We start from the raw sequence: 90,806 nt of genomic DNA on the forward strand, positions 1-90,806 counted from the left end.
CAATTGCGTGGCCGCGTTGGCCGTGGGGCCGAACAATCCTTCTGCATTTTAATGAGTAGTCAAAAGCTCAGCCACGATGGCCGGACCCGATTAAATACAATGGTTAAAACTAACAACGGCTTTGAGATTGCCGAGATCGATATGCAGTTACGCGGCCCGGGCAATATTGAAGGTACACAACAAAGCGGCGTGCTCGACCTTAAAGTTGCCGATCTCGCTACCGATCAAGAAATACTGCAGCAAGCGCGTACCCTGGTAATTGAAATATTTGATAAAGACCCTCAACTTGCTGCACCCGAACACCAGATCCTTAACTTAGCTTTTCAGGCAAAAAACGCGGGTTTGAGTTGGGACAAAATATCGTAACACAAAATAAATTCCGTTATATACATAAAAGTGAATGTGACTCATCTGGTGTAGCATTTCGATAATTGCACGAAATTTCCGCTTCAAACATTATATTTGCTCAGCGCTCCTTATCTCCGCATTGCCTCAAAATTCTTATATGAAAAAAGCATCACTTCTATTACTCATTCTATTTTCAGTAATTACTACAAAAGCACAGGACTCACTGATGCTACGCAAGTTTTTTGACGAAGCCCTGGTTAACGGTAAGTGTTATGAAAACCTTCGGTATCTGTGTAAAAACATTGGGCCGCGTTTAAGCGGATCGGCCGGCGCGCAAACATCAGTAGAGTGGAGCAAGAAGTTGATGGATGGTTACGGCTTCGATAAGGTTTACCTGCAGGAGGTGATGGTACCCCATTGGGTACGCGGTGCTAAAGAGCATGGCTTTATCATAGATGGTACAACCCGTATTGCGGTACCTATTGCTGCACTTGGTATGTCGGTAGCTACGCCAAAAGAAGGCATTACGGCCAATGTTATAGAAGTGCAAAGCCTGAAGGAATTAGAAACGTTGGGTGAAGCTGCCATTAAAGGTAAGATCGTCTTTTTTAACCGGGCTTTCGACCCCCGCTTTATCGAAACAGGTGCAGCTTATGGTGGCGCCGGCGATCAGCGATTCGCCGGACCGGCCGCTGCTGCAAAATATGGTGCAGTAGGTGCAATTGTACGCTCGTTGACAGAATCATTAGATGATTATCCACATACCGGCACCACTGGTTACGATCCACAGGGCGGTAACATTCCGGCAGCGGCCATATCAACTATTGCTGCCAATAAACTGAGCACTATGCTAAAAATGCGCAAGCTGCCACTGATCAAATTTTACTTTAAGCAAAACTGCCAGCACCTGCCCGCTGCAAAATCTTATAATGTTATCGGCGAGATCACCGGCACGCAAAACCCCAACAAGTTCATCACCGTTGGCGGCCACCTGGATTCATGGGACCTTGCCGAAGGTGCCCACGACGACGGTACAGGCGTAATGCAATCTGTAGAAGTGCTGCGGATATTCAAGTCGACCGGTTACCGCCCAAAAAACTCTGTTAGAGCGGTGTTTTTTATGAATGAAGAGAACGGCCACAAGGGTGGCACTAAATACGCCGAACTTGCTGCCGCTAATAAAGAAGAGCATATAGCAGCGATAGAGACTGACGAAGGTGGCTATACGCCGCGCGGGTTCAGTTTTCAGGGAGTGTCGTCATCGTTTTTGAAGGACGTAAATAAAAACTGGAAAAAACTATTGGAACCCTATGAGGCAGACAGGTTGATAGCCGGCGGCGGTGGCACCGATATAGGCCCGTTAAAGGAAACCCTACCATCAATCGTCCTTATTGGTTTTCGCCCGGATTCACAACGCTACTTTGACATTCACCACACGCCAAATGATGTGTTTGAGAATGTAAACAAACGTGAACTGGAGTTAGGTGCTGGATCGATAGCATCATTGATTTACCTGATCGATCAGCACGGATTTTAGCTTTAAACGTAATAAAATTTGATATTTGCCTTCCTGATAAGGCCTTAAGATATATACTTTGGCAGACACCGATAGTTCAACCCGGATAGATTCATTTGCAGCCTTAAAATACAAAGATTTTCGATCTTATGTCGGCATGCGTTTTTGCTTTACTTTCGCCTATCAGATGCAGGCGGTGATCATTGGTTTTTACATTTACCACCTTACTAAAAGTGCGTTTGCATTGGGGTTAGTGGGATTATGCGAAGCTATCCCGGCTGTTGGTATAGCCCTTTATGGCGGCTACATTGCCGACAAGTCCGAAAAACGCAAAATGCTGTTGCTGATATTCATCGGGGTATTTATTTCATCCTTTGTAATGTTTTTAGTAACGATGAAAAATGCCGGCAACTACATAAATCCCGGTTTGGTAGTGCCTGTTATTTATGTGATGATATTTGCAAATGGGGTCGCCAGGGCATTTTACGGACCGGCTACTTTTGTTATTTACACGCAGAGCGTCCCAAAAGAGATATACCCTAACGCCAGTACCTGGAGCAGCTCCAGCTGGCAAATAGCTTCTATTATCGGTCCGGCAGCCGGTGGTTTGATCTATGGATTTTTTGGTATTACGGTAACCTTTGTCGTAATACTTATCTTCTTAGCGGTCTCGTTACTACTCGTTTATTTGCTCAGGTCTTACCCGCCGGTATTCATTCCCAAAGAAAATATCTGGAAGAGTTTATCAGAGGGGATCCACTTTGTCTTTCATAACAAAATGATGATCGGTGCCATGAGCCTTGATCTTTTTTCAGTATTTTTTGGCGGAGCAGTGGCTTTGTTACCCGTTTTTGCTAACGAAATTTTAAAAGTGGGTGCCGAAGGCTTAGGTATAATGCGTGCAACTACGTCCTTAGGGGCAGTACTTACCATGCTTGCTATGGCCCGCTTCTCGCCTATGGGAAAGCCCTGGCGCAACTTGCTTATAGCGGTTACCGGGTTCGGTCTCTCTATTATCTGTTTCGGCCTTTCTAAGAGCTTTTATCTTTCGCTTATATTCCTGTTTACCGAAGGGGCTTTCGACAGTATTAGTGTTATTATCAGAGGAACCATTATGCAGTTGCTCACACCCGATCATATGCGCGGGCGGGTATCAGCGGTTAATTCTATGTTTATTGGCTCCTCTAATGAGATCGGCGCATTTGAATCGGGCACAGCGGCGCGGTTGTTGGGTACAGTACCTGCGGTAATATTCGGCGGAAGCATGACATTGCTTATCGTAAGCATCACATATCTTAAAACTAAAAAGTTGATACCGCTGTCTTTAGGTGAAATACAACCACCGCCAACACCCGTTGATCACTAACATTCTATTACCACTCTAAATCCATCTAAATTAAGCGCCATTGTAACAGCAGGCACCTAATTAGGTCCGCCAATAGTCCTTATTGCAGTGCGGGCATTTTAAAACGTTACAAATGCAGCTTCTGCTATAAAAAACCATAAACGGATCTGTATTTAAAGATCAACAAAAAGGCACTGAAAATACCGAAGAAAACTTACTTAATGGTATGCAAACTAAAGTTGAAAAACGCTGATAAGATCTTATTCCATACTTTATCTGTCTGCTCAGAGTTGATGAAGCATTGCGAAAATTGGTTCCTTTTCCCTTTAAATATAACAGGTTAATTACCAAGGCCGAAACCCTGGCTTAATTTACCATCGGCAGTTTTTCAACCGCTTTTTATGATTAAATAATTTTGTTGATCCCATTGTCTTAACATCTAAAAAGCTACGTCCTTGTTTAAATCTACTTCTAATTATTTGCATTTAAATTTTAGTTATCTGCTTACAATCATTTGTTAAGTCATAATATATTATAATAAAATCATAACTAAATGAATATTCACTTATATTTGCATTGAATAAGATTATTTAATGCGCACAAGAAATTCCGACAAACAGCACCTGGTTAAACAGACAGCGATAGAAATGATCGTTAAAAGCGGTCTGGAGGGGTTTAGTATGAACAAACTTGCCAGGGCTTGTAATATCTCTGTCGCTACTTTATACATCTACTATAGAGATCGTGACGACCTGATCATTAATGTTGCCGGCGAAGGTGGCAAACTCATGAGCGATGCCATGATCAAAGATTTTAATCCGGAGATGAGCCTGGAGGAAGGATTACGTCAGCAATGGAAAAACCGCTATAAATTTATATCTGAGCATCCAATGCTTAACTCCTTCTTTGAGCAATTACGCAACTCGAGCTACCAGGAAAAGTTTTTAGGTAGCTTTTTGCAGGATTTTAAGATCACCATGAGTAGGTTTATGGAAAACGTTATTAAACGTGGCGAGTTAGAAGATATGCCTTTTGAGGCATATTGGTCGGTTGCGTTTGCCCCGCTCTATTCATTGGTACGATTTGATAACGAAGGCCAGAGCATAGGCGGCCGTCCGTTTAAAATGACCGACGAAGTGCTTTGGAAAACCTTTGAGCTTGTGATAAAAGCAATTAAGAAATAATGAAGCGCATGACAGGTAACTTTGACCATATCTTACTGTTTAAAACTAACATCAATTGCCCCGGGGATAAGTTGTACCTGCATGCCGTGTTGGATTGCAACCCGGATATAAGGCAGTGGACAATTGATCAAGAAGATGAGGACTGTGTGCTCCGAATTGTTTCTTATACCTTAACACATCAACAAATAATTCAATTATTAAATCAACATGGCTACAACTGCTGTGAATTAATTTAACCCAATGCAAGCACAACAACCGGCGCCTTTTACAGGTTACCAAAAATTTGTTATATTTATATTGGCCATCACCCAATTTACGGTGATACTTGATTTTATGGTAATGTCGCCTTTAGGGGATATGCTGATGAAATCCCTGTCACTTAAACCGCAGGCGTTTGGTTTTGCGGTGTCGGCATATGCCTTTAGCGCCGGTATCTCCGGATTATTGACCGCAGGCTTTGCCGATAAATTCGACCGCAAAAAATTACTCTTATTCTTTTACATCGGCTTTATAGGCGGCACAATTTTTTGCGGGCTGGCACATACTTATGAAGTACTGGTTGCAGCACGTATTATTACCGGCTTATTTGGCGGTGTTATAGGCTCTATATCAATGGCCATTATTACTGATCTGTTTGCCCTGCAACAACGGGGCCGTGTGATGGGCTTCATACAAATGGGCTTTGGCGGCAGCCAGGTATTAGGTGTACCAATAGGCCTTTACTTAGCAAATGCCTGGGGATGGGAAGCGCCATTTTGGATGGTTGCCGCCCTAAGCGTTGCCATTGCCTTGTTAATTAGTGTAAAGCTGCAGCCGGTAACGCAACATCTGGCTTTACAAAATAACAAATCGGCATTTAAACATCTCTGGAGCACGGTATCAAAAAGCAACTACCGGGTTGGTTTCGCCTCGACAGCGTTACTATCAATCGGCGGATTTATGATGATGCCTTTTGGCAGCGCCTTCGCCATTAATAATTTAGGGTTAACCAATCAACAATTACCAATGCTTTTTATGGTATCGGGCGTCAGCTCTTTGGTCATCATGCCGCTAATTGGTAAGCTAAGTGATAAAATAGATAAGTTTAAGATTTTCGCAGTAGCTTCTGTTTGGATGATGATCATGTGCGTGGTTTATACCAACCTGGGCGTAACACCGCTTCTAATTGTTATGGCATTAAACATCCTGATGATGATTGGTATCATGAGCCGCATGATTCCTTCATCAGCTTTAACAAGTGCAATACCTGAGCAAGCCGATCGTGGCGCTTTTATGAGCATTAACTCATCTTTGCAACAAATTGCAGGTGGCATTGCGGCGGCAGTAGCAGGGATGATCGTGACGCAGCAAGGTAAAGGCACACCTTTGTTAAATTATAATATAGTAGGCTATGTAATTGTAGGCATCTCAATCGTAAGCATTTTACTAATGATGCGGGTCAACAACCTAACGAAAAAAAAGATGGACAGCAATAAAGTGGTGATACCAGAGGAAGCTGCATTAGCTCACTAACAAAAAAGGAATGGTTTAAAGCCATTCCTTCTAAACTAAAAATCGAAAGAGATTATCCCAGTTACCTTTTTAACATTTCCAGCACATCTTCCGCAGTCCCGGTGAACGGTCCGGATGTTTCTATCTTCAGGCCGGCCATGGCCGCAGCAAATTCGCCGGAGTTTTGAATGCCGAAGCCTGTTGCGCGCTTATACAAGTAGCCGGCCATGTAGGTATCGCCGCAGCCCGTAGCGTCTACTACGGCCTTGGGTTTGTAAGCAGGCACATCGTAAAATACATCATCCGCATAAATTACCGATCCTAAACTACCCAGGGTAATCACCACCTCTTTTACTCCCCAGTCTGCCAAAATCTTTGCCCCTTCATGTATATCGGCAAACCCGGTAAGTACCTCCAGTTCGTGTTCATTAACCTTTAGAATATCAACATACTTAAGGGCTTCACGTTTATCGGCCCAGTCAATGGCATGTACATCATTGTCAACCACCTCTCGCAGGTAACCCTGTGCATCTACAGATACATTTCCTTTATTAAACAAAGCCTTGATCAAATCGGTCGACATATCATCGGCAAGCAGCGCGCCTAAGTGATAAATTGTAGCTTCCACATCTTCCAGATCGGCAATGGTAAACGGATCGGCCTTCTGTAAAACCCGCTGGGTACGATGATCCTGATTTTCGGCATAGATATTCTCAAAATAAACCGAATGGGTACTTGGCAGTGCCTTTACGTCAATACCCATATCCTCTAGTTTGGCAACCTCGTTCATTTCACTTTTTGCGAGTGCGGTAACCAGTTTGTATTTAACGGGCATATGCGTAACGGCATTACTAAAGTAAAACGCCGTTCCACCCGCCATGTGCTTAACGCCACCGGCGGTTACTACTTTATCTAACGTGATATGCCCAATGCAACAGATATCGTACATGCAAAATTTCCTTCAGTTTATAAATCGACGGTTACAAATGTATATAAACAGTATGTCAATTAATTGTTACCCGGCAAATATTAAACAAGCGGCTATTATCTTTACATTAGTCATACCAATTGTATCTGCCTTATCATGAATACTATCTGTAACATAAAAACCTCTATTATATTTTTTTTGCTTGCGGCGTTAATGTTGCAAACTGTGCAAAGTAACGCCCAAACAAGTTCTCCGGACGACCCTTACCTCGGCGTTATCCCTGCCCCTTCATCCTTACAAAAACACCCCGGTACTTTTACCTTTAGCCAGCTTACGCAAATTAAAGCTGATAATCCAAAAGGAAAGATCGTTGCCCTGCTGCACGATTTTTTGCTGAACAACCGGCACCTGAATAATAAGATATCTAAATATAATTCTAAAAATAAAACAACTAAAGGCACTACGCTGACCATTACTTCTGTAGGTGCAGGCAAGCTGCCTGCCGAAGGCTATAAGCTTAGTATAACTCCACACAACATAACAATCATCGGTAAAGATGCAGGGCTGTTTTATGGCATACAAACGCTAATGCAGTTGTTCCCGGTTGAGGTTGCCGGTTCAGAAAAGTTACATTGTGTCGAGATCGAAGATTCTCCCCGGTTCGCTTACCGTGGAATGATGCTTGATGTATCGCGTCATTTTTTTACGGTACCACAGGTAAAAAAGGTAATTGAATTAATGGCCGCTTATAAACTCAATAACTTTCACTGGCACCTGGTAGATGGGCAGGGCTGGCGGATTGAGATTAAAAAATATCCAAAACTTACTGAGGTTGGAGGCTTTAGACAGCAAACCATGTTTGGCACTAACCGCGACTGGCCCGACGGGCAATCGTACGGTGGATACTACACGCAACAAGAAATTAAAGATGTAGTTAAGTTTGCTGCAGACCGGTTTATAAACATCGTTCCGGAAATTGAAATGCCTGCGCACTCAGATGCTGCTTTACGCGCCTATCCGGAGCTGCGCTGCGAGCCTGCCGATCCTAAAAATCCTTCACGAAGTATTAATAGCTTATACTGCCCGACAGAAGAAACGTTTACATTTCTGCAGAATGTGTTGACCGAGGTAATGGATCTTTTCCCAGGTAAATACATTCATATTGGCGGCGACGAAGCTAACAAGCAGCCCTGGAAAGAATCGGTTTTTGTGCAAAACCTGATGAAAGAGAATAATTTGAAAGACGAAAAGGCAGTTCAGAGTTATTTTATCCAACGGATAGAAAAACTTATTAATACTAAAGGGCGCAGTATCATCGGTTGGGATGAGATACTGGAGGGCGGCCTCGCGCCAAACGCTACTGTAATGAGTTGGACAGGCGAAGACGGTGGCATAGCGGCGGCACGCCAGCACCATAACGTGATCATGACGCCGCAGACAACCGGCAATTATTTTGATCATTATCAAAGCGGCTCGCCACAGGAGCCGGTATCATTCGGCAGATATGCGGTGCTCCAGGAAACCTATAATTATGATCCGGTGTCGACGGAACTGACTGTTGACGAGCGCAAATATGTAATTGGCACGCAAGGTAATTTATGGACCGAGTACGTGCCCACAGTAGCTAAGTTACAGTACCAGATACTGCCACGCCTTTTTGCCTTAAGTGAAGTTGCCTGGAGCAAAGCTGAAAATAAAGATTACAACAATTTTGCAGAGGTAAGGCTGGCCAATCATTTTGCCCGGCTGGATAAAATGGATTACAACTATCGTGTACCTACCGCCCTGCCCGTTTTAGATACCGTGGTTATAGGTTCGCAGTTTACATACGCACCTAAATCGGTTATACCGGGTGCGCGCATCTTTTATACCTTAAACGGCCGCGACCCGTTAGATACAGATTTGGAGTACACATCGCCGATTGTATTTAATGTTCCTGTAAATGAAAAACGGGAATTTAAAACCCGTGTTATTACGCCGTCAGGCAGGAGAAGCATAGCTACCCGGGTGCTAATGGTAAACCGCAGCCCTATCCCGGCGGTAAATTACACTTCCGGCAAACAGGGGCTTACCTATAAAATCATCAGAAACAAATTTACATCTCCGGACCAATTGGATTATGTGCCCGTAAAAGATTCGGCACAAACGGATAAATTAAACGCTGAGCAACTAAAAAAAGACAATCCGAACTTCGGTGTGATATACGATGCCTATCTGAATATTCCTGCAGATGGTTCTTACAATTTCACACAAGGATCTTATACCGATACGCAGGTGTTTGTTGATGGGGAAAAGATCACTGAAAGTGAAGGTGTATTGCCGCTATCAAAGGGCTTTCACAAAATTAAGATCAAGTATATTTACAGCGCGCCGGTAATAACAACCGGTGCCCGTGTAAGGCAAACCCCATTGCGAGTCTACATTACCGACCCGGCCACTCAAACAAAAAAAGAAATTGAAGCGGCAAGTCTTTATTACTAAAGCCCTCCGGAACTTTCGGTAGGGCATTACACCCTTAAACTATATAAGCGGAAAACCTATTTGACCATGCTGAGTATTTTGTAGATGCTCCCAGTGCGTAACGGTTTAACAACGGATGTCTTTGATGCAATTACATTTAAATTCTTACCGGCTTTAGATTGGGTATTGGCGTTGCCGCCGTTTCGGCTGTTATCCTCCCGGTATTTAGCAAGATTGATAAGCAAAACGCTTAAAAGAATAATCACTAATCCGCCTATTTGCAGAACTGAGATATTTTCATGGGCGAACAAAACCCCAAGTAATACAGCAATTACCGGGTTAACGTAGGCATGTGTGCTTACTTGAGTTGCAGGCCGCACCTGCAACAGCCAAACGTAAGCCGTAAATGCGCCTATCGATCCAAAAATTATCAGGTAAGCTATTGCACCCCAAGTCTGCGCCGGCACTTTGCTAACGTCGAACCCGCCAACTTCTTTATGCAAAAATGCAGCGGGAATAAATGCGGCCCCTGCAATGATCATTTGCCAGGCAGTATTTAGCCTGGCCGGGCTGCTGCTGGTATTGTATTTGGAATAGAGCGATCCGGCAGACCAGCATGCCGGCCCAACAACCAGTAATACAACACCCCATATTTTTGCGGAATTATAGGTATCATTCATTGCGTTGCTCAGTTGCTCGCTAAAAAGCAATATCACACCTGCAAAACCAATTACCAACCCGGTTATAGTAGACCGACTGCGAAAGTTAATGTTCCAGTTAGCTTTATCCAGTAATACAAACCATATCGGGCCGGACGATACCATGATGGCTACCATTGCACTGGGCAGTACCTGTTCTACCCATATTACAATTCCATTGCCCAATCCCAGCATTAGCAGGCCGCTAACACCAGAATGAATTACATCTTTTGTAATCCAAAGCTTATCACCTTTAAAGTAACACCAGGTGAGCATCAGTAACCCGGCTACAATAAACCTTAACGCTCCCATTAACATAGGCGGGAAGCCGTTGATCGCAACCTGGATAAAAAAATATGTGGAACCCCACACAACGTAAACGGTTGCAAATGCAAGTACAACTAATAATGCAGGGGCTTTTTGCTGAATGTGGGTTTTCATTGACGCTATTTATTACAGCTGTTATTAAATTTTATTAATGTAAATCTATAGTTTTACTGGCCTATGCTCGTAGTCCAGAAACATTAAACAAAGTAGTCCAACATGCAATTTACACTCGGCCTTCTCGACATTGATAAAACCCATTATTCGCCTGTTTATTTACAGATAGCAAATGGCATAATCGGCCACATCCAACAAGGAAAACTTAAACCTGCAACGCCATTGCCTAGCAGCAGGATGTTGGCGGTAGCGCTTAATGTGCACCGCAACACCGTGGTAGCTGCATATGATGAATTGTATGCCCAAAGCTGGGTTGATGTTTTTCCGCGTAAAGGGATCTTTGTAGCGGCAAACCTGCCCGATGTTTCATCGCGACCAATACCCACCACTGTACGATTAGATGGTTATCCTGAGAAAACATATTTTGAGATAGACGAAAACCGAGTACCGCCCGCAGATTTCTTTAAAGAAATAGCAGGTCAAAATCTGCACATCAATACAGGTATGCCAGATACCCGCCTGGCACCTATTGAATTAATGGTAAGAGAATACAGAAGGTTTGCGGGGCATCATTTTACCCACAAATATTTAAAGTACGGCCCAGAACAGGGCTCACTTAACCTCCGGACGGAACTGGCCCGTTTCCTGGGCGAAAGCAGGGGATTGCAAGTTACCGCCAATGATATATTAATAACTAAGGGTGCGCAAATGGCCATCTATCTGGCGGCGCAGGTGCTATTGTCTAAAAACGACATCGTAATTGCGGGCGACCCAGGTTACGCAGGTGCTAATGAAATATTTGAACATGCTGGCGCCAAACTGGAACTAGTACCTGTAGACGAACAGGGTATGGATATTGATGCCGTAGAAGAGATTTGTAAAAGAAAAAAGGTAAAACTGTTATTTGTGATTCCCCATCATCATCAGCCTACAACAGTTACCCTGAGCTCAGACAGGAGGATGCAATTATTGGAACTCGCTAAAAAATATCGTTTCGCCATCATTGAGGATGACTACGATTACGATTTTCACTATAGCAGCACGCCAATTTTGCCGCTTGCCAGCGCCGATTATTATGGCAGTGTAGTTTATGTAGGCTCATTTTGCAAAACAATTGCGCCAGGAATTCGGATAGGTTTTATGATCGCTCCTAAAAACCTGATCACCCAGGCTACCCGCTTACGCCGGTTGATTGATCGGCAAGGTGAACAGCTTTTAGAAGAAGCTGTTGCTAACCTGCTCAAAAACGGCGACATAGGCCGTCACCTTAAAAAGGCCAATAAGATATATCATGAACGGCGGGATATATTTTGCCGCCTGCTACACGAAAAGTTAGGAGATAAGGTTAGTTTTAAGATCCCAGACGGAGGCTTTGCAATATGGATAAAACTGCTTACCGGCATCAACCCAACCGAACTTGCAGACAAAACGGAAGGAATGGGCCTAACTATTACGGATTGCGGTGATTACTTTTATAACGCTACCAGCCAACCGCCTTATATGCGCCTAGGCTTTGCATCTTTAAACGCACAGGAGATAGAACAGGCGGTAGAAATAATTGCCAGGGCTATAGATAAACTGTCTTGAGTGGTAATTTAATCTTTGAACGATATGGTAAAAGTACTCCCCTGCCCGGGGGCGCTGGCCAAGGCAATGTGACCGCCCAGACTGGTAATGTGATTGTAAACCAAATAGAGCCCTACGCCTTTACTATCGGGGTTATTATTAAATTTTTGATTAAAGCCAAAGAGTTTGCCCTTTACTTTATCCATGTCGAAGCCTACCCCATTGTCTTTAAATACTAACTGTTTAATGCCCTTTTCAATAGTTGAATAAATACTGATAACGGGTGCAACACCCGGGCGGCTATACTTAATCGAATTAGAGATGAGGTTTAAAAAGATGCTCTCCAAATAAGCCTTATTAAAAAAAATAGTCCCAAACGCCGAAAAGTCAATCTCGATAACTGCCTGCGATTCCTTCACCAGTGCACTTAAAGAATGCAGTACAAACTTAAGGCACTTTTCCAGTTCAAGTTCGCCGATATGCACATCAAGCCCATCGTTTGTACTAAATGCGTCTACATAGCTATTAAGGGTATCTTTCAAACTCTCTGTGGCCGATTTTAAGATATCGATAAACTCCCGTGTTTGCGCATCGTGAACCTTTGAAGTATCCATCATCTTAAACACCGTTAACAAGTTATTTACCGGCGAGCGCAGATCGTGCGAGGTGATGTAACTGGCCTGCCTTTGGTCTTTATTTATTCGCGTTAAGTTTTCAATCAGCTTGATACGGTCTTCTTCTATCTTTTTTTTATAGGTAATGTTCTTGGCTATAGCATATATGGTTTGTTCAGCTTCAACAGGCATCGACGTCCAGGACAGCCAAACGATCTCACCGTTATTTTTTACATACCGGTTTTCATAATTTAATAAGGGAATATCCTTTGTTAAATTTTCGCGGTGGCGGGCCGTTAATTCCCGGTCTTCAAAAAAAATAAAACTGCTGATCGGGCGGGAGTAAAGTTCTTCGTTACTGTAACCAAGTAATTCTGAAACCGCAGGATTGATCTTTTTAAAATAGCCATCGTACCCAGCGATGCAAAGTAAATCGGGGGTTAATTCAAAAAAACGCTCTACGCTATATTTTTCCAAATCTGTTCTGGGGTATTCCACTGAACTGCATACGTGGTGTGCCAACGTTTAGTTGCAACTTTTGCAGGTGTTTAGCTTTTAGCTGCTGCTCAAACCTAAAAAGGACGTTTAATGACAATTACATGGTGAAAGGCCGACCATAAATTATGCGGAAAAGGGCATCAACAAAAGGGAGTTTGTAACCCTTAGGCAACAGTCCATGCGGCTTTAACGATATATATGCCGTATACCTGATGCGCCACTTCGGGTTGACCAGTTTAGTCTGGATATTGCGGGCTATCAACCCTTTATCTTTTACTACCGGATTTTTAAGATAATTAGGCAGCATGGATATAGCCGCGCTTTTTGTATATAGATTATCGGAAAATAACTCTTTGTGCAGGCGGGCAGCTATTTGCTGCACAAATGGCTTTTGCTGTTTTTCTATAAAAACATATTCTATCAAATGATCTATAATCTCCTGCGGTTTGTTTGATTGTTTGGTGCGGGTAAGTATCGTCTCCAGCATCTCTACATAAAAGCTGCCCCACCTGTCTGTATCATGGGACAACGCTTCAAACACAATGGGAAGCGGCTGCAAGTCGGTGCTGAATTGAATTTGCTGTAATTCAGAAAGGAAGGTTTCACTGTTAGCGTTTGCATAAAGCAATACATCAGCCATTAATTTTTTTACACTTTCGGCAGGCAAACGTTCGTCCCAAAAGTTCTTGATAGCATCGCCAAAAATAACTACAAAACCGTTCATATGTGACCAGGCAAATATATTTTCACAACTGCAAAACGGCCCAAATGTTTAAAAAGCAGTCGAAAAAAAGATCCCCAGCAGGCTATGCCTGCTGGGGATCTAAATTATTAAGTGAAGCTTACTTGTTTGTATAAAGAACAAGCCCAGCCGGGTTGAAATAAATTTCAGGTTCGGTAGATGCCGGTACTGTAGGGCGTGCTGTCGATCGCAACACTATAGCAGTACCCGGCACGTTATAGTTGGAAGCCAGCCCACGGCCTATAACGGTGTAATACCTGCCAGGTGTTAACTGGGTGGGCGTTGTTGCACTTCCAAGCGCAGTACCGAAGTTGGTAGCAGTACCGGCTGCTTTCATCTGGAAAATGTAGCCGGTTGTACTGGCAGGGTTCACATCAACAGCAATGAAATCGGTAAGGTTGCTGTATGTTGTACCTGTAGATATAGTTTTGGTAGTTGCAGCGCCACCTGTAGGTGTGTAAGTACCTACAAGGTCGTAAGCACCACCGTTAGGCACCATGTTGGCAAAACGTACATACGCTTTGTTCTTTTCGGCAGCAGGGAATTTATCTTCAACTATTTTGCTGGTTAAGCCGTTGGTGGTACCACCGGGCAACCCAATAGTGAACACAGAGTATGAAGTGCCATCTGCAGTAGCCTGGGTAAGCGTACTAATTGTAGCACCTGCAGCAACCGTTTGCGCGCTTTTTAACACCGGCACCGGCGATGAAGCCTGTATTTTAATAGTGGTGTTGCCAGATGCTATGTTACTGTAGTTACTGCCCGGGAAAACACCTGTGTAAACGTAACCGGTATTGATAGATATAGGCAACCCATTATCCGTTACCGAAACCAGTGCGTTAGGTGTTACCTTGGCCCCGTTGATAAAGCCATCAAGAGCGGGCACACCAGGTGCAACATGTATCAATTTTATTTGAGCGCCACTTACTACATCGCCTAGTTGTGTTATATTATTTTTTGTACAGCCTGCCATGATCATCAGCAGACCGCAAGCAATGAATGTTATTTTTTTCATGTTTGTTAATTGCTTATGGTAAAATAAACCATGGTTTAGTGGTATGGTAATCTGCATTGGTAGCACCAATACTTTTTAAAGCAGGTATGTTCCAAATGTATTCGGAGTTATACCTCGGCCTTAACAGGTAAACCTGCTTTCCGGCATTATCCGGATAAATATTTGCAGGCTTTACATAACCCTGAAAGATATTGGTATCATACTGATATCTACGCATATCGCTCCAAGCCTCAGGCGCGCCCCAAACAAATAACGAGATAAACTTTTGCTGTAAGATATCGCTTAGTTGCAATGTCGCTGCACTTTGTTTTACGCATGGGCCTGATAAGTAAGCCGTTTTAGCAGCAGGTAGTATATAGTTTTGCGGCCCGACAACCGCGGTACCTACTGGCGGGTTGCTTGCAAAATCTAAACTGGCGGTAACGGCGTTTTTATAATAATTGTAAGCAGCAGTTTTATCACCTTTTTTGAACATAGCTTCAGCAGCAAAAAATTGAGTTTCGGCATAGGTCATTAATACCCCGCGTGAGTTGTCGTTGAAGATATATTTCTGAGTCCCTGCCCCTGGCGACGATATATCAGATTTAGCACCCGCCATATTTGGTATCAAAGTGTTGGCATCTGCCGAATTTGGGTCACCTAACGGTGCAACTACGCCACGATAAACGCCATCTTTACTCGCCGCTAATAATAACGGCAAGCGCGGGTCGATAGTAGTATTTTGCGTTGACGACCCTGTAAAAATCCGGCCGTCTAATAGCTTGACCATATAATCTGATTGGCGGAAACTTGGCAGGTTTACCCTTGTAGGTCCCCAAAAATTAGAATCACCCGATTGTGAACCAGTGTTTTGAATGGTCGCGTTTTCATCATTTTTTGTAAATGAGCTATCCACATACTTTCTAACGTTATCGGCATTAAAAGTAGCTTTGTTGCTTAAATGCAGAGCGTTTTGGGCTAATATGGCATATACAAACTTCTTCCATCTTTCACGGTCACCTGCATACATGTAGTCGCCTTTGGCTAATGTTGGGGATATAGTAAGATTATCAGTTTTAATGGCCAGGTTTAAATAGTTGAGCGCTATTTGGCAATCTTTTACTACTTCGGCGTAAACTACATCAGGACTGTCATAATCAAAGGTTAGCTTGGTTGGGTCGTAAGCCTCTTTAACAATCATATTGTTGTATAAGTCGGCCCCATTTTGCCAGCCCCAGGCACGTATTGCCCATATCACACCAACATAATCATATTTTTTGGTAGCCATAGCATCCTGTAAACCAAGTATTGCATTTTGCCCAATGCTAAAATATACTGTGCGCCACATTTCTCCACCATTGTCACTCCCCGGCACGTAGCCCTCCTGGTCCCAAACATTATTAGCAGATGATGACCCCCAAATTTGGGCATATTGACCAATATAACGGCTATCGAACCAATTACCACGAGTCATGCCGGCCAGCATTGGCGGCAATAAAGTACTGGCATCTACAGCTGTAGGCGCATTAGGATTGGTATTTATATCGATGTATTTTTTACAACTGCTTGCAAAGCTCAAAGTAAGCATAGCAGTAATTGCATATATTGTTTTTTTCATGGGTTGTTATGCTTATAATTTAACTCTTAAACCTATAGACACCGTACGCGGACTGGCAATGGTACCATAGTCAAAACCCGCAGCCCCCGAGCCGCGTGTCGACGCATTGTTTCCATTAACGTCCGGATCAGCACCCGTATAATTGGTAATCAGGAACACCTCGGTGGCAGTAGCAAAAATGCTTGCTCCTTTAAATACCTTTTGGCGATTGATAACGCTTTGCGGTACATTGTAACTTAACGTAATATCGCGCATTCGCAGCCAGTTAATATTATGCTCCACAAAGTCAGACTCAATTGCTGATGTGTAATAAGTATTTTGATAATAAGGTGTTACCTGGATAGTATTAACAGTTGGTGTAGCGGAGTTTTCGTTACCATCTTTCAACACACCCTGGATTATTCGTGGTTGCAACCTGTCGGTAGTGCGTGCACTTAAACCATAACGGGTTAAAAACAACTCGTTACCGTTAAACACATCGCCACCCTTACGAATATCCAAAAGGAAAGATAAGTTTAGTGATTTATAAGTGAAGCTGTTACCAAACCCTATTGTAAATTTAGGCTGACGGTCGCCGGTAGTAATAAAGGTGCTGTTAGATATAGGCAAACCACTGGTTGGATCAACCAATATTTGACCAGCGTTGTTCCGCGCATAGCTATAAGTAGCAATGTTAGTTAAGCTGCTGCCCGGGAATAAACTGGCGCGGGCGTTAGCGTATAACCAAGTATCTGAATTGTAGTATTCAGGCAGATCACCGAGGTTTAGCACCTTTCCGCGATTTAGCGTAAAGTTTACAAAAGTGTTCCAGTTAAAATTTGCGTTTTTTACAGGTATGCCCGTAATCTGTGCCTCGATGCCTCGGTTCCTAATCTCTCCGCCGTTAACCAACTCCAACACATAACCTGATGCATAGCTGATACGCGGATCAAAGATCTGATCTGTTGCGCGATACTGGTACAAACTGAATTCCATACCTAAACGGCCTTTAAAGAATTGCAAGTCGGCACCAATGTCCATCTGGTAATCTTTTTCGGGCCTTAAATTTGGGTTGTTACCCGTAACATCATATGCAAAACCGCCACCTGTGGTAGCCTGCTGTATCACACTCGACTTAATTTTGTAAGGAGAGAATGGATCTTTACCAACCCCCGCATATGAAAACCTGATCTTACCGTAAGACAATACATTGTTATCCTTTAATCCCGGCAGCTCGGTAAATATGAATCCGGCACCAGCTGAGGGGTAAAAGTAGCTGGTATTGTTTGTGCCACCCAGGCGCGATGAATAATCATTACGACCAGTAGCGTTAAAAGTGAACATTTCATTATAAACCACGCTTAATCTCGCTATCTGTGCAATCCGGCGGGTTTCAAAAAAGTTGCTCGAATTTCGCTGGGTAGTTGGCGTAGTATTGTTGATAGTATTAAAATCGGGTTGAAGGAAACGTTCGCCATATTGACCATTAATAATATCACGGTTGTCGAAGATTTCGGTACCTAAAGCGAGTGTTGTGCGAAAATTGCCAAAATTCTTTTTTAAGGTTGCAAAGAATGACCCATTTATCAGTAAGTTATTATCATTGTAATTATCAATAATACCGCCTGTAAACAGGCCATTTGTGGAAGCAAAACTATTTAACGGTGAGTTTTGATAAGACGAACTATACTGGCTAACCAGGTTGTTACCTAAAGTTGTATAGTAGTCAACCCCTACCAGTGCTCTTAAATTTATCCATTTAGCCGGATCATAAGAAAGATCAATATTGCCGACAATACGATTGGTTTTATCACGGCTAATGTTTTTGTTTGCATCAAATAATGGATTGTCAAAATCGATGGTCACGTCACTTACCACGTTGGCCAGACTTGCCGGCAGCAATGTTCGTCTGCTACCGTCAGGGTTCAGGTAAACACGCACATCGTCATTAGTTGGCCAAGCCAAAGCATTAATGTAAGTACCCGAGTTACCTTTATTAAGCTTACGGTTATCGATGTTAAAATAGTTAAAGCTGGCGCTGCTGGTTAATTTAGGTGACAGCTTTGCTGAACCCGAAAAACGCAACGAGATCTTATCATTATAGGCAACCGGCAACACACCACCCGTGTGGCGATATTCACTCGATATACGATAAGTAGCAACTGAGTCACCACCCTCTAAAGATAGATTATGCTCCTGAGTAAAGCCTGTTTGAAAAACATTCCTGACGTTATCATAGGTTGGTGTGCCCGGAGCGTATGCGGGGCCAAAAGCCCTTCTATCGGTGATAGTGGTAAAGCCCGACGCGCCAGGCCCAAATGTATTTTGAATTTGCGGAAAACGGTACGCGTTTGAAAAACTGAAGTTGTTATCATAAGTTACAGCGCCATTACCACTTTTACCTTTTTTGGTTGTAATAACAATAGCACCACCTGCAGCATCAGAACCGTAAACAGCGGCAGCATCCGCACCTTTTAGCACCGTGATATTTTCAATATCATCCGGATTTATATCGGCAATACGGTTGGTAAAATCCTGGCGGCGGTTATCGCCGTTTGAGGACAAAGCGCTCTGACTCAATGCATCGTTATTTACACGAATACCATCTACTACAAACAAAGGTTGATTACTTGCACCTATCGATGTAATACCGCGCAATACAATGGATGCAGAGGCGCCCGGCTGGCCGCTGGTGCTGGTGATGGTAGCACCCGCAACACGGCCTTGTAAAGCTGTCACAAAGTTTTCGCGGTGAGTGGCCTGTACGGCAGACCCTTTAACCACCTGCGCCGACGATGTTAGATCGCGCTGGCTTTGCTTGACACCAAAACCTGTAACTACGGCTTCCTGCAAACTACGCACGCTAGATTGCATGGTTACGTTGATAGCGCCTTGGGCCGCTACCACCCGCTCGACAGTTGTACTGCTGATAAATGAGAATACCAATGTTTGGCCAACGCTTGCGTTGATAGAATACTTGCCGTTAACATCGGTACTTACAGCTGCAGTGCCCCCCTTAGTTTTTACGGTGACACCTGGTAAAGCCAGATTATCGTCGGCAGAGATGACTGTTCCGGTAACCGTTCTTGTTTGCGCCAGCAGCTGCATAGCACAACAGTTAACCAGAAGAAGAAATAGAAGTAAAGTTTTCTTCATAGAAGCTCGTTTTTGGGTAAAAGTTAAATTAAAATGAAATATCAGCAAAGAAATTTTAATTAGCAAATTATTAACACATCAATACATAATTGTTACGGTTACGTACATTGCCAAACTTTAGTTGCTAAAACAACAATCTACATATAATGAGCCATTTATAATTATGTGTAAACATTGTTTCTGGAATAAAAACAGCCGCTTTGTTTTCACAAAACGGCTGTTGTAACTAATTAATTATTAGACTTTAGGTTCTGAAGCCACATAGGCCGCCCACAGTTCGTCGACCGTTTTGCCGGTTAGTTTTTTCCAGCTATCAGCCGTGTAAGTATGGCTGCGCAGTTGGCTATCTAACTTTTGAACCGTGCCCTTTTTGCCCTTTTCAACCCAAATTAAAAAGCGCGCAGTAATACGGTAAGCGTTATCATAATTATGCGTTGGCTTTAAAGCGGGCAGTGCCCATTTAGCAGTAGCGTTGTCTACGCCATAATCATATCGCACATAATCAGCAATGCCTTCGGTTAGCCATCCCGGCCCGGCACCATCGCCATAATCCTGAACAATATGCATTACCTCATGAGTTACAACATCCAAATCAGTAGGCTGCTTTAGCATCCACGTTGGGCTGTATCTAACCGTACCGTCGGCAGTTGCAGTAACACCTTTATAGTTAGGGTCGATGATAAAAGTAACCTTCTTAAGTGTATGTTTATTGAAGGCCTTAGCTTCCTCCGGTAAACTTTGAAAAAGGCATCTATCATTCGCTGCTTAACCGCCGCGCCCTTTACGGCAAAAGTGCTATCCTGGTTAATGAACAATAAAGTATATTCCTTTCTGGTAATGGAATCGCGAGACAGAAATTTGCCAACCGATTTCCAATCGTTCTGCTGAGCGTTGGCTTTAGTAATCACAAATAACAATCCGACTAGAAGTAGTAAATTTTTCATTGGTGAAGAATTATGCACTTAAGGTGCCGTAAAAGATTTAATGCAAATAAGCTTCAAATTTGTTGCAAAAACATCCTCATTTATTAAGCATCCACTTTAATTATTGTAACTTTAGCGTTACAATGCCCCTAATTAATGCAGAAGTTATCGCGACCGGCTTATAACAAGCCTTTGATTTTATTTCTATGGTTTGGACTAAGCCTCTTTGTTGTTTTAAAAGGAATCATCACCCATCAAACGTTTAACAACTTTACCATCTTCCGGTACAACTTTTTAAATACTATTCATCAGCATAATTTATATGCGCCCCAGCCGCAACATTATGATGACCTTAACCATTACGGCCCTGCTTTTTCGTTGTTAATTGCGCCATTTGCATTACTCCCGGAAAGCTTAGGAGTATTACTATGGGTATTTTTTAACGCTTTTATTTTGTATAAAGCTGTCAGATCATTGCCTTTTAAAAAAGATGTATACTTGCCTGTACTATTGATTTGTGCTCATGAATTGATGACCGCGTCTGCCAATGTGCAGAGCAATGCAATGATTGCAGCATTTATATTATTGAGTTTTAGCCTCATCAAAAAGCAGCGGGATTTTTGGGCAGCACTCCTGATAGCACTGGGTACCCTTATTAAATTATATGGGATAGTGGGCTTGGCATTCTTCTTATTCTCAGATAACAAACTTAAACTGCTGGCTGGACTGGCGTTTTGGTCGGTTTTATTGTTTTTCCTGCCTATGGCCATATCATCGCCTGCTTTTATTGTTCAAACCTATCATGACTGGTACATAGACCTGGTGGCCAAAAACAATGTTAACCAATCTTCTTTTCTGCAGGATATATCTGTTATGGGAATGATTAGGACGGTTTTTCATGTCGAAGGCCTGAAAAATATTTACATAATTTCGCCGGCACTGCTGCTCTTTATTTTATCATATAGTCGGGTTAAGTATTTCAACTCCCTGCAGTATCAATTACTGATGTTGTCATCAGTACTGATCTTCACTGTGATATTTAGCAGTTCTGCCGAATCCTCAACCTATATTATTGCCTTTGCGGGGGTAGCAATCTGGTTTATGAATTTAAACCGGCCGATTAGTATTTTAGAAATCGGGCTATTGGTGTTTGCTATAATTGTAACCAGCTTTTCACCTTCAGACCTTTTTCCGAGAAGTGTGAGGATGGAATACATTGTACCTTACAAACTGAAATCGTTGCCCTGCCTGCTTATTTGGTTGAAAATTTTGCATGAAATACTAACGCGAGATTTTGATGTACAAAAGGTTAACGATCCCAATCATAACATTCATAACTTGGAGAGCAATACTGTTTAGGCAAAAAGATTGCGAAGGGCGAAGCTTTCCCGTTCACGCGTTCTGATCACTACAGTAATGGCCCAGTTAAATAGCAAAGAAGCAGCGAATACTATGGATATAATTATGAGGTTGCCCAGCGGCGCAAATAATAACGCTACCACAATTGAAATGACATTTGCAGCAGCCAGTAAAAGTGTAGCCTGCATATGAGTAAAACCCATCCTTAAAACCCGGTGATGTACATGGTTTCGATCTGCAGTAAAAGGTGAAACACCTTTAATGATACGTAAGATAAAAACGCGCAAAGTATCAAAAATAGGCCCAATTAATATTGCAAAAGCCAACGCCGGCGCCGAAAAAACTTCAGGCGTCTTCAATGAGGTAAATTTATTTACTTCGATAAATTTAATGGCTAATATGGCAGAGATCAAGCCGATTAGCAGTGAACCAGCATCGCCCATAAATATTTTAGCCGGTGTTAGATTATAACGCAAAAACCCGACTATGGCCCCAACCATTGCTAACGCGATAGCTGCCAGTTCGTAATGTTTTACATAGATGAATAGCGCAGCAAAGGTGCCGTTTACAATAATTCCTGTAGTACCGGCAAGGCCATCTATCCCATCTATCAGGTTAAATGCATTAATGAGCAACATAATGAAAAGGATGGACACCACAGCACTTATTACATAAGAAAGATCATAAATACCCAGTACGCCATACATGCTGGTAAAACGGATCTGTCCAAGCGTAACCAGAATCGTAGCTACCACAAATTGTATTAAAAATTTTGTACTTGAATTTACACCCGACAGATCATCCTTAACCCCCATGATAAAAAGAATGATAGTCGCCGCAAGCAGATAGCTTATGGGTAAATTCTTATCAATCATACTAAACAGAAGAATAGTGATGATAAAACTTACAAATATGGCAACGCCACCTAAACGAGGTATACCATGATCATGCTGCTTACGAAAATGGCCAACATCATCGTATAAGTGGCGGGTACGGGCGACATGAAGTATAGATGGGATGGAAAGCAACGTTATCAGCACAGAGAACATTACTATAAATATATAGTAGATAAAATAGTATGTATCTAAATACTCGTGCATCTCTATAAAACGTTAGGGCTCATTTCTAATGGTGCTTACAAAGATAAGATTTAAAGCCCGGATTAAAAAAATTGCTTCAACTTTCTTAAAGGCTTCAATATCAAGGCAAGCGGAGGGAAAATAACATGGTTATTATACATTGCCCTGAAATCATTATATAGCGCTTTTCCCCTGTTAAGTAATGACCTGTTACTTACACCACCCATCATCATTTTAACCATAACATGCTGCAAATAATAGGCGTTGATATTGTTTCTGTGTATAAACCGCACCATCAGTTCATAATCTGCCGCCGTACCATAATTCAGACTGTAGCCCCCCAAACGATCAAACAGTTGCTTTCGGCAATAAAAAGTGGGATGGGGCGGCATCCATCCTCTGTTAAACATCCCCGGCTTAAAATTTCCCGACCGCCACAAACGTTTCACTTTATTGTTGTGATCTACGTAATCCAGATCGCCATATAAAATGTCGGTTGCCGGCTCTGTAAAAGCACCGGCTACTTTACTAAGTACGTAAAAATCGGCATATCGGTCGTCGGCATTAAGCGTTCCTATAACGTCGCCGGTTGCAATTGCTAAACCCTTGTTTATGGCGTCATAAATCCCCCGGTCAGGCTCGCTTATCAGTTTAGTTACTTTATTACCAAAACTGTTTATAATATCCAGAGTACCATCTGTAGAAACACCGTCTACAATGATATACTCGATGTTAGGGTGCGTTTGTGCAATAACTGATTCTACACAGGCTGTAATAGTTGCCCTGGCGTTAAAGCAAACAGTAATTACGGATATTTTTAAAACAGGCACGGTGGAAAAATACGGTTATTTAGCTGCAAATTATGTAATTTTGAATTCGCCGCCTAATCAAATGGTTACATTAAGCGGCAAACCTAAGTATGCGTGCTGTATATATTTTTTGCATTGTAAGTATTTTTGCCCTTATAAGTTCGTGCTCGTACAAGCAAAACCAATTGCTTTTTCAAAATACCCCCGCCCCTATTAATGACACGTCAGCACAAAACGGCAACTCAAGTTTGGGCAGCTACCGTATCCATCCGCTGGATCAGTTGCAGATACGTAACCTGCAAAGCGCAAAGTTTTTAGCAGACCCTGCAACAAATATTTTAACGCCTGCAAGCAATACGCCAGTAACGTCGCAAGGCCAAATTTATCAGGTAGAGGAAGATGGAACTGTTGCCTTGCCCGAGATAGGACACATTAAAGTGGCAGACTTAACCCGGATACAGGCCACAAAGTTGATTGAAGACCTTTACCGTAAAAGTGTACTGGTTAATCCGGTTTTTGAGATCAAGGTGATTAATCTGAAGGTTACCCTTTTGGGCGAAGCAAAATCGCCCGGCAATTTCCCTTTGCTAAAAGACAATACAACACTTGTTGAGTTAATAGGCCAGGCCGGTGGATTAACACCATCAGCAAACGAAAAGAATATCAAGATCATCCGCGGTGACAAAGTAAAAACTGTCACTGAAATAGATTTGAGCAAAATAAGCTCCATATCCGACCCCCGGGCTGTATTGCAAAACGGGGACATTATTTATATAGCGCAAAATAAACGGGCCGTACGAAATGATAACATCCAAAATGTAACAACTGTAGCCCAGCCTGCGTTATTACTAATTAACACTGCCTTGCTTATATTTAACTTGTCCAGGCTGTAATATGCAAGAAACGGATCATATTCAACAAAAGCTGCCCAATCAGGAAATTGACTATTTCAAGATCGGGAAAATACTGATTAGCCGCTGGTATTGGATCATCGGTTCTTTGGCTGCATTCATGATCGCGTCTAACGTGTACCTATGGTATACACCAAAAATTTACGCTACATCCGGTTCAATGAAACTGGAGGATAAGAAATCTGAAATAACCGACCTTTCCAACATTGTTTCTGGCACTGAAAGAGGGGTATCTCGCATCCAAAGCGAAACATCTGTTTTACAAAGCAACGCTGTTATATTAAAGGCTATTAAGGATCTTGACTATCCAATTAGTTTTTACGTGGAAGGACGTGTACGCACAAGTGAGCTTTATCCCGCCAAACCACTGGATATCCAGATTGTTCAGTTTGATACGTTGAATTACTATCATGATCTAATAAAGTTTCAGGCGATTAGTAACGATCATTTTAACCTCACTTATAATTTGGGAGGAAAAGAGGTTTCAAAAAATTATCTTTTTAACAATCCGGTCAATATTGCGTCTACAACGTTTACCATTAAAGGCGCGCACGGGATAAATAAGAATGCCGTTTTCCTTTTCAAATTTAACCGTCCGGAAGATTTTATCGGTCGCGTTCGCGGAGGGTTACGCGCTTCAGAAACAGCCAAAAACTCGAATATTTTAGCATTACAGATGACGGATGCAAACCCCAAGTTTGCTGCGGATGTACTGAACTACATCATGAAGGAATACCTGGTGTATGACCGTGCCCGCAAAACGCAATCGGCTACGCAGATGATCAATTTTATTGATGAGCAGCTAAAATACTTGTCGTCAGAAGTGAAAGGTTCAGAACAATCTATTCAAACCTTCAAGCAAAAAAATAAGCTGATGGAGGTAAGTGCTTCTGCAGACGCTGCCCTGAATAAAGGGAAAGATCTGGAAGCGCAGCAATCTATCATTAAAGTTCAAATATTGGCTGTTAACGATCTGCAACAACAGATCGCCAAAGAAAAAAACAGTATCACCCTAAACTTTGATGCCGGTGGTGCAGAGATGGATCCATCTCTTGGCAAATTGGTAACGAGCCTTGACGCACTATTAAATCAGCGTAATGAACTCCTTAAAACCTATACGCCAAATTCACAGCAAGTTCAGGACATTAACCGCCTGGTTATACAGCTCAAAAATTCGGCACTTAACAGTTTAGGTTACACAAGTGCCAACCTTAAAAAAAAACTAGCTTACTTAGATTCGCAACTGGCCGTAGTTAATCAGCAAATATCGGTTATGCCTGTTCATGAACGTGAGATAATCAGGCTTAAGCGCGATTTTGATGTCAACGATAAGGTTTACTCATTTTTATCAGAAAAAAACCTTGAAGCGCAAATCAGCAGGGCAGGTATTTTGCCTGGTGCAACCATTTTGGAACAGGCGCAACCTAACAATTCGCCGGTGGCGCCAAACGAGCACGATATACACAGGTCGGCAATTATTTTCGGTATAGCTGTTGGCTTGGGCCTCATCATCCTGATCAGGATCCTGAACCCATACATCTACGACAAAGAGACCATTGAAAGCTTAACCACTATTCCAATCATTGGTGTAATTAGAAAATTCCCAGAACATATAGATGAAGACAGCTCTCAAATTCTAGCCATAAGCAAACCCAAATCCATCTTTGCAGAGTCGGTTAGGTCGGTTCGTACTAATCTCAACTTTTTGGCTGGCGATAAGCAAAGCAAGATCATTTGTATTACCTCTGAAGTTGCCGGGGAAGGCAAATCATTCGTTGCTGTAAATTTATCCAGTACGCTTTCGCTGATAGACAAAAAAGTGATCCTGATCGGTGCGGATCTCCGCAGGTCAAAGATTCATAAAACCTTTAAGGTGCCAAATGATGTTGGCTTAAGCAATTACCTGTCGTACCAGGCCACTGTAGAAGAAGTAATTCAACATTCCGACCAACCTAACCTTGATTTTATGGTTTCAGGCCCGGTGCCGCCAAATCCCTCAGAGTTGCTGCATAGCGAACGTATGCAGATTTTGTTGGACGAACTGACCAAGGTGTATGATGTGGTTATGATCGATACTGCGCCAATTGGCCTGGTTTCTGATGCTATCCCACTCATCCGGTTAAGCAATATTAACATATTTGTGATCCGGTCTGGCAAATCAAAATTTTATGCGGCAACCGTTCCGCAGCGTATTGCACAGGAGTATCATTTAGATAACACGGTGATTGTTTTAAATGCATTTGCAGAAGACCTGCTGCACTCCCGTTACTACACAACTAAATTTGCCGGTGATAGCAGCACAAAATATTACTATTATTCGGATTACAGCGGCTATGAAGCCTCGGGATACTACATCGATGAGGATAAGAAAAAGTGGTGGAATTTAAAGCGTTGGATCAGGTAGCTTTGTTGATATGGTTGACAAAACGAACTCGAATTTATTAAAATGGTATCCGGTATATACCAACCCCAGGGCCGAGAAAAAAGCTTTCGAAGCGTTGCAACGAAAAGGAATCGAAGCTTATTTGCCTTTACAACGCACTTTAAAGCAATGGAGCGACCGAAAGAAATGGGTAGAAGAACCTCTTATTAAATCATATCTTTTTGTAAGGATTGCGGCACATGCTCAAACCGACGTACTTATGACAAAGGGGGTAGCGCGCTTTATTTATTTTTCGGGCAGTATTGCCTCGATGCCTGACAGGCAGGTGGATGATCTTAAATTGCTGTTGTCGAACGCTACAGACCTTATTGTTACCGAAGAAAATTTACGGCAAGGCGAAAAGATAACGATTAAGGCAGGCCCGTTGAAAGGGTTAACAGGAGAGGTAATTGATTACCGTTCGCAAAAGCAATTGCTATTAAGGTTAGAGGCTCTTGGATGCTCCATAATTGTAAATGTAGCAGCAGCTCTTATAGAAAGGCTTTAAGCGTGTGTGCACGCCATAATTTACCAACAATATTTAATAAGATACATTTTATTGTGACTTACGGGGCGAAGCTCTGTAAACCGAATGTGCAGAATTGCAGGACTGGCAGATAGCCGGCAACATATTGATACAACAAACAACATGGTAAGATCCATGTGCAAGGCGTTGGAACACGGTGGGCCCGATGATGAGGGGCTGCAATCATTCCCGAACGTGGGTTTGGCAATCGGCCACCGAAGGCTGTCTATCATCGACCTAAGCCGCAATGGCCATCAGCCTATGGCTGATCTCGACGAAACCGTTTGGATTACCTTCAACGGCGAGATCTACAATTATCCGGAGCTTAAAGCTGAACTGCTGGCATCAGGTGTCAGGTTCAGATCGGGCACAGATACAGAAGTGATAATCCAGGGGTTCAAAACATGGGGAACCCACTGCTTTGAGAAATTGCGTGGCATGTTCGCATTTGCATTATTTGATAATAGCGAACGATGTATCTATTTGGTACGGGATACAGCGGGAATTAAGCCGCTTTATTACCAGGCAGGTGAAGAACGGCTGGCCTTCGCTTCAGAAATAAAAGCTTTTGATGCTGCTGGTTTAAAAGAGCCTGCCGATGCTCGCTGGCCGGTATGGCTTTTAGCTTTTGGGAATATCCCCGAGCCCTATACAACCCGGCAAAACACATTTAGCCTTCCAAAAGGCCATTACTTGCGCTGGCAAACGAGCGGCGATTGTCGTTTATTCGATTACCGGTCAACGGCCAAAGGGCCAGCTATCAATAATGTTGTTACTGCGCAGGATGCAATACAACAATATTTACAAACCGCTGTAAAAAGGCAATTGATAGCCGACGCGCCAATTGGCGTTTTTTTAAGCGGAGGGCTCGATTCCAGCCTGATTGCTTTATTAGCCAATTCTGACAGGAGCAGGCAAATTAAAACAGTCTCTATATTTTTTGACGAGCAGAAATACGACGAGCGCTCATTTCAAAACCTAGTTGCAAATCAAATTGAAGGTGAGAACTTTAGCCACTTGGTTAAGCCGCGGGACTTTGAGACCCATCTTCCTCAAATAATGGCAGCCATGGATATGCCTACAACCGATGGTATAAACAGTTGGTTCATCAGTAAATACGCTAAAGAGGCTGGCTTAAAGGCCGTGCTATCCGGCATTGGTGCCGACGAATTATTTGGCGGCTATCCATCCTTCAAAAGAATAAACTATTTAAAGCACTTGCGCCGGATTCCTCCTTTTTTGTTTGCCGGCGCCAACTTACTTAATACCACTATCTACAAAAGGCTATCTTACTTAAAATATCAACATCCTGCTGCAGATTATCTATTTATCCGGGGGTTGAATACACCTAAAGATATCGCCTCTATTTTAAATATGGATGAAAAAGAAGTAAGTGATATACTTTTTGGTGCCAACAACTTTCCAAACCTTGGGCAGTACGATGAGTTGCAGGCAGCGTGGTTTGAAAGTAACTTATATATGCAAAATCAATTGTTGCGCGATACCGACGTGATGAGCATGGCGCATGGGCTGGAAGTTAGAGTGCCTTTTTTGGATGAAGATTTCTGTAACGTGGTACAACACATTGATTCAAAAATTAGATTTGATAACTCCCAGCCCAAAAAGCTGTTAATAGATAGCTTCAAATCAATACTGCCACCTGCTGTTTGGAACAGGCCAAAAATGGGCTTCAGTTTTCCGCTGGAAGATTGGATGAAGCAAAATGAAAGCATTTGTGATGAGGCACAGTATAGCGGACAGGCTGCAAAAAGGCTGATCCAAAAGTTTAAGGTCGGTAAAGTTCACTGGTCAAGGGTTTTCGCTTTATATCAAATACGGCAACATGTCTAAAAAGATAAGCTTGCTATCGTTACAGATATTTAATACTACCGGTGGCATTCAAAAAATGGTGCGTACCCTGGCCCATGCATTAGACGCCCTGTGCACCAGAAACAATTGGGATTTCCGGCTATCGTCATTATATGATGACGAAGCGGATCTGATGACCCAATATGTCCCACCCGAAAAGTTTGAAGGTTATAATGAACATGTTGTCAAATTCATTGCGAAAACAGTTTTTAGAAAATATAAGCCGGATGTGTTGATTCTTACGCACGTAAATCTCGCTGTGGTGGGTGTGCTTACCAGATGGTATAACCCAGAATGCCAAATTTGGTTGATAGTACACGGCATTGAAGTTTGGCGACCGTTAAGTTTTTATAAAAAACTGATCCTTAAATTAGCAGATAAAATAGTTTGTGTTAGTAATCATACTAAACAACAAATGTATCAGTGGCACAAGGTGCCTTTAAATAAATGCTTTGTGCTAAACAATGCCATTGATCCTTTTATCCCGCTGCCTGCAACCTTTAATAAACCTGCTTACCTGCTTGACAGATATTCCATCCGGCCCGATCAGCAGGTGATTTTTACGCTTACCAGATTGGCATCAACCGAGCAATACAAAGGCCATGAAAGAGTGCTAGCCGCTATCAAAAATCTAAAAGACCTGTACCCCGATATCCTCTACGTACTTTCGGGCCAGTATGATAAAACTGAGGGACATCGGGTTAAACAACTCATTGCTGATATGGACCTTTCAGCAAACGTAATTTTAACAGGTTTTATTGAGGATGGTGAACTTGCAGACCATTTCCTAATGGCCGATCTGTTTGTACTGCCCAGTAAAAAAGAAGGATTCGGCATCGTATTTATTGAAGCGTTAGCATGTGGCTTACCCGTTATTTGCGGCAACGTCGACGGAAGCCTTGATGCGATTAGAAACGGTGAATTGGGAGTAGCCATAAACCCCGATGATGACCAGCAGTTAGAACAGGCTATGATAGAAAGTTTAAATAAACCCTTAGATCACCTGTCCAGACAAGCACTACAGGCCAAATGCCTTTCGCATTTTAACGAGGAACAATACATCGATAACTTGGAGGCGTTGCTTAGCGCACAAACATATAAAGAACAACTTACGGTCTATTAAACTATCAAAATATTATAAGCGTAGTGATAACTAAAAGTGTAGCACCTTACGATGTAGTAGCCGTTTCGCCGGCCAAAAAAAATAAACGAACGGACGAAAGATCTTCATTACAACCTTAAGTACTTCCCGTTCTTTAATACAGATTTACAATAATGAAAGCTATAATTTTTGGTGTGAACGGGCAGGACGGATATTATTTAAGCTCACTGCTCCAGCAAAATAAAATACAGGTTGTAGGCGTTTCAAGAAGCGGCTCTGAATATCTGAAAGGTGATGTATCAGATAGCTTGTTCGTAAACGATCTGATAAAATCTCACCAGCCCGAATACATTTTTCAGCTGGCGGCTAATTCAACAACCCGCCACGATACTGTAGCTGAAAACTTTGGCACCATTACCACCGGAGCGCTAAATGTTTTGGAGGCAGTGTACAAATACTCAAAAGACAGCAAGGTATTTATTGCCGGTAGCGGGTTGCAATTTGTGAACAACAATACGCCCATCAAAGAGACCGACGCTTTTGAGGCACGTGACAGTTATTCTATGCTGCGGATACAATCGGTTTATACAGCGCGGTACTACCGCAGCTTGGGTATCAGCGTTTATGTTGGCTACTTTTTTAATCATGATAGTCCGTTAAGGTCCGCCAGGCATGTTAATCAAAAGATTGTCTTAGCAGCACAACAAATCTCAATCGGCAATTTAAAAAACCTGGAATTGGGCGATATCTCGGTGCGGAAAGAATTCACTTTTGCCGGCGACACCGTACAAGCTATTTGGAAATTGGTTAACAATGACTCTGTTTTCGAAGCCGTGATTGGATCTGGTACAGATTACAGCATTGCCGATTGGCTGGAACATTGTTTTGGTTACTACAACCTGGACTGGCATGACTACGTGGTCAATATTCCAGGATTCTCATCAGAGTATAAAACATTGGTGTGCGATCCCGAAACAATAAAAAGTTTAGGCTGGCAACAAAATGTTGACATTGGTGGCCTGGCTAAAATGATGACAGGAGCTGTACAGCAATCGGTATGAGTGAAGAAAACAAACGCTTATCAATCCTTATCATCCCGGATATGTTACCCTATCCTCCAACGGATGGTGGTAAGCTTTGCGTATTTGGCCTGGTTGATTATTTGCGCAAGTTTCATCAAATTCAGATGCTTATGTATGCCCACAGCTTATCCGACCGGGAAAACATCAACAAATTAAGATCAGAATGGCCTGATGTTGTAATACATCAAGCCGAAATATTTTCGCGGCAACCTAAAACTAAAAGCACTTTCAAAAAAAAGTGGAAGGAGTTATTCAGGGGAATAAAAAAGTCTTTCAAGAAAGAACGTGAACCGGCAGCACAGGGTCAGGGTTACGAACTACACCACAGCACCCCTTTTTTCCCGCATGAACTTGTTTTTATAAAGCAATTAACCACTATACTGGCACAGAACCAATTTGACATCATCCAAACGGAAGCTACTCACATGCTTAATTTGGTAAATCTGTTCCCGGCCGCTGCAAAGAAGGTTTATGTACAAATTGAAGGCCGAGGCGAAATCCTTTATGATTACGGGGTGACCCACAATTTCGACAAGGAATATGTAAAGCATGTTGCAGGCAACGCTAAATTCCTTGAATATGCTTTTATGAGCCGCTACGATGCCGTACTTGCCCTGAATGAAACGGACAGGAACGACATTGACCAAAATACGGGTTCCGATACAATAGTTTACAATTCACCCTTTGGTATACTAGATGCTGAAATAAAGGTACCTGACCCGGATAACTATCAGCCGGAAAATTTAATATTCATTGGCGCCGAAGCCCACTACCCCAACCTGGATGCCCTTACCTGGTTTGTCACCGCAATAGTGGCAGAATTTGAAACGATCCCTTTCAAAAAATTATACGTGACCGGTCACTGGCAAAAAGATACACAGCTAAGGCTTACCAAGCATCTGAACAGTCTGGAGTTTATTGGCTTTGTAGATGACCTTGCCCCTTATTTAAAGAACAGCGTTTCCATTTCGCCTGTGCGAATTGGCGGTGGCGGTATCCGCACAAAAATACTATCTTCAATGGCGCAGGGGGTGCCTGTTGTTGCTACCCCGCTATCCGCCGTTGGTATCAAAGGCACAAGCGGCCGGGAACTGTTCATTGAAGATAACGCGAAAGATTTTGCGTCAGCGATCAGCCGTTTATTTGCCGACCAATCACTTGCGAAGACAATAGGCGCCAATGCCTATCAGTTGGTAGTGGATGAATATAGTCAATCTACCGTCGGGGCTAAACGCAATAAAATTTACCAGGAAATCTGCAAAACTTACTGATCAGTTTGAAGATCCTGCATATCACACCTGCTTTCAAACCGGCTTACATTTACGGGGGGCCAACAATGTCTGTAGCTGCATTGTGCGAAAGCCTAACAGTTGCCGGGCATTATATCGAGGTTTTTACCACGACTGCAAACGGCGTCACAGAGCTTGATGTTCATTCTAACAAACCGGTAACCATTGATGGTGTAATGACCTGGTATTTTAAACGGGTGACAAAAGATCACACTCACTTTTCACCTGCGTTATTAAAAGCAGTTTGGAACAGGGCACATGAGTTCGATGTAATCCATATTCACAGCTGGTGGAATCTGGTGGCATTGTTAAGTTGCATATTAGCCCTATGTCGAAAAAAAGCAGTAGTCGTATCCCCAAGGGGGATGTTGAGCAATTACTCTTTCACAAACAACAATGTGAGCAGTAAAGGTATATTCCATAAGTTAATTGGCAAAAAACTCTTGCAGTGCTGCCATTTGCACTTAACCTCTAAAAACGAAAAGCAAACAGTAACGGCTCTTGTAAAACCGAAAACCATTAACATTTTGCCCAACTTTGTAACACTGAGTGACAATATCGATCATGGCACCAAAACCTTTAAACCCGAAATAGAGCTGCTCTATTTTTCCCGCATCGAAGCTAAGAAAGGGCTTGATATTTTATTGCATGCTTTAACTCATGTGTCGGTACCTTACCATTTAACGATAGCCGGTCATGGCGAACCGGATTACATAGCGGAATTAAAAAATATCGCTATCAGTAATGAAACAGATAAAAACATTACCTGGACGGGATTTTATGGCAACGAGAAATTTAACTTGCTGCGCACACACGATCTGTTGGTGCTACCATCACACAACGAGAACTTTGGCAATGTGGTGATAGAAAGCTTGAGCGTAGGTACAGCGGTTTTGGTAAGCGAAAATGTTGGATTAAGTGATTACGTGGAAGAAAAACAATTTGGGTGGATTTGCCGTGCAGAACCTGTAGCAATTGGTAAGGTAATAACAAGCATCTGGCAGCAATGTAAACCCGATCTTGAACGGATTGCGCAACTTGCACCCGACGTGATAATTAATGATTTTACAGGCAGCAGCCTTACCAAACAATACTCACAGTTTTACGAGCAAATCTTGCAAAAATGAGCGATTATCAGGATTACGGTTATCACACCAGTCAAATAACGCATAACCTAAAATACACGCAGCATGCGCTGCTTAATATGCTTGATAAAAGTAAAAATACGATGATACTTGATCTCGGTTGCGGTAACGGATACCTGGTTAACTATCTGCTGTCGCAAGGTTTTAACGCGTATGGAACTGATGCTTCCGAAGAAGGGATCACTATAGCAAGGCAGCAAACCCCCGATCGCTTTTTTTTGCAGGACCTTTCGACAAATGAACTTCCTGCAGACTTACAGCAGTATAATTTCGATACCATTCTTTCTACCGAAGTCATTGAGCATTTATATGATCCGGAGGGGTTTATTGAATTCTGCAAAAAAGCGCTTAGGCCGGGTGCCGAAATAATAATCACTACCCCCTATCACGGATATTTAAAGAATCTAATCCTGAGTATCTTTAACAAGTGGGACTCGCACCTTAGCCCTCTTTGGTTGGGTGGCCACATCAAATTATGGTCGGCGAAAACACTTGGCAAACTGCTTACGAGTGCCGGTTTTACAGTAACTCAATTCGTAGGTTGCGGCCGTGTGCCCTATCTCTGGAAATCAATGATCGTTAAGGCTCGATTGAATTGAATCCAAACTTTTCCTTTATTATTTTAACTTACAATGAGCAAATCCATCTGCCACGGTTACTCAACTCTATAATAGATTTAGCTGCGCCGTTGTTTGTGCTGGACTCCGGAAGTACTGATGACACCATTACCATTGCCGAAGCTTCAGGTGCAACAGTTGCCCAACATCCGTTTGAAAATCATCCTAAACAATGGGAATATGCACTTAAAACATTTGCTATACAAACGCCCTGGGTTATCTGCCTGGATGCCGACCAAATTGTAACGCCGGAGTTATTAATGCATTTACAGTCGTTTAATAGTGAAAATTATGCAGGAATTAACGGCATTTATTTTAATCGTAAAAACTACTTCAAAGGGCGGTGGATCAAATACGGTGGCTACTATCCTTTTTATCTTTTAAAAATGTTCAGGTACGGTATCGGTTACTCAGATATCAACGAAAATATGGATCACCGGATGGTTGTGCCGGGGCAAACAATTACCTGGAACGATGGCTACCTTATAGAAGAAAATTTAAAGGAAAATAACATCCGGTTTTGGATAGACAAGCATAACCGATACAGTGACCTGTTGGCGGTTGAAGAAGTAGAGCGACTGATGCATTTACGGCAACAAACTGTACAACCAAACTTATGGGGTTCGCCAGACCAGCGCACTGCATGGCTCAAAAAGCTTTGGTGGCAGTTGCCGCGCTATGTAAGGCCAATGTTGTATTTTATTTATCGGATGATATTCAGGTTAGGTATATTAGACGGCCGCACCGGTATTATATTTCATTTTATGCAAGGCTTTTGGTTCAGATTAGTTGTAGACATCAAGATCGATGAGATCCTGAAAAAGAATGCCGATGCACAAAAGTAAAACACCATTGAACCCGGCAATTTTGTTCGTCGTAAAATTCCTCGGGATATTCGGGCTGTTGTATGTCTTTTATATTGCCTACTTAAGCCTATCGTCTCCCGGTGGATATTATATACCCTTTTTAGATAAGCATTTTAATTTCGTTAACAGTTTCAGAAATTTGCTGATCCAAGGCAGTGCTGCCATCCTTAACTTGCTTGGGTATCAAACTAAAACTACAGCAACACAAATGCTGGTTGTTAAGCATAATATTATTAACGTTGGGTATGATTGTTTAGGGTTCGCAGTAATGTGTTTTTTTACCGCGTTTGTTATTGCTTACCCAGCCACATTAAAAGGCAAATTATTCTTTTTTACTGGCGGGATAATTGGCATTCAGTTGTTGAACTTGACGAGGTTTATTTTGCTTTCGCTTTACTGGAAGCATAGTAACGTCTACATTACCGATCACCATACTGTTTTCAACATTGTAGTGTACATTTTAATAGCTTTAGCTATTTATTTTTACACTCAATATCAGGGTAAAAACTTTAAGTTAAGTGCAGCAAACTAATCTGGCCATTTACAACAATTACCCTTATAGTCCGGGCGGCAGTAAAGTAAAGCGAATTATTTGGTTCTACGTAAATGCACTAATCTTTAAAAACAGCCTGTTCCCTATCAATGCTGTGAAAGTTGGCTTACTGCGCCTTTTTGGGGCTTCTGTGGGCAAAGGTGTAGTGATAAGGCATCGCGTAAATATAAAGTACCCATGGCTATTAAAAATTGGTGATCATACCTGGCTGGGTGACGCCGTTTGGATAGACAACCTGGTTATGGTAACCATAGGCAGCAACGTATGCATATCCCAGGCCGCAATTCTGCAAACGGGTAACCATAATTATAAAAAGCAAACTTTCGATCTGATAACAGGCGCTGTTGTACTGGAAGATGGTGTTTGGATTGGTTGCGGAGCTATTGTTTCTGCGGGAGTGACCGCCGCATCGCACGCTGTACTTTCAAGTGGTTCCGTAGCCACAAAAAACCTTGAGCCCTACTCTGTTTACCAGGGCAACCCAGCATTTAAGGTCCGCGACCGCGAAATTTCTTAACAACTTTCCATGCCCAATTATCATCAAACAATTACCCGCATTATCCTGCTGTTCGTTGCGATACTGGCAACGGCATTAGGGATATTGGTTTTTATTAATCCTGCAGCGCTGTTTCCAGACCCAAGCTGGGGTTTCCAGGTAATGCGCTCAATGGAGATGGGCAGCGGCTTTAACTTGCTTACCCGTCCGGAACATGAAAATTTGGCAAAAAACACCTCCGAATTTTTAACCTGGTGGTCGCCTGGTCAATATTTGATCCCATACTTTTTTAAGTTTACCCTACATCTAAACACCGGCCAGGCGGCAGCGGTTACAACCGCGTTATGCCAGCTATCTGGCCTTGCCGGCCTGTATATGTTTTTTAGAAAAGCCGGTTTTAGTGCTTTAATAAGCGCCCTAAGCCTTTTATTTATCATTTGCCAGCAAGCATTTTATAATCCATATATTTTCTACAACGGCGGCGAAGTGCTGCTGTTCGCTTTTTTTGGCTGGTATTTATATGGTTGCTTTGTTATCAACAAGCCTGGTGTTAGCCTGGTATTATTCGTTGTCTTTGCGGGTTGGATAGGCTTCATTTGCAAATCATCATTTATGTGGATGTATGCAGCTGGCCTGATGTTCATTTGGGTCCGGATGGCCTCTGGCGAAACTAAATTCATTCAATGGATAAAAAAAGGATTGTGGCCTGGCATACCGGCGGTAATTGCGGTTACTGCAATCTACTTTTTTTACCTGTCTAAAGGCGCCAACCCATCTTCTGAAGCCGGCAATTTAAACTTCAGCTCGGAGACATTTACTTTTCCATTAGCATCACCTATCTTATCCGGCTTTTCTGCAGATGATCTTGCAGGCGGCCTTATCTACCATAACGATGTTCCGGTATTTAGTCATAGTGCGGCAATAATGGTGTTGACCATCCTGGCAATTGTAAGCGTATTGCTTATCCGGGCTATCCTCATTTATGTGCCTAAAAAAGATTACATAATGATGCTGATCATCTTTTACGCTATATCGGTATTATTTTTCACCTATACGTATTTGCGGGGCATGGCCATCTCCCTCGAAGCCCGGCATTTCAGGCTGATAGGCTTGCTTGTGGTGCCTGGGATGATCTACGTTATAGGCCGGTTAAAAAGACCTTATCATGTAGTATTGATGCTTGCATCGTTAATTATCCTATCATTTAGCCTGGTATTCTACAACAATAGCTACATTCAGCTAAAAACAGAGGATCCTCACGGGAAATCGGGTATAGCGCAGCAATTTATCGACAGGGAAGCAATGGATTACCTTGCACGCCTCGATGACACTAACCGTAACGCCTTGTTTGTTTTTACGAGCCCGGACTTGGGCTTGGATATTAAGCATAACCGCATTATTACCTTGCAGCCCCTAAATGATGATATCCGTATAAATTTTGACCAGTATGTGCACAAGGGGCATGCAGGCCCGTTATTTATTTTGCTGCCTTCGCGATACATTGGTGTTAGGGCGTCTATATTTATAAAGTGCTTTCCGGGTTATAAAGCATTTTCTTTAAAAGAGATAAGCGAGGATTATGTGCTTTATTACAGTAATACTTATCGTTAAGTTGCTTGGCACCCACCCATAACATGCGGCTTTAAACCATTGTTCCGACGTTTCTAAGTATTTCACTGTAAGGCCATAAAGGCCCTTTTTTCTTTTATAATCAAGCTTTCAATTAAGTATATTTGTTAAAATCATTAACCATGAGTGAGATCAGAAAAGAAGACATTAAACAAGAAGTGTTTGATCTGTACGATGATTACGCACATGACCGGCTAGACAGGCGGTCGTTTGTACAAAAGTTATCCTTGTATGCAGTGGGCGGGCTAACCGTACCTGCTATTATGAGTTTCCTGATGCCTGATTATCAAAACAACATTCAGGTAAAAGCAGATGATCCACGCTTACAGTCGGGCTATATTACTTACTCGTCACCAAAAGGTGGCGGTAGCATTAAAGGGTTGTTATCAAGACCAAAAGATGCTAAAAAGAAATTGGGTGGCATTATTGTAGTGCACGAAAACCGTGGGCTAAACCCCTACATTGAAGATGTTGGCCGCAGGGCCGCGTTGGCCGGCTTTATTTCACTTGCACCGGATGCACTCACACCATTGGGTGGTTACCCGGGCAATGATGATGAAGGCCGCACTATGCAGGCAAAAAGGGATAAGGGTGAAATGGAGGAGGATTTTATTGCTGCATTTAATTACCTTAAAAACCATAAAGATTGCAATGGCGAAGTAGGTGTAGTTGGATTTTACTACGGCGGAGGCATTGCAAACATGATGGCAGTGCGTGTACCCGAACTCGCAGCGGCAGTCCCTTTTTACGGAGCCCAGCCAGCAGCAGCCGATGTGCCTAAAATAAAAGCGCCCTTGATGTTGCACTATGCGTCACTGGATACACGTATTACAGCCGGATGGGCGGCGTATGAGGCGGCCCTGAAAGAGAACGGAAAAAAGTATCAGGGGTTCATTTACGAAAATGTAAACCATGGTTTTCACAACGATACCACGCCACGGTATGACAAAGCGGCTGCCGAGCTTGCTTGGAAGCGTACTATTGAATTTTTCACCGAGAACCTGAAAAGCAGTTAAGGTTTAACCCATAAAAAGAATGGCCGCTGTAACTTACAGCGGCCATTCTTTTTTTAAAACATTCGATAGCCCTATTTGATCTTTAACTCTTTGCCTGCGATGTCTTCCCATCTGTAATAGTGAAAGGTTTTGTCATCGCTCATGGTTACAAAAAGGCCGTGTTTAAATGTATCGTTCAACGGCACATTCACCACATCTGATCCGTCACTTTGGCGGGCCTGCACGTTGGCTATTTTAAGCAAACGATGCTCAAACGGGTTTTTTGCAGTCCCTTCCCGGCTAAAGATCTGGAAGCGGTTGGCTCCCTGATCTGACACCAGGATATAGCCGGTAGTATCTGTCAGCTTATAAATTGAGATCCCCTCATGATCTGCCTGAAAACCTTTGGTGCCAAAGATAGCAAGCTGCTTGTTGCCCTTTGCCGGGTCGGCATAATATTGGCGCACACCTGTTTGCTCATCAGAATAATAAATATAGCCCAGTTCGTTATCAACCGCGATAGATTCTATTTCCTTTTTGCCGCTGTACTCGCCAAATTTACGTACTAAGGTAGCTTTAATATTACCGGTGCCATCGTCGCCAAGCAGGTACTGCCAAATGTAACCGCCGGTTTTAGGGCCGGTTTTGCGGCCAACAACAGCGTACATTTTGTCATCTTTAGCTGTATAAATAGCAATACCCATTAAATCACGATACTCGGTGCCGATTTCTCCAACAAACATTTCAATCCCGCCTTTATCAACAGGCTTCATATCGGGTAATGAAAATATACGCAGCTTGTGCGTCATCCTTTCGGTGGTAATCGCAATATCGGTTGGCTTGCCGTTCAGCATTAATCCGTAAGCAAGGTCGACGTTGTTAGGTCTTTTCAATCCCCTGATTACTTTGTCAACAACGATTTTACCTTGAAGGTCAAACACGTATAAAGCACCGTCCGCATCCTTATCCGTACCGATCACCAAACTTTTAGAGGGATTAGCCTTGTTAACCCAGATAGCCGGATCATCGGTATCATATTTAACTTCTTCTGTAATCACTACAGGTTTAATATCAACCGTATCTGTACCCCGCTTGCATGACGTTAGCAAAAGCAAGGCAACCGGTGCTATATAAATTATATTTTTAAACTTCATTAATTACAATTTTACGCCGTAAGCGCCAACAAATGTAGCGGGCTCTGGTGATACATAAGTGAAGCCATTTGCAGTTGTTAAGCCGGCTTTATGGTGGCGGGTGAACGCAGTAGTGCCTTTACCCAATGCCGGTGAATTACCCGGCAGGTGGAAATCCCAGGAGGTATTGTAATCTGCATTACTTGTTGGTGTGCTCAACGGATAGTTTACAAACTTAGGATCGTTAGCGCCTGCTGTTTTGCTGATCACGTCATTAGTACCGCCAACAACATCGTTTTTGCCGGGCTGGAATTGATCAACCGTGGTTTGATCGAACCCGTAGTACCAGTTGTTAGTATACTTTGAGCGGGTATCCTCCGGTTTTTTAGGATCTCTTTTTACACCAAAACGGGTGTTTGCGAAAAGATTATTGTAAAGATCGGCACGTACAGTAGCTTCCAACCAAACAGAACCGCCTTTTGCAGTTGGCCTGCGCCAACCGGTGTTAACCATTGTGTTGTTATATGCAATAATGTAAGCCTGAGGTGTACGATCGCCTGTGTTTGATAATTTTAGCGCGTTAGTATTTGTACTGTAAACCAGGTTATAAGCAACATCGGCCAAACAGCCAGATTTAAAGTTCATTGCTTCGCCACCGCTTACACCGGTAGTGTAAAATACGTTGTTCGCAAAAATGATCTTTCCACCCTCAATGTAAGTACAATCTTCCTGAAAATTACGGATCGTACTATTTTGAACGATAAGCTTTCCGTTAATGTTAGAGAACCAAAGCGCAGGTAAATTTTCACCGGCCACCGCTTTGTATAAACCCATTTTTACAGATGTTGACGCATCAGACGTAGTGGCGCCACCATACTCAAGGATTGTGTTATCCAAAACTAATTCTGCACAGGTTGGTGCAGCCAGTATGCCACCCCACAATTTACCAAATTTGTTAGCATCCGTGCGGTAAGCATCGCTTACTGTAAATTTTACCGGATTGGCAGCGGTACCTAATGAGTACAGGTTGCCTTTAACTACAATTTCTGGTTTGGCGGTTACATCCATCAAAACGGTTACACCTTCTTCTATTGTAAGGCTTTGGCCCTGGGGTATAATAATGTCACCTTTAATTTCATGTACACTTCCTTTAGTCCATACGCCGGAAACCTCGCCAATGGCCGAGCCGTTTATCGGCGTTGTATCTACATCGATATTAGCTTTTTCGCAACCCGTAAATACGATTGCCGTAAGCGCTAATGCTGTTAAAATTTGATTGAATTTCATCTGTCTGTTTATTAAATGCTGTAAAATATCTTAGTTAAACTTGTATCGTAAACCTACCAGGTAGCTCTGTCCATAGTAATCTGCACGGATCAAAGTTTGTCCGTTTGATACCAACTGTTCTTTAATATCGTTGTTGGCAGCGTTAGTACCTTTTATATAAAGTTTAGTTGGTGTATCCAATAAGTTATTGGCCTTTACAAATACGCTGATACCACCCTTAAACCTTTTCTCGGCAGATACATCCATTTGAATAAATCCTTTTTGCCAAAGGTCGTTATTCAGGAACTGCGATACGGTATTGATCCTCTCACCAGTGTAAGCACCTGCAATCTGCGCATCCCAACCGTGCTTGGTATCTTTATATAATAAAGATAGATTGGCAATATGCTCCGACTGGCCAAATAAAGGGCGGCTTTGATTAACCAGGAACGATTCCAAATCGCCGGTAGTTGCATTTATCCGTCTGGAGGTTTTTGGCGTTGTGATACGTGAGTGTGTGTAGGTGTAGTTTCCCTTAATGCCTATCTTATTGAAGAATTTGATATAATCTATCTCAGCACCAAAGTTATTAGCTGTACCAAAATTGCCCGGTGAATAATAAATATCCTGTCCACGCACAGCATCCGGCTGGAAGGTGTACTCGATAGGGTCTTTAATATGTTTGTAGAATGCGCCAATTACCAACTGCTCTGATGCACCGGGGAACAACTCATAACGGAGGTCATAGTTATCTGCAAGGGCACGCTTAAGATCGGGATTACCACGTTCCTCGTATTCCTCATTTACTACCTTACTTGGTACAATTTCATAAAAACCCGGGCGGTTCAAAGCCCTGTAGTACGATGCATGTAACTGATCTTTATTGGTTAAATGATATTTTAAAGTAGCGCTTGGCAATACATCTGTATAGATTTGGTTACCCACGGGCCTTGATTCGCCTTGTGGAAATAAAAGGTTGTAACCCTGGTTGGTATGTTCTACCCGGGCACCTGCAATCACTTCCAGTTTAGTCCCTGTAAATTTAAACATACCGTACCCTGCGCCAATTTTTTCTGATGCATCGTAGGTTAACGAATTTGCAACACCACCTTGCGGGTTACTCACATTTAACGATAAGTCTGTATAATTTTGAAAATCAGTTCCAAATAATGGCGCAGTTCCGTTGGCCTTTAATGGAGCAAACAGGTTGTATTTGTTAAAGAAACCGCTTCTCTGTTTATCGCGGTACAAACCGCCTGCCATGAAATCTATTTTGTTTTCACCCGATTTTACGGTGTAGCTCAGGTCTAAATAACCGGCTTTGTCTTCATCGGTATTTCGTTCCCAACGGCGCTCTACCGGGTTTGTATTTACTAATGACAAGCGGGTATCGTTGTTATTAGTACGCAGGCCGTTTAAGCTGATTGTAGTATTATCCGGCACCTGATTACGGGCTGATGAATAAACACCCGACCATTGAACTTTAAACTTCTCATCAAAGAATTTATGATCACCATGAAGGGTAGTGTTATAAATTTCCTGTTCGGTTAAGCGGCTGCGTGTACTGTAAACCAGCTCGGCATTATTGCCGCCACTCGCAGCGTAAATGTTGTTATAAGTAGTAGTTACCTGATCACGCAATTGCTGATTTTGCAGGTTAACATACACATTGTACAGGCTTAATTTGTTGTTTTTATCGAACACATAATCAACCTTACCGTGTAAACCTAAACGTTTTTGTTGTTCAGAATACTCCCTATAGCTTTGGCTGGTTATTTTGGCATACGGGTCTGTAGCGTCAACGGCCGAATTATAAAATGTACTGTTGCTGCCGCGATAAGTGTTTTGATAGCTAGCTGCTACAACAACACCCAGCCTGCCATCAAAAAACCGCTGGCCGATTGAAAGGCTACCAATTAAGTTTGGAGCAGGTTTTTTAGAGGTATAATCGAGTGTACCTTTTGCAAAATCATTTTGAGTGGCATTATAGTTCCTTCCATTTTTTTCGTAAGGCGATTTACTTTGTATGCCCGATGCATCATAACTGGTAAAGTTACGATCAAAGAATAACTGGCTGTAACCCGTAGAAACATTGGCATTGATCTGAAAACGGTCTGGCGCATTCTTCATCACCATATTTACAGCTCCCCCAATGGCATCACCTTCTAAATTTGGAGTTAGCGTTTTGTAAACTTCCAGGCGATCTAACAGGTCCGACGGAAAAAGGTCAAGCGGTACGTAACGATATTTGTTATCCGGGCTTGGGATTTTTACGCCGTTAACCAGTGTATAGTTATACCGCTTGTCCATACCGCGTAAGATGGCATATTGTCCATCGCCATTACTGTTGCGCTCTACCGATACACCTGATACGCGTTGAATAACATTCGCCACAGTTAGGTCGGGCGATACTTCAATTGCACGGCCCGATACGATGTTCATTACCTGGTTGGCATTTTGCTCAATACGGCGGGCATCGCGTTCATTAGACCCGCTGGCAGTTGCCCGTATAGTAACTTCATTTAAATCCTTCGAAGCCGTTTCCATATAAATCTTAATATGCGGATTGTCCTGATTCAAAACGGTTATCTGTTGTACAACTGTTTTATAGGTGATATAGCTTACTCTTATAGTAGCTGCACCGGGCGTAACATCTTTTATCTCGAAAGATCCGTCGAGACCTGAGCTGGTTGCCTTGCCCGTGTTGTCAATAATAACGGTAGCGCCCACCAGTGCTTCCCCGCTACTTTTGTCATAAATGTGTCCCTTAATTTTTGCGGCATGCGCCACTGTAGCTGATAGTAATAGCGCGAAAACGAAAAGTAAATATTTGTTCATTGCTTTGTTTTATGTCCATTTTTATTTGACGCTACAAAGTTGATGATATCCATTGCTACACTAAAATTTTCGCAGTTACATAAAAGCAACACCGTTACAACGGCCGTATATTGAAAAGCAACAATAAAACGTATTTCGTTGATCTATAACGATTTACAGGAATAACAAACCGCCATTACCGTTTTATTATCGTTACATTAACATAATGTTAACTGAAAAAGGCGAATGGTATATTAGATTGCTTGAATAAAAGCTGTTAAGTTATCGCCCTGAGGAATGTTTAATTTTTTACGTAAACGGTACCTGGATACGCGCAAGCTATCTGTAGAAATGCCTAAGAGCGTGGCAATATCGGCAGAGTCCAGATTGATGCGCATAAGGGCAATAAGGCGCATATCGGCAGATGTTAACTCATTGCTGTACTTTTTGATTTCATTAAAAAATTGCTGGTGCACCTGTTCAAAGGCAGTAGTAAATTCTTTCCAATGCTGCTCATGGCTAAAGCTGTCATTTATTTGGACAATGATTTGTTGCATTTGCTTTTTCTGATCGCGTTTATCTTCTTTTACCATCGCCTGCAAGGTTGACCGGATACTTTCTAAAAACTGGTTGTTTTTGATCAGGTTAAGAGTATGAGTTGATAATTCGCGGCTTTTTAACTCCAGCTGCTGCTTTAAGCTCTCTTCTTCTAACTTCTGATTTTTAAAATTTAATTCCATCAGGCTATGCTCCACCTGCTTTTGTTTAGCCAGGGCATTCTGATCTTTTATTTTAAAACGCTGCCTACTCAATACTACCATCCCAAGAATGATTAACAAAACAGCCACGACAACTACTGCAAGAGTTGTAATGCGGTTTAGCTTATGAATATTATTGAGCCGGTCTATTTCGGCGCTTTTTTTATTCATATCATATAGCACTTGTAAAAAAGCTGTCTGGTTGGCTCCATCTTTTGAATACACCTCGAGCGAATATCTTCTGCTCAATTCGGCATAATGATAAGCACTGTCCATACGGTTCATCAGTTCGTATGCCTTCCCTATGTCCTTACTGCAAGATGCCAACTGATAAATATTGCCGGATTGGGTAGCCAGTGCCATCGCTTTACGCGTTTGCTCAATACTTTCGGGATAACGGGCTGTTTTTCTTAGTATATCGCCCAGGTTATTGATCACCTCTATAACGCCCATTTCATTCCGGTTCTCTTGGTATAGCAATAATGATTGGTTAAAATTAGCATAGGCAGAATCGTACTTGGCTAAGTCCTCATAAATACTGCCCAGGTTCTCGTATATCTTAGCCGCACCTTGTTTGTAATTTGCCTGGCGGTAGCTCTTAAGGGCAAGGCGCTGGTAATAAAAAGCGCTGTCATAAAGTTTGCGTTTTTCAAATAGGTGGCCTATGTCGCCAAAAATCTCCGCTTGCCCTTTTAAGTTGTTGTTTTGTTGATAAATAGCTAGGGCCTTGCTATACATCTTAGCTGCCTGCGGCAATTGTTTATTGTAGTAATAAAGTATCCCCATTTCGCCCATATTAGCGGCAAGCATATTTGGGATATTAACGGTATTGTAAACTTTGTCGGCATGCAGATAAAAGTCAAGTGCCTGGGCGTAGTGGCCCTGATTATAACAAATCCTTCCCATTTGCTGCAGGCATTGTGCCTCGGCAACGTCATTATGGCTGTCAACTGCCTGAGCATACTTTTTCTTTAGAATGATCAGGGCAGAGTCCGGATGTTTTTGGCTAAGCGACCGGATATCTGTAAGCTGCTTATCCTGACTGTAAGCGCAAACGGTGTAAGCGCTTAAAAAAATAACAAAAACTAAAAATAAAGCGGATTTACGCATTTGATGGATCTGTTCCGTTTGCCTGGCAATAACAAATTACGGGTTTTTATTATTAAATTAATGTTATTATCCCTTATACTATTTACAGAGAGGCAGTTAGCTATCGGTTTAGATAATTTTCCTAACAAGCAACTCTCGGTATTTTTAGCTAATGTTATTATTCAGTTAAATGATATGCAGCATGTGTTTTGCCAGCCAAAGTGAATGTAACTTTGATGCGAACAGAAATCCATCCGTAGGGCTGACCGGCAGCAGATGAAAGGTTCGACCCCTTTCCCTACATCTACAAACAAACCGATTATGACCGCGGTCAATTACCCTGCGACGGGAGCTATTATTTTATTTGCCATATGCCTTATCGTATGGATGCTTCGTGCAAATCAAAAAGACAGAAACAGTTTAAGGCAGCTGCTGCCCGGTAATAAATTGCATCGTAAGCATCTGAAAAAGAACAACCTACGTTTCTAGCTCCGATAACTGCCGTTGTTGTTAGGCACATCTTATTGATCTGATAACACAGCACTAACATTACTATTATATAGGCAGTTTATCTTTACAACAACAAATATCAACCGTTATGGAGATGAGTTATAACACTATCGACCTGGCCATGTTAGCGATAGCAGCTGTCGTGATTTATGCCGCTTCAAGGGTGCCTGTAAAAGATGCACCTCCCAAAAAGTTAAGATCAAAACAAAAACACCGCGGACAGCATAACTCCTATTCCCTAAAATAAACCGCTAAATTTTACACCGCTAACGTGCGCTTAAATAAAACAAGGGTAGCTTTTTTTGCAGATATTTTAACTGGTGACCTGGATGGCGCGATACGTACGATGTACCAGCTGATAAACCGTATTGATAAAAACCGGTTTGAATTTCTTTTTATACATGGCGGCGGCCCAGCCATAGTAAATGGATTCGAAGCTATTAAAGTACCGTCGGCATATTTGCCATTCACAAAAGTATATTCATTGGCCTTGCCCGGCTTGGTTAGAAACAGCCTCGCAAAAAAGCTGCAATCCTTTTCTCCGGACGTGGTGCACATCGCCACACCATCAATCCTGGGGCACTACGCATTGTCGTTCGCTACGGCTAACGGGCTACCTGTCATAACGATATACCATACACACTTTTTGTCATATATTGATTATTACTTTAAATATCTGCCGTTTTTAATCAAAGGGGTTCGCCAATCACTTGCTGCAGATCATAAGTCCTTTTACAACCGGTGTAGTAAAGTATATGTACCGGCCAAAAGCATTAGTGCAGAGTTGCTTGCCATAGGTGTTGCCGGCAACAAAATGAAGATCTGGAAACGAGGCATGGACACCACCATGTTTTCGCCTTTAAAAAAAAATAAGACTGTAATGAGAAAGATCACCGGTAACGACAACCCGGTTATCCTTTTTGTAAGCAGGTTAGTTTGGGAAAAAAATCTCGAAATATTGTTTGATATCGTTAATGGGTTTAAAGCTGACCAAGCCGGTGTAAATTTTGTAATAGTTGGTGATGGAAGTGCACGTAAAGACTGTGAAGAAAAGCTTCCAAATGCTTTCTTCACCGGAGCTTTAGATCACCAACACTTGTCAGTGCTTTACGCGTCTGCGGATGCATTTGTGTTTCCATCGGTATCTGAAACTTATGGGAATGTCGTTTTAGAGGCTATGGCTTCGGGCCTTCCGTGCGTTATTGCCGACGGTGGTGGCTCTCGGGATTTTATAGATCAGGGCGTTAACGGGTTTAAGTGTTTGCCCAACAACGCCGCAGATTACATTGTCAAGCTAAAAATGCTGCTAACCAATAATCTGCTTGCAAACCAATTTATAGAAGCAGGCTTAGCTTATACTCAAAACTTAAGCTGGGATAACCTGGCAGAAGAGTACTTTAATGATGTGATAACCCTTGCTTCCACTAAGGTTGATAATAACTCTGCCGCCGGATTGCGTACAAAATCCTATCCACTTTTAAACGATTATCACTTACCTTTGCAAGCTACAACACAATACAAATAGGCTTGAGCAAGGATAGTCAGGATTTTATAACTTACTTTTTAGAAGATGAGATCAAAGGCATAAGTACGCCCCATAGATTCACCTATCCGTTTTACTACGAGCCACATCCCTTAGCTCAAATCGCTACCCTCCAATTACAGCAATACCTCCAAACTCAAACAGACATCGATCATAATTTCGGGATGGAAGCCCCTGGGGAAGGCCCGGTGATAGGAAAAATGTTCGGTGTTTTGGTAGTGCAGGACCGCGATGGACGAATGGGATATTTATCGGCATTTTCAGGAAAAATTGGAGGCACCAATAACCACTCCCGGTTTGTGCCGCCGGTTTTTGATATGCTTGTAGAAGACAGCTTTTTTTTACGTGGTCAGGAAATCATCAACAACATTAATCAAAGGGTAAAAACCATTGAAAGCAACCCGGCATATCAACTCAGCATAAAAGACCTGGAGCAGCTTACCACGCAATCAATATTAGAAACCACATCTTTTAAAAAAGATATAAAGAACAATAAAAACCAACGGAAAAAGCAGCGGGAGATTCAAAAAAGCATCCTAAGCGAACAGGATTACGCGCTATTTGAGGCGGATTTGATAAGGCAAAGTTTACACGACAAACACCAGCTAAACGTTTTACAAGCCCGGTGGCAACAACAGATTAACAATTCAAAATTAGCGGTTAAAAAATTTGAGGAGGAAATTGAGCAGTTAAAAAGTAAGCGCAGGGAGGGGTCGGCAATGTTACAGCAGCAACTTTTTGACGAGTACTATTTTTTAAATATCGGGAGCCAAAAAAAGAGCCTGGGCGAAATTTTTGCCGATACCACATTTGGCAAACCGCCGGCAGCGGCCGGCGAGTGCGCTACTCCAAAACTTTTGCAATTTGCTTTTTTAAACGGCTACAAGCCCATTGCCATGGCAGAATTTTGGTGGGGTGCTTCACCAAAGTCTGAGATAAGGCAGCACAAACAGTTTTATCCGGCATGTACCGGGAAATGCAAGCCTATATTACAGCACATGCTAGTTGGCATACCAATTGATGATAACCCACTTCTCAAAAATGAGTTTATAAGTAGTGTTGTTGAAATCGTTTACCAGGATGACAGTTTTGTAGTTGTTAATAAACCAGCCGACCTGCGTTCAGTGCCTGGGGTTAATATCCAGGATTCGGTATATACCAGGCTTGGGCCAATGTTAGGTATCGAGCCATTAATGATCCACCGGCTTGATATGGGGACATCAGGCATATTGGTAGTGGCCAAAGCCAAAGAAGCGCACAAGTTTATTCAAAGTCAGTTTTTGAAACGTACCATATTGAAACGATATGTTGCTTTATTAAGTGGTACTATTCCTGTAACAGCTGGTGAAATTAATTTACCGTTGCGGGGCGATCTGGATAACCGCCCCCGCCAGTTAGTTTGCTATGAATTTGGCAAAAAGGCAATCACCCGCTGGAAAGTTATTGAGATTAGAGCTGGCATTACACGCATAAACTTTTGGCCCCTAACCGGCCGCACACACCAGTTGCGGATGCATGCCGCCCATCAATCTGGACTCAATGCCCCTATAATGGGCGACGACCTTTACGGCACAAAAGCCGAAAGGCTTTATTTGCATGCAGCGCAATTGCAGTTTGTGCATCCGGTGACCAAACAACTAATGAACTTTGAAGTGCCGGCAGATTTTTAAAAATAAATAAACCCTCGCAATATACATATAAATTAAGTTCTAATTAATTTAAATGCAGAAGATATAAAACCATTTTTTGACACACATCAGGCATTATTATAATAGTCGACTAAGTAGACACTTTATATAAGTAGCTAAAACTACCGCAAACAACCTGATAGAGGTGTTATTTTTTGTGCAGGGTTAAATATTGAGATTGCAAAAGCAGTATCGAGATTTGTATTTGTAAATAAGATAAGCAATCTATTCAAGAATATAGAGGCCGATAACGAATCTTATACTGAAAACAAAAAGCCGCTCTACTTTCGTAAAGCGGCTTTGTAGCCCGTAGGGGAATCGAACCCCTGTTTCTAGAATGAAAATCTAACGTCCTAACCCCTAGACGAACGGGCCATTTTACGAGTTTAAATAATGGCCATTTGGCAATTGTTTAAAATCCGTTCCCTTATTTTGGGAATGCAAAGATAAACGTTTCATCATAAATTTAAAATTTCTTTGTAAAAAAATTTATTTGACTCAATTTTCGGCTATAGTTAACCAATTGCCAGTGTACATCATTTTTATTACAGCCAAACAAAAATCACTTTCTGTCATTATAATTCTGACATCAGTTACAATATCTTTATACAATAAAATCAGCCCTTTACCTATGAAAGCAATTTGGAATAACCAGATCATTGCCGAAAGCGATAACACTATTGTAATTGAGAATAACCACTATTTCCCAAAAGATAGCATCAAAAAGGAATTTTTCAAAGAATGCGAAACGCAAACCACTTGCCCGTGGAAAGGCGTAGCATCTTATTATACATTAAATGTTAATGGTCAGCAAAACCGCGATGCGGCATGGTATTATCCAAGCCCGAAACCGGCCGCTGCGCAAATTGCTGACTACATAGCCTTTTGGAAAGGGGTGCAAGTAACCCAATAATGAAACAATATGATGCGATAATTATCGGTTCGGGCCAGGCGGGTGTACCGCTGTCGAAAAAACTGGCAAATGCCGGCATGAAAACGTTGTTGATTGAAAAAGGAGTAGTTGGTGGCACCTGCATCAACGATGGTTGTACTCCAACAAAAACCATGGTTGCCAGTGCTCGCCTTGCCTATTTGGCGGGTCGGTGTAATGACATGGGTGTTGAGATCAAAGGGTATAAGGTTGATTTAAAACAGATAAAAAAACGCACGCAAGGCATTGTTTTAAAGTCCCGCAACGGCGCCCAGAAGGCAATTGAAGACACAGCCAATCTGGATCTTGTATTTGGCGAAGCACGTTTCGAAAGCAACCATGAGATCACTGTTAAATTAAAGGATGGCAAAACAGAGCAGTTTATGGCAGCGCAGATATTCATCAATACCGGTGCTGCTACAATTATACCGAAAGATATTGAAGGGATTGATCAGATAGATTACCTCACATCCCACTCAATACTTGAATTAGATAAAGTACCTGAACATCTGCTCATTATTGGCGGCAACTATATCGGGCTGGAGTTTGGACAAATGTTCCGCAGGTTTGGCAGTAAGGTTACCATTATCGAAAAATCGGCTCAACTGCTCTCACGGGAAGACGATGATGTAGCTGCCGAAATAACCAATATTTTGAATGGCGAAGGCGTTAACATACTCACCAATGCCAAAACATTAAGGTTTAAGCAAAAAGAGAAAGGTGGCATTACGGCTACGGTAATGGTAAACGGTGAAGAGCAAAAAATAAAATGCAGTCACGTGCTGATAGCTATTGGCCGTGCACCACAAACGCAAGCACTAGCCTTGGAAAAAGCGGGGGTTAAAACTGGCCAAAAAGGCGAAATTTTGGTGAACAGCAAACTGGAAACCAATATTAAAGGCATTTATGCCCTGGGCGATGTAAAAGGCGGCCCGGCGTTTACCCATATAGCTTATAATGATTATACAATTGTTTACCGCAACCTTATAGAAAAGCAAAATCTTAACATCCGCAACCGACCTGTTCCCTACTGTATGTTTACCGACCCTGAGCTTGGGAGAATAGGTATCTCAGAAAAAGAGGCCAAAGCGCAAGGATTGAATTATAAGGTAGCCACTCTGGAAATGTCGCATGTTGCAAGGGCTATTGAAACCGGCGACACCAGGGGTTTCATGAAGGCCATTGTAGATACCAAAACAAAGAAGATCCTTGGCGCGGCTATAATAGGCACCGAGGGCGGTGAAATCATGACAGTTTTACAAATGGCAATGCTTGGCGGAATCACCTATGATAGGATCCGTTACTGCGTGTTTGCGCATCCCACTTATTCCGAATCGTTGAATAATCTTTTTATGACCCTGGAGGATTAGCAGCGCATGATTAAAGTTGAGCACCTTGTAAAAACTTACGGGAATTTAAGAGCGGTAGACGATATCTCTTTTGAAGTTGGCGAGGGCGAAACTATGGTTCTGCTGGGCACCAGCGGCTGCGGTAAAACTACTACGCTTAAAATGCTCAACAGGCTGATAACGCCAGATAGCGGCTCTATTAGTATCAACAACAAAAACATATTGGATGGCCCTGCCGAGTTGCTGCGCCGGGGCATAGGTTATGTATTACAAAACAACGGCCTTTTTCCGCACTACACCGTAGCTGAGAATATTGCGGTAGTGCCTGATTTGCTTAAATGGGATAAAGAAAAAACCGAGAAAAGGATCAACGAACTCCTAGATAAATTGCACTTGTCTAAAGACTATTTATCCGCCTATCCGTCAGAACTGAGCGGAGGTCAGCAGCAGCGGATTGGCCTGGCCCGGGGGTTGGTAGCAGACCCGCCTGTGCTGTTGATGGATGAACCTTTTGGTGCGCTGGATAATGTCACACGATCTAAAATACACGGCGAATTCAAAGCCCTGGACGAATTGAAACGCAAAACCATTATCATGGTAACGCATGATGTACAGGAAGCTTTTGAACTTGCAGACCGTATAGCACTGATGGATAAGGGCAGGATCGTTCAAATAGGGTCGCCTGCCGAATTGTTATTTAACCCTGTTAATGATTTTGTGAGCAGCTTTCTGCATGAGCAGCGCCTGCAGCTCGAGTTTAAATCGATTAAACTTACTGATGTTTGGGAGCAGCTTACAGACACCGGTAAAAAAATAAACCCGTCACTCCTATCTGCAGACGCAGGGATTTGGGAAGCGCTGGAAAACTTTAAGTTTTACCCTAGAGAAACGATCAACATCATAAACCAGCATAACAAAGAAGTTAAAAGTGTGACGTTTGATCAGTTGATGTCGGCATTTTCACATTACAAAAACCTGCAGCAGCATGAATGAGCAACAGCAAACCCTGTTTCAGTTTATGGGCCAGCAGGCCGATAAGTTGGGCGTGCAAACTCTGCAGCATATCGGCTTAACTTTTATTTCTCTGTTCATTGCCGTGCTTATTGGCCTGCCATTAGGAATTTACATTACCCGCAAAAAAAACCTTTCAGGTTTAGTATTAGGTGTTGCCGGCATTTTACAAACCATACCCAGCATCGCGCTCCTTGGGTTTATGATTCCGTTGTTAGGCATTGGTGCCAAACCTGCAATAGTTGCTTTACTACTTTACGCCCTGCTGCCCATCATCCGCAATACTTACACAGGCATTACCGGGGTTGATAGCACCGTTAAAGAAGCCGCTGTTGCAATGGGTATGAGCAAATGGCAAGTATTGTTCAAGGTGGAGCTGCCGCTCGCTATGCCGGTGATATTGGCAGGTATCCGTACCGCTACCGTTATTAACGTTGGCGTGGCTACACTGGCATCTTACATTGCAGCCGGCGGACTGGGCGAATTTATTTTCGGTGGTATTTCCCTAAACAATACCAATATGATACTGGCGGGTGCTATACCTGCCGCAATGCTGGCTATCATTTTTGATTTTCTATTATCCCTTGTACAAAAACTTAATTTTAAGAAAATAAAAGGTGCGGTTAAAGTAGCCCCGGTGATGTTGCTTATCTTATCCGGACTATATTTTATTCCATCGGCTTATGGAAGCAAACTTACTGCAGGTTTTACGCCCGAATTTATGGGCAGGCAGGATGGCAATCTTGGGCTGGTAAGCAAATATGGCTTAGCTATCCATACTATCGTGATAAGCGATGCAGTGATGTATAAAGCCGCCCAGGAAAAGCAATTGGACGTTATCAGCGGCTACTCTACCGATGGGAGGCTAAAAGCCTACAACCTGGTAGTACTGGATGACGATAAAAAGATCTTCCCACCCTATTACGCTGCACCCATTGTGCGTGCCGAAGCTTTAAAAAAGTTTCCTGATCTGGAGAAAACACTCAATCTGCTGGCCGGCAACATAACCGACTCGGTAATGACAGAACTGAACTACAAAACCGATTACCTGCACCAATCGCCGGAACGGGTTGCTAAAGATTTTTTGGTATCCAAACATTTATGGAAAGCTGATAAAGGCGGCAACAACGGTGTAGTACGGATCGGCTCTAAAATATTTGGCGAGCAGTACATCCTGGCCAATATATACAGTATGCTGATCAAAGGCTATACCGACTATGATGTCAGCACAAAAACCGGATTGGGCGGCACCAAAATTGTATTTGATGCGATGACGAATGATCAGATAGATTTTTACCCAGAATACACCGGAACCGGCCTGCTGGCTATATTACAGGCACCGGCAAAAACCGTTACCCGGTTGCAGGTAAGTAAGGATAGCACTTATAACTACGTACAGCGGGAATTTTTAAGTAGATACAATATTAAGTGGCTTAAGCCCATTGGTTTCAACAATGCGTATGCTTTAATGATGCGCGAAAAGCAGGCGAAAGATTTGAATATTAAAACAATTTCGGACCTTAAACGATATTTGGAAATTAAGTAATACTAATGGATATAGCTGATTGTTACAAGAAAGTAAGGCGACGTACTGAGGAGATCTGCAGCCACCTGCAGACAGAAGATTATGTAGTACAGCCCATAGGTGATGTTAGCCCGCCTAAGTGGCACATCGGCCATGTAACCTGGTTTTTTGAAACTTTTGTTTTAAAGCCCTATTTTATGGGTTACCAGGAGTATAATCCCGATTACAATTACGTTTTTAACAGCTACTACGAAACGGTGGGCAACCGCGTTATCCGTACAGACCGGGGTAACTTAAGTCGCCCTACAGTTATTGAAGTTTACTCGTACCGTAAATATGTTGACGATGCCATGTACAACTTCTTAGCCTGCGGCGAATTAAGCGACGACGTAAAGGAGCTGATGATCCTGGGATTTAACCACGAAGAGCAGCATCAGGAGCTACTACTAACCGACATCAAATATATACTTGGCAACAACCCGCTCTTCCCTGCTTACTCACATGAATATGTATCGCCAAAGGCAGACAGAGTTGAAAGTAACAAGTTTATCAAAATTGCCGAGGGTGTTTATGAAGTAGGCTTCAACGGCGACGGTTTTTGTTTCGACAATGAATTGAATCGCCATAAAGTTTACCTGAATGCATTCGAAATAAGTCCTAACCTGGTTACTAACGCTGAGTACCTGGAGTTTATTAATAGTGGCGGCTACCACGATTTCAGGCACTGGCATGCGGCCGGTTGGGATTGGGTAAACACCAACAAGGTTGAGGCACCTATGTATTGGCACTATATAGAAGGTGAATGGTTTAGTTATACTTATCATGGCTTACAGCCGGTTGCTGCACACGAGCCGGTAACGCATATAAGTTACTATGAGGCGTACGCTTATGCCTCATGGAAAGGCTTACGGTTGCCAACCGAATTTGAATGGGAAACCGCTGCTAATGAATTCAAATGGGGCCAGCGCTGGGAATGGACAGAAAGTGCTTACCTGCCTTACCCTGGTTTTGCAAAAGCACCTGGGGCAATTGGTGAGTATAACGGAAAATTCATGGTTGGCCAGAAAGTGCTGCGTGGGGCATCAGAAGTAACATCGCCCGATCACAGCCGTGTCACATATCGTAACTTTTTCCAGCCCGAACTGCGCTGGCAATTTACTGGCATCCGTCTTGCTAAATAACATTACACTACAATACCTATGGCACCTATCACCACAGCAACAAACCAGTCAGCTCTAAATACCGATACACCTGCAACAGATCAGTTTTATAACGATGTTATTGCAGGGCTTATATCAACCCCCAAGCATCTTGATTCTAAATATTTTTATGATGCTAATGGGGATAAATTGTTTCAGGACCTGATGAACTGCCCGGAATATTATCCTACCAATCGCGAGATGGAAATATTCACCAGCCAAACCCAGGAGCTGGCAAAGGCTGTTATTGCCGGTGGCGATGCTTTCGATCTGATAGAATTAGGTGCGGGCGATGCAACAAAATCATCTCATTTATTAGCTCATTTAATTGATAACAAAGCCGATTTCACTTACCTGCCAATAGATATATCGGGTAATGTGATCTCTTATTTAAATATAACCCTTCCCGTTACCTTGCCGGGAATTAAAATTACAGGCCTGCAAGGTGAGTATTTCGAGATGCTTAAAAAGGCCGCGTCAATATCTGACAACCGCAAGGTAGTGATGTTCCTCGGATCCAACATTGGCAATATGCCGGTTACAGACGCGGAGGAGTTTTGCCGCGAATTGCGCAACAACCTGTCGGCCGGCGATATGGTTTTGGTTGGTGTCGATTTGAAAAAGAACCCTAAAACAGTATTGGCAGCTTATAACGATACAGACGGCATAACAAAAAAATTTAATATCAACCTTTTAGACCGCATTAACCGCGAATTACAGGGTAATTTCAATACCGCACAATTTGACCATTATGCCATGTACGACCCGGAGACCGGTGCCTGTAAAAGCTACCTGGTAAGCCTCGCAGAGCAGGATGTAAGTATCGGCCAGCAAACTGTTTCCTTTAAAAAAGACGAGTATATTTATATGGAGATCTCGCAGAAATATACGGTTGAGCAAACCAACGATATGGCCGAACTGGCCGGCTTTAAACCATTAAGCCATGTTTTTGACAGCAAAGGCTGGTTTGTGGATACGATTTGGATGGCGGTTTAAGTTTCACAAAGAGACAAATTGTTATTTTTAGAACGTCCTTGCTTGCATAGTTTTTAAGCCTATATTTATTAAAAATATAAAGCCTAAATGACACCATCGTCTTTGATCACCTTTATAGTAGGGTTCTTAATCCTGATTATAATTTTTTCTTCGTTTGTAACGGTTAAGCAAGGCACCATCGCAGTAATCACCGTTTTTGGCAAGTACCGCCGGATATTGATGCCAGGATTAAATTTCAAGGTCCCGTTAATTGAAAATATCTACTCTAAAATATCCATCCAAAACCGCTCTGTCGAGCTGGAATTCCAGGCCGTAACTTTTGACCAGGCCAACGTATATTTTAAAGCCATGTTGCTTTACTCTGTGTTGGACCAATCTGAGGAGGCTATCAAGAATGTAGCCTTTAAATTTGTGGACGAGCGCAACCTGATGCAGGCGCTTATCCGCACAGTCGAGGGTTCTATCCGCGCGTTTGTAGCCACTAAACGCCAAAGCGAAGTGCTGATTTTACGCCGCGACATTGTAGAACATGTTAAGGAACAGTTGGATACCATTCTGGAAGGCTGGGGTTATCATTTACAGGACTTGCAGTTGAACGATATTACCTTTGATGATGTGATCATGAAATCAATGAGCCAGGTAGTGGCGTCAAACAACCTGAAGGCTGCCGCCGAGAATGAAGGACAGGCTTTACTGATCACTAAAACAAAAGCTGCTGAGGCCGATGGTAACGCCATCAAGATCTCTGCCGAGGCTGAGCGCCAGGCTGCACAATTGCGCGGACAGGGAATAGCCTTATTCCGCGAGGAAGTAGCTAAGGGTATGACCATGGCAGCGAAAGAAATGCAAGGCGCTAATATGGATACCTCTGTTATCCTGTTTACTATGTGGACAGAATCCATCAAACACTTTTCAGAAAACTCAAAGGGCAACGTGATCTTCCTTGATGGATCTACAGAAGGTATGCAACGTACAATGAAAGAAATGATGAGCTTAAACCTTTTACACGTAGACCAGGTCAAAAAGTAAAAATATTTACTTATCCCCTTGGTTTAAATGACGTTAAAAATGTTTAGGGCGGCTTGCCTGTGCCTGCCGCTCGCTTTGCTCACACAGCTGGTTTCGGCCCAATCCTTCAGGCGTTTAACCACGGATGATTTCAGGAGTACTCCTTTGCCGAATAGCCGGGGTGTGGTGGCTTATACCAACTGCAGCATCCATTTTAGCTACCAGGCTACGCTTAGCAACAATAATTACCGGCTTAACTTTAATGTATCGCTTACCATGAACCACGACAAATCATGGATAGACCGTGCCCAAATTATCAGTCGCGACCTGTTGACCGAAGTTTTAAAGCACGAGCAGGGGCATTATAACATTGCTTATCTGGAGCAGCAGGAGGTGATTAGGGCCATGTCACGCACGCGGTTTACATCAAACTACCAGCAGGAAGCAATGGGGATTTTTAACCGCATAGACGCTAGATATAAACAGCTTAACCTGGATTATGACGAGGATACGGAGCATATGCAAAACCGCCAGCAGCAGCACAGCTGGGACGTTTACTTTAACAAACGCCTGGAATATATGCCGCCGGAAAACGCGAGCTTGTAACAGCTAAATGTTAACTAGTCTATGATTTAAAATCATCCTTGCACAGATAAATATTATTGGCGTATTTTAGCGTTATTATGCCCCCTGGTAATAAACTATATTTTGCTTCAGACTTTCATTTGGGCGCTGTGAGTTACGCGTCGTCGCGCGAGCGGGAAGACCGCATTATCCGCTGGCTGGACATGATCAAGGATGATGCAGCCGAGATTTACCTGTTAGGCGACATATTCGATTTTTGGTTTGAATACAAAACGGTAGTACCTAAAGGTTACATCCGGTTTTTGGGTAAGTTGGCACAACTGGCAGATACAGGGATAAAGCTTTATTTTTTTAAAGGCAACCACGATATGTGGATGTTTGATTATTTTGAAAAAGAGCTGGGTGTCACCATCATTCCGAATGAACTGATCTTTGAACGGGATGGCAAAAAATTTTACCTGCACCATGGCGACGGCCTGGGCCCTGGCGACGGCAAGTATAAAATACTTAAAAAGATCTTCCGAAGTAAAATTTGCCAATGGCTTTTTGCCCGTATTCATCCAAACCTGGGAGTAGGCATTGCTAATATGTGGTCGAGGCAAAGCCGCATAGAAGGTGGCCGTAACGAGCATTTACGCACCCATCAGCATGAATGGCTTGTTAGCTACTCAAAAGATGTTATTAAAACCACTTATTACGATTACCTTATTTACGGGCACCGCCATTTACCGTTGGATATTGACCTGGGCGGGGGCAGCCGCTATATTAATCTGGGCGAATGGGTTAATTACAACACTTACGCTGTTTTTGACGGCTCTAATGTGGAGCTAAAGTATTTTGAAAAGACTGAAGAGTCTGCAACCTCCCTTTAAATTTGCTTTACTTATCGAGTATTGCAAGTTAAAATATCTATCATCTAGCAGCTTTTTTATGTTAACCCACCTTTTTTGTAAATACCTAGCCATCAAATTGTTAGAGCATAAATAACCGAAAAAGTGTAAACCTTTGTTAACCTTTGTTCACTAAAATGTTTATTTGCAAACCATCATAATTAAGCTGGTATCAGTTAGCCGGCAAAATGATCAGGCAAAACTCTTACAATCCGCTGAATTTATTATCTGCGTTAAAATGCGTATTTTTGTATGTTTTTAAAAGCATATGTTAGAGAAATTAGAATTAATATTCCAGCGCTGGAAAAATGTAGAAGGCGAATTGAGCAGCCCTGAAGCCATGGCTGATATGAAGCGTTTTGCCCAGTTAAATAAGGAATATAAAGATCTTGCCAAAGTTGTTGATCAATATAACATTTACAAAAATGTAATGAGCAACATCGATACCAATAAAGAAATTCTGACTACCGAAAAGGATCAGGAGTTTCGCGAAATGGCCAAAATGGAGCTGGATGAACTATTGGTTCAGCAGGATGAACTGGAAGAAAAGATCCGTTTAATGCTGATCCCTAAAGATCCGGAGGATTCAAAGAATGCAGTTATTGAGATACGTGGCGGTACCGGTGGCGATGAAGCTGCCCTTTTTGCTGGCGACCTTTACCGTATGTATATACGTTACTGCGAAAAACGCGGCTGGCGTACAGAACTTATTGATGCTACCGAAGGCACATCGGGCGGTTATAAAGAGATTGTATTCAATGTAAATGCCGAAGACGCTTACGGCAATTTTAAATTTGAAAGCGGCGTTCACCGGGTACAGCGTGTGCCCGATACAGAAACACAGGGCCGTGTACATACATCGGCAGCATCTGTTGTGGTACTGCCCGAAGTAGATGAGTTTGACATTGATTTGCAGGTAAGCGACATCCGTAAGGACCTTTTCTGTGCATCTGGCCCTGGTGGTCAGTCAGTAAATACCACTTACTCTGCCGTACGTTTAACGCACATTCCAACCGGTATTGTTGCCCAGTGCCAGGATCAAAAATCACAGTTAAAGAACTATGATAAGGCTTTAGGCGTATTGCGTTCCCGTGTTTACGAAATGGAGTTGCAAAAACACCTCGAAGAAACATCTAAAAGACGCAAGACAATGGTTGCCACAGGTGACAGATCTGCCAAGGTGCGTACATATAACTACCCGCAGGGACGTTTGACCGAGCACCGAATTGGTTTAACAATTTATAACCTTACCGGCGTAATGAATGGCGACCTGCAGGAAATTATGGAGGCCCTGCAGTTTGCAGAAAATGCCGAACGTTTAAAAGAAGGCACTGCTGCCTAATCCCCTGTTTAAAATTTTAAATACAAAAAGCACCACATAGGTGCTTTTTGTATTTAAAGAACGCGCCTTTTCACGTTAATTTCATATTGGCCGGCTATTTTTGATATTGTTGGGTTGCACTTTTGTAGTTGACTACGTAGAGTATTAGTGCAGCACTTATAACTGTTCAAATAATTATCCTATGCTGGCAGTAAAAACATTAACAGAAAATCCATCCATACTTGGTCGTGAATTACGCTTGATGGGTAACCGTTTCCAGATCAATGTAGTAGGTATTGATGCTGCCTGGGCCGAAGAACGAATTAACAGCGCAGTAAACGAAATAAACCGCGTTGAAAAACTGTTAAGTACCCTTACCGAAGAAAGCAGGATAAACGAGGTAAACCGTAACGCCGGTATAAAACCTGTTTATGTGGGTGCCGAAATTTTCAGGCTGATAGACCGGGCCATTCAAATATCTGAACTTACATACGGCTCGTTTGATATCAGCTACCTTGCCCACCCCGCTCAAGATAAATCTTCAAAGGCAAAAAGTGCCTTTACCAACTACAAAAACATTGTTTTAGATGCTGCAGCACAAACCGTATACCTTAAAAATAAAGGCATGCGTATTGGTTTTGGCGCTATCAGCCGCGGCTATGCCGCCGACAGGGCAAAATATATTTTACAAATGGAAGGCGTAAGCAGCGGTGTTATTAATGCCGGCGGCGACCTTTTAAGTTGGGGCCTGCAACCCGACAACACCCCATGGACCATTGCTACCGCCGATCCGCAGCAAGCCGGCCAGCCTTATGCTAATATCAATATTAGCAACATGGCTGTAGCTACTTCTTTTAATGCCGAAAAGTTTACCAATATAACCGATCAAAACACGCGCGCAATTGATTCGGCTAATGGGTTCCCTGTTAGTGATATCAAGAGTGTAAGTATTATTACCCCTGGTGCCGAACTGGCGGATGCTATGGCAACGCCGATTATTGCAATGGGCATTAATGCCGGCTTGTATTTAATTAACAAGTTAAATCAAATGGCGTGTATTATTATTGATGATCATGCGCGTGTTTATACATCAAAAGGGATAAACCTGGTAGCTTAACGACTTTTTAAACCTTATTGCAATTTTTTATTATTAATTTTTTCACACTAAAATTTGGTGCAACTTTACTTTGCATTAATTATTGGTTATGCGGCTTGTATATAGCTTGTACTATCAATAATTATGTCATATTCTTTCTCTCTCCTCAATGATAAAGTGGTTTTTGTATATTGTACTTTTAATGATATCGGTACCACGCCTATCATCTGCTAATAATGCTGATATAAAAGGTGAATTTTTTCGGGAAAATACTATACCGTTAAATGCAAATTTTGCGTTTCAGCGGGATACCACGGCCTCAAAAAACGCTAAACAGCGCCAGGCAGATGAAGAAAAAAAGAAAATTAAAGAGGTAGCAACGGCAAAAAAAATGCCTAAGCCAGAAAAGATTGAAAAAGAGGATCCAAATAAGAATAAACCTAAACGGCAGCGCCGCCCGGACGGTTTGCAAAGGCCTCCGGAAATACCACGGAGAAATGATTAACAACTTTTAACAACATTGCTATTGATGAGGTACATCGGCCTGCTGATATTATTTTTGCTAAGCAACGCAACCAATGCTATGCGGTTTAACCTGCGGCTAATTGCATACAGGAGCAACTATGCGGCAGCTGATACCGATACCACTACCATTGTCAAAAAAAATTCCGCTTCGGCAGGCATCACGTACGGTAGCGACGCTTTGTTTTTTGGCCGCACGGGCCCTATTAAATATCCTTTCATATCGGCAGATATGATCTTAAATTATAAATCGGGCTTTTTTATTTACGGATCTGCGTTAAAAGTGCTGGGATACAAACCTATTTTGGATGAAATAGATGTAGGCGGTGGTTACTTTTATCGATTGTCCAAAAAGTTCACCGGTACGGTTAGCTATACTCGGTTTATTTTTAATAACGAATCGAGCATTATTAAATCTGCATCAACCAACGATATCAATTTCAAAAATTCTTACGATTGGAAATATTTGAAGACCAGCGTTATTGGCGATTACCTGTTTGGCAAGTCGAATGACATTTTTATAACGGTAAGTAATTCCAAATATATAGAAAGCCCATTCAGCATTTTCGATCAAACAGATTACCTATCTCTTAACCCCACTTTTAATTTTATTTTAGGTACACAAAATTTTGTTCAGCGCTATTCAGTAGACCATCAGTATCAGATAGAGGCTAACAACATTTATATCATGAACGAAAATGGCAGGCGTGCGCGTGCGAATGCTAAGTTCAACATGCTCAACTACAGTTTTAAACTCCCGTTGGCGTATAACCGGTCGCATTACACGTTAGAGGCAGCATGGAAATATTCCATCCCGGTAAATGTGGAGGGTTCCTTAAAAAATCGCCGCGAGTCATTCTTTAATTTTACCTTTTATTACGTTTTTTATTAGCGCTTAAATGAATGTTTTAATTATTGAAGACGAGAAAGCCCTGGCTTATGAAATCGAGCTATTCCTCAGCAAAAACAACTTTGTATGCGAGGTTTGTTTTGACGGCCGGTCAGCTTCTGAAAAGCTTGCTGTAAACCTTTACGATTTTGTTTTGCTTGATCTTGGCTTACCTGATTACGAGGGTCTGGATCTTTTAAAAGAAGCCAAAAAAAGCAACCCTGAGGCAGCATGCATAATCCTCACCGCCCGTGCTGAAGTTAGTGATCGCGTTAAAGGCTTGGATCTGGGTGCCGACGATTATCTGCCTAAGCCTTTTTCGTTGCTTGAGCTGCAAAGCCGCATGCAGGCTATTACCCGCCGCAAATTTGGTTTGGTAAATCACATCATTGATCTGGATGGCTTTTTAGTAAACCTTACCGATCGTAACATCATGTACCACACCACATCGGTAAATACGATAACTAAAAAGGAATTCGACTTAATAGCTTATATGCTACTCAATAAAAACCGAACCCTTACACGAGCACAATTGAGCGAGCATATTTGGGGCAGCATTGTGAATGATGATTACGACTCAAACTTTATTGACGCGCACATCAAAAATATCCGTAAAAAGTTAAGCGTATTTGCCCCTGCCGATTGGTTGGAAACCGTTCGTGGGCTGGGTTACCGTATCAAAACCATTGTATAGGCAGTTTGAAACTCAAAACCAAATTAACGCTGTTTAATGCCTTATCCAAACTGGTTATTGTAACCCTTTTTGTTCTTTTGCTGCCCTCGATAATCGAAAACATTAACAGGAATTATACCGATAACAGATTAGTAAAACAAAAAGAAAAACTCCTGCAGATAGTTAAAGAAAGTGGCATTAAACGGTACATTGAAGACGGCCAGAGCTACGGCAGTTACCTCCCTTTAAAAGAGGAATACATTAGCCTGGATACGGTAGAACGCGACTACTTTTTAGATACTATACAGGATGAGCAGCGGTTGATAGAACGCGACACCATCGACTACCGCATACTAAGCCACACCTTTAAAGTAGGCAACCAAAATTACCTTTTGGAGATTGGCAAAAGTATTGAAACTATAGGTGAGACTACCGGGCCGCTTCAGAATATTGCCTTGCAGATACTTTTAGGGATGGTATTGCTTACCATTATGGCCGATTTGCTATACGCCAACTTTATTTTACGGCCGCTTACCCTTATCATTAAATCAAAACTGATTGGTAATAAATTTCCAAGCTTTAAAAAATATAAGGAAGTTAAAACGAGCACTTCAGATTTTCAGCACCTGGACATCAGCATCCATCAAATGATTGAGGCAATTGAGCAGGCTTTCCAAAAAGAGCGGGAGTTTATATCGAATGCATCACACGAACTGATGACGCCGATATCTATTCTGCAATCGAAGATTGAGAATATGTTTGAGCAGGAGGATATTCCGGATGAGGTAAAGGTGCGGATGATGGAAATGCAAAAGATCCTGAATCGTTTAAAAAGCATCACCAAAACGCTGCTCATGATCTCGCAGATTGAAAACGACCAGTTCTTAAAGGAAGACACCATATCAGTAACTAACCTTCTGCACGATGTTTATGATGAGATCTCAATACGCCTGCAGGATAAAAACATCAGGTTTGAGTTAACAGTTACAGATGATATACTCCTTGTGGGCGTAAATAAATTCCTGCTGTTTAATTTGCTGTTCAACCTGGTTAATAATGCGATCAAGTATAACCAGCCCAATGGTCTGATAACTGTTACAGGCAAAGTAGAAAAAGATGGCTATCATATCGATATCACCGATACCGGGATTGGTATAGACGCAGCGCAGTTACCATTTATTTTTGACCGGTTCAAAAAGATCAAACAATCCCTTCAGCAGGATAGTTTTGGCTTGGGGCTACCTATCGTTAAATCAATTGCTGCATTTCATGGAGTAGTTATTAATGTTACATCACAAAAAGAGAAAGGAAGCACATTTTCCCTCATCTTACCCTACAGCATCCTCAAATTCATCTGACCCCCGATTATCTGTACTAAATAATATGCAAGCGTAAAAGCGCTATCCTGCTCACAGTTTTGTTTGCGCCTTGTACTTTCCTAAACATTAAAAAAATGTTGTTTTAGTAGCGTAAATTATAATATATATTACATATATATAATGAATATTCATGGTGGGCTTTTGGCATCTGCTTTGCATTTGATGTTTAAATCACATACACTAATCATAACATGAAGACATTAAAACTAAAGATAGCTACATTAAGTATTGCCATAGCATCAGTAGGCATTTTAGGTGCCGGTTGTAACTCGTTAACCAAAACTCAAAAAGGTGCAGCAATCGGTGCTGGCGCCGGTGGTACCGTTGGCGCCTTAATTGGTAAAGCCGCAGGTAATACCGCATTAGGTGCTATTATCGGTGGTGCAGTTGGTGGCACAGCAGGCGCGTTTATCGGCCGTAATATGGATAGACAAGCTGCCGAGATCAAACAAACAGTACCTGGCGCTACGGTTATCCGCGAAGGCGAAGGTATCCTTGTAAAATTCGATTCAGGTATCTTGTTTGACACCGATAAGTCGGATTTGAAAGCGGCTGCACGTACTAACCTACAAAACCTTTCAACCTCATTGGTAAACAACCCGCAAACCAACATCCTTATTGTTGGACACACAGATAATACAGGTTCAGACTCACACAATATGGACCTTTCGGTACGCCGGGCGGAGTCGGTTAAATCTTATATCGCAGCCGGTAATGTAGCTAACTCACGTTTGACCACATCAGGCAAGGGCGAATCTGAGCCTATTGGCGATAACACAACTGCAGACGGCCGTGCCCAAAACCGCCGCGTAGAGATCGTTATAGTTGCTAACGACCAAATGAAAAATCAGGCTAAACAGCAATAGTTAATAATAGAGATCAATAATAGTTTCAACCGAAGCCCTATGCTGCAAAGCATGGGGCTTTATTTTTGTACCGCTGTTTTTGTACATTTGCCGAATGGCATCTATCAAACCATCTGTACCTAAGGGCACCCGTGATTTCTCTCCCGCCGAAATGGCAAAACGCAATTTTATCTTTGATACTATTAAGGGCGTTTTCCGCAAATATGGTTATCAGCAAATAGAAACGCCTTCTATGGAAAATTTAAGCACACTGACTGGTAAGTATGGCGATGAAGGTGATAAGCTTATTTTCAAAATTTTGAATAGCGGCGATTATTTAGCAAAAGCGGATGCCAACGCGCTAGAGAACCGAAACTCGAACCAGGCAACTGCATCAATATCTGAAAAAGCTTTGCGTTATGACCTTACCGTTCCATTTGCACGCTACGTAGTGCAACATCAGAGCGAGATCACTTTTCCGTTCAAGCGTTTTCAGGTTCAGCCGGTATGGCGTGCAGACAGGCCACAAAAAGGTCGCTACCGTGAGTTTTACCAGTGTGATGCAGATGTGGTAGGGTCAGCATCTTTGCTTAATGAGGCAGAGTTTATCATGATCTATGATGAGGCTTTAAGCTTATTGGGATTAAAGGACTTTACTATAAAAATAAACAATAGAAAAATACTATCAGGAATTGCTCAAGTCATAGATAAAAGCAATAGCATTATTGACCTTACAGTTGCGATTGATAAGCTTGACAAAATTGGCATGGACGGCGTTGTAAAGGAATTAGTAGAAAAAGGCTTTACCGATACAGCTATAAATAAGTTACAGCCGATTATTTTACTGGAAGGCACAAATGATGAAAAACTGGCCAGCCTGCACAACGTGTTAAAAGATTCGCCAATTGGTTTACAGGGATGCGATGAAATACAAACTGTGTTTAATTATATATCCGCCTGTGCGCTAAGAACCGCCGCATTAGAACTTGATATAACCCTTGCACGCGGATTGAATTACTATACCGGTGCTATTTTTGAAGTTAAAACCAATGAGGTTGCCATGGGCAGTATTGGCGGCGGCGGCCGATATGACGATTTGACCGGTATGTTTGGCCTTAAAGGGTTAACCGGTGCTGGTATTTCTTTTGGTGCAGACCGTATTTATGATGTAATGGAAGAATTGAATTTATTCCCAGCATCTGCAGAGCAAAGTACACAGGTTTTAATATGCTGCTTTGAGCCCGAAGCAGAAACCTTTGCATTACCGTTATTACAAAAGTTGCGTGCAAAAAATATCAATTCTGAGCTTTACCCTGCTGGCGCCAAAATCAAAAAACAACTGGATTATGCCAATAACAAGCAGGTTCCTTACACCATTGTTATTGGAAGCGACGAGATGCAAACCGGCTTATTAGCCTTAAAAAATATGGAAAGCGGCGAGCAGGACAAACTTACTGCAGAGGCCATTTTGCAAAAATTTACAACAGATAATTTAAATGCACGGTAAAGGTAGTGCCTTTTCCTAATTCGCTTGCTACCTGAATTGTGCCACCAAAGGATTCAACCTGGTTTTTAGTGATGAACAGCCCCATGCCTTTGGCATCGCGGTTACCATTAAAGGTTTTGTACATACCAAACAACTCGTGCCCGTTTTTTACCAGGTCGATGCCAATCCCATTATCTGCCACCGCAAACCCCTGTTTCCCATCTGCATCTTTAAAATAACTGATGATGATCTTCGGCTTATTGTGCAATGCGCGGTATTTAATGGCATTGCTCAGCAAATTAAAAATAATGCTTTCCATATAAGCGGGGTTGTAAACCAGCTTACAATCAACCGGGATTTTGTTAACAACTTCAATATCCCAACGGTCAATGTCGCTATGTAACAGTTCCAGCCCCCGGTTAACGTAATCATATAAATTGATCTCATAAGTTTGGATATCGATATTAGTTTGAATAGAAACCACTTCATTCAAATTAGCGATAGTATCGTTTAATTGCTGTGAAACACTTTCCAGATGGCGCGTAAGCTCCACTTTTTCCTGCGGCTCGGTGGATGGGTCTTGCAACACATCCATTATCATTTTAAAGTTGCTGGCGTGCGTACGCAGGTTATGCGATACAATGTAGGCGAAATTAAGCAGGCGGTTATTTTGGCCGCTAACCATATCAAGCGTATGTCGCAATTGTTGCTCCTGGTTCTTCTGGTCGGTTATATCCGTATGGGTACCTATAACACGCGCAGGCTTGTCTTCGGCATCATACTCAATTACTTTGCCTCTGTCTAAAATCCATTTGTAGTTGCCATCTTTACACAACACCCGGTGCTGATTAGTATAAATTTCGGTTTCACCATTCAAGTAAGCCCTTACATCTGCCTGGTACTTCGGTTTATCATCCGGGTGTACACGTTTTGTCCAAACACCGGGCACATTGTTAAACTCTTCGGGTTCAAAACCAATCATCCGTACACATTGGTTAGAATGAAAAATCGTATTATTTTGCAAATCCCAATCCCAAATACCACCTCCTGATCCTTCTGAAGCAAAGATCCATCTTCGTTCGCTTTCCTTCAGGGCAGTTTCTGTTCGTTTGCTTTCAGTGATGTCTTTGATTTGCGATACAAAGTAAAGGGGCTCATTTTTTTCGCCTACAACCAACGATACATGCAATAAGATCCACAGCACATCGCCATTCTTTTTAAAATAGCGCTTTTCCATTTTGTAAGTGCTCACTTCGCCATTCAGGATCTTTTGCAGCAAAACAAGATCTGCTTGAAGGTCATCCGGATGAGTAATCTCCTGGAAAGTCATGGTCATCAATTCGTCGGCGGTGTAGCCGAGCATATCGCACAGGCTTTTATTAGCTTTCAGGAATTTACCTTCAGTAGATACCAATACCATCCCGATAGGCGAATATTCAAATGCATTACGGAATGTCTCCTCGCTTATTTTGAGATCCTGCTCGATTTTATGTTTTTCAGTGATATCTATATGGCAGCCCAGCATGCGTAATGGCTTATCGCCATCCCATTCAACAACCCGGCCGGTACAGTTTATACAAATTACTTCGCCATTTTTATGAAAAAACCGGATATCTATATCGTAACGCTTTGTACCATGGCTGGCAATATGCTTAGCCATGCAATCATTGGCTTTAGGCAAATCCTCGGGTAAAACCAATTTAGCTAACACCTCGCTTCCGCCAATTAACTCATCGTTGGTATACCCAAGCATCTTTTTCAGTGCCGGGCTTAGGAATATTGTGTCGGTCGTCAAATCCCAGTCCCAGTAACCGGCGAGCGTTTCTTCAAGAATAATTTTATAAATATCATCCATTGGGCGTGGTGAAAACAATTTCCCTGAAAAAGGGAAATCGGTTGCTTAAATATGCAAAAAAGCTTTGCTTAAAGCAAATGATGCGACCAACGGAAAATTAGTACTAATTACGCGCCATATTTCAATGTCGTTGGAGTGAAATTAGATAAAGTCTAACCCTGCAAAGTTTTTATTGAGCACCTGACTATTATTGACATTCAGCCATTTATCAAGTAGCGTGGCATAAACGTTCCTGAAATCTATTTCATACTTAAGATCGCCGTTATCTAAGGCGGACAAATCAGGCGCGTCATTGTAAATACCGGCCTTTTTAAGTTTGCCTCCAAAAAGCATTACATTGTTGGCAGTACCATGGTCGGTGCCGTTACTGGCATTTTGCTCAACCCGGCGGCCAAATTCAGAAAATGTCATAACCAGCGTATCGTCCAGTTTGTTAGCCTGTTTTAAGTCTTTCAAAAACGCAGCTACTGCATCACCATAAATCTTCAATTGCCGCCCCTGCTGATTTTGCTGGGTAGTATGGGTATCAAACCCACTTAACGATACGTAATAAACCTTAGTCTTTAGCCCTGAATTGATAAATTTTGCCACGCTTTTTAACTGGCCGGCAAAAGGCGTATTAGGGTAAACCGCCGTTGTGTTATATGTTTTGGAGGTTTGCTGGATGTAGTCGGCAGATGAGTAAGTCTCGATCATGGTTTTGTACAGATAGCCAAGGTTATCCTCATTTAAATGGGCATCATCATGGCCGTGGACGAGCTCCTTAAAGAAAGGTTCGCGCGTAGATTGGTAAAGCTTAGCCGGGTTTTGCACCGCTATGCCTTTCATCTTTGCGCCTTTCATCGCCAGCGATAATGTATCGTCAACCTCTACTGCAGTGTAAGGGTCTTTATTTATAGCACAATTACTGTCGAGATATCGGCCAATCCAACCGGTGGTTAAAAACTGGCTCGAATCGCTGCCGGTTTGCCATATATCCATTGAGCGAAAGTGCGACCTGTCCGGATTTGGATAGCCTACCGAATTAATGATGCTCATCCATCCCTGGTCATAAATTTCCTTTAAGGCAGATAAATTAGGGTTCAACCCCTGAATATCATTTAGTTTGATCAGATCGGGTTGTTTAATACCAATGGTGGACCTTTTTTGATAATAGATATCATTACCATACGGAATAACGGTATTCAGCCCGTCATTACCGCCCGAAAGCTGAATAATCACCAGATTTTTATATCCGCTGATTTCATTGCCTGCCATTGCCTCGAATGATTTAAGGAATGATGGTATCAGGAATGCGCTTGACGCAAGCGCTGTATTTTTTAAAAAATCTCTTCTTTTCATAACACTCTAATTAGCGGATCGGTATCTGTTCGAATTTTAACTGATCTTTTTTGAAACATTTGATCATTAGCACAATTGATACTCCGGCGTAGAAACCAACTCTACCACCATTGCCTTTACATCTGTCGACCGGTTAACAATATCCATCAACTTGTTATTTAAAGCGGGCGATAAGATTACCTGCGCAATTGCTGCTTTCGATGTATGCGTTGGTATTTCGCTTAAAAACTTTTCCCAATCGGGCTGTGTTTGCAGTTGTGTATTAACCTGTTTACGACGATTCAGGGTGCTGGTGATAAACGCTTCGTCTTCAGGATCGGCTTTGCCGCTAAAATCGATCACCCCGTCATTAAGTACGGTTGATGGTATCTTAATCCTGTACATTAACGATGAGCTGTCTATCCAATTCTTACCACCCGGCCAACCAGCCACATTCGGCGGATAAAAAAGCACTTGGCCCAATGTGCGCTCAAACTGCATCATTACATCCGGGTTTTTATACTCCACATAAAACTGCCTGTTTAGCCCAACAATAAATTCTACAGGCGCCTTTATCATATTACCCACGTTTTTGTCAGCGTAAAACCAATCGGCTGTAAATACAAACTTTAATAATGGGGCTATCTCATATTTGCTGTTATAAAGCACATCGGCCATGGCGCTTACGTGTGCATTATCCGGCACTTCATTCACCAGGTATTTGTATAATTTATTGCTGATAAAACGCGCAGTTTCTTTTTTATCCAGCAGCATGTTGATGACATCCTCGCCACCAAAATTGCCGGTGTTGCCCAAAAATGTTTTAGGGCCGGTATCATGAAGGTTAGGGCGGGCAACAAACTGACCATCTTTAGTAAAACCCCAACCGGTAAAGGCGCGTGCCGACTCCTTTACATCCTGCTCGGAGTAATTGCCACGGCCGATGGTAAAAAGCTCCATCAACTCGCGGGCAAAGTTTTCATTAGGGTGGTTCTTTTGATTTTGCTGGTTATTTAAAAACTGGAGCATTGCCGGCGCTTTAGACACTTCAAGCAGCATGGTTTTAAAATTGCCCAAAGCATTTGCCCGGTGTATGTTATTTAATTGTTGCGCATACCAGGCGTTTTGGGTACGGCATGCAAAATGGTTATGCCAAAAAAGGGTCATCTTCTCACGCAGTTGTGCATCGCTGCTGCTCATTTGGCTTACCCAATAAACATTTAAGCCTTTTTCTTGCTGGCGCTGCTCCTGTAGAAACATCTTGCGGGTAACGGTATCTTTATTTAAAAATTCCTTATACGTAATGTTGCCTGCGACAATATCCAATGGCCTGATTTCTTCAGATGTTTTAAAGAGCTGATCTACAGCTTGCTTTACTGTTACATGTTGCGCCATCCGCAAATCTGCAAACCGCAAACCAAAACCTGCACGGGCATATAAGTGCCTGATCTTTTTGCTATTATCCACCATACATATATGACAACGCCCGTTGGGTATAGTTTAATGTCTTTTTTACATTTTTAAATTTCCGGTTAGCTTAACTTTGCGCTCATGATCTTTCGGCTTGATGAGCGCATAATATTTCCTGATCCTAAATTGGCAGAAGATGATGGTCTGCTTGCTATCGGCGGCGACCTATCGGTTGAAAGGTTGTTACTGGCTTATCAAAACGGTATTTTCCCGTGGTACAGCGATGACGAGCCTATACTTTGGTTTTCGCCTCACGAGCGCTTTGTATTGTTTCCGCCCGAATTAAGGCTATCCAAATCCATGCGGCAAGTGTTGCGCTCTGGCCGGTTCAAGGTTACTGTTAACACCTGTTTTGATGATGTTGTTGCGGCCTGTGCTGCAGCTAAACGCGAGGGGCAGGATGGCACCTGGATAACCGCAGATATGCAGGCCGCATACAGCCGCCTGCATGAATTGGGCTTTGCCCACTCTGTTGAAGTTTGGGATAACAGTACATTAGTTGGTGGGCTGTACGGTGTGCAGGCGGGCAATGTGTTTTGCGGGGAAAGCATGTTTAGCAAAGTAAATAATGCCTCAAAAACGGCGTTGATATGGCTTTGTATCAATCGCAGTTATAGTTTGATTGATTGCCAGGTGCACACCGAACATTTGGAAAGCATGGGCGCCAGGATGATAGGACGCGAGGAATACATCAGCTTACTGCATAAAACCGTCCTTAAACGTTAGGTTTGTACCAAATGGAGCAGCCCAAAGTAAAAGAGCGGATAATTTTAGGAATAGATCCCGGCACTGCGGTAATGGGATACGGCGTGGTTCTTGAAAAAGGCACTAAAATAGAGCTGATAAGCCTTGGAGTGGTTAAAATGGATAAAATTGACGACCACATGCTTAAGTTGCAGCGCATTTTTGAAAAAACCGTTGCCCTTATAGATAATTACAAACCCGACTGCCTGTCTATTGAAGCACCGTTTTACGGTAAAAACATCCAGGTTATGCTTAAGCTTGGCAGGGCGCAGGGGGTGTGCATGGCTGCAGCATTGTCTCGCAGTGTGAGTATTACAGAGTATTCACCCCGCAAAATAAAGCAGTCTATCACAGGTAATGGCAATGCAACTAAAGAGCAGGTAGCCGCGATGTTGCAAACGCTTTTGAAATTTACCGAAACACCCGACTTTTTAGACGCTACCGATGGATTGGCCGTTGCTGTATGCCATTCATTTCAAAAAATACCGGTATCAAAAGGCGGGAAGATAACCAGTAAAAAGAGCCACTCCGGATGGGCAGCTTTTGTAAAAGATAATGCCGATAGGGTTAAAGCATCTGGTAATAAACTAAAGTAACAGCGCCCTAACTTCCTGCCAGTTATTTACCCTTAAATCCCAATCTACATTTTTGTTATGGCTGGCCGTAAACAGTACGCCCTGACCTATAAAGCGTTTAAAATGGCGTACGTTATCATCTATCAAATAATCCGCATTGATAATGCTTTTATCTCCGCAAAAAACAATGTTGGTCCATGAGATGTATGGGAAATAATGCTTTAACCATTGGATTTTAGGCAATAAAGAATTAGGGAATTCCATTGCTGCTGTAGTAATAAAGATCTCGTATTTCTCATAAAGGTCACGAATAACTTCCTGGCTGCCGGGAATTAGGGCAAGGTCTTTAAAAAAATCGTCGTGAAAAGCATAACCTTTTATAACACTGCGGTGCTCTTCCGGCACAAGATCCATAAAACTGCTTGAATGTAGCTGCTCATGCGGAAATTCCACATCATAATCACGTTTGTACCATTCAGCAAAACGAATGTGAGCGTCAGCGATAACTTCATCCATGTCTATAGCTATACGTTTCATTGGTGTTTTTTTGCACAAATATAAGTTCCTTAAACCAATACATTGTTTATAATTATTCTAAATAAGTTGGAAGCAATAGTTAAAAGATATACTTTTGTCGCATTATTGATAATTAGTCTAAATAAATATGAATCGAATTCAACATTTACCCTATCAGCTAATCACCTTACTTATTACACTATTTACATTTACAAACTTAACCTCCGGTGTAGCACAAACCACAAGAGGAACGGTTCGTGGCAAGGTTGTAACCAGCAAAAACGATCCGGCAAGCAACGTGTCCATCGGGTTAGAAGGCACTAACTACGGTACGACAACTAACGAGATTGAGAGTTTACTTTCCGCGCTCCGGCAGGATCATACAAAATAATTATTTCTTATGTAGGGGTAGACCGTGTAGAAGTACCGGTTACAATTACTGCAGGGCAAACAACTGCTGTCCCGCAAATTACCGTAAACGCCAGCCTGTCGCAATTGGCAGAGGTAAATGTTATTGCAAGCCGCTCTAACAGGTTTACGGCACGCATCAGTACCGATGCTGCAAAAATTCCGTTAACACCGCTGGAAAACTCACAAAGCTATACAACAGTTACCAGCAGTTTACTTAAGGAACAGCAGGTGTTTAATGTTGAGGATGCGTTGCGCAACGCGCCGGGAATACAAAAAATGTGGGATGCTACCGGCCGTGCCGGTGATGGCGGCGGCTATTTTACTTTACGAGGGTTTGTTACTCAAACGCGCTTACGTAACGGTATTGCAGGTTTGGTTACCAGTGGTATTGATGCGGTAAATATCGAAAAAATTGAAGTGATCAAAGGTCCGTCAGCTACTTTATTTGGCAGCACTTTAACATCTTTTGGTGGCTTGGTAAATAGGGTGACAAAAAAACCATACGAAACATTTGGTCTTGAAATTGGACACAGTGTGGGCAATTATGATCTTAACCGCACCAGTATCGACCTGAATACCCCACTTGGTTCAAATGTGGCTTTCCGCTTAAACTCTGCTTACAATTACGAAGGCAGCTTTCAAAATTATGGTAAAAGCCGCACTTTTTCGGCAGCCCCAAGCTTAGCCATCAAGGCGAATGATAAATTATCATTCCTGTTAGAAGCCGAGATGTTTTATGGCCGTAACGCTGCAAAGCCCTTTTTCTTCTTTTACGATTCGCCCAAAACAATGGGCATCACCAAAGTTAGCGACCTAAACATCAACTATAAAAATGCTTACGTTAATGATGACGTTACTTCATTTAGCCGCAGCTTAAATTATTTTGCGGAAGCTAAGTACAAGTTTTCTGATAAACTCACCTCGCAAACAGTGTTCTCATCATCAAACAGTTTCTCTAATGGGGCAAGCCCTTATTTTTACCTGATATCAGATGCTACCGCGGCAACAATTGTACCGGGAACGCCTGACCTGCCGGGTAATAACAACTACATTTTCCGTAATGATCAATCAACAGCTAACAGCAAATTAGGTGCTATTGAAATTCAGGAAAACATTAATGGTGATTTTAATACCGGCAGCATCCGCCACCGTTTTGTTGTAGGTTTAGACTTTCAACGTCAGAATTCGAGGCAGATCTTTTTTGGCAACAGCTACGGTTTAGCACCGATAAACGACCCTAATTTTGATTATGGCGCATTTAATAAATTAGTGGTTGATGCCACTAACGCAGCTAACCCGCTGACAGCTGCAAACACCTATCCGTATATTTATAAAACAAACACCTACAGCGCTTATGCATCAGATGTTGTAAACCTTACAGACAGGTTAATTGCTTCAATAGGCTTACGTGTAGACCGTTTTGAGAACAAGGGCAATTACAGCCTTGATGGCACGCAAACATCAAAACCTTATGCACAAACGGCTTTCTCACCTAAATTCGGTTTGATTTATCAGCCTGTTAAAGACGCGCTGTCGTTATTTGCCAATTACCAAAACGGCTTTCAAAACCCGGCACCTTTCTTAGACGCAAATAACCAAGCCGTAACCCCTAAAATTCAAAATGCAAACCAAATTGAAGGCGGTGTAAAAATGGCCTTATTCAACGGCAAACTGAATGGTACGGTTAGCTACTACCGCATTAATTTAACCAACGTGTTACGCGCTATTCCGGGCTCGGCAATCGGTTCTATCCAGGATGGTACACAAAACAGTAAAGGCTTCGAGGCCGAAGTTATCGCCAACCCTATCCCGTCTATCAACATCGTTGCAGGTTTTGCTTACAACGACTCTAAATACACTAAAGCTGATGCTGATGTACAGGGCCTTCGCCCTAATACTGCCGGCTCGCCTTACTTAGCTAACTTCTATGTAAGCTACCGCTTACCAGAAAGTGCTGTTAAAGGCTTAGGTATCGGTTTTGGCGGCAATTACGCCAGCAAAAATCAAATCATCAACAGCGTAAGTCAGGGCACATTTGATTTGCCTGCGTACACAATACTAAATAGCAACTTATTTTACGACAGGGCTAAATATCGTTTTGGTTTAAGCGTTAACAACTTAACCGATAAACATTACTATACAGGTTATACCACCATTAACCCACAGCGTTTACGCCAGGTAGTATTAACTGCAACGTATAAATTGTAAATATGACCCCATTTAAAAAAGTCATGCTTTTTTGCCACCGCTGGCTTGGATTAATTTCCGGGCTTGTGGTGTTTATAGTAAGCATTACCGGCTGTATCTTTTGCTTTCAGGATGAGATACAGGATGCGGTTTATGACTATCGTACGGTGGAAAATACCGGTAAGCCTTATATCCAGCCATCGCAACTGATTGCCAAGGTTAAGAAAGCCTATCCCAAAGCAAGCCCGGATTACATTTACTATTATGGGACCGGGAGGCCTGCCGGCGTTTTAGCAAATACAGGCAAAGACGGGTTTGAATACGTTTTTTTAAATCCTTACTCCGGCATCATAACACACACTGAAAAGCCACAGACTAATTTTTTTATTATTGTTGAATATATACACCTGTATTTGCTGCTGCCGCCCGCCATCGGGAAGTGGGTTGTAGGTGTATCGGTAATTATTTTTATGGTGATCATGATCACCGGCCTTATCCTGTGGTGGCCCAAACGTAAAACCGACCGCAAACGCAGCTTTACCATCAAGTGGGGTGGCCGCTGGCGCAGGGTTAATTACGACCTGCACAACGTACTTGGTTTTTACGCTACTTCTGTAGCACTGGTCCTGTCTATCTCCGGACTGGCGATCGCTTTTGAGCCGGTAAGCAAGGCAATATATAATACCGCGAACCTTGGCCGCGTAGATTACAACAGAGAAGTAACAGAACCTAAATCCGACTCACTGAAACGTGCAGGCCTGGCGCCTAAGCCGGTTGTTGATATCGCGTTTGCCCATGCCCGGCAGCAGGTACCCAATGCCGAAATGTTTTTGATCCACAATGATCCGGCATTTTCGGGTGCAATTGGTGTAGGGGCTTATGCTAAATCTATGCGTTATTCGCATGCCACTGGCTTCGAGTTTGATAAGTATAACGGCAGGCTGCTAAAATCATACATCTATGATAAAAAGAGTCCGGGACTAAAGCTTAACGAAATGAATTATGATATTCATGTGGGGCAAATATTTGGCTTAACTACCAAGATCATTGCGTTTCTGGCCAGCCTGATCTGCGCCAGCCTACCCATTACAGGGCTGATTATTTGGTTAGGTAAACGTAACAAAGTTAAGCGAAGCCCAAAGATCCGCCATCGTAAGGTTGCCGTGGCCTAACGGGTGCAGTTCGAAGCATAAAAAAGGCCGCGGATACCCGCGGCTTTTTTATGCTTAAGCAAGTACTCACTTTCTGGAAATAATACATCAATTGTTGCTATTTTGCCCGGCATTACAAATTACCAACGCTACCTGTACTCTACCACTACATCATCTGTTAATGGATGACCGGTGCAGGTAAGGACCCAACCGTTGGCAATGTCTTCGGGCGTGAGCACTTCGTTACGGGCCATTTCTACCTTGCCCGATTTGCAAAAGGCAACGCAAGCCGAGCAGATACCGCTTCGGCAGCTATAAGGCAGCCGGATGTTGTTTTGCAAAGCGGCCTGCAGGATAGATTGATTTTCGCCCGCCATTAGGTCATGAATCTCTCCTTCAAAATCAACTCTGAAGTTTTTAGGCGGGTAATTAGTTGCGCTGCCTGTTACCGGTATGGTTTCTAAAACAAAATTTTCCTGGTGTACCGCCTGCGGCCGGATACCCATGTATCCAAGCGTAAGCCTGATCATCCGCATATATGCAAACGGCCCACACAAGTAAAAGCCCGCGTTGCCTTTGTCAAATGTGATCTGTTCGCGTACCAGTCGCTCAACTACCAGGTTGTTCAGTCGGTTAGCTTCGTCGCTTAAAAGGTAGGTAATATTCAGCCTGTCCGGGTGGCGGGCTGCAAGCGCGTTCAAATCCCCTTTAAATATAACCGATTGGCTGCTCAAGCTACTATAAACCAGGTGCAGCTTACTTTTACCCGGATTGGCCAGGATGTACTTCAATTGAGAAAACACCGGCGTAATGCCGCTCCCCGCAGCAAAAAAGATCAGATCGCGCTCGTCTTCAAATTCCTTTACTACAAAAACCCCTGCAGGCTTGACGGCATAGATGGTATCACCAACGTTTACCTTGGTAAGCATAAAACGCGAGATCTCGCCGTTGCTGATGCGTTTAACTGTTATGGCCAACCTATCCTCGTGCGGTGAGGAGCTTAACGAATATGACCTGCGCACCTCCTGGCCATGATGTTCAAAAACCAGGGTTAAGAATTGCCCTGCCTTGTAAATTAGCTTATTGCCCGTTGCTTCGGCCAGGTAAAAAGTGGCAACATTCGGCAGCTCCCATTTAATTTCATCAACTGTAAATTTCAATAAGTTGTGAGCCATTATACACTCTTAATAACATTAAGCAGATCGCATAGCATTTCCTTTAGCTGTCCTGCACCGTCGTCATCCGCTTCCTTAACACACTATTCTTTTTACCGTACGTAAAGTATATTACTAAACCAATTCCCAGCCAGATAAGTAACCTAAGCCAGGTGTCGCCGGGTAAAAAGGTCATCATCGCAAAACAGGTTAAAATGCCCAATATAGGCACTAATGGCACAAACGGCGTTTTAAACGGCCGGTGCACATCGGGCTGCTGCTTGCGTAAAATAAGCACCCCGGCACACACCATTACAAAAGCAAGCAGTGTGCCAATGCTGGTCATTTCGCCAACTACCCTGATAGGCACAAAGGCCGCGAATATGGCAATGAAAGCACAAAGCACAATGTTGGATTTCCATGGTGTGCGAAACTTGCTATGCACCTCAGAAAACACCCGTGGCAGCAAACCGTCTTTAGACATAGAGAAAAACACGCGTGACTGCCCCAGCAGATCAACCAGGATCACCGACGTATAGCCGATAAGTATAGCCAGTACAATTGCCTTGCTTAACCACTGGTAATGTGTTTTTTCGATAGCGATAGCTACCGGCGCGCCCGAGCCGATAAATTCTTTGTAATTGGCCATACCTGTCATTACATGGGCGAAGATCACGAACAGGATGGTACAAATTATCAGCGACCCTATAATGCCGATAGGCATGTTGCGTTGTGGGTTTTTGGCTTCCTGCGCCGCGGTGGACACCGCATCAAAACCTATGAAGACGAAAAACACAAGGCCTGCCCCACGTAATATGCCCGACCAGCCGTAGTCGCCCCATACACCTGTGTTTTGCGGAATATAAGGGTGATAGTTTTGCGGATTGATAAACGACCAGCCTACGGCGATGAATACCAGTACTACCCCTACCTTAAGGCTTACGATTATAGCATTAACCAAAGCAGATCCCTTTGTACCCCTGATAATGATGCTGGTGACCAGTATAACGATAAGCGCAGCGGGCAAGTTGATAATGCCGTTTACCACATCGCCATTGGCTGCCTTAGCAGTTTCAAACGGCGACAATGTGAGCTGCGGTGGCAGATAAAGATCGAACCACGACAAGAATTTGGTGAGATACTGCGACCAGCTAATAGCCACTGTAGCAGCCCCTACCGAATACTCCAGAACCAGGTCCCAGCCGATGATCCAGGCAAAAAGCTCGCCCATGGTAGCGTACGAGTAAGTGTATGCACTACCCGCCACCGGTATCATGGCCGAAAATTCGGCGTAGCACAAAGCGGCAAAAGTACAGCCCAGTGCGGCTATCAGAAACGATATAGTAACCGCGGGACCCGAGTGCTGGCCGGCTGCGATGCCGGTTAACGAAAACAATCCGGCGCCGATGATAATGCCTATGCCGATAAGGATAAGGTTAACCGGCCCCAGGGAGCGCTTCAATGAATGTTCACCTTCTTCTGCCGATTCGCGCAGCAGCAGGTCTATGGGTTTTTTGATCATGCCTAAATAAAGTCCACAAAATTAGTAGATAATCGTGCACTGCCTAATTTTAATTCCAGTTACAGCACATATCAGGTATGAATTTTTGTGATAAAGGTTAACAAAGGTTTACACTTTTTTGCAAAAACAGGTCATAATATTGACTTTCAAGACTTTACAAAAAAGGTGGGTTAACACTCCTTTTAGGAATATCAGCCACTATCTGACTTAGAGATTACTCCCTTTCAACGAAGAAAAAATAGATATTTTCCATCATCATCTTACCCAATCTGACAACAAGAGCGATTTACGACGAGGCGGCGATCGTAAGTTGTAACTATTTGGTAATTATATACTACTTTACACCAATATTTTAAATAAATTTGGAATTGGTGTAATTAACTTCTATATTTACATTGTAATCAAAAGGCAATGATAAATATAGAGTTTAAATCAATAAGAGAGTTAATTAAGGCATTCCCTGACGAACAAACCTGCATTAACCATTTAGAGCAATTGCGTTGGAACGGTAACGTGGTTAGCCCTTTTGATGAAACTTCTAAAGTTTATACTACTGCACGCGGTTACAAATGTAAAAACACAGGTAAATACTTTAACGTTCGTACCGCTACTCTATTCGATAACACCAAAGTTGAATTACAAACTTGGTTTCTTGCTATCTACCTTGTAACTGCTCATAAAAAAGGTATTTCTTCACTGCAATTAGGCCGTGACTTAAATGTAACTCAAAAAACCGCTTGGTTTATGTTACAGCGCATTCGTAACTGCTTTGGTATCGAAGCAACTGAAATTGATATTGACAATGGTAATAAACTTGGCGGTTCGGGTACAGTTGTAGAAGTAGACGAAACCATAGTAGGCGGTAAAGTTAAAAACATGAGCAATGCTAAACGTAAGGTTATACTTGAAAATAAAGCCGACAGACACAATAACAAGACTGTTGTGGTAGGTTTTATTGAACGCGGTTGTAACTTGCGTATGCAACCTGTAAAGCCGTCAGATTTCATTCCTGATTTAGTAAGGGCTAATGTAGATACCGAGTCTGTTCTAATGACTGACACTGCTAATACTTACGTAAAGGTTGGTCAGGAATTTGCATATCACGAGGTTGTAGATCACGGCAAAAAAGAATACGGTCGTGATGGTATCTATTACACTAATACAATTGAGGATTGTTTCTCTCTATTTGACAGGATGGTTATCGGTATCTACCATAACATATCTTCTAAACACATACAGAAATACACAGACGAATTTGTATTTCGTTACAACAGCCGTAAAACAACCAATTTAATTCGTTTCAATTCACTACTTTCAAACTGCACAAGTCGTTTAACCTATAACCAATTGACAAAATGAGTACCATTAAGATTGACGGAACAGAAATAACCATCGTAAATAAAGGTGATGAAGATTACATTTCTTTAACCGATATGGTTTCAAATATTGAGGACGGTAATAAGATATTGGAGAGATGGTTGAACACCAAAACAACAGTTGACTTTTTAGGTGTTTGGGAGCAATATAATAACCCTGATTTTAATTCCCCTGAATTACGGGGTATTAGAGAAAATGTAGGTTCAGGTAATTATTTCTTATCGGTAAAGAAATGGGTTGAAAATACAAATGCTAAAGGTATTTACGCAAAGGCAGGTAGGCATGGCAGTGGAACGTGGGCCCACGTTGATATAGCTTTTGAATTTGGAACTTATATTAGCCCCGAGTTCAAGTTGCTGTTAATAACAGAGTTTAAAAACCTTAAAAAAAGAGAGGCAAGCGGAATTGATCAAGTTTGGGATTTCAGGAGATTTCTTTCAAAAGCTAACTATAGAATACAAACTGATGCGATACAAGATGTATTAATCCCCTTGCGGAATCTTCCCAAAAAGCTTGAAGGTATCATTTATGCAGAAGAAGCAGAGGTTATCAATAAAGTTGTTTTTAATAAAACAGCAAAAGAGTGGAACGCTGAGAACCAAGACCTTGTAAAAAAGCATCACAACATAAGAGACTATGCTACAACACATCAACTTATCCTAGTAGGTAATTTAGAGCCGTTGAACGCAGAGTTGATTAGAAATGGTATAAAACAGTACGATAGGTTACTGCAATTAAAACAGGCCGCTGTTGAGCAAACAAAATCTTTGTTAAAAAGCAGAGCCATACAAGACGTTCTTCTTGATAGCCCAAATGTTGAAAAACACAAAATAGTTGACGTTAAACATATTGATACTGACAAGCAAAGCCCTGATATACCAAAACTATCTGACTTCAACAATAAGCTCAAAACAGCTTTAAACTACAACCCTAAAGAAAAAGAGTGATATGAAATATTGGAAGGTATTTGTAGGCGCATTTTTTATAATTGTAGGAATTTTATTCTTTATATTTTTAAGAATGCTTAATGACCCGGAAATTGAAGGAGAATCAGGAAGGGTTAGTTTAGGAGAGTATTCCCTTTCACTTATCCCTATAACAATAGGTGTTGTCTTTTTATTATTCCAAAAAAATAACAGAAAGGCAACATAAGGGTTTACCCATGGTGTAAAGTAGTATATAGTTACCAACTATTTACATCTTCACTATCAACTTGCCAAATTGCTTTGAGTTTTCCATTTTGGCAAAAGCTTTAGCGGCTTCGGCCAGCGGGAAAACCTCATCAATTACAGGGACTATCTGATGCGTAGCAACAAACTCCAGCATGGCCTTAAATTCGGCTTGGGTGCCCATGGTGGTTCCAAGGATCTGCAGTTGTTTCCAAAAGATCGGTCGCCCGTTTAATTCAGGAATGTTGCCGGCTGTGCCGCCAAAAAAAACAATGCGGCCCCCCGGGTTACACAAGTCAGGGATCTTATTAAAATCCGGGCCGAGGGCGCTATCTACCACAATATCAAAACCACCCGCCAGTTTTGTTAATTGCTCTGCCCAATCCTGCTCTTTGTAATTTACACCGGCAAATGCGCCTAATAATTTAGCTTGTTCAATTTTCTCGGCTGTGCCCGATGTTACAAATACCTGCGCGCCGGCGGCTACTGCCCATTGCAGTAAAAAAGTGCCCGTGCCTGCCCCAACACCTACTATTAACACTTTGTCGCCCTTTTTTAACCGGGCTTTGGTAAACAGGGCCCGATATGCCGTTAGCCCGGCAAGTGGCAGGGCGGCTGCCTGTTCCCAGTTTAAATGAGCAGGTTTAGGGTACAAATATTCGGCTTTTACCAAAACGTATTCAGCAAGTGTGCCATCATCCGGCAGGCCTAAAATTTTGAAATCTTTTGATTGAAAGTCGTCATGATCGCCCCAGTTGTGCGACGGATTGATCAATACCTCTTTGTTGAGCCAGTCGCCCGCTCCTTCCCCGGCCTCGGTAACAATACCGGCGCCATCTGCACCAAAAATGGTAGGATACTTAATACCAGCATACTTGCCAACCGTTATCCAGTAATCGCGGCGGTTAAGGGCTGCGGCTTTTACCTGTACCAGCACCTCGCCCGGCCCTGGGGTTGGTTTATCAACTTCTTTATAAACTATCGGGTTTTCTGCGGATTCTAAAACAATTGCTTTCATAAGTAGATGATAATTTACCATTCATGTCATTGCAAGGAGCGTAGCGACGCGGCAATCTCTTAGCTATGCTGAACGCTTTGCATTCGACGGGATTGCCACGCTGTCGCTCGCAATGACATGGTTGTGTGGTTGATGTAAGAACCAAAAAGCGGCAGTATTGTTGCCAATCTGCCGCTTTGTATTGTTAGAACCCTCTCCTCCGGAAAGGGCAGGGTAAGGCTGTTTAAGCGGTTGCTTTTGTATATAGTTCAGATACGTGGTTCCAGTTAATCACGTTCCAGATAGCAGCCAGGTAATCCGGGCGGCGGTTCTGATATTTTAAGTAGTAAGCATGCTCCCAAACGTCGATACCTAAGATAGGTGTACCTTTTACTTCGGCAATATCCATTAAAGGGTTATCCTGGTTAGGGGTTGATGTTACCGCTAATTTTTTATCGGCAGTAACAATTAACCATGCCCAGCCAGAACCGAAACGGGTAGCACCGGCTTCAGAAACTTTTGTTTTGAAATCAGCAAATGAACCGAAAGTGCTTTTGATCGCATCTGCCAATTTACCGGTTGGCTCGCCACCGCCGTTTGGCGATAACAGCGTCCAAAACATAGTGTGGTTATAATGTCCACCACCGTTATTACGCACAGCAGGCGGAAACTTAGAGATATTTTTGATGATGTCTTCAATGTTGCCGGTAGCCTCTGGCTTACCTTCTAATGCTTTGTTCAGATTGGTAACATAGGCCTGGTGGTGTTTACCGTGGTGAATTTCCATAGTAGCCTTATCAATATGCGGTTCAAGTGCATCGGTAGCGTAAGGTAACGCCGGTAGTGTAAATGCCATAGTATTAAGTTTTAAGATTTAACAATGTTGTGTTGTAGCAAATATAAGGGTTGGATCAACTTTTTGTTCTAATTGAATGTCATTTATGTTAGTCCGGAAGTTAAGAAGACCGAAAGTCCGCAGAGAACTGAATTTTCTAACTTTCGGACTTCCCAACTTTGGGACGGCGGACTGCTTACCTACCTCTTCCCTTTAAAAAAATCCTTCACCAGCTGCGCGCATTCGTTTTCATGAATGCCGCCGGTAATAAGGGTTTTGGGATGGGTTATAGTTTGGTTTAGCCTGCCAAAACCACGTTTGGTATCGTAGGCACCAAACACAATGCGCCCTATCTGGAACCAGTAGGATGCACCTGCACACATTACGCAGGGTTCAAGGGTTACATATAGCGTACACTCGGGCAGGTATTTACCGCCCATATAATTGGTTGCAGCGGTTAGGGCCTGCATTTCGGCATGTGCCGATACATCGTTAAGCCGTTCGGTAAGGTTATGGCCCCGGCCAATGATCTGACCTTTACAAACCACTACAGCGCCGATAGGGATCTCGTCTTCTTTGAGTGCCTGGCGTGCTTCCTTTAAAGCCTCATTCATAAAAAACTCATCGGGCGATATGGCCGGCTGTTCATCACCAAAGGTATAGTACCTCATAGCGGTTTATTGTCAAAAGTTGTCGTTAAATGCTTTTCGGTATATACCCTTATTAATACCGCTGTTGTAATAGCAGCGGTTATCAGGATAGTTACGCGTATAAAAACCAGTGCTTGTTCATTGATCGGTATAAAAGATAAGGACAAGGTTAATATTAGACCGCCCGCCAGTAGTATCCAGGCATATCTGATCATGAGCCGGGCAGAATATTGTTTCGCTTCATCCCAGGTTTGCTGGTTTTGCATACTGGCATCTGACCTGTAGCCGTACAGCGCATTGATCTGACGAGGGGGATAACGTTTTTGTATATATCCTGCAATCAGGAAGATTACGCCTAATAACTGCGGGCCGATGATCCATTGCGACCAGGTCATATCAGTTTGCTACCGTTAGGTACAGGCTTGTCAATAGCGCTAAGCACGATATCGCCATTTTCATCAGCAAGGCCGGTTACCAAAAATTCCGACATGAAGTTGGCGATTTGCTTTTTAGGGAAGTTGATCACCCCCAGTATCTGCCTGCCGGGCAATTCCTCTTTAGTGTAATGCCTGGTAATTTGGGCACTGCTTTGCAGAATACCATGCGGCCCGAAATCAACTTTAAGTTTGTAGGCCGGTTTACGTGCTTCCGGGAAGTCGGCAACCTCCAGGATAGTACCCGCGCAGATAACTACTTTTTCAAAATCGTTCCAGGTGATGGTTTCCATTAGTGCAAAGGTAAAAATGATCTGTCGGATTTGCAGTGAAAAGCCGCTTATTACAGATAAAAACTAAAGAAGCTTTACCTTCTTTAATTGATCAGCTTACCCGCCAGATCAACCTTTCGTGAGAATGGGTTAAAATATTTGTTGGCAAGCACGGCAAATTCCCGGCGGGTAACTGGGCGTCTCATATCGAAATCCCTGGTGAATTTGTATTTAGGTTTCCAGGCCGCGGCTAACACTTTTTGCAGCGTAGCCGGGTCAGCTAATGACATTTCGCTAATGTACGATAACAGGTTACCAACCGTAAAAACATCACCCGGCTGGGTTTTATTAAACCACAAAAAAGCACGGGCATACATATCGTTCATCAGCGGCTTAATCTCGGCGGTGTACACAATCGTATCGGGCATAAAAAGCACCTGCGCTGTACTACCGGTTACCTTTTTATATCCAGGCAACATCCCGGATGCACCTACCTGCTGTATGGCCCGGTAGTCTGGGTCTTTTTTGGGTATATCATTAAATGGCATCAGCGAACCACCATAGATCAATATCTCATCCTGAATTTTCCTGACATCCAACTCTTTGGTTGTTTTCTTAAAAAACGCGCACCATCCTGCGGCGGCGCCTACGCCCTGACCAAGCGTCATCTGAACGGCCGGATCGGTAACGCTCCCATTAACCAGGTGGGTAACCGATAATGCTTTTTCCAGCACAAAAAGATTTTCCTGATCTTTTACTACCACGGCACCCAGCGGTATAGAATATGCCGGAAAGGGAGGGTAGTTGATCTTAGGGGCGCCCGGCACAACGTAATTTTGCCCCGGTACGGCATCGGCCACGCCAATGGCGGTACGGTACAATTTTGAACCTCTATCATATGGCGTGTAAACATCGCCTATTACCATTCTTACCAAACCATAAACGCGCTTGTTCTCGCGGATGTAAGGCATTAGGGGTAAATGATCGGCGGTGGGAAATTCATCGCTTAAGCCCAAATTTTTATACCCCAGTTCGGTCTGCAGGTAGTAGATCAGCCCAAGGGTATGCAGCCTGGCCTGCCTGAAAGTTTCGGCGCGGTTCTCGGGCAGCATATCGTTTGATGTTACCGAATATTGGTTACTACCACAGCCCAGCCAATTGATCAAATACTTATCATTGATCAGTTGGGCAGATGCTAACCGCTTTTTTACATCGGCCTTTTTAAGGCAACTGTACTTGCCGGCGTTATAGCCTTCGGGTTGGGGAATGGTGCGGTCGGCATTTTTTCCGTAATCGCGCAATACGGCCAGCCAGCTCAAATCCTGGATCTGGTTGGTTGGGTTAGTGGTAGCCAGTTCCTCGCCGGTATCCTTGCGGCTATCAAAACCAGTATTAAAAACGGCACCTGCTTCGGTTGCCACATCACCCAATTCTGTAGCATCTACAACAGATTTGGCCTTGATCACATCTGTACGGCCGTTGGCTGTAACAGTTACCTCCCAGCCCGATCCATCTTTTTTTATATCAGTAAAATTAGTGTTCAGCTTTACGGTGAGGTTCTTAACAGTATCTGTCCACTTTTTTAAAATAGCGGCGCCGGTAAAAGGCTCAAATGTAAGTACAGCATTCGCCGTGGTATCAAACCCTAAGCGGCTTTTGTAAAAGTTATTAACCCGGCTGCGGAATTCGGCATAGATACCGGTTGGCAGGTTACGGTTAGCATCCAGGATGCAGAACGCGGCCGATGTCATGCTTCCACCAAGCCACGGCCCCTGCTCTACCAATACGGTTTTAAGGTTACTGCGCGCGCTTTGTATGGCTGCCGCAACACCGCCTGCGCCGCCACCTACAACTACTACGTCGGTTTTTATGGTTTCGGCAAAGCTTAAAGACCAACTAAACAGCAGGATAAGAGGCAGTAACTTTTTATACATCAGGGATTAGTAAAACAACAACAAAACGCTAATTTAGGGCAAAAGCTTATGCCATTATTAAAAATTTACTGTTGTAAATAAATTAAACATGACCGACGAACAACTACGCTACCCTATAGGTAAATTTACACCGCCCCAAACTTATTTGCAGGAAGATTTAACCCGCTGGATAGATGAGATACACACCCTGCCCGGCCGGGTGCGTAATGCTATTACCACTTTAACCGATCAGCAATTGGATACCCAATACCGCCCGGGCGGCTGGACCTTACGGCAGGTAGTACACCACCTGGCCGATAGCCACATGAATTCGCTGATGCGTTTTAAGCTTGCTTTAACGGAAGATAACCCCACCATCCGCCCGTACGATGAGGCCGGCTGGGCCATTTTGCCGGATTATCATCTGCCTGTTGAGTCGTCGCTTAAAATGCTGGAAGGTATCCATCAACACCTGGTTGCCTTGTTTGAAAGTTTTACGGAAGACCAATGGGATATTACTTTTGTACACCCTGCAACCGGCAATGTTACGCCGCTTAAAAAGAACCTGGCCATTTACGCATGGCATGGTAACCATCACTTGGCACACCTTACAGAAACCATTAAAACTTTTTAGGAATTACCGGTACTTCACCATATTGCCGGGCCATTGAATTTTGCAGATATTTGTAATACCTTGCATTTATTACACTGCCCGGTAAACTTATGAGCGATAAAGAATTTAACCGCCCCATTCGTGTTTTAGTAGCTAAGGTTGGCCTTGACGGGCACGACCGCGGCGCGCGCATTATTGCTACTACCCTGCGTGATGCCGGCATGGAGGTAATTTACACCGGCCTGCGCAAAACGCCCGAGATGGTGGTGAACACTGCCCAGCAGGAAGATGTGGATGCCATTGGTATAAGTATATTATCGGGAGCGCATATGACAGTTTTCCCTAAGGTGATGAAGCTGATCAAAGAGAAAAATATGGACGATGTGCTGCTGACCGGCGGCGGCATTATCCCTACCGATGATATGGCCGAACTTAAAAAAATTGGTGTGGGCGAACTGTTTCCACCCGGTACCAGCACGGCCGATATTGTTACCTATATCACTAACTGGGTTCATCAGAACCGTAACTTTTAAACAGTTTTTATGGGGTTTGAAAATATTTTGGCCGAAATTAAGGGCCGCATCCATTACATTACCATCAATCGCGAAAGCAAACTGAACGCGCTTAACCAATTCACCCTATTGGAAATCCACGATGCTGTTACAGCGGCATTTCAGGATGAGCATGTCGGTGGTATCATTATCACCGGGGCTGGCAGCAAAGCTTTTGTTGCCGGTGCCGACATTGCCGAATTTGCTGATCTTGATGTTGCGGGCGGCGAAAAATTATCGCGCGATGGCCACTCAAAAGTTTTTGACCTGATAGCCAATGGCAACAAACCGGTTATAGCAACCATTAACGGATTTGCCCTTGGCGGCGGCCTGGAGCTGGCAATGGCCTGCCATTTGCGCATCGCGGCCGACAACGCTAAAATGGGTTTGCCGGAAGTTACCCTGGGCCTGATACCCGGCTATGGCGGCACGCAGCGCCTTACCCAACTGGTTGGCCGCGGTAAAGCGTTAGAACTGATCATGACCGCAGATATGGTTACTGCTGATCAGGCTTTAACTATCGGATTAGTAAACCGGGTAGTTGCCCAAGCGGAACTACTGGACAAAGCCGAAGAATTGATGGAAAAGATATTAACCCGCGCCCCCTTAGCGCTGGCCGCAGCTATCCGCACGGTTAACGCCGCCGGTACAGATGGCGTTAATGGTTATGAAGCCGAGATACAAGAATTTGGCGCCTGTTTTGGCACCGCGGATTTTAAAGAAGGTGTAGCCGCCTTTATGGAAAAACGTAAACCCGAGTTTAAAGGGCTTTAGATTTGCGCACGAGATGGCAATAAATGCATTGTCATTTCGAACGATACGGAGAAATCCTGATAGAAAAACTTGTCGGTTTTATAAGTCGGCTTTGCAATTCTATCAAGATCCCTCATCGCTTCGCTTCCCTCGGGATGACAATACGCTTTGGAAATAATATTCTAAGCGAAGATCTGATTCAGCAATCCTGCTAACCTTACTCCGCCTTTTAATAGCTGATTGTTCACGGTGTCCAGGTTTTTAAAAATGTAACGGTAGGTATTAACCTTGTCGCCGTTCTTAGTTTCAGCGTAGATCCTATCGGCTAACTGGTTCGATTCAAATAACCACTGGCTTACCGGAGCCTTTTGCCATACTGCGCGTTGGGCAGGCGTGGTGAAGTTTATAGCAGCCACATATTCGGTATAGCTTAACTGCTGCGCATCTATCATTTGCGAATCCCAGATAGAGTGCATATTAGTTTCTTTATCGTACCACATTACCTTTACATCGTTACCGCCTTTGTCAGACAAATGGCCGGTGTGCATCGGCTGGTGCACATCCTCCACAATATGGAT

General features: G+C 42.8%; 81 protein-coding genes and 1 tRNA gene (1 of these 82 only partly in view). 53 read left to right on the forward strand and 29 right to left on the reverse strand.

What is annotated here, in order from left to right:
* The 5 genes from recG to ACE5CV_RS03475 all read left to right on the forward strand — a co-directional run.
* Positions 1–366: the 3' portion of an ATP-dependent DNA helicase RecG gene (recG, locus tag ACE5CV_RS03455; protein WP_374948761.1), read on the forward strand. It extends 1,740 nt beyond the left edge of the window; 366 of the gene's 2,106 nt are visible here — the last part of the coding sequence; its start codon lies off the left edge, out of view; it ends in the stop codon at positions 364–366.
* A gap of 139 nt (positions 367–505) precedes the next feature.
* Positions 506–1,885 carry a M20/M25/M40 family metallo-hydrolase gene (locus tag ACE5CV_RS03460; protein ID WP_374948762.1) on the forward strand — a complete coding sequence of 460 codons (1,380 nt, stop codon included), beginning with the start codon at positions 506–508 and terminating at the stop codon, positions 1,883–1,885.
* A 58-nt stretch (positions 1,886–1,943) separates the two neighbouring features.
* A complete protein-coding gene (locus ACE5CV_RS03465) occupies positions 1,944–3,230 on the forward strand; it encodes an MFS transporter (protein WP_374948763.1) in 1,287 nt (428 codons plus the stop codon).
* 572 nt (positions 3,231–3,802) lie between these two features.
* Positions 3,803–4,393, forward strand: coding sequence for a TetR/AcrR family transcriptional regulator (locus tag ACE5CV_RS03470; protein ID WP_374948764.1), 591 nt, complete (start codon positions 3,803–3,805; stop codon positions 4,391–4,393).
* Positions 4,394–4,633: 240 nt separating this feature from the next.
* Positions 4,634–5,905 carry an MFS transporter gene (locus ACE5CV_RS03475; RefSeq protein ID WP_374948765.1) on the forward strand — a complete coding sequence of 424 codons (1,272 nt, stop codon included), beginning with the start codon at positions 4,634–4,636 and terminating at the stop codon, positions 5,903–5,905.
* Between the two features lie 61 nt (positions 5,906–5,966).
* Here ACE5CV_RS03475 and ACE5CV_RS03480 read toward each other — a convergent pair whose 3' ends face one another.
* The gene (locus ACE5CV_RS03480) at positions 5,967–6,833 is read right to left on the reverse strand and encodes a PfkB family carbohydrate kinase (RefSeq protein WP_374948766.1); all 867 of its coding nucleotides are present in this window, start codon (positions 6,831–6,833) and stop codon (positions 5,967–5,969) included.
* Positions 6,834–6,968: 135 nt separating this feature from the next.
* Between ACE5CV_RS03480 and ACE5CV_RS03485 the strand changes: the two genes are divergently transcribed.
* The gene (locus ACE5CV_RS03485; protein ID WP_374948767.1) at positions 6,969–9,293 is read left to right on the forward strand and encodes a family 20 glycosylhydrolase; all 2,325 of its coding nucleotides are present in this window, start codon (positions 6,969–6,971) and stop codon (positions 9,291–9,293) included.
* 56 nt (positions 9,294–9,349) lie between these two features.
* Here ACE5CV_RS03485 and ACE5CV_RS03490 read toward each other — a convergent pair whose 3' ends face one another.
* On the reverse strand, positions 9,350–10,411 hold the full coding sequence (locus ACE5CV_RS03490; protein WP_374948768.1) for an EamA family transporter: 1,062 nt from the start codon (positions 10,409–10,411) through the stop codon (positions 9,350–9,352).
* Between the two features lie 102 nt (positions 10,412–10,513).
* Between ACE5CV_RS03490 and ACE5CV_RS03495 the strand changes: the two genes are divergently transcribed.
* Positions 10,514–11,998 carry a PLP-dependent aminotransferase family protein gene (locus tag ACE5CV_RS03495; RefSeq protein ID WP_374948769.1) on the forward strand — a complete coding sequence of 495 codons (1,485 nt, stop codon included), beginning with the start codon at positions 10,514–10,516 and terminating at the stop codon, positions 11,996–11,998.
* An 8-nt stretch (positions 11,999–12,006) separates the two neighbouring features.
* On the opposite strand, the gene ACE5CV_RS03500 is transcribed toward ACE5CV_RS03495, so the two are convergent.
* From ACE5CV_RS03500 to ACE5CV_RS03530, 7 genes are all read right to left on the reverse strand, one after another.
* Entirely contained in the window at positions 12,007–13,068 is a 1,062-nt protein-coding gene (locus ACE5CV_RS03500) for an ATP-binding protein (RefSeq protein ID WP_374948770.1), read from the reverse strand.
* Between the two features lie 118 nt (positions 13,069–13,186).
* On the reverse strand, positions 13,187–13,813 hold the full coding sequence (locus ACE5CV_RS03505) for a hypothetical protein (protein WP_374948771.1): 627 nt from the start codon (positions 13,811–13,813) through the stop codon (positions 13,187–13,189).
* A gap of 118 nt (positions 13,814–13,931) precedes the next feature.
* Positions 13,932–14,846, reverse strand: a complete 915-nt coding sequence (locus tag ACE5CV_RS03510) for a DUF4397 domain-containing protein (protein WP_374948772.1) — start codon at positions 14,844–14,846, stop codon at positions 13,932–13,934.
* 13 nt (positions 14,847–14,859) lie between these two features.
* Positions 14,860–16,443, reverse strand: coding sequence for a SusD/RagB family nutrient-binding outer membrane lipoprotein (locus ACE5CV_RS03515; RefSeq protein ID WP_374948773.1), 1,584 nt, complete (start codon positions 16,441–16,443; stop codon positions 14,860–14,862).
* A 12-nt stretch (positions 16,444–16,455) separates the two neighbouring features.
* On the reverse strand, positions 16,456–19,578 hold the full coding sequence (locus ACE5CV_RS03520; protein ID WP_374948774.1) for a SusC/RagA family TonB-linked outer membrane protein: 3,123 nt from the start codon (positions 19,576–19,578) through the stop codon (positions 16,456–16,458).
* 237 nt (positions 19,579–19,815) lie between these two features.
* Positions 19,816–20,259, reverse strand: coding sequence for a basic secretory protein-like protein (locus tag ACE5CV_RS03525; protein WP_374948842.1), 444 nt, complete (start codon positions 20,257–20,259; stop codon positions 19,816–19,818).
* The gene (locus ACE5CV_RS03530; protein WP_374948775.1) at positions 20,184–20,522 is read right to left on the reverse strand and encodes a hypothetical protein; all 339 of its coding nucleotides are present in this window, start codon (positions 20,520–20,522) and stop codon (positions 20,184–20,186) included. The genes ACE5CV_RS03525 and ACE5CV_RS03530 overlap by 76 nt, the downstream gene beginning before the upstream one ends.
* A gap of 171 nt (positions 20,523–20,693) precedes the next feature.
* On the opposite strand from ACE5CV_RS03530, the gene ACE5CV_RS03535 reads away from it, so the two are divergent.
* On the forward strand, positions 20,694–21,860 hold the full coding sequence (locus tag ACE5CV_RS03535; RefSeq protein WP_374948776.1) for a glycosyltransferase family 87 protein: 1,167 nt from the start codon (positions 20,694–20,696) through the stop codon (positions 21,858–21,860).
* On the opposite strand, the gene ACE5CV_RS03540 is transcribed toward ACE5CV_RS03535, so the two are convergent.
* Both ACE5CV_RS03540 and ACE5CV_RS03545 read right to left on the reverse strand, forming a co-directional pair.
* The gene (locus ACE5CV_RS03540) at positions 21,857–22,960 is read right to left on the reverse strand and encodes an MraY family glycosyltransferase (RefSeq protein WP_374948777.1); all 1,104 of its coding nucleotides are present in this window, start codon (positions 22,958–22,960) and stop codon (positions 21,857–21,859) included. The two genes, ACE5CV_RS03535 and ACE5CV_RS03540, sit on opposite strands and share 4 nt — an antisense overlap.
* Positions 22,961–23,022: 62 nt before the next feature.
* Positions 23,023–23,769, reverse strand: coding sequence for a glycosyltransferase family 2 protein (locus tag ACE5CV_RS03545; RefSeq protein ID WP_374948778.1), 747 nt, complete (start codon positions 23,767–23,769; stop codon positions 23,023–23,025).
* Positions 23,770–23,933: 164 nt separating this feature from the next.
* Here ACE5CV_RS03545 and ACE5CV_RS03550 point away from each other — a divergent pair, with 164 nt between their 5' ends.
* The 14 genes from ACE5CV_RS03550 (at position 23,934) to ACE5CV_RS03615 (ending at position 39,271) form a co-directional block, all read left to right on the forward strand.
* Positions 23,934–24,641: a polysaccharide biosynthesis/export family protein gene (locus ACE5CV_RS03550; protein ID WP_374948779.1), complete on the forward strand. Its 708-nt coding sequence runs from the start codon at positions 23,934–23,936 to the stop codon at positions 24,639–24,641.
* A 1-nt stretch (position 24,642) separates the two neighbouring features.
* Positions 24,643–27,063, forward strand: a complete 2,421-nt coding sequence (locus ACE5CV_RS03555) for a GumC family protein (protein ID WP_374948780.1) — start codon at positions 24,643–24,645, stop codon at positions 27,061–27,063.
* A gap of 10 nt (positions 27,064–27,073) precedes the next feature.
* Positions 27,074–27,589, forward strand: a complete 516-nt coding sequence (locus ACE5CV_RS03560; protein WP_374948781.1) for a UpxY family transcription antiterminator — start codon at positions 27,074–27,076, stop codon at positions 27,587–27,589.
* An 84-nt stretch (positions 27,590–27,673) separates the two neighbouring features.
* Positions 27,674–29,458, forward strand: coding sequence for an asparagine synthase (glutamine-hydrolyzing) (asnB, locus tag ACE5CV_RS03565; protein ID WP_374948782.1), 1,785 nt, complete (start codon positions 27,674–27,676; stop codon positions 29,456–29,458).
* Complete coding sequence (locus ACE5CV_RS03570; RefSeq protein ID WP_374948783.1) at positions 29,451–30,599, forward strand: glycosyltransferase family 4 protein; 1,149 nt, start codon at positions 29,451–29,453, stop codon at positions 30,597–30,599. The genes asnB and ACE5CV_RS03570 overlap by 8 nt, the downstream gene beginning before the upstream one ends.
* Positions 30,600–30,751: 152 nt before the next feature.
* The gene (locus tag ACE5CV_RS03575) at positions 30,752–31,639 is read left to right on the forward strand and encodes a GDP-mannose 4,6-dehydratase (protein WP_374948784.1); all 888 of its coding nucleotides are present in this window, start codon (positions 30,752–30,754) and stop codon (positions 31,637–31,639) included.
* Positions 31,636–32,931 carry a glycosyltransferase family 4 protein gene (locus tag ACE5CV_RS03580; RefSeq protein WP_374948785.1) on the forward strand — a complete coding sequence of 432 codons (1,296 nt, stop codon included), beginning with the start codon at positions 31,636–31,638 and terminating at the stop codon, positions 32,929–32,931. Before ACE5CV_RS03575 ends, ACE5CV_RS03580 begins: the two co-directional genes overlap by 4 nt.
* A 5-nt stretch (positions 32,932–32,936) precedes the next feature.
* Positions 32,937–34,076: an XrtY-associated glycosyltransferase XYAG1 gene (locus ACE5CV_RS03585; protein ID WP_374948786.1), complete on the forward strand. Its 1,140-nt coding sequence runs from the start codon at positions 32,937–32,939 to the stop codon at positions 34,074–34,076.
* Positions 34,073–34,693, forward strand: a complete 621-nt coding sequence (locus tag ACE5CV_RS03590; protein ID WP_374948787.1) for a class I SAM-dependent methyltransferase — start codon at positions 34,073–34,075, stop codon at positions 34,691–34,693. Before ACE5CV_RS03585 ends, ACE5CV_RS03590 begins: the two co-directional genes overlap by 4 nt.
* Positions 34,690–35,556, forward strand: coding sequence for a glycosyltransferase family 2 protein (locus ACE5CV_RS03595; protein WP_374948788.1), 867 nt, complete (start codon positions 34,690–34,692; stop codon positions 35,554–35,556). The genes ACE5CV_RS03590 and ACE5CV_RS03595 overlap by 4 nt, the downstream gene beginning before the upstream one ends.
* Positions 35,543–36,109 carry an exosortase Y gene (xrtY, locus tag ACE5CV_RS03600; protein WP_374948789.1) on the forward strand — a complete coding sequence of 189 codons (567 nt, stop codon included), beginning with the start codon at positions 35,543–35,545 and terminating at the stop codon, positions 36,107–36,109. Before ACE5CV_RS03595 ends, xrtY begins: the two co-directional genes overlap by 14 nt.
* Positions 36,096–36,647 (forward strand): WcaF family extracellular polysaccharide biosynthesis acetyltransferase, encoded by a 552-nt coding sequence (locus ACE5CV_RS03605; protein ID WP_374948790.1) that lies wholly within the window; start codon positions 36,096–36,098, stop codon positions 36,645–36,647. Before xrtY ends, ACE5CV_RS03605 begins: the two co-directional genes overlap by 14 nt.
* Positions 36,648–36,656: 9 nt before the next feature.
* The gene (locus tag ACE5CV_RS03610) at positions 36,657–38,237 is read left to right on the forward strand and encodes a hypothetical protein (protein ID WP_374948791.1); all 1,581 of its coding nucleotides are present in this window, start codon (positions 36,657–36,659) and stop codon (positions 38,235–38,237) included.
* A gap of 140 nt (positions 38,238–38,377) precedes the next feature.
* Positions 38,378–39,271 carry a dienelactone hydrolase family protein gene (locus ACE5CV_RS03615; protein WP_374948792.1) on the forward strand — a complete coding sequence of 298 codons (894 nt, stop codon included), beginning with the start codon at positions 38,378–38,380 and terminating at the stop codon, positions 39,269–39,271.
* Positions 39,272–39,342: 71 nt separating this feature from the next.
* On the opposite strand, the gene ACE5CV_RS03620 is transcribed toward ACE5CV_RS03615, so the two are convergent.
* From ACE5CV_RS03620 to ACE5CV_RS03635, 4 genes are all read right to left on the reverse strand, one after another.
* Entirely contained in the window at positions 39,343–40,404 is a 1,062-nt protein-coding gene (locus ACE5CV_RS03620) for a phytase (RefSeq protein ID WP_374948793.1), read from the reverse strand.
* Positions 40,405–40,407: 3 nt separating this feature from the next.
* Positions 40,408–41,670 (reverse strand): right-handed parallel beta-helix repeat-containing protein, encoded by a 1,263-nt coding sequence (locus ACE5CV_RS03625; protein ID WP_374948794.1) that lies wholly within the window; start codon positions 41,668–41,670, stop codon positions 40,408–40,410.
* 30 nt (positions 41,671–41,700) lie between these two features.
* On the reverse strand, positions 41,701–44,487 hold the full coding sequence (locus ACE5CV_RS03630; RefSeq protein WP_374948795.1) for a TonB-dependent receptor domain-containing protein: 2,787 nt from the start codon (positions 44,485–44,487) through the stop codon (positions 41,701–41,703).
* 233 nt (positions 44,488–44,720) lie between these two features.
* Positions 44,721–46,334 (reverse strand): tetratricopeptide repeat protein, encoded by a 1,614-nt coding sequence (locus ACE5CV_RS03635; protein ID WP_374948796.1) that lies wholly within the window; start codon positions 46,332–46,334, stop codon positions 44,721–44,723.
* A 577-nt stretch (positions 46,335–46,911) separates the two neighbouring features.
* Here ACE5CV_RS03635 and ACE5CV_RS03640 point away from each other — a divergent pair.
* The 3 genes from ACE5CV_RS03640 to ACE5CV_RS03650 are packed head-to-tail and all read left to right on the forward strand — an operon-like array spanning position 46,912 to position 50,036.
* The gene (locus ACE5CV_RS03640; RefSeq protein WP_374948797.1) at positions 46,912–47,070 is read left to right on the forward strand and encodes a hypothetical protein; all 159 of its coding nucleotides are present in this window, start codon (positions 46,912–46,914) and stop codon (positions 47,068–47,070) included.
* 24 nt (positions 47,071–47,094) lie between these two features.
* A complete protein-coding gene (locus ACE5CV_RS03645; RefSeq protein ID WP_374948798.1) occupies positions 47,095–48,348 on the forward strand; it encodes a glycosyltransferase family 4 protein in 1,254 nt (417 codons plus the stop codon).
* Positions 48,349–48,350: 2 nt separating this feature from the next.
* Positions 48,351–50,036: a pseudouridine synthase gene (locus ACE5CV_RS03650; protein WP_374948799.1), complete on the forward strand. Its 1,686-nt coding sequence runs from the start codon at positions 48,351–48,353 to the stop codon at positions 50,034–50,036.
* Between the two features lie 321 nt (positions 50,037–50,357).
* On the opposite strand, the gene ACE5CV_RS03655 is transcribed toward ACE5CV_RS03650, so the two are convergent.
* Positions 50,358–50,429: transfer RNA gene (locus ACE5CV_RS03655), tRNA-Glu, on the reverse strand.
* A gap of 256 nt (positions 50,430–50,685) precedes the next feature.
* Between ACE5CV_RS03655 and ACE5CV_RS03660 the strand changes: the two genes are divergently transcribed.
* From ACE5CV_RS03660 to hisS, 17 genes are all read left to right on the forward strand, one after another.
* On the forward strand, positions 50,686–50,967 hold the full coding sequence (locus ACE5CV_RS03660; RefSeq protein WP_374948800.1) for a DUF427 domain-containing protein: 282 nt from the start codon (positions 50,686–50,688) through the stop codon (positions 50,965–50,967).
* Complete coding sequence (locus ACE5CV_RS03665; RefSeq protein ID WP_374948801.1) at positions 50,967–52,355, forward strand: mercuric reductase; 1,389 nt, start codon at positions 50,967–50,969, stop codon at positions 52,353–52,355. Before ACE5CV_RS03660 ends, ACE5CV_RS03665 begins: the two co-directional genes overlap by 1 nt.
* A 6-nt stretch (positions 52,356–52,361) precedes the next feature.
* Entirely contained in the window at positions 52,362–53,327 is a 966-nt protein-coding gene (locus tag ACE5CV_RS03670; RefSeq protein ID WP_374948802.1) for an ABC transporter ATP-binding protein, read from the forward strand.
* Positions 53,320–54,891 (forward strand): ABC transporter permease/substrate-binding protein, encoded by a 1,572-nt coding sequence (locus tag ACE5CV_RS03675; protein ID WP_374948803.1) that lies wholly within the window; start codon positions 53,320–53,322, stop codon positions 54,889–54,891. The genes ACE5CV_RS03670 and ACE5CV_RS03675 overlap by 8 nt, the downstream gene beginning before the upstream one ends.
* Positions 54,892–54,896: 5 nt before the next feature.
* Complete coding sequence (gene egtB, locus ACE5CV_RS03680; RefSeq protein ID WP_374948804.1) at positions 54,897–56,051, forward strand: ergothioneine biosynthesis protein EgtB; 1,155 nt, start codon at positions 54,897–54,899, stop codon at positions 56,049–56,051.
* Positions 56,052–56,069: 18 nt separating this feature from the next.
* Positions 56,070–57,065 (forward strand): L-histidine N(alpha)-methyltransferase, encoded by a 996-nt coding sequence (gene egtD, locus ACE5CV_RS03685; RefSeq protein WP_374948805.1) that lies wholly within the window; start codon positions 56,070–56,072, stop codon positions 57,063–57,065.
* 87 nt (positions 57,066–57,152) lie between these two features.
* Positions 57,153–58,094 (forward strand): SPFH domain-containing protein, encoded by a 942-nt coding sequence (locus tag ACE5CV_RS03690; RefSeq protein WP_374948806.1) that lies wholly within the window; start codon positions 57,153–57,155, stop codon positions 58,092–58,094.
* 27 nt (positions 58,095–58,121) lie between these two features.
* The gene (locus ACE5CV_RS03695; RefSeq protein ID WP_374948807.1) at positions 58,122–58,679 is read left to right on the forward strand and encodes a hypothetical protein; all 558 of its coding nucleotides are present in this window, start codon (positions 58,122–58,124) and stop codon (positions 58,677–58,679) included.
* A 77-nt stretch (positions 58,680–58,756) separates the two neighbouring features.
* Positions 58,757–59,530 (forward strand): UDP-2,3-diacylglucosamine diphosphatase, encoded by a 774-nt coding sequence (locus tag ACE5CV_RS03700; protein ID WP_374948808.1) that lies wholly within the window; start codon positions 58,757–58,759, stop codon positions 59,528–59,530.
* Between the two features lie 286 nt (positions 59,531–59,816).
* A complete protein-coding gene (gene prfA / locus ACE5CV_RS03705; RefSeq protein ID WP_374948809.1) occupies positions 59,817–60,890 on the forward strand; it encodes a peptide chain release factor 1 in 1,074 nt (357 codons plus the stop codon).
* 181 nt (positions 60,891–61,071) lie between these two features.
* Complete coding sequence (locus ACE5CV_RS03710; RefSeq protein ID WP_374948810.1) at positions 61,072–61,986, forward strand: FAD:protein FMN transferase; 915 nt, start codon at positions 61,072–61,074, stop codon at positions 61,984–61,986.
* 181 nt (positions 61,987–62,167) lie between these two features.
* Positions 62,168–62,470, forward strand: a complete 303-nt coding sequence (locus tag ACE5CV_RS03715) for a hypothetical protein (protein ID WP_374948811.1) — start codon at positions 62,168–62,170, stop codon at positions 62,468–62,470.
* 24 nt (positions 62,471–62,494) lie between these two features.
* The gene (locus tag ACE5CV_RS03720; RefSeq protein ID WP_374948812.1) at positions 62,495–63,379 is read left to right on the forward strand and encodes a hypothetical protein; all 885 of its coding nucleotides are present in this window, start codon (positions 62,495–62,497) and stop codon (positions 63,377–63,379) included.
* Positions 63,380–63,386: 7 nt separating this feature from the next.
* On the forward strand, positions 63,387–64,070 hold the full coding sequence (locus ACE5CV_RS03725) for a response regulator transcription factor (RefSeq protein WP_374948813.1): 684 nt from the start codon (positions 63,387–63,389) through the stop codon (positions 64,068–64,070).
* A 5-nt stretch (positions 64,071–64,075) separates the two neighbouring features.
* Complete coding sequence (locus tag ACE5CV_RS03730; protein WP_374948814.1) at positions 64,076–65,407, forward strand: sensor histidine kinase; 1,332 nt, start codon at positions 64,076–64,078, stop codon at positions 65,405–65,407.
* A 212-nt stretch (positions 65,408–65,619) separates the two neighbouring features.
* Positions 65,620–66,294, forward strand: coding sequence for an OmpA family protein (locus ACE5CV_RS03735; protein ID WP_374948815.1), 675 nt, complete (start codon positions 65,620–65,622; stop codon positions 66,292–66,294).
* Between the two features lie 94 nt (positions 66,295–66,388).
* Complete coding sequence (gene hisS / locus ACE5CV_RS03740; protein WP_374948816.1) at positions 66,389–67,780, forward strand: histidine--tRNA ligase; 1,392 nt, start codon at positions 66,389–66,391, stop codon at positions 67,778–67,780.
* Here the strand turns inward: hisS and ACE5CV_RS03745 are convergent.
* From ACE5CV_RS03745 to ACE5CV_RS03755, 3 genes are all read right to left on the reverse strand, one after another.
* A complete protein-coding gene (locus ACE5CV_RS03745; RefSeq protein ID WP_374948817.1) occupies positions 67,752–69,614 on the reverse strand; it encodes a PAS domain S-box protein in 1,863 nt (620 codons plus the stop codon). The genes hisS and ACE5CV_RS03745 overlap by 29 nt on opposite strands.
* A 141-nt stretch (positions 69,615–69,755) precedes the next feature.
* Positions 69,756–70,955 (reverse strand): DUF1501 domain-containing protein, encoded by a 1,200-nt coding sequence (locus tag ACE5CV_RS03750; RefSeq protein WP_374948818.1) that lies wholly within the window; start codon positions 70,953–70,955, stop codon positions 69,756–69,758.
* A 66-nt stretch (positions 70,956–71,021) separates the two neighbouring features.
* Entirely contained in the window at positions 71,022–72,404 is a 1,383-nt protein-coding gene (locus ACE5CV_RS03755) for a DUF1800 family protein (RefSeq protein ID WP_374948819.1), read from the reverse strand.
* Positions 72,405–72,485: 81 nt separating this feature from the next.
* Between ACE5CV_RS03755 and aat the strand changes: the two genes are divergently transcribed.
* Both aat and ruvC read left to right on the forward strand, forming a co-directional pair.
* A complete protein-coding gene (gene aat / locus ACE5CV_RS03760) occupies positions 72,486–73,130 on the forward strand; it encodes a leucyl/phenylalanyl-tRNA--protein transferase (RefSeq protein ID WP_374948820.1) in 645 nt (214 codons plus the stop codon).
* 11 nt (positions 73,131–73,141) lie between these two features.
* Positions 73,142–73,744 carry a crossover junction endodeoxyribonuclease RuvC gene (gene ruvC / locus ACE5CV_RS03765; protein ID WP_374948821.1) on the forward strand — a complete coding sequence of 201 codons (603 nt, stop codon included), beginning with the start codon at positions 73,142–73,144 and terminating at the stop codon, positions 73,742–73,744.
* On the opposite strand, the gene ACE5CV_RS03770 is transcribed toward ruvC, so the two are convergent.
* Positions 73,736–74,260: a 5'(3')-deoxyribonucleotidase gene (locus ACE5CV_RS03770; protein ID WP_374948822.1), complete on the reverse strand. Its 525-nt coding sequence runs from the start codon at positions 74,258–74,260 to the stop codon at positions 73,736–73,738. The genes ruvC and ACE5CV_RS03770 overlap by 9 nt on opposite strands.
* 127 nt (positions 74,261–74,387) lie before the next feature.
* Here ACE5CV_RS03770 and ACE5CV_RS03775 point away from each other — a divergent pair, with 127 nt between their 5' ends.
* From ACE5CV_RS03775 to ACE5CV_RS03785, 3 genes are all read left to right on the forward strand, one after another.
* Positions 74,388–74,630: a hypothetical protein gene (locus ACE5CV_RS03775; RefSeq protein WP_374948823.1), complete on the forward strand. Its 243-nt coding sequence runs from the start codon at positions 74,388–74,390 to the stop codon at positions 74,628–74,630.
* Positions 74,631–74,734: 104 nt separating this feature from the next.
* A complete protein-coding gene (locus ACE5CV_RS03780; protein WP_374948824.1) occupies positions 74,735–76,858 on the forward strand; it encodes a TonB-dependent siderophore receptor in 2,124 nt (707 codons plus the stop codon).
* Positions 76,859–76,860: 2 nt separating this feature from the next.
* Positions 76,861–78,009, forward strand: coding sequence for a PepSY-associated TM helix domain-containing protein (locus ACE5CV_RS03785; RefSeq protein ID WP_374948825.1), 1,149 nt, complete (start codon positions 76,861–76,863; stop codon positions 78,007–78,009).
* A gap of 128 nt (positions 78,010–78,137) precedes the next feature.
* Here the strand turns inward: ACE5CV_RS03785 and ACE5CV_RS03790 are convergent, their stop codons facing one another.
* Together ACE5CV_RS03790 and ACE5CV_RS03795 are read right to left on the reverse strand one after the other, a co-directional pair.
* On the reverse strand, positions 78,138–79,163 hold the full coding sequence (locus tag ACE5CV_RS03790) for a 2Fe-2S iron-sulfur cluster-binding protein (RefSeq protein ID WP_374948826.1): 1,026 nt from the start codon (positions 79,161–79,163) through the stop codon (positions 78,138–78,140).
* Positions 79,164–79,206: 43 nt separating this feature from the next.
* The gene (locus ACE5CV_RS03795; RefSeq protein ID WP_374948827.1) at positions 79,207–80,664 is read right to left on the reverse strand and encodes an amino acid permease; all 1,458 of its coding nucleotides are present in this window, start codon (positions 80,662–80,664) and stop codon (positions 79,207–79,209) included.
* Between the two features lie 411 nt (positions 80,665–81,075).
* Between ACE5CV_RS03795 and ACE5CV_RS03800 the strand changes: the two genes are divergently transcribed.
* Genes ACE5CV_RS03800 through ACE5CV_RS03810 form a run of 3 tightly spaced genes read left to right on the forward strand, consistent with a single transcriptional unit; the run spans position 81,076 to position 83,193 of the window.
* On the forward strand, positions 81,076–82,023 hold the full coding sequence (locus ACE5CV_RS03800; protein ID WP_374948828.1) for an IS1595 family transposase: 948 nt from the start codon (positions 81,076–81,078) through the stop codon (positions 82,021–82,023).
* Positions 82,020–82,988, forward strand: a complete 969-nt coding sequence (locus ACE5CV_RS03805) for a KilA-N domain-containing protein (RefSeq protein WP_374948829.1) — start codon at positions 82,020–82,022, stop codon at positions 82,986–82,988. Before ACE5CV_RS03800 ends, ACE5CV_RS03805 begins: the two co-directional genes overlap by 4 nt.
* 1 nt (position 82,989) lies before the next feature.
* Positions 82,990–83,193, forward strand: a complete 204-nt coding sequence (locus tag ACE5CV_RS03810; protein WP_374948830.1) for a hypothetical protein — start codon at positions 82,990–82,992, stop codon at positions 83,191–83,193.
* Between the two features lie 42 nt (positions 83,194–83,235).
* Here the strand turns inward: ACE5CV_RS03810 and ACE5CV_RS03815 are convergent, their stop codons facing one another.
* The 6 genes from ACE5CV_RS03815 to ACE5CV_RS03840 form a co-directional block, all read right to left on the reverse strand.
* On the reverse strand, positions 83,236–84,228 hold the full coding sequence (locus ACE5CV_RS03815; protein ID WP_374948831.1) for a zinc-binding dehydrogenase: 993 nt from the start codon (positions 84,226–84,228) through the stop codon (positions 83,236–83,238).
* Positions 84,229–84,451: 223 nt separating this feature from the next.
* Positions 84,452–85,063: a superoxide dismutase gene (locus ACE5CV_RS03820; protein ID WP_374948832.1), complete on the reverse strand. Its 612-nt coding sequence runs from the start codon at positions 85,061–85,063 to the stop codon at positions 84,452–84,454.
* A 179-nt stretch (positions 85,064–85,242) separates the two neighbouring features.
* Positions 85,243–85,713, reverse strand: coding sequence for a nucleoside deaminase (locus ACE5CV_RS03825; RefSeq protein ID WP_374948833.1), 471 nt, complete (start codon positions 85,711–85,713; stop codon positions 85,243–85,245).
* On the reverse strand, positions 85,710–86,087 hold the full coding sequence (locus ACE5CV_RS03830) for an SdpI family protein (protein WP_374948834.1): 378 nt from the start codon (positions 86,085–86,087) through the stop codon (positions 85,710–85,712). The genes ACE5CV_RS03825 and ACE5CV_RS03830 overlap by 4 nt, the downstream gene beginning before the upstream one ends.
* Entirely contained in the window at positions 86,084–86,419 is a 336-nt protein-coding gene (locus ACE5CV_RS03835) for a tRNA-binding protein (RefSeq protein ID WP_374948835.1), read from the reverse strand. The genes ACE5CV_RS03830 and ACE5CV_RS03835 overlap by 4 nt, the downstream gene beginning before the upstream one ends.
* Positions 86,420–86,502: 83 nt before the next feature.
* On the reverse strand, positions 86,503–88,332 hold the full coding sequence (locus ACE5CV_RS03840) for an FAD-dependent oxidoreductase (protein WP_374948836.1): 1,830 nt from the start codon (positions 88,330–88,332) through the stop codon (positions 86,503–86,505).
* A gap of 88 nt (positions 88,333–88,420) precedes the next feature.
* Between ACE5CV_RS03840 and ACE5CV_RS03845 the strand changes: the two genes are divergently transcribed.
* The 3 genes from ACE5CV_RS03845 (at position 88,421) to ACE5CV_RS03855 (ending at position 90,249) form a co-directional block, all read left to right on the forward strand.
* Entirely contained in the window at positions 88,421–88,945 is a 525-nt protein-coding gene (locus ACE5CV_RS03845) for a YfiT family bacillithiol transferase (RefSeq protein WP_374948837.1), read from the forward strand.
* An 89-nt stretch (positions 88,946–89,034) separates the two neighbouring features.
* A complete protein-coding gene (locus tag ACE5CV_RS03850; RefSeq protein WP_374948838.1) occupies positions 89,035–89,457 on the forward strand; it encodes a cobalamin B12-binding domain-containing protein in 423 nt (140 codons plus the stop codon).
* A 9-nt stretch (positions 89,458–89,466) separates the two neighbouring features.
* Positions 89,467–90,249, forward strand: a complete 783-nt coding sequence (locus ACE5CV_RS03855; RefSeq protein WP_374948839.1) for an enoyl-CoA hydratase/isomerase family protein — start codon at positions 89,467–89,469, stop codon at positions 90,247–90,249.
* Positions 90,250–90,410: 161 nt separating this feature from the next.
* On the opposite strand, the gene ACE5CV_RS03860 is transcribed toward ACE5CV_RS03855, so the two are convergent.
* Positions 90,411–90,806 (reverse strand): S1/P1 nuclease (locus ACE5CV_RS03860; RefSeq protein ID WP_374948840.1); only part of this gene is annotated, 396 nt, incomplete at its 5' end.

This window comes from Mucilaginibacter sp., from assembly GCF_964263795.1.
Lineage (GTDB): Bacteria > Bacteroidota > Bacteroidia > Sphingobacteriales > Sphingobacteriaceae > Mucilaginibacter.

Bases quoted from the DNA above. Each gene is read 5' to 3' on its own strand.
- ACE5CV_RS03485 (WP_374948767.1), top strand. From the start codon at position 6,969: ATGAATACTATCTGTAACATAAAAACCTCTATTATATTTTTTTTGCTT.
- ACE5CV_RS03625 (WP_374948794.1), bottom strand. From the start codon at position 41,670: ATGAAATTCAATCAAATTTTAACAGCATTAGCGCTTACGGCAATCGTA.
- ACE5CV_RS03610 (WP_374948791.1), top strand. From the start codon at position 36,657: ATGCCCAATTATCATCAAACAATTACCCGCATTATCCTGCTGTTCGTT.
- egtD (WP_374948805.1), top strand. From the start codon at position 56,070: ATGGCACCTATCACCACAGCAACAAACCAGTCAGCTCTAAATACCGAT.
- ACE5CV_RS03575 (WP_374948784.1), top strand. From the start codon at position 30,752: ATGAAAGCTATAATTTTTGGTGTGAACGGGCAGGACGGATATTATTTA.
- ACE5CV_RS03715 (WP_374948811.1), top strand. From the start codon at position 62,168: ATGATATCGGTACCACGCCTATCATCTGCTAATAATGCTGATATAAAA.
- egtB (WP_374948804.1), top strand. From the start codon at position 54,897: ATGGATATAGCTGATTGTTACAAGAAAGTAAGGCGACGTACTGAGGAG.
- ACE5CV_RS03555 (WP_374948780.1), top strand. From the start codon at position 24,643: ATGCAAGAAACGGATCATATTCAACAAAAGCTGCCCAATCAGGAAATT.
- ACE5CV_RS03805 (WP_374948829.1), top strand. From the start codon at position 82,020: ATGAGTACCATTAAGATTGACGGAACAGAAATAACCATCGTAAATAAA.
- ACE5CV_RS03830 (WP_374948834.1), bottom strand. From the start codon at position 86,087: ATGACCTGGTCGCAATGGATCATCGGCCCGCAGTTATTAGGCGTAATC.
- ACE5CV_RS03505 (WP_374948771.1), bottom strand. From the start codon at position 13,813: ATGAACGGTTTTGTAGTTATTTTTGGCGATGCTATCAAGAACTTTTGG.
- ACE5CV_RS03720 (WP_374948812.1), top strand. From the start codon at position 62,495: ATGAGGTACATCGGCCTGCTGATATTATTTTTGCTAAGCAACGCAACC.
- ACE5CV_RS03790 (WP_374948826.1), bottom strand. From the start codon at position 79,163: ATGGCTCACAACTTATTGAAATTTACAGTTGATGAAATTAAATGGGAG.
- ACE5CV_RS03745 (WP_374948817.1), bottom strand. From the start codon at position 69,614: ATGGATGATATTTATAAAATTATTCTTGAAGAAACGCTCGCCGGTTAC.
- ACE5CV_RS03840 (WP_374948836.1), bottom strand. From the start codon at position 88,332: ATGTATAAAAAGTTACTGCCTCTTATCCTGCTGTTTAGTTGGTCTTTA.
- ACE5CV_RS03640 (WP_374948797.1), top strand. From the start codon at position 46,912: ATGGAGATGAGTTATAACACTATCGACCTGGCCATGTTAGCGATAGCA.
- ACE5CV_RS03615 (WP_374948792.1), top strand. From the start codon at position 38,378: ATGAGTGAGATCAGAAAAGAAGACATTAAACAAGAAGTGTTTGATCTG.
- ACE5CV_RS03800 (WP_374948828.1), top strand. From the start codon at position 81,076: ATGATAAATATAGAGTTTAAATCAATAAGAGAGTTAATTAAGGCATTC.
- ACE5CV_RS03825 (WP_374948833.1), bottom strand. From the start codon at position 85,713: ATGAGGTACTATACCTTTGGTGATGAACAGCCGGCCATATCGCCCGAT.
- ACE5CV_RS03580 (WP_374948785.1), top strand. From the start codon at position 31,636: ATGAGTGAAGAAAACAAACGCTTATCAATCCTTATCATCCCGGATATG.
- ACE5CV_RS03540 (WP_374948777.1), bottom strand. From the start codon at position 22,960: ATGCACGAGTATTTAGATACATACTATTTTATCTACTATATATTTATA.
- ACE5CV_RS03495 (WP_374948769.1), top strand. From the start codon at position 10,514: ATGCAATTTACACTCGGCCTTCTCGACATTGATAAAACCCATTATTCG.
- ACE5CV_RS03795 (WP_374948827.1), bottom strand. From the start codon at position 80,664: ATGATCAAAAAACCCATAGACCTGCTGCTGCGCGAATCGGCAGAAGAA.
- prfA (WP_374948809.1), top strand. From the start codon at position 59,817: ATGTTAGAGAAATTAGAATTAATATTCCAGCGCTGGAAAAATGTAGAA.
- ACE5CV_RS03665 (WP_374948801.1), top strand. From the start codon at position 50,967: ATGAAACAATATGATGCGATAATTATCGGTTCGGGCCAGGCGGGTGTA.
- xrtY (WP_374948789.1), top strand. From the start codon at position 35,543: ATGCACAAAAGTAAAACACCATTGAACCCGGCAATTTTGTTCGTCGTA.
- ACE5CV_RS03520 (WP_374948774.1), bottom strand. From the start codon at position 19,578: ATGAAGAAAACTTTACTTCTATTTCTTCTTCTGGTTAACTGTTGTGCT.
- ACE5CV_RS03845 (WP_374948837.1), top strand. From the start codon at position 88,421: ATGACCGACGAACAACTACGCTACCCTATAGGTAAATTTACACCGCCC.
- ACE5CV_RS03630 (WP_374948795.1), bottom strand. From the start codon at position 44,487: ATGAACAAATATTTACTTTTCGTTTTCGCGCTATTACTATCAGCTACA.
- ACE5CV_RS03475 (WP_374948765.1), top strand. From the start codon at position 4,634: ATGCAAGCACAACAACCGGCGCCTTTTACAGGTTACCAAAAATTTGTT.
- ACE5CV_RS03815 (WP_374948831.1), bottom strand. From the start codon at position 84,228: ATGAAAGCAATTGTTTTAGAATCCGCAGAAAACCCGATAGTTTATAAA.
- ACE5CV_RS03480 (WP_374948766.1), bottom strand. From the start codon at position 6,833: ATGTACGATATCTGTTGCATTGGGCATATCACGTTAGATAAAGTAGTA.
- ACE5CV_RS03530 (WP_374948775.1), bottom strand. From the start codon at position 20,522: ATGAAAAATTTACTACTTCTAGTCGGATTGTTATTTGTGATTACTAAA.
- ACE5CV_RS03820 (WP_374948832.1), bottom strand. From the start codon at position 85,063: ATGGCATTTACACTACCGGCGTTACCTTACGCTACCGATGCACTTGAA.
- ACE5CV_RS03735 (WP_374948815.1), top strand. From the start codon at position 65,620: ATGAAGACATTAAAACTAAAGATAGCTACATTAAGTATTGCCATAGCA.
- asnB (WP_374948782.1), top strand. From the start codon at position 27,674: ATGTGCAGAATTGCAGGACTGGCAGATAGCCGGCAACATATTGATACA.
- aat (WP_374948820.1), top strand. From the start codon at position 72,486: ATGATCTTTCGGCTTGATGAGCGCATAATATTTCCTGATCCTAAATTG.
- ACE5CV_RS03590 (WP_374948787.1), top strand. From the start codon at position 34,073: ATGAGCGATTATCAGGATTACGGTTATCACACCAGTCAAATAACGCAT.
- ACE5CV_RS03785 (WP_374948825.1), top strand. From the start codon at position 76,861: ATGACCCCATTTAAAAAAGTCATGCTTTTTTGCCACCGCTGGCTTGGA.
- ACE5CV_RS03460 (WP_374948762.1), top strand. From the start codon at position 506: ATGAAAAAAGCATCACTTCTATTACTCATTCTATTTTCAGTAATTACT.
- ACE5CV_RS03620 (WP_374948793.1), bottom strand. From the start codon at position 40,404: ATGAAGTTTAAAAATATAATTTATATAGCACCGGTTGCCTTGCTTTTG.
- ACE5CV_RS03490 (WP_374948768.1), bottom strand. From the start codon at position 10,411: ATGAAAACCCACATTCAGCAAAAAGCCCCTGCATTATTAGTTGTACTT.
- ACE5CV_RS03660 (WP_374948800.1), top strand. From the start codon at position 50,686: ATGAAAGCAATTTGGAATAACCAGATCATTGCCGAAAGCGATAACACT.
- ACE5CV_RS03635 (WP_374948796.1), bottom strand. From the start codon at position 46,334: ATGCGTAAATCCGCTTTATTTTTAGTTTTTGTTATTTTTTTAAGCGCT.
- ACE5CV_RS03670 (WP_374948802.1), top strand. From the start codon at position 52,362: ATGATTAAAGTTGAGCACCTTGTAAAAACTTACGGGAATTTAAGAGCG.
- ACE5CV_RS03855 (WP_374948839.1), top strand. From the start codon at position 89,467: ATGGGGTTTGAAAATATTTTGGCCGAAATTAAGGGCCGCATCCATTAC.
- ACE5CV_RS03470 (WP_374948764.1), top strand. From the start codon at position 3,803: ATGCGCACAAGAAATTCCGACAAACAGCACCTGGTTAAACAGACAGCG.
- ACE5CV_RS03710 (WP_374948810.1), top strand. From the start codon at position 61,072: ATGCTGGCAGTAAAAACATTAACAGAAAATCCATCCATACTTGGTCGT.
- ACE5CV_RS03690 (WP_374948806.1), top strand. From the start codon at position 57,153: ATGACACCATCGTCTTTGATCACCTTTATAGTAGGGTTCTTAATCCTG.
- ACE5CV_RS03850 (WP_374948838.1), top strand. From the start codon at position 89,035: ATGAGCGATAAAGAATTTAACCGCCCCATTCGTGTTTTAGTAGCTAAG.
- ACE5CV_RS03775 (WP_374948823.1), top strand. From the start codon at position 74,388: ATGAATCGAATTCAACATTTACCCTATCAGCTAATCACCTTACTTATT.
- ACE5CV_RS03700 (WP_374948808.1), top strand. From the start codon at position 58,757: ATGCCCCCTGGTAATAAACTATATTTTGCTTCAGACTTTCATTTGGGC.
- ACE5CV_RS03755 (WP_374948819.1), bottom strand. From the start codon at position 72,404: ATGGTGGATAATAGCAAAAAGATCAGGCACTTATATGCCCGTGCAGGT.
- ACE5CV_RS03675 (WP_374948803.1), top strand. From the start codon at position 53,320: ATGAATGAGCAACAGCAAACCCTGTTTCAGTTTATGGGCCAGCAGGCC.
- ACE5CV_RS03570 (WP_374948783.1), top strand. From the start codon at position 29,451: ATGTCTAAAAAGATAAGCTTGCTATCGTTACAGATATTTAATACTACC.
- hisS (WP_374948816.1), top strand. From the start codon at position 66,389: ATGGCATCTATCAAACCATCTGTACCTAAGGGCACCCGTGATTTCTCT.
- ACE5CV_RS03725 (WP_374948813.1), top strand. From the start codon at position 63,387: ATGAATGTTTTAATTATTGAAGACGAGAAAGCCCTGGCTTATGAAATC.
- ACE5CV_RS03770 (WP_374948822.1), bottom strand. From the start codon at position 74,260: ATGAAACGTATAGCTATAGACATGGATGAAGTTATCGCTGACGCTCAC.
- ACE5CV_RS03515 (WP_374948773.1), bottom strand. From the start codon at position 16,443: ATGAAAAAAACAATATATGCAATTACTGCTATGCTTACTTTGAGCTTT.
- ruvC (WP_374948821.1), top strand. From the start codon at position 73,142: ATGGAGCAGCCCAAAGTAAAAGAGCGGATAATTTTAGGAATAGATCCC.
- ACE5CV_RS03695 (WP_374948807.1), top strand. From the start codon at position 58,122: ATGACGTTAAAAATGTTTAGGGCGGCTTGCCTGTGCCTGCCGCTCGCT.
- ACE5CV_RS03750 (WP_374948818.1), bottom strand. From the start codon at position 70,955: ATGAAAAGAAGAGATTTTTTAAAAAATACAGCGCTTGCGTCAAGCGCA.
- ACE5CV_RS03835 (WP_374948835.1), bottom strand. From the start codon at position 86,419: ATGGAAACCATCACCTGGAACGATTTTGAAAAAGTAGTTATCTGCGCG.
- ACE5CV_RS03560 (WP_374948781.1), top strand. From the start codon at position 27,074: ATGGTTGACAAAACGAACTCGAATTTATTAAAATGGTATCCGGTATAT.
- ACE5CV_RS03510 (WP_374948772.1), bottom strand. From the start codon at position 14,846: ATGAAAAAAATAACATTCATTGCTTGCGGTCTGCTGATGATCATGGCA.
- ACE5CV_RS03810 (WP_374948830.1), top strand. From the start codon at position 82,990: ATGAAATATTGGAAGGTATTTGTAGGCGCATTTTTTATAATTGTAGGA.